The 110,911-nt window shown below is 69.8% G+C and carries 104 protein-coding genes and 1 pseudogene (2 of these 105 only partly in view); 41 read left to right on the forward strand and 64 right to left on the reverse strand.

Translation table 11 applies throughout. The annotated features are described in order from the left end of the window. The 4 genes from ACO2Q3_RS01405 to ACO2Q3_RS01420 all read right to left on the reverse strand — a co-directional run. Positions 1-1,715 carry the 5' portion of an N-acyl-D-amino-acid deacylase family protein gene (locus ACO2Q3_RS01405; protein WP_423304581.1) on the reverse strand. It extends 19 nt beyond the left edge of the window, so 1,715 of the gene's 1,734 nt are visible here — the first part of the coding sequence; its start codon is at positions 1,713-1,715; its stop codon lies beyond the left edge, outside the window. A gap of 237 nt (positions 1,716-1,952) precedes the next feature. Then, entirely contained in the window at positions 1,953-4,280 is a 2,328-nt protein-coding gene (locus ACO2Q3_RS01410) for a TonB-dependent receptor (protein ID WP_423304583.1), read from the reverse strand. 769 nt (positions 4,281-5,049) lie between these two features. After that, positions 5,050-5,979 carry a DUF2493 domain-containing protein gene (locus ACO2Q3_RS01415; protein WP_423304584.1) on the reverse strand — a complete coding sequence of 310 codons (930 nt, stop codon included), beginning with the start codon at positions 5,977-5,979 and terminating at the stop codon, positions 5,050-5,052. 306 nt (positions 5,980-6,285) lie between these two features. Then, a complete protein-coding gene (locus ACO2Q3_RS01420; protein WP_423304585.1) occupies positions 6,286-7,227 on the reverse strand; it encodes a quinone oxidoreductase family protein in 942 nt (313 codons plus the stop codon). 71 nt (positions 7,228-7,298) lie between these two features. Here ACO2Q3_RS01420 and ACO2Q3_RS01425 point away from each other — a divergent pair, with 71 nt between their 5' ends. Next, positions 7,299-7,790 carry a MarR family winged helix-turn-helix transcriptional regulator gene (locus tag ACO2Q3_RS01425; protein WP_423304586.1) on the forward strand — a complete coding sequence of 164 codons (492 nt, stop codon included), beginning with the start codon at positions 7,299-7,301 and terminating at the stop codon, positions 7,788-7,790. A 93-nt stretch (positions 7,791-7,883) separates the two neighbouring features. Here ACO2Q3_RS01425 and ACO2Q3_RS01430 read toward each other — a convergent pair whose 3' ends face one another. The 3 genes from ACO2Q3_RS01430 to ACO2Q3_RS01440 form a co-directional block, all read right to left on the reverse strand. Further along, positions 7,884-8,582: a JAB domain-containing protein gene (locus ACO2Q3_RS01430; RefSeq protein WP_423304587.1), complete on the reverse strand. Its 699-nt coding sequence runs from the start codon at positions 8,580-8,582 to the stop codon at positions 7,884-7,886. 112 nt (positions 8,583-8,694) lie between these two features. Continuing rightward, complete coding sequence (locus tag ACO2Q3_RS01435; RefSeq protein ID WP_423304588.1) at positions 8,695-9,627, reverse strand: DUF7146 domain-containing protein; 933 nt, start codon at positions 9,625-9,627, stop codon at positions 8,695-8,697. Positions 9,628-9,875: 248 nt separating this feature from the next. Further along, the gene (locus ACO2Q3_RS01440) at positions 9,876-10,799 is read right to left on the reverse strand and encodes an AraC family transcriptional regulator (protein WP_423304589.1); all 924 of its coding nucleotides are present in this window, start codon (positions 10,797-10,799) and stop codon (positions 9,876-9,878) included. A gap of 100 nt (positions 10,800-10,899) precedes the next feature. On the opposite strand from ACO2Q3_RS01440, the gene ACO2Q3_RS01445 reads away from it, so the two are divergent. Beyond that, positions 10,900-11,643: an SDR family oxidoreductase gene (locus tag ACO2Q3_RS01445; RefSeq protein WP_423304590.1), complete on the forward strand. Its 744-nt coding sequence runs from the start codon at positions 10,900-10,902 to the stop codon at positions 11,641-11,643. Positions 11,644-11,812: 169 nt separating this feature from the next. On the opposite strand, the gene ACO2Q3_RS01450 is transcribed toward ACO2Q3_RS01445, so the two are convergent. The 3 genes from ACO2Q3_RS01450 to ACO2Q3_RS01460 all read right to left on the reverse strand — a co-directional run bounded on the left by ACO2Q3_RS01450 (position 11,813) and on the right by ACO2Q3_RS01460 (position 15,625). After that, the gene (locus tag ACO2Q3_RS01450) at positions 11,813-13,615 is read right to left on the reverse strand and encodes a CocE/NonD family hydrolase (protein WP_423304591.1); all 1,803 of its coding nucleotides are present in this window, start codon (positions 13,613-13,615) and stop codon (positions 11,813-11,815) included. Between the two features lie 91 nt (positions 13,616-13,706). Then, positions 13,707-14,693 carry an SDR family oxidoreductase gene (locus ACO2Q3_RS01455; protein ID WP_423304592.1) on the reverse strand — a complete coding sequence of 329 codons (987 nt, stop codon included), beginning with the start codon at positions 14,691-14,693 and terminating at the stop codon, positions 13,707-13,709. A 41-nt stretch (positions 14,694-14,734) separates the two neighbouring features. Beyond that, positions 14,735-15,625 (reverse strand): SDR family oxidoreductase, encoded by an 891-nt coding sequence (locus tag ACO2Q3_RS01460; RefSeq protein ID WP_423304593.1) that lies wholly within the window; start codon positions 15,623-15,625, stop codon positions 14,735-14,737. Between the two features lie 106 nt (positions 15,626-15,731). On the opposite strand from ACO2Q3_RS01460, the gene ACO2Q3_RS01465 reads away from it, so the two are divergent. From ACO2Q3_RS01465 to ACO2Q3_RS01480, 4 genes are all read left to right on the forward strand, one after another. Next, on the forward strand, positions 15,732-16,670 hold the full coding sequence (locus ACO2Q3_RS01465; RefSeq protein ID WP_423304594.1) for an AraC family transcriptional regulator: 939 nt from the start codon (positions 15,732-15,734) through the stop codon (positions 16,668-16,670). 361 nt (positions 16,671-17,031) lie between these two features. After that, a complete protein-coding gene (locus tag ACO2Q3_RS01470) occupies positions 17,032-17,262 on the forward strand; it encodes a DUF3761 domain-containing protein (protein ID WP_423304595.1) in 231 nt (76 codons plus the stop codon). Positions 17,263-17,318: 56 nt separating this feature from the next. Further along, positions 17,319-17,855 carry a hypothetical protein gene (locus ACO2Q3_RS01475; protein WP_423304597.1) on the forward strand — a complete coding sequence of 179 codons (537 nt, stop codon included), beginning with the start codon at positions 17,319-17,321 and terminating at the stop codon, positions 17,853-17,855. Positions 17,856-17,904: 49 nt separating this feature from the next. Then, on the forward strand, positions 17,905-18,309 hold the full coding sequence (locus ACO2Q3_RS01480) for a helix-turn-helix domain-containing protein (RefSeq protein ID WP_423304599.1): 405 nt from the start codon (positions 17,905-17,907) through the stop codon (positions 18,307-18,309). A 10-nt stretch (positions 18,310-18,319) separates the two neighbouring features. On the opposite strand, the gene ACO2Q3_RS01485 is transcribed toward ACO2Q3_RS01480, so the two are convergent. Then, positions 18,320-18,574: a hypothetical protein gene (locus ACO2Q3_RS01485; RefSeq protein WP_423304600.1), complete on the reverse strand. Its 255-nt coding sequence runs from the start codon at positions 18,572-18,574 to the stop codon at positions 18,320-18,322. Positions 18,575-19,285: 711 nt separating this feature from the next. Between ACO2Q3_RS01485 and ACO2Q3_RS01490 the strand changes: the two are divergent. Together ACO2Q3_RS01490 and ACO2Q3_RS01495 are read left to right on the forward strand one after the other, a co-directional pair. Then, positions 19,286-19,450: pseudogene (locus tag ACO2Q3_RS01490) on the forward strand (JAB domain-containing protein); the annotation flags it as partial. A gap of 194 nt (positions 19,451-19,644) precedes the next feature. Beyond that, complete coding sequence (locus ACO2Q3_RS01495) at positions 19,645-20,415, forward strand: Coq4 family protein (protein WP_423304601.1); 771 nt, start codon at positions 19,645-19,647, stop codon at positions 20,413-20,415. Between the two features lie 39 nt (positions 20,416-20,454). Here ACO2Q3_RS01495 and ACO2Q3_RS01500 read toward each other — a convergent pair whose 3' ends face one another. Together ACO2Q3_RS01500 and ACO2Q3_RS01505 are read right to left on the reverse strand one after the other, a co-directional pair. Beyond that, complete coding sequence (locus ACO2Q3_RS01500) at positions 20,455-21,072, reverse strand: TetR/AcrR family transcriptional regulator (protein WP_423304602.1); 618 nt, start codon at positions 21,070-21,072, stop codon at positions 20,455-20,457. Positions 21,073-21,164: 92 nt separating this feature from the next. Further along, entirely contained in the window at positions 21,165-21,608 is a 444-nt protein-coding gene (locus ACO2Q3_RS01505) for an Lrp/AsnC family transcriptional regulator (RefSeq protein WP_423304604.1), read from the reverse strand. 134 nt (positions 21,609-21,742) lie between these two features. On the opposite strand from ACO2Q3_RS01505, the gene ald reads away from it, so the two are divergent. Then, positions 21,743-22,840, forward strand: coding sequence for an alanine dehydrogenase (gene ald / locus ACO2Q3_RS01510; RefSeq protein ID WP_423304605.1), 1,098 nt, complete (start codon positions 21,743-21,745; stop codon positions 22,838-22,840). A 101-nt stretch (positions 22,841-22,941) separates the two neighbouring features. On the opposite strand, the gene ACO2Q3_RS01515 is transcribed toward ald, so the two are convergent. Together ACO2Q3_RS01515 and ACO2Q3_RS01520 are read right to left on the reverse strand one after the other, a co-directional pair. After that, positions 22,942-24,252 (reverse strand): cytochrome P450, encoded by a 1,311-nt coding sequence (locus tag ACO2Q3_RS01515; RefSeq protein ID WP_423304606.1) that lies wholly within the window; start codon positions 24,250-24,252, stop codon positions 22,942-22,944. Between the two features lie 70 nt (positions 24,253-24,322). Beyond that, positions 24,323-26,680, reverse strand: a complete 2,358-nt coding sequence (locus ACO2Q3_RS01520; RefSeq protein WP_423304608.1) for a TonB-dependent receptor — start codon at positions 26,678-26,680, stop codon at positions 24,323-24,325. Positions 26,681-27,029: 349 nt separating this feature from the next. On the opposite strand from ACO2Q3_RS01520, the gene ACO2Q3_RS01525 reads away from it, so the two are divergent. Then, a complete protein-coding gene (locus ACO2Q3_RS01525) occupies positions 27,030-27,785 on the forward strand; it encodes a TetR/AcrR family transcriptional regulator (protein ID WP_423304609.1) in 756 nt (251 codons plus the stop codon). Positions 27,786-27,788: 3 nt separating this feature from the next. Here ACO2Q3_RS01525 and ACO2Q3_RS01530 read toward each other — a convergent pair whose 3' ends face one another. Together ACO2Q3_RS01530 and ACO2Q3_RS01535 are read right to left on the reverse strand one after the other, a co-directional pair. Further along, positions 27,789-28,430 carry a class II aldolase/adducin family protein gene (locus tag ACO2Q3_RS01530; RefSeq protein ID WP_423304611.1) on the reverse strand — a complete coding sequence of 214 codons (642 nt, stop codon included), beginning with the start codon at positions 28,428-28,430 and terminating at the stop codon, positions 27,789-27,791. Between the two features lie 12 nt (positions 28,431-28,442). Then, positions 28,443-29,729, reverse strand: a complete 1,287-nt coding sequence (locus ACO2Q3_RS01535; RefSeq protein WP_423305642.1) for a four-carbon acid sugar kinase family protein — start codon at positions 29,727-29,729, stop codon at positions 28,443-28,445. 333 nt (positions 29,730-30,062) lie between these two features. Between ACO2Q3_RS01535 and ACO2Q3_RS01540 the strand changes: the two genes are divergently transcribed. Together ACO2Q3_RS01540 and ACO2Q3_RS01545 are read left to right on the forward strand one after the other, a co-directional pair. Further along, positions 30,063-31,328, forward strand: coding sequence for an aminotransferase class III-fold pyridoxal phosphate-dependent enzyme (locus tag ACO2Q3_RS01540; protein ID WP_423304612.1), 1,266 nt, complete (start codon positions 30,063-30,065; stop codon positions 31,326-31,328). A gap of 47 nt (positions 31,329-31,375) precedes the next feature. Beyond that, positions 31,376-32,626, forward strand: a complete 1,251-nt coding sequence (locus tag ACO2Q3_RS01545) for a hypothetical protein (RefSeq protein WP_423304613.1) — start codon at positions 31,376-31,378, stop codon at positions 32,624-32,626. A gap of 50 nt (positions 32,627-32,676) precedes the next feature. On the opposite strand, the gene ACO2Q3_RS01550 is transcribed toward ACO2Q3_RS01545, so the two are convergent. Beyond that, positions 32,677-33,354, reverse strand: coding sequence for a TetR/AcrR family transcriptional regulator (locus ACO2Q3_RS01550; protein ID WP_423304614.1), 678 nt, complete (start codon positions 33,352-33,354; stop codon positions 32,677-32,679). A 128-nt stretch (positions 33,355-33,482) separates the two neighbouring features. Further along, entirely contained in the window at positions 33,483-35,711 is a 2,229-nt protein-coding gene (locus ACO2Q3_RS01555; RefSeq protein ID WP_423304615.1) for a TonB-dependent receptor, read from the reverse strand. A gap of 117 nt (positions 35,712-35,828) precedes the next feature. On the opposite strand from ACO2Q3_RS01555, the gene ACO2Q3_RS01560 reads away from it, so the two are divergent. Together ACO2Q3_RS01560 and ACO2Q3_RS01565 are read left to right on the forward strand one after the other, a co-directional pair. After that, positions 35,829-35,915: a putative 2OG-Fe(II) oxygenase gene (locus tag ACO2Q3_RS01560; protein ID WP_423305643.1), complete on the forward strand. Its 87-nt coding sequence runs from the start codon at positions 35,829-35,831 to the stop codon at positions 35,913-35,915. A 280-nt stretch (positions 35,916-36,195) separates the two neighbouring features. After that, complete coding sequence (locus ACO2Q3_RS01565) at positions 36,196-36,597, forward strand: c-type cytochrome (protein ID WP_423304616.1); 402 nt, start codon at positions 36,196-36,198, stop codon at positions 36,595-36,597. Positions 36,598-36,664: 67 nt separating this feature from the next. On the opposite strand, the gene ACO2Q3_RS01570 is transcribed toward ACO2Q3_RS01565, so the two are convergent. Then, complete coding sequence (locus ACO2Q3_RS01570) at positions 36,665-37,135, reverse strand: CYTH domain-containing protein (RefSeq protein WP_423304617.1); 471 nt, start codon at positions 37,133-37,135, stop codon at positions 36,665-36,667. Positions 37,136-37,410: 275 nt separating this feature from the next. On the opposite strand from ACO2Q3_RS01570, the gene ACO2Q3_RS01575 reads away from it, so the two are divergent. The 6 genes from ACO2Q3_RS01575 (at position 37,411) to ACO2Q3_RS01600 (ending at position 41,784) form a co-directional block, all read left to right on the forward strand. Further along, entirely contained in the window at positions 37,411-38,925 is a 1,515-nt protein-coding gene (locus ACO2Q3_RS01575) for a phytoene desaturase family protein (protein ID WP_423304619.1), read from the forward strand. Between the two features lie 222 nt (positions 38,926-39,147). Further along, a complete protein-coding gene (locus ACO2Q3_RS01580) occupies positions 39,148-39,513 on the forward strand; it encodes a YciI family protein (RefSeq protein WP_423304620.1) in 366 nt (121 codons plus the stop codon). Between the two features lie 5 nt (positions 39,514-39,518). Further along, complete coding sequence (locus ACO2Q3_RS01585; protein WP_423304621.1) at positions 39,519-40,796, forward strand: RNA polymerase sigma factor; 1,278 nt, start codon at positions 39,519-39,521, stop codon at positions 40,794-40,796. Between the two features lie 192 nt (positions 40,797-40,988). Next, positions 40,989-41,171 (forward strand): hypothetical protein, encoded by a 183-nt coding sequence (locus ACO2Q3_RS01590; protein WP_423304622.1) that lies wholly within the window; start codon positions 40,989-40,991, stop codon positions 41,169-41,171. Further along, the gene (locus ACO2Q3_RS01595) at positions 41,168-41,407 is read left to right on the forward strand and encodes a hypothetical protein (protein WP_423304624.1); all 240 of its coding nucleotides are present in this window, start codon (positions 41,168-41,170) and stop codon (positions 41,405-41,407) included. Before ACO2Q3_RS01590 ends, ACO2Q3_RS01595 begins: the two co-directional genes overlap by 4 nt. Beyond that, positions 41,395-41,784: a hypothetical protein gene (locus ACO2Q3_RS01600; protein WP_423304625.1), complete on the forward strand. Its 390-nt coding sequence runs from the start codon at positions 41,395-41,397 to the stop codon at positions 41,782-41,784. Before ACO2Q3_RS01595 ends, ACO2Q3_RS01600 begins: the two co-directional genes overlap by 13 nt. 280 nt (positions 41,785-42,064) lie before the next feature. Here the strand turns inward: ACO2Q3_RS01600 and ACO2Q3_RS01605 are convergent, their stop codons facing one another. The 4 genes from ACO2Q3_RS01605 to ACO2Q3_RS01620 all read right to left on the reverse strand — a co-directional run bounded on the left by ACO2Q3_RS01605 (position 42,065) and on the right by ACO2Q3_RS01620 (position 45,701). Then, the gene (locus tag ACO2Q3_RS01605; RefSeq protein ID WP_423304626.1) at positions 42,065-43,165 is read right to left on the reverse strand and encodes a pyridoxal phosphate-dependent aminotransferase; all 1,101 of its coding nucleotides are present in this window, start codon (positions 43,163-43,165) and stop codon (positions 42,065-42,067) included. A gap of 84 nt (positions 43,166-43,249) precedes the next feature. Next, positions 43,250-44,518 carry a mechanosensitive ion channel family protein gene (locus ACO2Q3_RS01610; protein ID WP_423304627.1) on the reverse strand — a complete coding sequence of 423 codons (1,269 nt, stop codon included), beginning with the start codon at positions 44,516-44,518 and terminating at the stop codon, positions 43,250-43,252. A 137-nt stretch (positions 44,519-44,655) separates the two neighbouring features. Next, complete coding sequence (locus ACO2Q3_RS01615) at positions 44,656-45,069, reverse strand: GFA family protein (protein ID WP_423304628.1); 414 nt, start codon at positions 45,067-45,069, stop codon at positions 44,656-44,658. After that, positions 45,066-45,701 (reverse strand): glutathione S-transferase family protein, encoded by a 636-nt coding sequence (locus ACO2Q3_RS01620; RefSeq protein ID WP_423304629.1) that lies wholly within the window; start codon positions 45,699-45,701, stop codon positions 45,066-45,068. Before ACO2Q3_RS01620 ends, ACO2Q3_RS01615 begins: the two co-directional genes overlap by 4 nt. Positions 45,702-45,931: 230 nt before the next feature. Here ACO2Q3_RS01620 and ACO2Q3_RS01625 point away from each other — a divergent pair, with 230 nt between their 5' ends. After that, positions 45,932-47,446: a spinster family MFS transporter gene (locus tag ACO2Q3_RS01625; RefSeq protein ID WP_423304631.1), complete on the forward strand. Its 1,515-nt coding sequence runs from the start codon at positions 45,932-45,934 to the stop codon at positions 47,444-47,446. Positions 47,447-47,476: 30 nt separating this feature from the next. Here the strand turns inward: ACO2Q3_RS01625 and ACO2Q3_RS01630 are convergent, their stop codons facing one another. The 3 genes from ACO2Q3_RS01630 to ACO2Q3_RS01640 form a co-directional block, all read right to left on the reverse strand. After that, the gene (locus ACO2Q3_RS01630) at positions 47,477-48,067 is read right to left on the reverse strand and encodes a metalloregulator ArsR/SmtB family transcription factor (protein WP_423304632.1); all 591 of its coding nucleotides are present in this window, start codon (positions 48,065-48,067) and stop codon (positions 47,477-47,479) included. Positions 48,068-48,191: 124 nt separating this feature from the next. Continuing rightward, entirely contained in the window at positions 48,192-48,509 is a 318-nt protein-coding gene (locus ACO2Q3_RS01635; protein WP_423304633.1) for a DUF1476 domain-containing protein, read from the reverse strand. Positions 48,510-48,586: 77 nt separating this feature from the next. After that, positions 48,587-49,474, reverse strand: coding sequence for an ion channel (locus ACO2Q3_RS01640; RefSeq protein WP_423304634.1), 888 nt, complete (start codon positions 49,472-49,474; stop codon positions 48,587-48,589). A 183-nt stretch (positions 49,475-49,657) separates the two neighbouring features. Here ACO2Q3_RS01640 and purC point away from each other — a divergent pair, with 183 nt between their 5' ends. From purC to purQ, 4 genes are read left to right on the forward strand one after another with little or no spacing between them, the layout of a single operon-like run. Further along, positions 49,658-50,416 carry a phosphoribosylaminoimidazolesuccinocarboxamide synthase gene (gene purC / locus ACO2Q3_RS01645; RefSeq protein WP_423304635.1) on the forward strand — a complete coding sequence of 253 codons (759 nt, stop codon included), beginning with the start codon at positions 49,658-49,660 and terminating at the stop codon, positions 50,414-50,416. Further along, positions 50,413-50,661, forward strand: coding sequence for a phosphoribosylformylglycinamidine synthase subunit PurS (gene purS / locus ACO2Q3_RS01650; protein WP_423304636.1), 249 nt, complete (start codon positions 50,413-50,415; stop codon positions 50,659-50,661). The genes purC and purS overlap by 4 nt, the downstream gene beginning before the upstream one ends. Further along, a complete protein-coding gene (locus ACO2Q3_RS01655) occupies positions 50,658-51,134 on the forward strand; it encodes a DUF3291 domain-containing protein (RefSeq protein WP_423304637.1) in 477 nt (158 codons plus the stop codon). Before purS ends, ACO2Q3_RS01655 begins: the two co-directional genes overlap by 4 nt. Further along, entirely contained in the window at positions 51,131-51,790 is a 660-nt protein-coding gene (gene purQ / locus ACO2Q3_RS01660; RefSeq protein WP_423304638.1) for a phosphoribosylformylglycinamidine synthase subunit PurQ, read from the forward strand. The genes ACO2Q3_RS01655 and purQ overlap by 4 nt, the downstream gene beginning before the upstream one ends. Before the next feature lie 213 nt (positions 51,791-52,003). Here purQ and ACO2Q3_RS01665 read toward each other — a convergent pair whose 3' ends face one another. Further along, positions 52,004-52,153: a hypothetical protein gene (locus tag ACO2Q3_RS01665; protein WP_423304639.1), complete on the reverse strand. Its 150-nt coding sequence runs from the start codon at positions 52,151-52,153 to the stop codon at positions 52,004-52,006. A 139-nt stretch (positions 52,154-52,292) separates the two neighbouring features. Here ACO2Q3_RS01665 and purL point away from each other — a divergent pair, with 139 nt between their 5' ends. After that, positions 52,293-54,494, forward strand: a complete 2,202-nt coding sequence (gene purL / locus ACO2Q3_RS01670) for a phosphoribosylformylglycinamidine synthase subunit PurL (RefSeq protein ID WP_423304640.1) — start codon at positions 52,293-52,295, stop codon at positions 54,492-54,494. 25 nt (positions 54,495-54,519) lie between these two features. Here purL and ACO2Q3_RS01675 read toward each other — a convergent pair whose 3' ends face one another. Both ACO2Q3_RS01675 and ACO2Q3_RS01680 read right to left on the reverse strand, forming a co-directional pair. Continuing rightward, positions 54,520-55,173 carry a hypothetical protein gene (locus tag ACO2Q3_RS01675; protein WP_423304641.1) on the reverse strand — a complete coding sequence of 218 codons (654 nt, stop codon included), beginning with the start codon at positions 55,171-55,173 and terminating at the stop codon, positions 54,520-54,522. A 77-nt stretch (positions 55,174-55,250) separates the two neighbouring features. Continuing rightward, entirely contained in the window at positions 55,251-55,874 is a 624-nt protein-coding gene (locus tag ACO2Q3_RS01680) for a hypothetical protein (RefSeq protein WP_423304642.1), read from the reverse strand. Between the two features lie 298 nt (positions 55,875-56,172). On the opposite strand from ACO2Q3_RS01680, the gene ACO2Q3_RS01685 reads away from it, so the two are divergent. The 5 genes from ACO2Q3_RS01685 to ACO2Q3_RS01705 all read left to right on the forward strand — a co-directional run bounded on the left by ACO2Q3_RS01685 (position 56,173) and on the right by ACO2Q3_RS01705 (position 59,854). After that, entirely contained in the window at positions 56,173-57,813 is a 1,641-nt protein-coding gene (locus ACO2Q3_RS01685) for a carboxylesterase/lipase family protein (protein WP_423304643.1), read from the forward strand. 87 nt (positions 57,814-57,900) lie between these two features. Continuing rightward, positions 57,901-58,137: a BolA/IbaG family iron-sulfur metabolism protein gene (locus tag ACO2Q3_RS01690; protein WP_423304644.1), complete on the forward strand. Its 237-nt coding sequence runs from the start codon at positions 57,901-57,903 to the stop codon at positions 58,135-58,137. A 4-nt stretch (positions 58,138-58,141) separates the two neighbouring features. Continuing rightward, positions 58,142-59,044: an aldo/keto reductase gene (locus ACO2Q3_RS01695; RefSeq protein WP_423304645.1), complete on the forward strand. Its 903-nt coding sequence runs from the start codon at positions 58,142-58,144 to the stop codon at positions 59,042-59,044. Between the two features lie 43 nt (positions 59,045-59,087). After that, complete coding sequence (gene grxD / locus ACO2Q3_RS01700) at positions 59,088-59,435, forward strand: Grx4 family monothiol glutaredoxin (RefSeq protein WP_423304647.1); 348 nt, start codon at positions 59,088-59,090, stop codon at positions 59,433-59,435. Then, positions 59,432-59,854: an acyl-CoA thioesterase gene (locus ACO2Q3_RS01705; protein WP_423304648.1), complete on the forward strand. Its 423-nt coding sequence runs from the start codon at positions 59,432-59,434 to the stop codon at positions 59,852-59,854. The genes grxD and ACO2Q3_RS01705 overlap by 4 nt, the downstream gene beginning before the upstream one ends. Positions 59,855-60,112: 258 nt before the next feature. Here ACO2Q3_RS01705 and ACO2Q3_RS01710 read toward each other — a convergent pair whose 3' ends face one another. The 3 genes from ACO2Q3_RS01710 to ACO2Q3_RS01720 are packed head-to-tail and all read right to left on the reverse strand — an operon-like array spanning position 60,113 to position 62,253. Beyond that, entirely contained in the window at positions 60,113-60,523 is a 411-nt protein-coding gene (locus ACO2Q3_RS01710) for a GtrA family protein (protein WP_423304649.1), read from the reverse strand. Then, positions 60,520-61,251, reverse strand: a complete 732-nt coding sequence (locus tag ACO2Q3_RS01715; protein ID WP_423304651.1) for a class I SAM-dependent methyltransferase — start codon at positions 61,249-61,251, stop codon at positions 60,520-60,522. The genes ACO2Q3_RS01710 and ACO2Q3_RS01715 overlap by 4 nt, the downstream gene beginning before the upstream one ends. Further along, a complete protein-coding gene (locus ACO2Q3_RS01720; RefSeq protein ID WP_423304652.1) occupies positions 61,252-62,253 on the reverse strand; it encodes a glycosyltransferase family 2 protein in 1,002 nt (333 codons plus the stop codon). 194 nt (positions 62,254-62,447) lie between these two features. Here ACO2Q3_RS01720 and ACO2Q3_RS01725 point away from each other — a divergent pair, with 194 nt between their 5' ends. After that, on the forward strand, positions 62,448-63,575 hold the full coding sequence (locus ACO2Q3_RS01725; RefSeq protein ID WP_423304653.1) for a glycosyltransferase family 87 protein: 1,128 nt from the start codon (positions 62,448-62,450) through the stop codon (positions 63,573-63,575). A gap of 12 nt (positions 63,576-63,587) precedes the next feature. On the opposite strand, the gene rpsD is transcribed toward ACO2Q3_RS01725, so the two are convergent. After that, positions 63,588-64,205: a 30S ribosomal protein S4 gene (rpsD, locus tag ACO2Q3_RS01730; RefSeq protein WP_423304655.1), complete on the reverse strand. Its 618-nt coding sequence runs from the start codon at positions 64,203-64,205 to the stop codon at positions 63,588-63,590. Positions 64,206-64,460: 255 nt separating this feature from the next. On the opposite strand from rpsD, the gene ACO2Q3_RS01735 reads away from it, so the two are divergent. Then, positions 64,461-65,747, forward strand: a complete 1,287-nt coding sequence (locus ACO2Q3_RS01735) for a cation:proton antiporter (RefSeq protein ID WP_423304657.1) — start codon at positions 64,461-64,463, stop codon at positions 65,745-65,747. Here ACO2Q3_RS01735 and ACO2Q3_RS01740 read toward each other — a convergent pair. The 3 genes from ACO2Q3_RS01740 to ACO2Q3_RS01750 all read right to left on the reverse strand — a co-directional run bounded on the left by ACO2Q3_RS01740 (position 65,734) and on the right by ACO2Q3_RS01750 (position 69,948). Then, positions 65,734-67,515, reverse strand: coding sequence for an ATP-binding protein (locus ACO2Q3_RS01740; RefSeq protein WP_423304658.1), 1,782 nt, complete (start codon positions 67,513-67,515; stop codon positions 65,734-65,736). The two genes, ACO2Q3_RS01735 and ACO2Q3_RS01740, sit on opposite strands and share 14 nt — an antisense overlap. Positions 67,516-67,580: 65 nt before the next feature. Further along, positions 67,581-69,008, reverse strand: coding sequence for a DUF1254 domain-containing protein (locus ACO2Q3_RS01745; RefSeq protein ID WP_423304659.1), 1,428 nt, complete (start codon positions 69,006-69,008; stop codon positions 67,581-67,583). Between the two features lie 145 nt (positions 69,009-69,153). Next, complete coding sequence (locus ACO2Q3_RS01750) at positions 69,154-69,948, reverse strand: RNA methyltransferase (RefSeq protein WP_423304660.1); 795 nt, start codon at positions 69,946-69,948, stop codon at positions 69,154-69,156. A 75-nt stretch (positions 69,949-70,023) separates the two neighbouring features. Between ACO2Q3_RS01750 and ACO2Q3_RS01755 the strand changes: the two genes are divergently transcribed. Together ACO2Q3_RS01755 and ACO2Q3_RS01760 are read left to right on the forward strand one after the other, a co-directional pair. After that, positions 70,024-71,052 carry a serine hydrolase gene (locus ACO2Q3_RS01755; protein WP_423304661.1) on the forward strand — a complete coding sequence of 343 codons (1,029 nt, stop codon included), beginning with the start codon at positions 70,024-70,026 and terminating at the stop codon, positions 71,050-71,052. A 134-nt stretch (positions 71,053-71,186) separates the two neighbouring features. Next, positions 71,187-72,401, forward strand: a complete 1,215-nt coding sequence (locus ACO2Q3_RS01760; protein WP_423304662.1) for an NADP-dependent isocitrate dehydrogenase — start codon at positions 71,187-71,189, stop codon at positions 72,399-72,401. A 195-nt stretch (positions 72,402-72,596) separates the two neighbouring features. Here the strand turns inward: ACO2Q3_RS01760 and ACO2Q3_RS01765 are convergent, their stop codons facing one another. The 11 genes from ACO2Q3_RS01765 to ACO2Q3_RS01815 form a co-directional block, all read right to left on the reverse strand. After that, complete coding sequence (locus ACO2Q3_RS01765) at positions 72,597-73,355, reverse strand: hypothetical protein (RefSeq protein ID WP_423304663.1); 759 nt, start codon at positions 73,353-73,355, stop codon at positions 72,597-72,599. 103 nt (positions 73,356-73,458) lie between these two features. After that, a complete protein-coding gene (locus ACO2Q3_RS01770) occupies positions 73,459-74,010 on the reverse strand; it encodes a DUF1579 domain-containing protein (protein ID WP_423304664.1) in 552 nt (183 codons plus the stop codon). Positions 74,011-74,131: 121 nt separating this feature from the next. Continuing rightward, a complete protein-coding gene (locus tag ACO2Q3_RS01775; RefSeq protein ID WP_423304665.1) occupies positions 74,132-75,973 on the reverse strand; it encodes a DUF885 domain-containing protein in 1,842 nt (613 codons plus the stop codon). Positions 75,974-76,258: 285 nt separating this feature from the next. After that, complete coding sequence (locus tag ACO2Q3_RS01780) at positions 76,259-77,164, reverse strand: phosphotransferase enzyme family protein (protein ID WP_423304667.1); 906 nt, start codon at positions 77,162-77,164, stop codon at positions 76,259-76,261. Positions 77,165-77,196: 32 nt separating this feature from the next. Then, positions 77,197-79,845: an alanine--tRNA ligase gene (gene alaS / locus ACO2Q3_RS01785; RefSeq protein ID WP_423304668.1), complete on the reverse strand. Its 2,649-nt coding sequence runs from the start codon at positions 79,843-79,845 to the stop codon at positions 77,197-77,199. Between the two features lie 693 nt (positions 79,846-80,538). Continuing rightward, positions 80,539-81,615 (reverse strand): recombinase RecA, encoded by a 1,077-nt coding sequence (gene recA / locus ACO2Q3_RS01790; RefSeq protein WP_423304669.1) that lies wholly within the window; start codon positions 81,613-81,615, stop codon positions 80,539-80,541. Between the two features lie 223 nt (positions 81,616-81,838). Continuing rightward, positions 81,839-82,105, reverse strand: coding sequence for a hypothetical protein (locus ACO2Q3_RS01795; protein ID WP_423304670.1), 267 nt, complete (start codon positions 82,103-82,105; stop codon positions 81,839-81,841). Positions 82,106-82,228: 123 nt separating this feature from the next. Next, positions 82,229-83,398, reverse strand: a complete 1,170-nt coding sequence (locus ACO2Q3_RS01800; protein WP_423304671.1) for a sugar-transfer associated ATP-grasp domain-containing protein — start codon at positions 83,396-83,398, stop codon at positions 82,229-82,231. A 159-nt stretch (positions 83,399-83,557) separates the two neighbouring features. Next, positions 83,558-84,322, reverse strand: a complete 765-nt coding sequence (locus tag ACO2Q3_RS01805) for a glycine zipper 2TM domain-containing protein (protein WP_423304672.1) — start codon at positions 84,320-84,322, stop codon at positions 83,558-83,560. Between the two features lie 73 nt (positions 84,323-84,395). Further along, positions 84,396-85,517 carry a phosphatidylinositol-specific phospholipase C1-like protein gene (locus ACO2Q3_RS01810; RefSeq protein ID WP_423304673.1) on the reverse strand — a complete coding sequence of 374 codons (1,122 nt, stop codon included), beginning with the start codon at positions 85,515-85,517 and terminating at the stop codon, positions 84,396-84,398. Beyond that, positions 85,514-86,026: an NUDIX domain-containing protein gene (locus tag ACO2Q3_RS01815; protein WP_423304674.1), complete on the reverse strand. Its 513-nt coding sequence runs from the start codon at positions 86,024-86,026 to the stop codon at positions 85,514-85,516. The genes ACO2Q3_RS01810 and ACO2Q3_RS01815 overlap by 4 nt, the downstream gene beginning before the upstream one ends. A 139-nt stretch (positions 86,027-86,165) precedes the next feature. Here ACO2Q3_RS01815 and ACO2Q3_RS01820 point away from each other — a divergent pair, with 139 nt between their 5' ends. After that, on the forward strand, positions 86,166-87,785 hold the full coding sequence (locus ACO2Q3_RS01820) for an EAL domain-containing protein (RefSeq protein WP_423304675.1): 1,620 nt from the start codon (positions 86,166-86,168) through the stop codon (positions 87,783-87,785). 207 nt (positions 87,786-87,992) lie between these two features. Here ACO2Q3_RS01820 and ACO2Q3_RS01825 read toward each other — a convergent pair whose 3' ends face one another. From ACO2Q3_RS01825 to flgB, 13 genes are all read right to left on the reverse strand, one after another. Then, a complete protein-coding gene (locus ACO2Q3_RS01825) occupies positions 87,993-89,810 on the reverse strand; it encodes a DUF885 domain-containing protein (RefSeq protein ID WP_423304676.1) in 1,818 nt (605 codons plus the stop codon). 198 nt (positions 89,811-90,008) lie between these two features. After that, positions 90,009-92,078, reverse strand: a complete 2,070-nt coding sequence (cckA, locus tag ACO2Q3_RS01830; protein WP_423304677.1) for a cell cycle histidine kinase CckA — start codon at positions 92,076-92,078, stop codon at positions 90,009-90,011. Positions 92,079-92,129: 51 nt separating this feature from the next. After that, complete coding sequence (flhB, locus tag ACO2Q3_RS01835; protein ID WP_423304679.1) at positions 92,130-93,215, reverse strand: flagellar biosynthesis protein FlhB; 1,086 nt, start codon at positions 93,213-93,215, stop codon at positions 92,130-92,132. Positions 93,216-93,222: 7 nt separating this feature from the next. After that, a complete protein-coding gene (gene fliR, locus ACO2Q3_RS01840; RefSeq protein ID WP_423304680.1) occupies positions 93,223-93,978 on the reverse strand; it encodes a flagellar biosynthetic protein FliR in 756 nt (251 codons plus the stop codon). 12 nt (positions 93,979-93,990) lie between these two features. Further along, positions 93,991-94,254: a flagellar biosynthesis protein FliQ gene (gene fliQ, locus ACO2Q3_RS01845; RefSeq protein WP_423304682.1), complete on the reverse strand. Its 264-nt coding sequence runs from the start codon at positions 94,252-94,254 to the stop codon at positions 93,991-93,993. Between the two features lie 101 nt (positions 94,255-94,355). Further along, on the reverse strand, positions 94,356-96,521 hold the full coding sequence (locus ACO2Q3_RS01850; protein ID WP_423304683.1) for a prolyl oligopeptidase family serine peptidase: 2,166 nt from the start codon (positions 96,519-96,521) through the stop codon (positions 94,356-94,358). 64 nt (positions 96,522-96,585) lie between these two features. Next, on the reverse strand, positions 96,586-98,145 hold the full coding sequence (locus ACO2Q3_RS01855) for a glycine betaine ABC transporter substrate-binding protein (protein ID WP_423304684.1): 1,560 nt from the start codon (positions 98,143-98,145) through the stop codon (positions 96,586-96,588). Further along, on the reverse strand, positions 98,138-98,929 hold the full coding sequence (locus ACO2Q3_RS01860) for an ATP-binding cassette domain-containing protein (RefSeq protein ID WP_423304686.1): 792 nt from the start codon (positions 98,927-98,929) through the stop codon (positions 98,138-98,140). The genes ACO2Q3_RS01855 and ACO2Q3_RS01860 overlap by 8 nt, the downstream gene beginning before the upstream one ends. Positions 98,930-99,057: 128 nt before the next feature. Beyond that, positions 99,058-99,402 carry a hypothetical protein gene (locus ACO2Q3_RS01865; protein ID WP_423304687.1) on the reverse strand — a complete coding sequence of 115 codons (345 nt, stop codon included), beginning with the start codon at positions 99,400-99,402 and terminating at the stop codon, positions 99,058-99,060. A 209-nt stretch (positions 99,403-99,611) separates the two neighbouring features. Further along, positions 99,612-103,778, reverse strand: a complete 4,167-nt coding sequence (locus ACO2Q3_RS01870) for a beta strand repeat-containing protein (RefSeq protein ID WP_423304688.1) — start codon at positions 103,776-103,778, stop codon at positions 99,612-99,614. A gap of 307 nt (positions 103,779-104,085) precedes the next feature. After that, positions 104,086-104,394: a flagellar hook-basal body complex protein FliE gene (locus ACO2Q3_RS01875; protein ID WP_423304689.1), complete on the reverse strand. Its 309-nt coding sequence runs from the start codon at positions 104,392-104,394 to the stop codon at positions 104,086-104,088. An 11-nt stretch (positions 104,395-104,405) separates the two neighbouring features. After that, positions 104,406-104,825 (reverse strand): flagellar basal body rod protein FlgC, encoded by a 420-nt coding sequence (flgC, locus tag ACO2Q3_RS01880; RefSeq protein ID WP_423304691.1) that lies wholly within the window; start codon positions 104,823-104,825, stop codon positions 104,406-104,408. A 23-nt stretch (positions 104,826-104,848) separates the two neighbouring features. Next, complete coding sequence (gene flgB, locus ACO2Q3_RS01885; protein ID WP_423304692.1) at positions 104,849-105,265, reverse strand: flagellar basal body rod protein FlgB; 417 nt, start codon at positions 105,263-105,265, stop codon at positions 104,849-104,851. Positions 105,266-105,365: 100 nt separating this feature from the next. On the opposite strand from flgB, the gene ACO2Q3_RS01890 reads away from it, so the two are divergent. Together ACO2Q3_RS01890 and fliP are read left to right on the forward strand one after the other, a co-directional pair. Further along, entirely contained in the window at positions 105,366-105,674 is a 309-nt protein-coding gene (locus ACO2Q3_RS01890) for a flagellar biosynthetic protein FliO (RefSeq protein WP_423304694.1), read from the forward strand. A gap of 20 nt (positions 105,675-105,694) precedes the next feature. Next, on the forward strand, positions 105,695-106,483 hold the full coding sequence (fliP, locus tag ACO2Q3_RS01895; RefSeq protein ID WP_423305644.1) for a flagellar type III secretion system pore protein FliP: 789 nt from the start codon (positions 105,695-105,697) through the stop codon (positions 106,481-106,483). A 39-nt stretch (positions 106,484-106,522) separates the two neighbouring features. Here the strand turns inward: fliP and ACO2Q3_RS01900 are convergent, their stop codons facing one another. Next, on the reverse strand, positions 106,523-107,005 hold the full coding sequence (locus tag ACO2Q3_RS01900) for a CinA family protein (protein ID WP_423305645.1): 483 nt from the start codon (positions 107,003-107,005) through the stop codon (positions 106,523-106,525). 73 nt (positions 107,006-107,078) lie between these two features. Between ACO2Q3_RS01900 and ACO2Q3_RS01905 the strand changes: the two genes are divergently transcribed. Both ACO2Q3_RS01905 and ACO2Q3_RS01910 read left to right on the forward strand, forming a co-directional pair. Beyond that, on the forward strand, positions 107,079-108,776 hold the full coding sequence (locus ACO2Q3_RS01905) for a peptide ABC transporter substrate-binding protein (protein ID WP_423304695.1): 1,698 nt from the start codon (positions 107,079-107,081) through the stop codon (positions 108,774-108,776). Between the two features lie 136 nt (positions 108,777-108,912). After that, positions 108,913-109,362: a DUF3833 family protein gene (locus ACO2Q3_RS01910; protein WP_423304696.1), complete on the forward strand. Its 450-nt coding sequence runs from the start codon at positions 108,913-108,915 to the stop codon at positions 109,360-109,362. Positions 109,363-109,471: 109 nt separating this feature from the next. On the opposite strand, the gene ACO2Q3_RS01915 is transcribed toward ACO2Q3_RS01910, so the two are convergent. Then, positions 109,472-109,942 (reverse strand): glycine zipper domain-containing protein, encoded by a 471-nt coding sequence (locus tag ACO2Q3_RS01915; RefSeq protein WP_423304697.1) that lies wholly within the window; start codon positions 109,940-109,942, stop codon positions 109,472-109,474. A gap of 191 nt (positions 109,943-110,133) precedes the next feature. Here ACO2Q3_RS01915 and ACO2Q3_RS01920 point away from each other — a divergent pair, with 191 nt between their 5' ends. Continuing rightward, the gene (locus ACO2Q3_RS01920; RefSeq protein WP_423304698.1) at positions 110,134-110,439 is read left to right on the forward strand and encodes a chorismate mutase; all 306 of its coding nucleotides are present in this window, start codon (positions 110,134-110,136) and stop codon (positions 110,437-110,439) included. 193 nt (positions 110,440-110,632) lie between these two features. On the opposite strand, the gene ACO2Q3_RS01925 is transcribed toward ACO2Q3_RS01920, so the two are convergent. Then, positions 110,633-110,911 carry the 3' end of an ABC-F family ATP-binding cassette domain-containing protein gene (locus ACO2Q3_RS01925; RefSeq protein WP_423304700.1) on the reverse strand. 1,257 nt of this gene lie beyond the right edge of the window, so 279 of the gene's 1,536 nt are visible here — the last part of the coding sequence; its start codon lies beyond the right edge, outside the window; the stop codon is at positions 110,633-110,635.

Genomic DNA, 110,911 nt, shown 5'->3' on the forward strand with positions numbered 1-110,911 from the left:
CGTAGGAGCCGGCCGGGCGTCGCCCCGGTCCACTCGCCCGCCTCGAAGGTGACGACGCCGGACTTGATGGTCTGGCGATAGCCCTTAGCCGTCTGCAGCAGGCGGGCGCCGCCGGCGGGAAGGTCGTGAGCGATCGTCGGCGGGCTGAGCGAGAGCCCGTCCAGGTCGACGACGTTGAGGTCCGCCAGCTGCCCTACCCGGACGGTCCCACGGTCGCGCCAGCCGAGGTGACGGGCGTTGCGCTGGGTGCAGCCGTGCACCAGGTCCTCCAGCGCGATCCGGCGCCCCGACTTGGAGCCCCTGGACCACAGCCCTATGGTGGTGGTCGGGAAGGACGCATCGCAAATGAAGCCGCAATGGGCGCCGCCGTCGGAGATCCCGAACAGCGCGTGGGGTCCCGTCATCATGCCGTGGACGTCATCGAGATTGCCGTAGGAATAGTTGTTGAAGGGAAGATAGATCAGCCTCCGGCCGCCCTCCTCCAACAGGGTTTCGTAGACATATTCGTCCACATTGCGTGCGAGCCGGTGCGCCTCCGCCTGCAGGGAGCAGTCCGCGCTGGGCTCATAGTCCACGGGATCCGTCATCCGGAACATCCGCGCATAGCCCTTGGTGATCACGCCGCCGTTGCCGGTGAGATCGACAGCGGCATGTTCGGCGAGGATCCTCGCCTTGACGTCCGGCGTCTTCAGCTCGGCGATGAGACGGTCGCCCTGCATCGCAGCGGCGATCCGCCGAAAGGTCGGGCTGCCGACGAACGGATTCATCGTCGCGGCGAAGGACAGGATCGCGCCGATCGGCCGCGGCGCCACCTGAGCGCTGACGTCGAGGCCGGCGTCCCGCATCGCCGCGATCTCCGTGAAGATCGCCCGCCAACGGTCGGGGGCGTCGTCGTTCTGTTGCACGGTGAACGACAGCCTGCGGCCCGTGTGCTGGGCCAAGGACCGGATCAGTTGCAGTTCCCGCGCGGCGAAATCATCGTCATTGGTGAGGTAGGCGTCCGAGATCAGCTGGATGACGCCCTTGCCGGCCTGCTTCAGGGCGTCGGCGATGCCGATCAGCTCGGCTTGCGAGGCCGTCAGTGTGCCGACGTTGTCGCCGTCCCTGGTGCGATGGAACATGGTGCGCGTCGTGGAGAAGCCCAGCGCCCCCGCTTCGAGCGCCTCGAAGGTCAGGCGCCGCATCTCCTCGATCTCGGCCGGCGTCGGCGCGGCGGTATGGTCGGCGCCACGATCGCCCATCACGTAGGTGCGCAAGGGCGCGTGCGGCATGTGCGCACCGATATCGATCGCATAGGCCCTGCGCGACAGGGCGTCGAGATAGTCCGGGAAGCTCTCCCAGTCCCAGGACAGGCCCTCGTGCAGCGCTGTGCCGGGGATGTCCTCCACCCCCTCCAGCAGGCGGATGAGGAAGTCGTGCTTGTCCGCGCGGGCCGGTGCGAAGCCGACCCCGCAGTTGCCCATGGCGGCCGAGGTCACCCCGTTGAGCGAGGACGGCGCCAGCATGGCGTCCCAGGAGACCTGGCCGTCGTAATGGGTGTGGATGTCGACGAAGCCGGGCGTGACGATGGCGCCGTCGGCGTCGATAACCCGGCTGGCCGTCCCCTCGACCTTGCCGACCGCGACGATCCTGCCGTCCTTGACCCCGACATCGCCGCGAAACCTGTCCGCCCCGGTCCCGTCGACGATCTCGCCGCCCTTGATGATGAGGTCCATGGTGATTACGCCTGGGCTGTTCTCCGCGACGGGCCGCGGTCCGAAGGTCGATGTACGGGGAGCGTTAGGCGATCAGGCGCGGGAGCGCCAATTCCTGAAGTTCCCGAGGCATTCCGTCTGCTCGCGTGTCGATGAGCGCTCCGGCGCAGCGTAGGAGCGCGAGCCCATGCGCCCGCGCTCCATGCCCCCACCCGCCCCAGCGGCTGGAGGCGTTGGCGCCGTCTGCGAGGGGCGGCGTTAGCGATACCGATAGGAGATCGTGACGCCATAGGTCGCCGGCATGCCAGCGTAGCGGATGTAGGTGTCCAGCGAGTGGATCTGGGCGGTGTAGTAGTAGCGGTTGAAGACGTTCTTGCCCCAGACCTGCACCCGGATCGGCCCCTTCTCGATGCCGGCGCGCAGATCGACCAGGGTGTAGGACGGCAGCCGGGTTCGCGGCAGGTCCCCCAAGGCGCTGTTGGAGCTGCCCTGGTAGTTGACGTTCACGCCGACGAAGCCGCGGACCGAGTCTGAAAAGTCCCACGCGTACTGCGCGTCGACGTCGGCCTGCAGTTCTGCGACCCCTGGAAAACGCTCGCCGGTGAAGTTCTGCAGCTGGGCCAGGTAGTTGTACTGCGTGAAGTTGCCGTCGATGCGGCTGTGGGCGTAGCTGACGACGGGCGTCAGGGTCAGCCCGGCCACGGGCCGCCAGATGGCCGAAACTTCGAAGCCTTCCACGTGCGATTTGGGCACGTTCACCAGCTTGGCCAGGGCGCCGAAGATGACGTCGCGCTCGTCACCCTGGATCTGTTTGTTCGTGTAGTCGTAGTAGAAGCCAGCGCCGTTGAGTTGCAAGGTCCGATTGAACAGCTCGCTCTTGAAGCCCACCTCGTAGGCAAGGAGCTTCTCTTGCACCGCCGGGTCATATTGGAAGTCCGAGGTCGCCGAGAGCCCAGAATAGGCCCCCGCCTTATAGCCCTGGCTGATGTTCGCGTAGAGCATCACGTCGCGGGCGACCTTCCAGTTCGCGCCGACGCGAAATGAGACATTGTCCTCGTCCAGCTTTGAGACCACCTGCACGGAGGTGATCCCCGCGGCGCTCTCGTGCAGGGTCGTGCAACCGCCAGCCACGTCATGGGTGCCGAAGGCGGCGTTGTAGAAGGCGGCCAGAATGCCGTTGCCGTTGTCGCGCTGACAGCCGACGAAATCCTGATTGGACCGGGTATAGCGGATCCCTGCCTCGACGGTCAGGTTCGAGGTCACCGGGAGCTCGCCATGGGCGAACACCGCATAGGTGTGCGCGTCGATGGCCGCCGTGGAGTTGATGCCGATGGCCGGAATGATGTGCGCGGCCGAGGAGTCCGGGGCCGTCAGGTTGCTCTTCTCGGCGATGTCGTCGTTCTGATAGTTCACGCCGACAATCCACGCGCCATGGCCGAGGATCCGGCCCGAGAGGCGGAACTCCTGGTAGGTCGTCCCCAGGTGGCCGGTGTTGATCGTCTGGGCGTCCTGGTAGATCGTCCCATCCTGGTTGAGCGGCTGGTATTGCAGGAATCGCTCGTACGAGGTCAGCGACGTCAGGGTGATGTCGCCGCCCAGGTCGTAGTCGGCCCGGATGGAGGCCAGGTAGAAGCGGTTGTTGCGGCGATAGCCGACGCAGTGATTGTTGAACGGCGCATCGTTGACGCAGGGAGACCAGGCGGCGGCCTGGGCATTGGCGGGCGCGATCGGGAAGTTCTGGATGTTGGCCGACGCGGGCACGGGGCTCAGCGGCGCATAGCCTTCGAACTGCGGCGCGGTCGACTGCGAATGATCGACGAACCCGGACAGCGTTCCGACGACCCTCAGCCGGGATGTCGGTGTCCAGTTGAGCGTCAGGCGCCCCGTCCAGAAGTTGCGCGCGCCGAGCGTCAGGCCGGGGGTCACATAGCTCTTCTGCCAGCCGTTGGCTTGCACGGTGCGCACGGCGATGCGCGCATCCAGCGTGCTCGACACCGGCCCGCTGAGGAAACCTTGCGCGTCGAGGGTGTTGAACCGGCCGTACTGGACATCCGTCCCGGCCTGGAACGTCTTGGTGGGCTTGGCGGCGATGTAGTTGATGCCGCCGCCCGTGGCGTTGTCGCCGAACAGCGTGCCCTGGGGCCCCTTGAGCACCTCCACCCGCTCCAGATCCAGCGTCGAACCCAGGGCCTCGATGGAGAAGGGCAGCGGGACCTGGTCGTTGTAGGTGCTGACGGTGGGATTGGCCGCGAGCGACGGGTCCAGGTAGATCACCCCGCGGATGCCAAACTGGGGCGCGCCCGAATAGCCGGTGTCCGATGCGGTCAAGCCTGGCACCAGCTTGACCAGGTCGCCCGTGCTGTTGACCCCCCGCTGGACGAGCGCGTCGCCCGACGCAGCCTGGATCGACATCCCAACCGTCTGGATTGTCTGCTCGCGCTTTTGCGCGGTGACGACGATCTCGCCGATCTGCGTTGTCGAACCGGCCGACGTCTCCGCATCGGCGGCGGCGGCGCGGCCCGGCGCGACGACGGTTGCAGCGCCGGCCCACGCCAGCGCCAGGATCGAAGCGGTGGTTACCTTCATGGTCACTCCCCCAGAGTGTCTATTGCGGCCTTGGGCCGATCGTTGTTGAGAGCACGACTTAACTATTCACGCCCATCCGGCCTCGAGATCGGCGCACAATCCACCCCATATCGCGCCTCGAGCGAGCTAACTCTCGGCGGAGATTGCCTAGTTCATTGTCCAGAGCAAACTAGTCAACGCCTGAACACGCAGAGATATCGCCACCCCATCCAGTTGCCCCTTGGCAATAACTGCACTTTACGGGCACGCTGACTTACCTCCACTTGAATTGAACTGGAGGCGGCCGAATTGACGCTAGTGGCGATCAAAAGCACGATCCAATATTAATTCGCAGCCCACCTATTCGCGGGACATATCACTTCGATGATCACGGAGGCGGCCGCGCCCTCCAGCGCCTGCCACGGCGACGTCATTTGAAGCGCGGGACTGAGCCGGGCGGAGCAACTAGCGTTTACGGGTGACTGGTGCGCTGCCCCGGTTCATCACCGGTGCTATCGATATTCTCCAGCAATCAGCACAATGAAATTCAATATTGGATCAATCGATGCGGCCAAGACTATGGATCCTTGCCGCACTGGAAGAGACCTTGTGCGCAACACCAGACGCGCCAAATTCCTCCCTGGACGCGCTGCCACCTGGCCGCCCGTGGATGTCGAGCCCCCGGGCGGCCGCCTTTCCTTCCGGTCTGCCACCGCGTCGCAACACCCCGGGGGCGCCGCATCAGGCCCGCCCCGACGCGGCCGCAGCTGTTCATGCTCCCCGGGACCCGTCAGCGTCGCGCTTTGACCGCGTGATGCAGCAGGCCGTGCTCCTCCGCCTTCTGCGCCAGGCTCAACGCCGGTCCGAAGGGCTTCGCCGCCGACGCCCTCAAGGGGTTCACCGAGTTGGCCAGGGTCAGGACGCAGACTGGCTCCAGCGCCAGCATCTCCTCATTGGCCCGAAACGGCGCGGACCGGCCGTGCCGATCGAAGTCGGCCCTGGCCAGCACCAGGGGGACGCCTTTCTGCTGCGCCCACTTGATCGCCAGCTTCTCGGCGCCCCTGGCGCCCGACGTGGCCAACGCCATGTCCGGCCAACGTTCGCGCGCCCAGTTCAAGGCGTCGAAGAGGCGGCCTGCGTCCTCAGCCGTGTCGGCCTGCGGCGCTGCCCGCAAGGCGACGATGGTCGCGCCCGCGTCACGGCTTCGATGCTTTCTGGCGCGCGCCGCGCGCAGGGCGTCGCGAGCCTCGATCTGCGCCGCACTGAGGCGCGAAGCCCGCACCGACCCCTTCCATGGGCTCCAGACCTCGCCGGTCGCGGTGGCATAAGCCGCCGCGGCCGCGTCGCGTACGATCTCCATCGCCAGCATCGCTACGTCGGAGCACCGGGCACGGGCCGTCGCCGCCTGGATCTCCACGTCGAGCACTTCGGAACCATCGAAGTCACGCACCAGGCCTCCAAGGGTGTCGCGGGCCTTGTCCGCCTCCCGTTCGATCCGCTGGGACACGGCGTGGAAGGCGCCAATGAGCGCCTCGCCGATGAGCCCCTGGAAGTCTTCCAGGGCGGTCTCGCCGACGATGTCGAGCAGCTCCGTCATCAGGCAGCACCCGAGCTGTTGCAGCGCCGCCTCGGCAGGATGCGGGCGCGGATCCTCGAGGCAGGCGGCTTGCGCCTCATAGGGCGTAAGGCGGTCGGCGGAGGGCGTGAAGGAAGGATGCATGGCAAAGCCCTTTGCGGGTTGGGGAGGCGAGCTCGTCGGCTCGTGACCGTCCCGCGCCGACCGTCGGCGGCGCCCACAAGGGCTTCGAGCGCAGCGCCCCTTGTGGGCGCCGCCGAGGGGTGGCGAGGTCATCGGAGCCAAGGGCTTCGCTCAGCCAGCATCGCGCGCGCAGGTCCTTCTCGCCGGCCCGGCACGCGCCGGTCGGCGCCATATGACGACGGGATCCAGACCAACCGGGCGCGACGTCCCGCAGCCCCCGGGCTGAGGGCGCGAAGCTTCGAGGAATCGGGTCGATCGCCGGCCTTCTCAGTCCGGCAAGAAGACCACCCGCCGCCCTTCGGTCGCCCATTGGCTCGACACTTCGGCAAGGGGGACGGCATCGTAGTCGAGCGTCAGGCCCGCTACGGATGCGGCCCTGAATACTCCGTCGATCGCGGCCATGAGCCGGGGAAGGCCGACGCTTCCGAGCCCGCTCCCCTTCATCTCGATTGCGGAAGAGCGGAGCACCGCCGCCGGCAAGGCGATCTCAGGACCGGCCGCCGCCCCGATCTGAACGAAGCGGATCGGAACTCCGGCGGGCCCCGCTTTCGCAGCAGTGGCGAGGATCGATCGCGCGCTCGCCCCCCAGAGATAGTCGAGGACGACATCGACACCGTCTGCGAAATGCGCGCGCAGGATCGCTTCGATCGCGTCTTCGTCCTGGCTAAGCGGCACGGTCGCGTCGGCGTCCAGGGTTTGGAGCACCGCAAGGTTGCGACCCGTTGCGATCACGCGGGCGGCGCCGAGATGGCGCGCGATCTTCACCGCCAGCCGGCCCGCGGTCCCGGTCGCGCCATTGATGAGCACGGTTTCGCCGGGGCTCAGCCTGGCGCGCTCAGTCAACGCCGCCCAGGATGACATGCCTGGATTGGCCAGGACCGCGGCCATCACGTCGTCCAGTTCGTCGGGGAGCGGCGCCCACTGTCCATCGGATACGACGGTGCGCTGGGCCATGGCGCCGAAGGGCGCGCGTGGCAGCAGGAAATAGACGCGCTGTCCGTCCTCAAGCCGGCCAACACCGTCGACGCCGGCGACAAATGGATATTCGCCCGTCGCGCTGTAGTGCGCGCCGGCGGCGCGACCGCGGGCAAGCTGGCTCAAGGCGGACGCTGTCACCTGGACGACAACCTCGGCGGGGCCGGCAACCGGCTCGGCGAAATCGGCGTAGACCGGCAGGCGGCCGGCTTCCTCGACGACGGCGGCTTTCATGGGGCGGGGCCTTTCGGGGGACTGATATCCGTGTATAATGAACGGACTAGATCGAACGGCGGCCGGAGTCAATGTCCGTGCATAATGCACCGAGCAGTATCCTGCTGTCGCAGCTTCACGATGCCGTCCTCGACGTCGTCGCCTTCATCAACCGACCCGATCGGGACGAGGTGCTGATGCGGGAGGCGCAGATAAGGCTCGATCGGGCCCTCTTCCCGCTTCTCGTGCTGACGGAACGGCTGGGCCCGATTGGCGTGGTGGAGCTCGCAGGCCGCGTTGGCCGGGACCATAGCACCGTCAGCCGCCAGATCGCCAAGCTGGTGGAGTTCGGACTGGTGGAGCGACAGCCGAGCCCAACGGACGGCCGCCAGCGCGAACTGCGTCCGACAGCGTCTGGCCGAACGATGGCGCGGCAGATCGACGAAGCGCGCGAGCGCCTCGCCCGGCGCGCCCTGTCCGGCTGGTCCGAACGCGAAGTCGCCGATCTTGCACGATCCCTTCGCCGCTACGCCGATGCGCTCGCAACGCCCCAAGCCGCCAACGGCAGGGATGAGACAGCTTGAGGCGAGCGCTGCACACCAGAGTGCGCGCCCCAAAGCCTGGGCATGGCGTGGGCCCGCGCGGGAGTCCCCCGGCCCTCGTCATCACCGACGCAGCTACATCAGCGCCAATGTCTTCAAGCTCTCGACCCGGTCGCCACCGACGATGAAGTGGTCGTACACAGCGATGCCGAGCGGCCGGCACGCCTCGACGACCTGGCGCGTCATGTCGATATCTGCCGAGGACGGCGCCGGATCACCGGATGGGTGATTGTGGGCGAGAAGGAGGCTGCTGGCCGACAACTCAAGGGCGCGGCGAACCACCTCGCGCGGATAGACCGGCGCATGGTTGACCGAGCCCTCGCCCATCCGCTCGTCGGCGATGAGCTGGTTCTTCCGATCCAGGAAGAGGACGTGGAACGCCTCGCGGGGAAGCGCACCAAGCCTGGCCCGCAGGTAGTCCCGGACGGCCGTCCAGGAGCTCATCACCGGGCGCTGGCGCAAGGGATGTTCCAGGGCTCGCACCAGCAGGGCGTGCAGCACGCCAAGCTCGATCGCCACCTGCTCTCCCGCCTCGCGCGCGAGGTCTGCGGGCGGTGCGCCCAGCACCCGCCCGATCCCCCCGAACCTCGACAGCAGTCGAGCGGCCAGCCGTTCGGGACCGCGCGCCCCGCACCGCGTCAGCAGCTGCTCAAGCGTGGCCTCCTCATCGAGGGTGGCGACGGCGTCGACACCGCCTGCGCCAATCCTCGGGCTGAGCCCACGGCTGGGCGCCTCGGCGACCCTGACGCCGAACAGGTCCTGTTGCTCGCTCATGGCGGAACTCCCGCCGGGCGAAGACCCATTTCCCACCCGGCTCACCCGCCAGGTCCCTTCCCCCCTCCTCCCGCCGGCCCCGGACCAAGGCCGGCGGCGCGACGCCCGCCCTCTACGTCGCCGACACTCGGTCCACCCGCCCGTGCCGACAGCCGAGGCCGACAGCGCGAGCCCAATCGTTCCAGTCGCCATGCGGTGGTGGTGGCAGCGCCACGGCCGCCGCCACCCCCATATTCTCGAGCCGCCGAAGCAGCTTCGCGGCCGAACGCTCCCCCGCCTCCCCGCGATCGGCTGCGATCACGACGCAGCGCACCCCCGGCGGTGCGCTCCAGGACCGAAGATTGTGAGCAGACCCCAGGGCCCAGCCTGGCAGGCCGAACCAGGCGCAGGCCGAGCAGGTGGTGAAGACGCCCTCGCCGACCAGCATCGCTTCGGCGGCGGGATCGAGGCGGATGGCGCAGCCGGCGGGCATGGTCCCGACGGTCTTGCGCGACAGGCGAAGGTCGGTGGCGCGCCGGCCCTGGGGTGTCAGGTAGGTCACCTCGACGGCCGTGAGCGTTCCGTCCGGCGCGCGGATCGCGGCCAGCAAGGCCGGGCGGGCAGGCCCATCGTGCCGATAGGCGGAAACCGGGGTCTGCGGATTGTGCCGCAGGGCCGCATCGCCGGGCAGGCGGCCGAGCAGGCCCCTGGCGCGGCAGTACCGCTCCGAAAGACTGCCGCCGATCGCGCGGCCGCCCTCCCACAGCCGCAAGGCTGCGTCCCGGCGCTCCAGTCGCGTCGGCAACGGGCCCACCGCTGCGCTCCGAGCGGCCGCTGCGACGGACAGGGGCGCGCCGGCGGCGTCGATCAGGTTTAGGCCACGGAGGTGGTCGAGGACCTCCCGCCAATCGCCGCCGCCAAAGGCATGGGCGATGACGCGGCCGCCCTGCAGCAGCAGCGATACGGAGCGGTCGAGCGCACTGTGGCCGGGCGCCGGGATGTTGGCGCGCCGCCCGCCGTCATAGAGGTCGCCGCCGAGGGTCTCGACAATGGTCTTCAGGGACATCGTGTGGCTCCGGCAAAAAGGTTCGCCAAACCCAGTCCCGCCCTCCCCCTCCCCTCTGCGGCGCCCGTGATCAGGCTGGGTCAGGACGCGCAGGGGCGCCGGTAGCAGTGACGCGGCAAGCTGAGCTCACGCGAGAGCGCCCACGGTTAGACGACCTCACGAAGGGGATCAGGCCGGCGCTTCGTTCCTGCAGCCCCAGCTCGAGGTCCAAGGCGCAGCGCCCCGTCCCGGGGTTACGCGTGCCTTTGTCAGAGCGACGTCAAGGCGGCGGGCATGGCTTGCTGGCGCGCATAGCGGGCCGGCGGTAGCCCGACGTGGCGCGCAAAGGCGACGCTGAACGCGCTCGCCGAGCCGTAGCCGACGCGCTCCGCGATCTCGGCCATGCCTGCCTCGTTGCGCTGGAGCATGTTCTTGGCCAGCGCCATGCGCCAGTTCAGCAGATAGGCCATCGGAGCCAGGCCGACGGCACGACTGAAGCGCTCGAAGAAGGCCGAGCGGGACAGGGCCGCCTCCTTCGCCAGCTGTGCGACCGTCCACCCCACCGTCGGCTGTTCGTGCATCCGACGGATCGCCGCGGCAAGGCGCTCGTCGGCGAGCCCTCGCACGAGCCCGGGGGAAGCGGGGGGCGCAGCCGTGGCACGGAGCGCCTCGATCATCAGGACCTCGAGCAGGTGGGCGAGAATGACCTCGCGCGCCGGACGACGCTCACGGAACTCATCGCGCACCAATTGGACGAATGTGGCCAGGCGGGGCTCGCCACGTACATGGACGATCTGGGGCAGCAGCGACACCAGCAGGTCCGCATCGGGAGAGCCGAAGCTGCAGTGACCGATCAGCATCCTCAGATCGGCCGAGCCCTCCTGATCGCCGATGCGGAACTCGCCAGCCGCCACCGCCACGGGCGTACTTTCGCCGGCGTCGTCCGGCAACGGCGCGAGGCTGGACATCGCGACGCCGTACACCTCGGGGACCAGGACGAAATCCCCCGAATGGAGTTCCAGCGGCCCATTCCCGCCGGCCGCCAGGCGGCAACCGCCTTCGAGAACCACGCAATAGAAGGGCTCCCCCGCGTCCGAGCGGCGGATGCGCCAAGGCCCGGCGCCGGTGACGAGCTTCGAATAGCGGGCGCTCGGCTGAAGCAGCGTCACGACCTCCGCCAGAGGGTCGATCAAATCAGGACTTTCGCTAATATTTTGCGGACCCTGAGTTATAGTTAGTCCTCAATCGGTGGTCTAGCATTTTGGCGTTGTCCATCCACCTTCGAGAGTACGTATGAAGACCGTCCTGATCACCGGCTGCTCGTCTGGCTTTGGCCTCGAAACCGCAAAATACTTCCTCGATCGCGACTGGAAGGTCGTCGCCACGATGCGCACGCCGCGCGACGACGTGCTACCGCGCTCCGAGCACCTCCGCGTCATCGCCCTCGATGTCACGGATCCGGGGAGCGTCGATCAGGCCGTGGAGGCCGCGGGGCCGATCGACGCCCTCGTCAACAATGCCGGCGTTGGCGCGGCGGCGCCCTTCGAGGTCGCCGCCATCGCAACGATGCGCGAGGTCTTCGAGACCAACACCTTCGGTACGATGGCGATGATGCAGGCGGTACTGCCGCAATTCAGGGAGCGCGGCGCCGGCGTCATCGTCAATGTCACATCATCCGTCACGCTGCGGCCCCTGCCACTCATCGCCGCCTACAGCGCGAGCAAGGCGGCGGTAAACGCCCTCACCGAGTCCGTGGCGCTGGAAGTCGCACAGTTCAATGTTCGCGCGCACCTCGTGATTCCGGGCCGTGCGCCCGAGACCCGGTTTGCGGAGAACGGCGGCGCCCGCATGCAGGGTCTCGACCATGCGGCCTATGCCGAGCTCGTCAGGGGCTTCATGGCGAGGTTCAGCGAGCCGGGACCGATTACGCATCCACAGGATGTCGCCGAAGCGGTATGGCGCGCAGTGAATGATCCATCGAGCCCTGTGCGCATCCCTGCTGGCGCAGACGCGGTGGCTTGGGCCCAGGCGAGCTGACCACAGCTCGCCATTGGGAAGCCTGGATCTGGCCCGGCCGACCCTTGACACGCCGATCTGCGGAGCCGGGCCGACCTGCCCGAGGTCCCCGCCCCCGCAGCGCCGATGAAAGGCGAGGCGCTTTCCATGCCGGCGGTCCGGCGCCGGCTCCGCCACCAAGGTCCCAGGGCTATGGACGGGGCCCTATGCGCGGCAGCAGCAGGTAGGAGGCGTGCTCTCCCCCCGTAGCGATCGTGTCGGTCCCCCCAAAGACAGCCGGATCGCGGTTTGGATGCGCAGCAAAGAAGAGGCCGGAGTTGCTCGAGTTGGGAAGCTCATAGTCCCTGGCGTGAACGGTGTTGGCGCCAGGGCCGTACCCGAAGTCCTTGCCCTGGACCGTCAGCGCCAGGCGGTAGCCTTTCGGCGCCACGATGCTGGTCGGTTCGGTGAACTCCACGTCCACGGGATAGAGCTGCCCGGGCGTCATGGGCTCCGAGGCCAGGTGCGGATGAAAGGCGCTGAACGCGGTCGACCGGGCGGGGTCGGTGGCGCGGTGCGACACCCGGAGGTAGCCCAGGCCAAGCGGGACGTTCGGATCGCTGTTGCCCATGAAGGTGACGTCCCGTCCCTGGGGATCGATAAGCCGCACCGCCGCGAATATATCCATGTCGGCCGTGGAGGCGCTGACCCAGAGCCTGACCCCGATCGGGCCGGTGAATTCCACCTCCCGGTCGAAGGGCGCGCTGGTGAAGGTCAGGCCTTCGCCCAGCCCCGGGTAGGACTTGTCGGTGGGCGCGGGCGCCTGGGAAGTCGCCGCCATCGACCCGGTCGCGGCGTCGAGATACCAGCGCTCCCCCTGCGTATGCGGCAGCGGCCACGTCGTGGCGTACCGCCAGGCGGCGCCATCGGGTCGCCGGACCTGGACGGCGACCCTGGGCTCATTTTCCCAGCCGTTGTCCACGCCCTTCAGGAAGTGGTCGAAGAACCGCTTCTGCAGGGCCAGCGCCTCCTCGGAGTAGAAGGGCGTCAGATGGTCGCCCGCCTGGATGCGCAGCCACTTCTGCGGGCTGGCCGCAGCGAAGTAGCCGGCGGTGCTCCAATCGGTCCAGTTGGCCACGTCGAGCATGGGGACGGTGATCTCTCGTCCGTCCGGCGTACGCTGGTGATAGTAGGCGTCGTCGAACGGATGCCGGGCGAAGGCCTCGACCGGATCGACGCGGTTCTGTTTCAGCACGCCGGCCAGCAGCGGCGTCCCGGTATCCCTGCCGCCGCTGATGGAATCGATGAGCGGCGTCTCGCCGTTGCCGTTCTGGTTGGTCACGACCTGGTGGGTCCACCAGAACTCCCAGGCGGGGTTCAGGATACCGCCGTAGTAGGCGATCTCGCGATACTGGTCGAAGGCCCCCTCCCAGGGGAGGATCGCCGCCAGGCCCTCAGGATGAAGCGCGGCCACCTGATACTGGTTGATCGCCTGGAAGGACGTGCCGATGAGCCCGACCTTTCCCGAACTCCAGGGTCGGTGCGCCGCCCAGGTAACCAAGGTCGCGTAGTCCTCGGTCTCGCGCGGCGAAAACGGGTCGAGCACGCCCGGCGAGGCGCCGGCGCCGCGCACGTCGGCGTGGATGACGATGTAGCCGTTAGCGACCCAGCGTTCCGGATCGGGCGCCTCGAAGCGGATGTAGCGGCAGGAGGACGCCTTGCAGAGGTCCGGGAACTTGGCGATCAGCTTGGCCCAGGACGTCCTGTAGGCTGGCGCGTCGGCCATGCTGGTATCCTTGCCGTACGGCCCCATCAGCATCAGCACCGGATAGCGGCCGGCCTTTTCCGGACGATAGATGTTGACGCGCAGCTGCACCCCGTCGGTCATGGTGACCGGCACGTCGTGATCGAAGATCATCCCCGGAACACCGGAGTTCACGGGTTCCGCGCGGGTCTGCGGGGTCATCGCCAGGGAGAGGGCAAGGGCCAGGGGCGCAAGGCCGGTCATTCGCATCGATGAGATCCTTGTTGTAGCAGGGCGGACGCCGCGGGCTTTGCGAGGGCGGCCAAGGTCGTAAGCTGTGGGTGAGGAGCCGAGAGCCGGCTCAAGTGGCGGTGGCCGGCGCCCCAGCGCTCGTCGCATGAAGCGCGGCCGAGATATCGACCATCAATGGCGGACGGACCGGGACCCAGTTCAGGCGTTGCTGGGTGGCCAGGCTAGAGACCGGATTGTCCGCACCGACAAACGGCGCAAGCCAGCTGAACCGCTGGGCCGCCTCCCGGCGAGAGAGACTCTCAGCCTGGACACCGAGCTGCTCGGCAATCACCTCCGCAATGTCGCGCATGGCGATGCCGTGCTCCGCCACGGCATGGTATCGGGCGCCCGCCTCGCCCGTCTCCAGGGCGAGCCTGAACAACCGGGCCGCATCGCAGCGGTGCACAGCGCTCCACCGGTTCTCCCCGTTCCCCACGTAGCCCGAGCGCCGGGTCTTGCGAGCGACCTCGATCAGACGGGTGACGAGGCCCTGCCTGGCCTCGTCATGCACCGAGGGCGGCAGGCGAACGATCGTCGCCCTGACACCGCGGTCCGCCAGGACCACGGCGGCCCTTTCCGAACGAGCCCTCAGACCGCCGACGGCGGCCGGATCGGCCAGGTCGTCTTCGAGGGCGAGGCGCCCCGGGGCCATCGCCATGGTCGGAAAGGCGACCACAAGCGGTCGCCCGCCGCCGCGCAGGCCGCCGCCGAGCGCCTCGATCGCACGCCGGTCCACCTCGACGGCCGCTGTCATGAAGCGCTCGACGATGCCGGATGGGGCCCCGCCGACGAGGACCCGCAGACGCGCGCCGAGGCTGGCTTGCGAGAAGGCATGGAAGAATGCCGCGTGGACCGCACCGTCCGCCTCTGCGGTCGCCCGGCGAAGGCCGTCCATATCCTCGATCGCGCCGCGATGAACCTTCACGCCGCGCGCCTTGAGCTTGCCGGCCGCCGCCGCGGAACGCGCCAACCCGATGACTTCGTGGCCAGCGGTCAGCAGGTCGTCGACGACGGCTGCCCCTATGAAGCCCGTGGCGCCGGTTACGAAGATGCGCATGGCCTTGTCTCCTGGAGGATGTCTGTCAGACCGCCGGCAGGTCAGCGGCTGAAATAGTCGGGCCTGGCGAGATCCTCGAGCAGGCCCGGCTGCTCGGAATTCCAGTCCAGGATCGCGCGCGTGCGCTCGCTGCTGGCGGGGGCGTCGATGCCTGCGAAGGGCGCGAACCAGCCGAAGTGCTCTGCCGCTTCGTCCGGCGATATCGAGACCACCGGCAGGTCGAACTGCCGCCCGATGGCCTCGGCGATGTCCTTCAGGGCGACGCCCTGCTCAGCCACCGCATGAAATGGACCCTCCGCCGGATCCTCGAGTGCGAGGCGGAAGAGCCGGGCGGCGTCCAGGCGGTGAACCGCTGGCCAGCGATTGCGGCCATCGCCGACGTAGGCCGCCACGCCCCTATCGCGAGCGATGCCCGCCAGGCGCGGTACGAAGCCATGGTCCCCGACACCGTGCACCGTCGGCGCCAGGCGCACCGTCGTCGCCCACACGCCCCGCTCACGCAGATCCAGGACGACCGCCTCCGAGGCGCGCGGGAACGCCGCCGTGACCGGCGGGGCCGCGTCGGCCTCGGTCGCCAGGCGTCCTGGCGCGAGCAGGACGACGCCGGAGGCCACGATCAGCGGGCGTTCCGAGCCTTCCAGTTCCGTGCCCAGGACTTCGATGGCGCGTTTGTCGGCTGCGCAGTTCTCGGCAAGCCGCGACCAGTCATGATTGAAGGCGGTATGGATGACGCCGTCTGCCCGGCGCGCCGCGGCCTTCAGCACCTCGATGTCCTCGATGGAGCCCCCCACCACCTCGGCGCCCGTCGCCGCCAGCCTGTCCGCGCCGGCTGCGGACCGGGCGAGACCGGCGACGTGATGGCCCGCGGCCAGGAGGTCCTGGACCACCGCAGAGCCAACCCAGCCCGTGGCGCCGGTCACGAACACACGCATGAGGCCTCTCCGTTTTCAGGCTTGCCATCACAGCCTAGACGGTTGATCCTGAACGCTACACGCCCGTAAGTACGAAATTAGTTTTCGATCGTTCAGGATTCACACAATGGATCCCCTTTCGGACGTGCTCGCACTGCTGAAGCTGCACAGCTACGTTTCAGGGGGCTTCGATGCGGGCGGCGCCTGGGCCATCAGCTTCGGGCCCCACGACGGCATCAAGTTCCACGCCGTGGTGAAAGGGTCGTGCTGGATCGTCGTCGAGGGCGAACCTCCTGTGCAGGTGGGCGCGGGGGAATGTTTCCTGCTGCCGCGGGGCCGGCCCTTCCGCATCGCCAGCGACTTGTCCGTGCTACCGATCCCGGTGAGCGAGGTGCTTCCCGCGGAGCCCACCGGCGGCATCGTCACCCGCAATGGCGGGGGCGATTATCTGAGCATTGGCGGCTACTTCACGCTGGCCGAAGGGCCGGCGGCCTTGCTGCTGGACGCCCTCCCCCCGCTCCTGCACATCCGGGATACGCCGGGCGCGACGACCCTGCGCTGGTGCGTCGAACGGATGCGACAGGAGCTTGCCGAGGGGCAACCCGGCGACTTCATCGTCGCCCAGCAGCTGGCGACCATGGTGCTGGTCCAGGCGCTGCGGCACTATCTGTCCAACCGGACCGCGGAAGGATCGGGATGGCTTTTCGCGCTGGCCGACCGGCGGCTGCACGCGGCCATTGCGGCGATGCACGGAGCGCCTGGCAGGCGATGGACGCTTGAGGCGTTGGCCAGGGCGGCAGGCATGTCGCGCACCGCCTTCGCGGTGACCTTCAAGAAGACCGTCGGCCTCTCGCCCATGGAGTACCTGACACGCTGGCGCATGATGCGGGCGGCTGACCGCCTGACCACATCGCGGCTATCCCTGGCCGAGATCGGATCTGCGCTGGGCTACGATTCGGAGAAGTCCTTCAGCACAGCATTCAAGCGAATCATGAACTGTTCCCCGCGGCAATATGGCCGCCGCAGCAGCGAGGGCGTCGGCCTGGCGCAGGGCTCGCCGGCCTAGGCCTGCGGTGCTCCCGACGAGGCTGGCCGGCAAGGTGGGTGTCCCCGTGCGGCGCGGCACGGCGGCGGCGGCGCTCCCTCCAGTTCCAACGAGATCGGGAAGCGTTTCCGCGTCGCCACTAAGGACCTGCGGGCGAAGCAGCGGCGAGGGCCGCGAGCACGTCATGGAATGTCCGAGGCGGGCGGGCAAAGCGGCTAGCTCGCCGCTGAACGTCTAGGTCCGGGCGCCAAATGCCCCTTGCGCCGCTGAACTCTCGCACGCAGAGCGATGTACCGCACCGGCATCGCACCCGGCACCAGCGGCGCAACACCTTCCACTTCAGGCCAGGATGGCATCAACTCAGCCGCGGGTGGGGAGACACATGCGGCTCCTCACCCTTGCCCTGAGCGTCGCTATGGCCGCCGGCGGCGCGGCGGACGCCCGCGGACACCGCGGCGATACCTACATCAACAGCGACGGCGTGGTCGTCCACCGGCCTGTTCGGGCCCCCTCTCCTCCCCCGGGCGCCACCGCGCAGTGCCGGGACGGGACCTACAGCTTCAGCCTCCATCATCAAGGGACGTGCTCCTACCACGGCGGCGTCATGAGCTAGCTGTCAGGCATGCAATCCTCTAGGCTTCAACTCCGAGATGCAGGCCAGGGGGGCGCATGCGCAAGCTCATATTCGCACTCACGATCGCCGCAGGCATCGCGGCGTGCGCCGCGCCCACAGTGGTCGCTGCCGGTCCTGAGTTTCTCCAGTACGAAGGCCGCAACGCGGTGCACGAGGGCCAGGGCGGCGAGCGCAAGACCATCGACGGCGTGGACTTCTGGCTCCGCGGCGACCCGCCCCGCCGCTATCAGGTGCTGGGTTCGCTCAGCGACCGCCGGCACAAGACGGGGATCTACGGCGCCATCCGCATGTCGGGCCTGGAGACCGACATCGCGAGGGCCGCTAGAACCGCCGGCGGCGATGCGGTGATCCTCGAAGGTGAACAGGACGAAGTGACCGGCGTCACCGGCTCGTCGTTCGGCAACGTCAACGGGACCTATGGCGGCGGCTACTACAGCGGCAATCGCTCGTCCTTCGGCGTCGCCCGGGAAATGAAGGACCACGAGAGCCGCTACATCGTGGTCAAATATCTTCCCGATCCGCCAGCGGCCACGGCGCCGAGCACTCCACAAGCGCCGACGTCGCCACCTTGACAGCCGTGATCGCTGACGCCCCCAATCCTACAAGACGAGCCCGCTCCGCTTGAGCGATTCCCCTCGAACATTCGCCGGCGCGCCGTTGGAGCCCGACCCTATCGACCTCGCCATCGGCGCGCGCCTGCGGGTGCAGCGCCACCACCTCGGGCTCACACTGCAGGCGGTAGCCGCGGCGGCCGACTGCTCTCATCAGCAGCTCCAGCGCTACGAGCAGGGCCGCAACAGGATCACAGTCAGCGCCCTCGCCCGGCTGGCCGCAGCGCTGGCCATCCCCGTCGCCGCCCTGATCGGCGATGACGAAGCGGCGGCCTACGTACCCGCCGCGCTGATACAGCCGGGCGCGCTGGAACTTCTGGCCGCCTATGCCGCCCTTGAGCGCGCTGACGATCGGGCGCTTCTGCTGCGCCTGGTCAACGCGCTCTCGCGAGACGAACCGGCATGGCCCAGGTAATGGCCTGCAGCTACGCCGGCACCGCCCCCGGCGCGGTGCACTTGGTGAACTTCTTGGTCTTCGGGTCCTTGCACTTCGTCGGCTTCGCGGCCGCCGGCGGCGCTGTTGGGGTCTTGCAGAGGTCGGCCTTGGCGAACTGGCCGTTGGCGCCGATGCACTTGCCGGCCGAGTTCAGCTTGTACGGCGGCGTCGCGGCGGCGTTGGCCGGCGCCGAGGCGATGCTGAGCATGCCGACCGCGGCGATCATCATGAGGGCGTGGCGCATCAGGGGTTCTCCCTAGTGTTGTGACCAGGGCGACGCTCGCACCGCGCCGGCCGCGCCGCAAGCCGGTTGCGTACCCAGAGCGAACGCTATCGCAAGGCTGACGGCGCAGCCGCTGAGCGCTCCGGTGCGGTCTCGGATACCGCGTCGCGCGTTAGCGTAGGCGCCCCAGGAGCGATTCGAACTCCAGCTTCTGCTGGCGGATCGAGCTTAAATAGAAAGTTGCTCCCAGCCCTCCTCTATCCAAGGACCACCGTTTGCACGACACCAGTTGAGGCAGCCTTTCCGGACGCTCGCGCCGTTCCAACCTACACGAAGCGGGCGGCGCGCCTCGCCCCCGCGAGCAGCCTGAGCTTCAGAAGTGCTTGCGAGGTGAAAATGGCGGATCAGACGTACCTGACGCCCGAGGAAGTCAGCGCGCGTTATCGTGGCGAGGTATCTCTCGCTACGCTGCGAAACTGGCGATCCCTCAAGATCGGGCCTTCGTTCCTGAAAATTGGAAAAGCCGTCCTCTACCCTCGCGACGAACTCGACACCTGGGATCGCAACAAGGTGATCAAGTGCCGTGACCACAGGGCATCGACAGGGTGCGATCGGGACGGAAACGGACCGTGAACCTACCGGCTCGCCCACCGCCCCCAATAACAGCCATCAGACCTCAGCGATAATCTGAATATATCCAATGTTTTCCGATAGTTGTATCATTGCGAAACGATGGTGCATAACCACCCGTCTGGCGATCCCAGCCCCTCGGCCGCCGACATCGACATGACCCGTCAGGTGGTGGACGCCGGCCGGGCCCTGCGCATCGCCGTGCACGACCACCTTGTGGTCGGCCGCCAGGGCGTGGCCAGCTTCAAGGCTCTGGGCCTGTTCTGAGGGCCGCCAAGGGAGCGGCGGGTCAGACGGCGCCCTTTCGGTCGGCCCACGCGGCGCGGACCCGCGCGGCGCCGTCGCGGCTGCAGGAGATTGACGATGAAATATGGAAGTGATTACATCCTTTCTGTCGACCGCACGCTCGCGCAGCGTGGCGGTGGGCTCCATGACCGCAACTGCAGCCGGGACTTGTCGCCATGCTCTCCAACGCCCCGTTCCGCGCGCCTGACCGCCCGCCGCAGAAGCTTCGCCCGCTGAAGGCCTTCACGCATTTCCGCAAGCTGGTCGCCGACAAGGAGGACACGGCCCAGGTCTTCTACATGGCCGACTGCCTGCCCAGCCGCCGCTACGTGAACCTGGCCGAGCGCTTCTGCGCCAGCGCGCTCGGACAATCCCTGATGACGTCTGAACCCTATTTGCCAGACATTCTGGATGACCACGAAACCCTGCTGGCCATGCCCGAGGGCAGCGTGGCCCACGCCTATGTCGCCTTCATGCGCAGAGAGGGCCTGTCGGCGGCCGGTCTCGTCGAGGCGAGCGCCTTCCCCGGGATCGAGCGGCATCCGGATCAGCTGCAATGGTTCACCGACCGGCTGCGGGACCTGCACGACCTTGCCCACATCCTGACCGGATACGGCCGCGACGCCCTGGGCGAACAGTGCGTCCTGGGCTTCACCAGCGCCCAGTATCACGACCTGACCGAGTGGTTCATCGCCTGGATCGGCGCCCTGGAGTTCCAGGCGAGCATCAAATCCGATGCGCCGGTCTTTCGCGCCGTCGGCGAAGCGCGCCGCCACGGCGCGGCGTCCGCCAAGATCTACGAGCAGGATGTGCGCGCGCTCCTCGCCGAGCCGCTCGAGGCGGCGCGGGCCAGGATGGGCATAGGGCGTCCCACCCAGTACGAAAATGCGCACCGCCGGCTGCGGGCAAAGGGTCTCGATCCGTATGCCTTGCTTGCCGCCGCATGAGCCGGTGGCGGCCGCCATCCAGCCGCCGCGCGCACCCGGTCACTCCGTGACGTAGAGCTGCAAGAACGCCAGCAGCATTCGCTTCAGTTCGGTCACGATCCGGGCCGCTTCCTCCGGCTCGGCCTGCAGGGCCAGGTCCAGCAGGCGATTGGCGGTTTCGATGATCACGAGGCACAGGGTGCGCAGTTGCCGGTCGTCAAGCTTGACGCCGAAATCGCGTAGGCCGGCGGCGAGATCCTCCTGCAGCGCGCGATTGCTTCGCTCATCCACCAGGCGAAGCTCGGGCGAAGCCTGCGCGGCCGCGCGCAGGGCCGCGTAGCCAGGGCGCCGCTTGGCGCCCTCGTAGTACCCGTCGATCGCCCGGTCGATGCTCGCCTGGAGGTCTGCGCCCGAGGGATGCTTCAGGTCGCCCACCCAGGTTCGCTCCAGTTCGCCAAAGCCCTCGGCCAAGGCCACCAGGATGGCCCACTTGTTGGGGAAGTAGCGGTAGATGGCCCTGACGCCGACGCCGACCCGCCGCGCCAGCAGATTGGTGTTGAAGCCGTTGACGCCGACTTCCTCGAGCAGCTCGGCGCTCACCAGCAACACCCGCTCCACGGTGGCCTGGCTGCGGGCCTGCTGGGGTCGGGCGCGGCGGTTGAGCTCTGGGATCGACATGGCGCCTGCCGTTAGCGCGGCCATACCTGCCGCACAATGAAAGCCTGCGTGGCCGACAGACCCAGGGCGGCGCGGCGCGCGCCTTCGCCCTGTCAGTCGGCGTCCACGACGGTGCGGATCGCGAATTGGGACACCAGGCGCTGCACGCCCGGCAGGCGGGCCAAGGTATCGCGGTGCACGCGCTCGAAATCATCGTCGGCGCGCACCGGCACCTTCAGAAGATAGTCGCTCTCCCCGCTCATCAGGTGGGCCTCGGCGATGTCGGGGTTGCGCCGGACCGCCTCCTCGAACCGGGACAGGGTTTCCTGGGACTGGTCCTTGAGGGTCACCGAGACGAAGACGATGGACGGGTTGCCCCGGGCCTGGGGCGAAAGGCGCGCGCGATAGCCTCTGATCAGCCCCCGCTCCTCCAGGAGCTTGACCCGGCGATGCGCCGCGGAAGGCGACAGCCCCACCCGCTCGCCAAGGCGCGCGGCGGTGACGCTGCTGTCGTTGGCAAGCAGATCGAGGATCTTGTGATCGAGGGCGTCGAGCATGGAGGATATCCTGTTCAGACCCGGCCTATGAGGATTTCTTCCACAAAATCGCGGTCAGGACGCCGAAGATCGGGACCTTTCCCCGTGACCTGCGCCGTATTTTCCCGATCAGACATCCTGTCAGGAGGGAAATCATGCGTATCGGCGTGCCGAAGGAGATCAAGGTCCACGAGTACCGGGTCGGCCTGACCCCCGAGGCGGTCGGCGAACTGACCAGCCGCGGCGTTGCCGTGACGGTCCAGGCCGGCGCCGGCGCCGGCATCGATTTCTCGGATGCGGACTATGTGGCGGCGGGCGCCGAGATCGTCGCCGACGCCGAGACCGTGTTCGCCGCCGCGGACATGATCGTCAAGGTCAAGGAACCCCAGTTGCACGAATGCGCCTGGCTGAAGCCGCACCAGACCCTGTTCACCTACCTGCATCTGGCGGCGGACAAACCGCAGGCGGAGGCGCTGATCCGCTCGGGGGCCACCTGCATCGCCTATGAAACCGTCACCGACGACCGCGGCGGCCTGCCGTTGCTTCGGCCGATGTCCGAAGTCGCCGGCCGCATGAGCGTCCAGGTCGGCGCACATTATCTGGAGAAGGCCCAAGGCGGTCGCGGCGTCCTGCTGGGCGGGGTTCCGGGCGTCATGCCCGCGAAGGTGGCGATCCTCGGCGGCGGGGTCGCCGGCGTGCATGCGGCGGAAATGGCCCTGGGACTGCGCGCAGACGTCACCATCTTCGACATCTCCACCCAGCGCCTGGCCGAGCTCGACGCCCGGTTCGACGGGCAAGTGAAGACCGCCTTCGCCTCCAAGGCCGCCATCGCCGCGGCGATCGCGGACGCCGAGGTCGTGATCGGGGCCGTGCTGATCCCCGGCGCCGCGGCGCCAAAGCTGATCACCCGCGCGATGTTGAAGAGCATGAAGCGCGGGTCGGTGCTGGTGGACATCGCCATCGACCAGGGCGGCTGCTTCGAGACCAGCCGGGCGACCACCCACGAGGCTCCGGTCTTCGTGGAAGAGGGCGTGATCCACTATTGCGTCGCCAACATGCCCGGTGCGGTGGCGCGGACCAGCACCCTGGCGCTGAACAACGCCACCCTGCCCTTCGTGCTGCAGATTGCCCGGGAAGGGGTCGACAAGGCTCTGGCCGGCTCGGCGCATCTGCGGCGGGGCCTGAACGTGGCCGGCGGCGCCGTTCGACATGCGGCGGTCGCCGAAGCGCTCGGACTGCCCTTGGCGGCGTAGGGGATGGAAGGCGCAGAGGCGCAAGCCTCCGCGCCGCGCCATCGGCGCCTGGGAGACCGGGCCGGCGGTTCCCGGAGCCGGCCCTCTTCGTCCTGCGGCGCTCAGGTGGCGGCGGCCTTGGTGAGCACCACCGGCAGCTGGGCCAGTTGCGACATCACGCTGCCTGGCAGCCAATGGTCCTCGTCCGAGGCCAATGAGACCTGGAGGCCGCTGGCGATCACGGTCTCGACCATGCATCGCGCCGCCAGCGACGCCACGAAGCGGCCGGGGCAGATGTGCGCGCCGCCGCCGAAGGTCGTCACCCCCTGCTGCGGTCGGTCCAGATCGAACCGTTCGGGATCGGGGAACGCCGCAGGGTCCTGGTTGCCCACCCCCCACATGACCATCACCTGCACGCCCTGGGGGATGATCACGTCGTCGTAGGCGACCTCCGCCGTGGTCAGCCGGTTCAACTGGATGACCGGAGGCTCCAGCCGCAGACTCTCGGAGACGGCGGCGGCAATCTTCTCGGGCGACCGGCGCAGGGCCGCCAGCACGTGGGGACGCTGCGCCAATACGTACAGGGTATTGGCCACGGCCAGTGCGGCCGTGTGGAAGCCGTCGAACAGGTTGCCGGCGAGGAAGGCGCCCGCGGACTTCGGGACGAAGCCGCCGTGCCCCAGGTCGTCGGCGATGTCGATCGCCGCCAGGTCCCTGGCGATGCCGGCCACGAAGGGACAGTCGCCCTTGGCCAGGGCGCGGTCCCCGGCGCCTTCGACGAGGCCGCGGTAGGCCCGGGCCGCCGCGTCGATGCCGGCGCGGGCCTCGGGCTTTGGCGCCAGGTTCAGCATCGGGCTCATCCGCCGCGCTTCCACCGCCGCGGCGACGGCTTCGTCGTCCGGCATGTCCAGCAGGCCGCCCCAGTAGCGGCCGATCAGCGGCTCGGCGAACCGACCCACGAAATCGACCGGTTCTCCGATCGGCAGGCCCGCCAGCAGCTCGGCGGCGATGGCGCGCGTCCGGTCCGCATGGGTCGCCACCGGCCTGGGCCCGACCTGGTTCAGCAGCACCCGCCGGAGCGCCGGGTTGAGCGGCGCATTGCTGGTGAAGAGCTGGTTCTTGATCAGGTCGGCGACCGCGAAGCCCGGTCGGCCGGCCGACTGCGCCGGATCCTCGAGCAGGCCCGGGAACATGACCGCCGGCGCGAGGGTCGACATGTCCGGCGCCGCCGCCAGGGCTCGGACGTCCGCGTGGCGAAACACGGCGAGCGCCCCGTCGGCGCTGCGCAGAAAGCGCGGCCCGCCCGGCGCGAAGACGCGCCGGCAGAAGGCGTGGAAGCTCTGACGGCCTCCCGCGTAGCCGTAATCCCCCAACGTCGGCAGCGCGCCGACGTCGAGCATGTGCGGTGCGGCGGCGAGGGTGTCGGCAGTCATGGCGCGCTCCCGGGAAGCGGTCGTCGGGCGCGCGGGCGGACGACCGCCGCGCGCGCCCTCCTGGTTCGGATCAGAAGTGGTAGCCGAGCTCGACTCCGTAGGTCCGGGGCGGGCCGTAGACCGGCTCCAGGAGGCCGAACGGGGCCGAGAGGTCCGTCGAGGTGAGGGCGTACTTGGCGTTGGCCACGTTGTGCACGAACACCCCGGCCACCCAGCCCTGATGCGACTCGAAGTCGATGTTCAGGTTGTGGACCCAGTACGGTGACTGCTGGATGTAGGGATCGTTCGTCGAGTCGAACCACACGTGGCTGCGGTAGTTCGAATTCCAACGGAAGTTGATGTCGTTGTCGTTCGACAGGCCGAGCTTGTAGTCGAGGACGCCGCTGAAGGTGAAGTGGGGCGCGTTCGCCAGATCCTTGCCGCTCAGCGAGGTCAGGCTGGTGAACAGCGGCAGGGTCCCATCGTCCAGCTTGGCCCGCAGCCAGGCCGACTGAAGGTCGATCGTCAGACCATGCACCGGTGTGGCGGTGATCTGCATCTCCACGCCCTCGGTGTGCGCCTTCCTGGCGTTGGTCAGCAGCTGCGTCGTCGTCTCAATGAACGTGCCGTTGCCGGTCTGCAGCGTCTGCGGCACCGCCGCGAAGATCTGCTCGTCGCGATAGTCGTTGTAGAAGCCGGCGAGGTTGAAATTCAGACGGTGGTCGAAGAGCGTGGCCTTCTCGCCGATTTCGTAGGCGGTGACCTTCTCCGGCTTGATCGGCTGCAACTGCAGCGCGGCCTGCTGCGAGTCATTGCTCAGGAAGCTGCCGTTGAAGCCACCGCTCTTGAAGCCGGTTGAGGCGCTGGCGTAGGCCTGAATCTCCCGGGTGAAGTGATAGCTGAGCGCAGCCCGCCACGTGACGTTCGACCAGGATTTCGCGTTGTCGTAGTTGATGAAGTCCTGCAGCGGACCGTAGTTGCCCAGCCCGCCCGCCTGGTATTGGGTCGAGCCGCTGTAGGTGAACGACTTCTTTTCCCATGTGTAGCGGCCACCGAGGGTCAGGGTCAGCTGGCGCCAGGTGTAGTCACCCTGGCCGAACACCGCGAAGCTGTCCGTGACCTGCTTGGAGTGGTCGTAGGAGCGCTGGGCGATACCGTCGAAGGCGCCGGGGCCGGCGGGAATTCCGAAGCCGCCGAACAGGTCGCCGTCGCCGAACAGGTCCAGCGGCTGGTCCTGGCGCAGGGTCTCATGCAGGTAGAACGTCCCCACGACCCAGTTGAAGTCGTGCGAATTGTGGGCCAGGCGGAACTCCTGGGTGACCGTGCTCGACTTCACCCCATAGGTCGCCGACAGCAGGTTGTTCGGACTGGCGTCGGTTTCCTCCGGGTGGAACTTGTCGTCCCACTGGTAGGACGAGATCGAGGTCAGCACCGCCGGACCGAAGTCGTAGTCCGCGCGGATCTGGTTGATCGACACGAAGTTGGTCAGCTGCTGCAGGCGGTTGAACGAACCCGCCCACGGCCTGGCCGTGCCATAGCCGAACAGGTCCACACATCCACCGGCCAGCGCCTGGGCCGGCGTACACATGACCGGGGCCGCGTCCCCTTGCGTGCCCGGCTGATAGACGCCGATGTGGCCGTACGGCTGCGGCCGGTTGTGCACATAGCCGTCCATGGTCTCGAAGTAGAGCTTGAGACGATCATTGGGCTTGTACAGCAGCTGCAGCCGCACCGACTCGTTGTTGACGTTGTCGATCGCCGAGCCGCCCGTGTAGGCGTTGCTGGTGTAGCCGTCGGAGTGATTGACCACCACGGCGATCCGGCCCGTCAGGTTCTGCGCGATCGGGCCGCCGATGGCGCCCGCCACCTGCAGGGTGTTGAACGCGCCATACTCCAGGTGCAGGTCGCCGGTGATGCGGTCGGTCGGCTTGTTGGAGGTGAAGACCAGCGCGCCGCCGCTGGTGTTGCGGCCGTAGAGCGTCCCCTGCGGTCCCTTGAGCACCTGGACCTGCGCCAGGTCGAAGGTGGCGAACGACTGAGCTGACGGGGCGCTGATGTAGACGTCGTCGACATAGACGCCGTTAGGGCCGGCGTTGTTGGTGTCGAAGTCGTTCAGGCCGATGCCGCGGATGGTGATGAGCGGCTGGTTGCCCTGCCCGATCGGGCTGATGATGGTCACGTTCGGCGTGACCTGTCCGAGATCCTGGGTGCTCTTGATGCCTGCGGCTTGCAGGTCCTTGCTGTTGAGCGCCTGGATCGAGACCGGAACGTCCTGGATGTTCTGGCTGCGACGCTGGGCTGTGACCACGACCTCCTGGATCTGAGCCGACGCCGGCGCTGCGGCCGGCGCCTCGGCCCGTGCGGCGCCGATACCCCCCAGCAGGGCCGTGGCGGCGGTCGCGGAAAGGAGGCCGGCGCGGCGGCCCAGACTTGCTTGAGCGATGGACATGTTTCCAGATTCCCCCTGCCGGGACCGCCCCGGTAGCGATTCAGGCGTTTCGTTATCGACGCTCGACGAGTCTTCCGGGCCATAGGGCAAAACACGGCCCTCGCGTCAGCATCTACGCCGAGTTAAATCGACATACGTCGATTTTGCAACGGCCTTCCGATGCCTCCATGACGGCAGATGGCGCTGTCTTTGAAGGAAAAAGCCGACGAACCGTCGATCTGCCTCCCAGCTGCCACAGCCTTAACTCGTCAATGATTGACTATTGGGCGCCTCGTCCCGCAGCTTGTGCGATACCCCAGCGGCCGCGATAGGATGGCGGCGCGCTCCAGGAAGAGGATGGCCGAGCCGAATGGCCCAATTCGCCGAAAAGGACTCCCCGCCGCCGCCGCCCACGATGGGTCGGCGACCGGCGCAGAAACGTGGTCAGGCACGGGTCGCAGCCCTGCTGGACGCCGCGGACGCGCTCCTGCAGGAACGGGACATCAACGACATCAGCCTCTACGACGTCGCCCACGCGGCCGACGTGCCGCCGACGTCGGCCTATCACTTCTTCCCAACCAAGGAGTCCATCTTCCTGGGCCTGGCCGACCGATACCTGCAGACCATGCACGCGGCGCTCGACGCGCCGTTCGACTACGAGGCCCTTGAGCACTGGCAGGATCTCGTCGCGCTCCGCTACAACCGCGTCGTCGACTACTTCAACGCCAGCCAGAATGCGCTGAAGCTGTTCATGGGCATGGCGCTGATGTCGGACGTCAGGCGGCTCGACTTCCAGGACATGGACAACCTGGCCGCCCGCACCTACCAGTCCATGAACCGCTACTTCGAGATGCCGTACGTCCGGGAGCCGGCCTTCAAGTTCTCGATCAGCTTTGCGATCTACGACGGCGTCTGGGCCACGTCCTACGCGAAACACGGACACATCACGCCCAAGTACGCCAAGGAGGGGCTGCGGGCGGCGCTTGCCTACATGTCGACCTTCCTGCCCAGCACGATAGCGCCGCGTTCGCCGGAGTCCCTGGCGCAGGAACTGGCGCCCAAGGCGGAAGCGGCCACGCCCCTGGCGGCGCGCCCCGCGCCCAGAAGCCGGCGCGCCGTCCGCTGACGGCTACTTCGCGTAGCCGGAGGTCCCGATCCGCCGGTGGAAGTCCGCGAACTCCGCGGCCGTCAATCGCCGCGGCTCACCCAGGGCCTGGGCGTGGATGTACTGGCGGCAGCAGATCTCCAGGCGGTGCGCGCCCCTGATCGCGGCCTCCATCGTCCGGCCCCGCGCCGTGGCGCCGTGATTGCCCATCAGGCATGCCGTACGTGTCTTGAGCGCTTCGGCCACATCGATCGCCAGGGCCTCGCTGCCGAAGGTGTTGTAGGGGACGCACGGCACGTCGTCGCCGCCGAACGCGCCGACCATGTAGTGGAAGCCCGGCAGCGGCTTGCAATGACAGGCGACCGCGACGCAGAAGTCCGAGTGTGTGTGCACGATGGCGTTGGTGTCGGCGCTGCAGCGGTAGACCCTGGCGTGGAGCTGCCACTCGCTTGAGGGGCGCAGCCCCTTTTCCCAGGTATCATCGGGTCCGACATAGACGACGTTGTCCTGGCTGATGGTCTCGCCCGTCGCGCCGGTCGGGGAGATCAGCATGCCCTCGCCGTAGCGAAGGCTGACGTTGCCCGAGGACAGTTCGGTCAGCCCCAGGCCGACCACCTGCTTGTATGCCTGCACCAGTTCGGCCCGCGCCAAACGCTCAGAGTCCATGGCCATGCTCGCTCAACCTTCCGCGGAGTGGCGCTCGGCCTCGCGGAGGCGATGGAGCGCATTGAACAGAAACTGCTGATCCCCCAGGCCGCCCGGCTTCAGGACGAACGAGGTGGGGTTGGGCCCTGGCGCATGGCAATAGCCGCCAAAGAGGTCGTCATAGGCGGCGACCTCAAGCCGTCCGACGTCCAGCGCCTTGAGCACCTGCCCGGACGTTTCGCCGCCCGCGATCACGAACTTGCCGACGCCGAGCCTGCGAAGGCGCACGGCCACCTCACCCAGAATGCGGTCGGCCCGTTCCGAAGCGCCCTCGCGCCCGAAGGCCGCCTGCGCCGCCGCCACGCCCGCCGGATCCGCCGTCGTGGCGATCGCGACAGGGCCGTCCTGCAACCGGTCGGCCGCCCAGGCGGCGATGTTGTCCACGAGGCCCGCCGTCTCCGCGTCGCGCGCCAGATCGATGCGCCAGACCGGATGCCGCTCCGAAAAGGCTTCAAGCTGAGCCATGGTCGCCATGCCGCAACTGCCGGCGATGACCGCCTCGCGCCCGGGAGCGCCCGAAAGGAGCCGCCGCCCGCTGCCCGCTTCGCGCGGCGCGCCCGCGCGTCGATCCTCGATGATCGCCGGCGGCAGGGAATCGGCGCCCGTGACCAGGCGCCAGTCGCGCGTTACGGCCGCGATCTTGGCCACATCGGCATCGTCGATGGCGTCCATCACCCAGAACGGAACCTCAGGCTGGGCCTCGAGCGCCGCGGCGATCGCCTGAGCATCCGCGGTCAGCATCTGATGGTCGGCAAGGGCGACGCGCCACGCCGTCTGGCGCCGCAGCTTGGCCACCACGTCCGATGTCGTGGACGGAGTCATCGGATCGAACCGCTTGGCGGTCTCGGACATCAGGGTCGAACCGATGAAGATATGGCCCTGGTACATGGTCAGGCCGCGGTCGATATAGGCCGGGCAGAACAGGGTGCGCTTCGCGCCCGTCGCCGTCAGCAAGGCCTCGGCGATAGGGCCGATGTTGCCCTGGTCAGTGGATTCGAACAGGGCGCTGTACTTGTAGAAGATCGTTCTGGCGCCGCGTTTGGCGAAGGCCGCCGCGGCCGCCGCCGCCTCCAGACGCGCCTGGGCAGGCGCGACCAGGCGGATCTTGCGCGCCAGCACGACCGCCGTCGGGTCTCCCGGCAAGGCGAGAAGCTCATCCACACTGGTCACCAGCGGGCAGGCGACGCCGGCCGCCTCCAACTTGCTGGCGATGATCATGCCGCCCGTCAGATCGTCCGCCAGCACCGCGAGTTCGAGCACCTTCAATACCCTCCCGGCCCCAACGCCCTGTCCGGTTTTGGATACGCAAAATCCCGTAACTCGACAACTATCTATTTTCGGGGGGCAGATTCAGCCGGAACGCGGCCGATCCCCCGTCGAAATATCGAGGCGTGACGGCGGGGCTTCAGGCGCGCGCGTCATACAGACAACCTGAGCACGGCCGACCTTGAGGCGGAGGCGCGCCGCGCACCTGCGCAATCCTTGGTCGCGAAGCCCCCCAGACGGTCAAAACTCGACGCTTGACGACTTTGGAGTTGATGCGCCGAAAAACGTCGTGTTAGCGTCCCGCAACTCTTTTCCCGGCGAGGCACGATGTCTGACACCTTGAATTCACAGGATTCGATCTGGCGGGAGCGCGCCAGGTCGGTGCTGCCGAACGGCATGTATGGCCACTTGGCGACACGCTCGGCGCCGGAGGCGTATCCGCAGTTCTTCTCCCGGGCCGAAGGGACGATGATGTGGGACGTCGATGGCGTCGGCTACATCGACTACATGTGCGCATACGGGCCGAACCTGTTCGGCTATGGCGACCGCGAGATCAACGACGCCTATATCGCCCAACTCCGCCAGGGCGATACCCTGACCGGCCCATCGCCGCTCCTGGTGCAGTTGGCCGAGGCGATGGTGGCCCAGGTTTCGCACGCCGAGTGGGCGCTGTTCTGCAAGAACGGCACCGACGCCACCACGTCCGCCGTGATGGCGGCGCGAGCGGTCACCGGGCGCACCAGGGTTCTGCGCGCCCGCGGTTCGTATCACGGCACCTCGCCCTGGTGCGCGCCGGCGCCCGCCGGGACCACCGAAGCCGACCGCAACGCCGTCGTCTGGTTCGATTTCAACGACGTGGAAAGCCTCAAGGCAGCGGCAGCGGAAGCCGGCTCCGACCTGGCCGCGATCATCGCTACGCCGGTCAACCAACAGGCCTACTACAAACAGGCCATGCCAACCGTCGAATACGCCCAGGCCGCGCGCCAGGTGTGCGACGCCGCCGGCGCCTTGCTGATCACCGACGAAGTGCGAACGGGCTTCCGCGTCGCCACCGACGGCATCTGGGACAAGCTGGGCGCCGCGCCGGACCTTTCGGCCTGGGGCAAGGCGATCGCCAATGGCCACTGCCTCTCGGCCCTGCTGGGCAATGCGCGGGCGCGGCCGGGCATCGAGAAGATCTTCGTCACCGGCTCCTACTGGTTCTCCGCCGCGCCGATGGCCGCCAGCCTGGTCGTGATGTCGCGCATCCGCGAGGGCGGCTACCTGGACCAGATCAACGCCACCGGCGAGGCCCTGCGCACCGGCCTGGACGACCTTGCCAGGCGCCACGGCGTCGGCTTCGACCAGACCGGCCCGGTGACCATGCCGCTGATGACCTTCACCGACGATCCGGACCTGCGCGCCGGTTTCCATTGGTGCACCGAGATGCTGCGCCAGGGCGTCTACATGCATCCGTGGCACAACATGTTCCTCAACACGGCGATGACGGACGAGCACGTCGAGACGACGCTGAAGGCGGCCGACAAGGCGTTCGCCTCGCTGAACGCCGTGCGCGCCACCTTGCCGCCCAACACCCGCCTGCCCGGCGCCTGACACAGACGGACGCAGGGCGGCGTCTGCCGATCGTCCGGGAGGGATCGATGCAAAGCGAACCGGAACTGACGGTGGATGGGGCGCTGCCGGGCGTGGTGGTCGAGATGACCGCGCCGACGGCGCTTCACGACGCCCTGCGCGGGACCGAGGGGGCGGCCATCCCGATCTCCGTCGCAGGGATTGCGGCAACGATCGTTATGGGCTGCGTCGCCCTGCTGATGCTGGGCATCCAGCCGATCGTGCTGGGCGGGCTTCAGGCCGCCGGGCGCCTGTCGGTGCCGCAGATGGGACAGGCGGCCACCGTCGAGACCCTGGCGCTGGGCGTCGTCTCCGCCGGCATGGCGGCGCGGGTTCCCCATCGGGGTCTGCGGTTCTGGGGCCTGGGGAGCGCCCTGCTGCTGCTGGCCGCGAACGCGATGGGCGTGGTCACCAGCGGGTCGGGCTTCGTCCTGAGCCGGGCGCTGGCCGGCGCCGCCGCGGGCGTCATCGTCTGGATCGCCGTCGGCCTGATCACCCGCCGTCAGGACGCCAGCCGGGTCAACGCCATCTTCCTGGGCGCCCAGGCCCTGAGCCAGGGCGCCGTGGCCGCCCTGGCGCCCATGGTTCTTGCGCCCGCGCTCGGGGCCAACAGCGGCCTTTGGGTCATCGCCGCCGGCGCCGCCCTGTGCCTGCCGCTGCTGCTGTTGATCCCCGGCAGCCTGCCGGAGCTGCCCGCCGAGATCCGCCGAGGCGCCGGCCTGCAGATATCAAGCCTCTCAGGCCTCGCCTCGAGCCTGCTGCTGATGGGCGGCATCGTCGGCGTCTGGGTCTATGTCGAGCCCATCGCCCATGCGATCCACATTCCCGAGCGGACCATCTCGCTGTCCATCGCCGCCTCGCTGGGCGCGCAGGTGGTCGGAGCCATGATCATCGTGGCCGCCGACCGCTGGGTGAGGCCGGTCGCGGGCCTGCTGGCCACCGCCGCCGCCTTCCTGGCCGTCACGGCGGCCTTCGCCTGGCCCTCGTCGCAGGCGGCCTTCGTGGTCGCGACCGTCGCGTTCGGCCTGCTCTGGACGGCAGCGCTGGCGCTGGGGATGCCCCTGCTGATCGCCGCCGACCCCACGCGCCGGGCGCCGATGTACGGTCCGGCCGCGACGCTTCTCGGCAGCAGCCTCGGCCCGCTGGCCGCGGGCGCGTTCGCGACCGACAGCAACATGAAGCCCGCCCTGGCGACGGCCGCCGTGCTGTTCGTCCTGGGCGCGGCGGCCACGGCGGTGTCTGCGGGAACACGCCCCCGCCCCGCCCGTTCCAGCTCGTGACCGGGCGCGTGTGGAAGGGCTCGCCCCGCCGCCGCCGGACCCCTGCGACTTCAATCACCCGCCAGAAGCGACTCGAAGCCTGCCGCCATGAAGCGGGCCATGCGTTGCTTCACGGCCTCGAAGTCGCCTGAGCGGCACAGCCCCCCCGACAGGCGATCGATGCGGCCGGTGCAGGCCAGGGTGTTCATCAGCGACCCGGTGACGAAGTGGTAGCCCCAGAAGACGTCTTCATCGGGCAGGTCGGGCAAGGCCCTCTTGAGGATCGAAATCAGCCTCAGGACGACGGGGTCGAAGTACTTGTCCATCAGCGCCGCCCCTTCGGGCGTGTTGCTGATGCGCGCGCCGAACGCGCCGTAGTTCATCCACCGGGCTCCGCCGTGGATGTAGAGATCGAGGTCGGTGTCGAGGAAGGCGCGCAGCGCGCCCTCGACGGTCGGCCTGTCCCCGGCCGCCGCTTCGTACGCCTCCAGCGCCACCATCCGGCGCCCGACGGTTTCCCCGGCGCGCCGCTCGAACACCGCCTCGAAGAGGGCCTGCTTGTCCTTGAAATAGTAGTGGATCAGGGTGGTGTGGATGCCCACGCGCTGCGCCACGTCGCGCAGGGTGACGCCGTAGAGGCCGCTGCGGGAAAACAGGTACTCCGCTTCATCCAGGATCTGTTCGAGCGTCTCGGCCCGCTGCTGCGCCTTGCTGCGCGACGGGCGCCTCGAGGGCCTTGGCTCGGACATGCGGGACGCTCCGGCGGGACAGGCGGTCGAACGGGCCAGCGCCCGACCGCCTTTGTGCACAACACTTCAAGGTCGACCAGGGGCGCCGGCAGGCGCGGCCCAGGAGCGTCTGCCGGCGCGGCTCGGTCTCAGTAGATCTTCAGGACCTTGATGCCGAACTGACGGGGCGGACCGGCGAAATCCAGGCCGCTGTTCAGCGCGCCGACATAGTGCTGATCCGTCAGGTTGGTGGCGTAGGCGGTGACCAGCCAGCTGCGGTGAGACCAGGCCAGCTGGGCGCCCAGGATGTTGCGGTCGGAAAGCCGATCGCCCAGCGACGCGTTCTCGAACAACGTCGCCCACTGCGCCGCGACATGGCCGAAGTTCACGCGCGGGGTCAGCGTGTCCCCGCCCGCCAGCCTGAACTCGTACTGCGCGCCGAAGTTGATGGTGAAGTTGGGCGCGTAGGTCTGTTGCCGTCCCTGAAGGGCGAGGCAGGAGGCGCTGACCGGGCCCGTCTTCGGGTCGCACGGCAGACCACTGGCGATGCGCGGATCGGTGGCGAAGAACACGCCAAGGGCGCTGTGCTGCGCGCTGATGCCGAAGTCCAGCGAGAGCTGGCCGAACTTGGCGTCGGCGTCGGCCTCGACACCATAGATCTTGGTGGTGTTCGGCACGTTCAGCTCGATGCTGAACACCGGGAAGGCCGGGTAGCCGATGCTGACCTGGAAGTTGCGATAGTCGTTGTAATAGGCGTCGAGGGTCGTGCGGATCCGGCCGCCGAGGAAGTTGGCCTTCCAGCCGCCCTCGAACGAGGTCACCTTTTCCGGCACGAACGGCGCGGGCAGGCCCAGGCCCACCGGCACGTTCAGGCCGCCGGGCCTAAAGCCCGTGGCGACGAAGGCGTAGAGATAGTTGTTGGCGTCGGGCGTCCAGCCGATCGAGGCCTTGTACGAGAAGTTGTCGGACTTGGCGGTCTGGTGGTCGTCGAGCAGCGTTCCGTACTGGATGATCGACACCGCGTTGCTGGTGCGGCTGTTGGTGTAGCGCCCGCCGAAATCGACCTTCAGCTGTGGGGTCAGGGCGTAGCCGATCTGGCCGAAGACGGCCAGGGACCGCACCGGGTTGCGCCCCTCCAGCTTGTACTCTCCGGCCACGATGCCAGGCGGCGTTCCGATCACGAACTGATAGGGCGCCAGGAAGTTGTAGGTGTCCCACTGGGCGTAGGCGCCCAGCAGCCAGGTCAGGCGAGCCTTGTCCGGCGAGATGATGTTGAATTCCTGGGAATAGGCGGTCTCGTTGACGTTGTCGAAGAACGTCCAGTTCGTCGCCGCCGAGCCGTCGAGGTCGGCGGTGTAGGTCGTGTTGCCGCTCTGCACCGACGAGATCGACCGCAGCTTGACGCCGTTGCTGAGCTGGTAGTCGATCTTCAGCACCGAGCGGACGAACTTGTCGCGCGCCGCCTGCGGTGAGTTCGCCGTGATGTTGAACAGGTCCCGGTAGTTCGGATTGGGCGTCGAGCTGCCGACCGGCAGGAAGGCGAAGCGGTCGTAATAGGGGTCGGCCGGATAGGCGCCCATGTCGAGGTAGTCGAGGTCCGTCTTCCACAGCACCGACAGTTGCTGGGTCGGGGTCCACAGCACGCTGGAGCGCACCGCGCCGGCGCGCAGATTGCCCGGGTTGCCGGTGTACGGCGCCCCGCCGGCGCCGGTGATGTGGTAGAAGCTGTCGCGCCGCTCGCCATAGAAGGCGATCCGCGCCGCCAGGGTCGGACTGACCGGCAGGTTGACCGCCCCCTGCAGGGCGGCGTCGTTGTAGTTGCCGTACTGCCCCTGCAGATACCCGTGCACGCCGCCCTCGACGATCGGATCGTTGGTGTTGACGAACACCGCCCCGCCGGTCGCGTTCTGGCCGGCGATGGTGCCCTGCGGCCCGCGAAGCACCTGCACGTTGGCGACGTCGAAGTACGGCTCTTCCTGGAAATAGCCCGGGAAGGTGGCCACCCCGTCGCGATAGGTGATGACGCCGGTGCTGGTCTGGCTGTTGTGCTCGGCCTTGCCGATGCCGCGGATGTTGAATTCCAGGCCCTGGCCGAAATTGTCGATCGTCACGTTCGGCATGGCGAACTGCAGCTGATCGACGTTGACGACGCCCTTGTGCGCCAGGTCATTGCCCGTCAGCACGGTGGCCGCGATCGACGTTGTCATGAGGTTTTCCGAGCGCCGCTGGGCGGTGACGATCAGTTCGCCCACCTTGGCCGTATCGGACGCCTCAGGCGTGTCGGCCGCGTTTCCCCCACCTGTCGCCTGAGCTTCGGCGACGCCGCAGCACGCCAGCACAAGCGCTGACGCGCTCAGCCAAAGGGCTGATGCCTTCATGGTTCCCTCCCAGGACCTGACGCCGTTCCGGCGTTCTGAGGCGAAGGTTGCCGCAAAGGCAGGGGGCTGGCAATGCTAATTCTCGCGAGAGTGAATTGAGCGGCGCCAGGCGTCGCCATCTTTCCGTCCTGGCCGGTCCACGCCGTGCGCGCCTACACGGGACAGGCGCTCCGCATCTCCGTGGCGTTCAACCTCTCTGTTTGAAAGAGCGGCCAGGCGAGGGTCGCCAGGAGCCTTGACCAAGCTCAAGGCGAGCAAACGTCATCGTCGGCAAGGATGTTCGGCCGCCGGCCATGCCCGGGCGTGAAGTCGAGCCTGCGAATCCCGCTGGAGAGGAGACGAAGAGATGTGTCTCAGAGACACCACGGCAGAGAGCGGAGTCGCGAGACGTGCTGCGCGGCGCTACATTCCACCCTTTCCGGAGCGCCTTTGGAGCGGATCCAGGCGCCAGGATGAGGTCACGAAGCAGGGAGTAGGTTGTGGGATGAAGCGGTTCACATCATTCGCCCTGCCGTTCGTCTTCCTCTGCGCGGCCGGGCTCGGCGTCCTCTGCTCGGCGGGGGTCGGCGCGGCTGCTGAGGAATCCACGGTCCCCGCCGAGGTGCAGGCGGGACGCAAAGTGGCGCTCCAGGTCTGCGCAAGTTGTCATACCGTCTCGGCGGGGCCTCAGAGAAAACCCTATCTGAAGTCGCCAGCGACGAACTTCAGCGTGATCGCCAACAAGCCGGATACGACCGCCGCGTCGCTCCTGCGGTTTCTCAGTACGCGCCATCAGTCCATCACGAACTGGCGGGAGATGCCGGGCGTGAAGACGACGGATGCGCAGGATCGGGCGGTCGCCGACTACATCATGAGCCTCAGGAAGCCGGCGCGGACCCGAAGATAGGCAGGCTCACCGGGCGTCGGCGCAACGCCCTTGCGGCCGGGGCTTCGACCGCTCGGCGGCGGGCGCCTCAGGCCGCGTTTCGAGCGGTCGCGGCGGCGATCGCCCGGTTGCTGTATTGCGGGGCCCCGGTGACCTCGCGCCCGGCCCAGGCGGGCGGGCTGACGATCTGCCGAGGGTCGTCCAGTTCGACCTCGGCGATCACCATGCCCTCGGCGTCGCCGCGATAGACATCGACGATCCACGGCCGGCCATCGTGCTCAACATGATATCGGTCCTTCTCCACGATGGGGCCGACGCAGAGCTCGCCGAGCATGGCGTCGGCGTCGCTGGCGGGGATGGGGTATTCGAACTCCGTGCGAGCCGGCCCCTGCCGCGCGCCCTTGAGGGTCACGAACGCCGCGCCGCCGACCTTCCGGATACGGACGACGACGCCGGCGGCGTGGGTGACGTAGCCCTGCACGATGCGTTCGGGCTCCCCCGCCTGGGCGCGCCACGCCTCGCCCACGACCAGAAAGCGTCTCTCGACTTCGATGGCCACGGCGTCCGCTCCTTTCGCAGCCTGTCGCGCGCACGCTATCGCCCGGAAGACCGGGTCATGTTGCGGCAGATCAAAGGTCGGCGGCGAAACGGTCTCCATGGAAAGGCTCGGCCGTTGGCCACGCCCTGGCGCGACATCGGCAGGCCGAAACGGCGACGAGATGCGTCCTTCCCGAACCTTCTCGGGGAACCCTAACGGGGCATGCGCCAGATCAAGGCGCGGCGCTGACCCTCCGCCAATGTGCCGGACACCGTTGCGCGCGCGGGGCCTCAGCCATGACCGACACCGACAGCAAGATCGTCATCGTGGGCGGCGGAATCGCCGGCCTTTGCTCGGGGGTCTATGCCCTCCGATGCGGCTATGATGTCGAGATCGTGGAGATGCACGAGCGGCCGGGCGGGCTCGCCACCAGTTGGCGGCGCGGCGACTACACGTTCGAGACCTGCCTGCACTGGCTCCTGGGCTCCAGTCCCGGGGGGCGCATGCACGAGCACTGGCGCGAGGTGTTCGACATCGACCAGCTCCGCTTCGTGCGGCCCGCCGAATACGTGCGCCTGGAAGCCGAGGGCGGCGAACGCCTGGCCGTCTACACCGACCCCGACCGCCTGGAGGCGGAGCTGCTCAGGATTTCACCCGAGGACGAGGCGGAGAGCCGTCGCTTCGTCGCCGCCGTGCGCGCGTTTCGCGATCTCGAAATCCCCGAGCCGCCGGAGCGGCTGAGGGATTGGGTCGGCCTTATCGCCTCGCTGCCTCACCTGCCGGCCGTGCAGCACTGGATGGGGATCAGCCTCAAGGACTACGCCCAGCGCTTCCAGCATCCGCTGCTGAGGCGGTTCTTCACCGGCGGGGAGTCGACAAACCTCTCTGCGATCGCCGTCGTCCTCACCCTGGCCTGGATGGGACGGGGCGACGCCGACTATCCGGTCGGCGGCTCGCAGGCCGTGATCCGCGGGATCTCGGGCCAGTTCGAGCGCCTCGGCGGCCGGCTTCGGCTCGGCGCGCGCGTGGAGGAAATCCTGGCCGAGGGCGGGGTCGCCACGGGCGTCCGTCTCGCCGGAGGGGAGACGATCCAGGCCGACTGGGTGATCTCGGCCGCCGACGGCCACGCCACGATCTACGAGATGCTCAAGGGCCGCTTTCGCGACGACGCCGTGGACGAGACCTACCGGACGATGGAGCCGTTCGCCTCCTACCTCCAGGTCTCGCTCGGGGTGGCCTTGCCGCTTGCGGCCGAGCCCGGATACGTCACCCAGGTGCTCACCGCGCCGATCGAGATCGACCCAGGCACGCGGCTCGACCAGGTCTCGTTCCGTATCTTCAACTACGATCCCACCTTCGCCCCACCCGGCCACACGACGGTCACCACCACCCTGCCCTCGCGAAACTTCACCTACTGGACGCGCCTGAAGCGCGACGATCCTGCCGGCTACGAGGCCGAGAAGCGCCGCATCGCCGAGGCGGTGATCGCGGTGCTCGCCCGGCGCATTCCCGGCGTGGAGCGGGCGATCGAGGTGGTGGACATCTCCACGCCGGCGACGGTCATCCGCTACACCGGCAACTGGCAGGGGAGCATGGAGGGGTGGCTGATGACCCCGGCCACCGGACTGCGACAACTGCCGACCACCCTGCCGGGCCTGGACCGGTTCCTGATGGCCGGGCAATGGGTCGCCCCCGGCGGCGGACTTCCTGGCGGGCTGATGTCCGCCCGCGCGGCGGTGCGCGCCCTGTGCCACCGGGATCACCGGCCCTTCCTTCCCCACGACCGCGACGCAGCGTCGACCTCGACCTGAGCGGCCGGGCGGGTGAAGCCGCCGCCGCAGCCTCGCCGCTGCAGGCCGTTCCGGCTCGCGCAGTCGGACCGCTTCGCCGCGCGATGAAGCGCGAACCCTGCGGGTCCGGCGCAGATTTTGTTCGGGTCCGACGTCGATCCTGGCCGCTCTCGTCCGTCGAGGGAGATGACGGGTTAGTCTGGTGGCGAGGGCGCCGCCGCCCTGTCCGAGGGAGTTCGCGAGATGCGCTTCATGTTCATCGTCAAGTCCAGCCACCCCGCCGAGCCGACGCCGGCGCTGATGGAGGCCATGCATGCCCTGGCCCAGCGGGAGATCCAGGCCGGGCGGATGCTCGACGACGGCGGGTTGGCCCCGGTGGCGGCCGGTTGTGTCGTCGCCCTGGACAAGGGCGAGATGCGGGTGATCGACGGCCCGTTCGTCGAGGCCAAGGAGATGATCGGCGGCTACGCCATCTTCGACCTGCCGGGGCGGGACGAAGCGCTGGCCTCGGCGCGGGAGTTCATGCAGCTGCACAAGGACTTCATGCCCGGCTGGGACGGGACCTGCGAGGTCCGCGCCATCGCCGGGTCGATGACCAAGGGCGGCTGACGGCCATGGCGCGCAGCGACGTGCACGGGACGATCCTGGCCACCTGGCGGATCGAGCAGCCCCGGCTGATCGCCACCCTGGCGCGGATGCTGCGCGACGTGCCGCTGGCCGAGGAGCTGACCCAGGACGCCCTGGTCGCCGCCCTGGAGCGATGGCCCCGGGATGGCGCGCCGGAGCGTCCTGGCGCCTGGCTGATGGCGGCCGCCCGCCGCCGCGCGCTGGACCACATCCGGCGCGAGCCGATGCTGGCGCGCCGCCACGCCATGCTGGCCGCCAGCCTGCAGGCGGAACAGGCGCAGACCCCCGACCTGGCCGCCAGGCTCGACGACGACATCGGCGACGAGATGCTGCGCCTGATCTTCACGGCCTGCCACCCGCAGCTGCCGCGCTGGTCGCGGGCGGCGCTGGCGTTGCGGATGGTCTGCGGCCTGACCACCGAGGAGATCGCCCGCGCCTTCCTGATGGCGCCGGCCACTGTGGCGCAGCGCATCGTGCGGGCCAAGCGGCAGCTGTCGGAGGCCGGCCTCGCCTACGAGACCCCGCAGGGCCAGGAGCGCGACCGGCGGCTGCCGACGGTGCTGGACGTCGTCTACCTGATCTTCAACGAGGGCTACACGGCCGCCCGCGGCGACGACTGGATGCGTCCGCGGCTGTGCGACGAGGCCCGGCGCCTGGGCCGGGTGCTGACCGCCCTGGCCCCGTCTGAGCCGGAGGTGCAGGGCCTGATGGCCCTGATGGAGCTGAACGCCTCGCGCAGCGCCGCCCGCATCGACGCCGAGGGCGAGCCGATCCTGCTGATGGACCAGGACCGCCGGGCGTGGGATGCGCTGCAGATCCGGCGCGGCCTCGACGCCCTGGCGCGGGCGCAGGCTCTGGGCGGCGGCCAGGGCTTCTATGCGTTGCAGGCCGCGATCGTCGCCTGCCATGCCCGTGCGCGGACCCCCGAGGAGACCGACTGGCCGCAGATCGTGGACCTTTACGGCCAGCTCGCCGCCGTCTCGGGCTCGCCCGTCGTCGAGCTGAACCGCGCCATCGCCGTAGCCATGGTCGACGGCCCCGCCGCCGGCCTGGCGCTGGTCGAGGCCCTGGCCTCGGCGCCGGCGCTGAAGGACTACCACCTGCTGCCCAGCGTGCGCGGCGACCTGTTGCAGCGGCTGGGGCGGCTGGCGGAGGCCCGCGAGGCCTTCAGCCTGGCCGCCGCCCAGGCCGGCAACGCCCGCGAACGCGCCCTGCTGGACCGTCGCGCGGCGGCCTGCGCGCCCGATAGCCCGAGCCCACCCTAGCCAAAGGCCCCCACAGCGCCCATATACGGCAGGCGCCGTCGGCGCTTGCCGCCACCGAAGCGGTCGATTGCTCCCGACGCGACGCCTTTCGAGACCGATGATGGCCAAACGCCTTGTGGCGTCCACGCGGCGCGCGTCCAGCGCGCGTGCGGCGGCGATGGTCATCGTCCGGCTCGGACGGGAGCCACGCCCTTGACCCTTGCAAGTCCACAAGACGCCCTGCGCGAAAACGCCTACCTGCGCCAGCGGGTGGCCCAGCTGCAGGACGACGTCACCGCCATCACCGCCGAGGCCGAGCGCCTGCGCCAGATCGTCGAACGCCTGCACGGGCGCGCGCCGCAGGCGGCGCCGAACCCCCTGGGCGGCGGCCAATGAGCGACATGCGAAACCGCCAGGTCCGGGCCACGGAATACCGCCGCCTGGCGGATGTGGCCGGTGCGCTGGCCGAGGCCAGTCCCCTGGCGCACGTCCGCGAAAAGCATGCCCGCGCCGCCGCGAGCTGGGCCGCGCTGGCCCAGATCAGCGAACACGCGACCGAGGACCTGCGGCTGCGGACCGAACAGGCCCGTAGTCTCCTGCCATCCCACGAGGACACCCCATGCACAGCCTGAATTTCCCCGCCGGGGCCTCGATCCGCCTGACGGTCTCGGCGCGCCCCGACCGCGCGCTGCATCGCTGGAGCGTGCGCCTGTTCACCGCCGACGACGATGCCGGCGCCCTGCCCCGCGTGAGCTACGGCTCGCAGATCGGCGGCCGCGACTGCGAACAGCGCATCGACGTGCCGTTCCAGGACAAGGATTGTCGGATCGAGGTGACCTGCGGCCACGCCAAGGCCGGTGGCTGGCAGGACGACCAGGCGCGCATCGAAGACGATACGCCGAACCTGGTGGCGATCGCCTTCTCGGACGGCGGATCGCCGGCGAGCCGCAAGGACGACGTGCTGCTCAGCTTCGCCTTCGCCGCGGCGGCCGGCGTCGCGCTCGCGTGATCCCGAAGAGCCGATAGGCTTTCGCCTTTGGATGCGGACATCCAAAGGCGACGCGATCTAGCGGGTGCTTCGCTTGTCGTTGAGGCGCACCGCGGGGCCAGCGGACTGGGGCGCGCGGGTGGAGCGCGCGTCGTTGAGGTCGCGCCGGACCGGCGCGGAGCCTGCAGAGGGGTAGGTTTTCAAGCTGATGACCTTTCCGGTCGAACCCATGGCGTGGAAGCCCGCGCCCGGGACAAGGCCATCGTAGCACGTCCGCCGGTCGGCAGACGGTGAATTCGGATCACCCGTCCAGCGCCGCCGATATCGCCTTGAGGCCGCCTTCCAGGTCTTCGCGGGTCGGCCAGCCGTAGCCCAGCCTGAAGAAGCGGTCGGACATCTCGAACCAGTGTCCGGGACCGACATAGGCGCCGTGCACGTCCAGCAGGCGCTGGTGGAAGGCCTCAAGCCCGCCGGACGGCTCGGCGCGCAGGCGTGGGAAGCAGACCACGCCCCCGGACGGCTTCACCCACTCCAGGCGCTGCTCGGTGGACATCCAGTCCTCGATCAGGGCCAGGCGCGTGCGCATCTCCGACAGGATCGGCGGCAGGATGCGGCTGCGCTGCTCCAGCACCGCTTCGGCGACGTGCTCGTCCAGTACGCTGCCGCAGATGGCGATCTGTTCCTTGGCCGCCAGGAACAGGGTCTGCAGGGCCGGATCGGTGGTGATCAGCCAGCCGATGCGGATGCCGGGCACGCCATAGGCCTTCGACAGCGACGAGACGCTGATCACCTGTGGCCCCAGGCTGGCCGCCAGCGGCGGCGGCGGATCGAACGACAGGTCGCGGTAGGTCTCGTCCACCAGCAGCCGGCAGCCACGCGCCGCGGCCAGGTCGGCCAGCCGGCGAAGCTCGGCCTCGCCCAGCATCACCCCGGTGGGATTGTGCGGATTGGTGACGCTGATCAGCCGGGTGTTCGGCCTGATCGCCGCCGCCACGCGGTCGACGTCCACGCGAAAGCCGTCCTCGAAGGCCAGGTCGACGAAGCTGATCTCGCAGCCGATCGCCCGCGGCGTCTCCAGGTTGGTGGCGTAGTTGGGCCGGATCACCACCAGGTGGTCGCCCGCGCCCAGCAGGGCCGTGGCGATGATGAACAGCGCCCCCGCCGCCCCGCCGGTCACCAGCACGTCGTCCGCGGTCAGGCCCGGTCCGTCGGCGGCGATCAGCTCGCGCAGCCGCGTCGCGCCGCGGTGTTCGGTATAGAGCAGGGTCAGGTCCGGGAAGGTGATCCCCAACTCGGACAGCCGGCGGTCGGCGACCGAGCTCTCCGACAGGTTCCAGCGGATGCGGGCGTAGCCGTACTCCTCGGGCGACTCCACCTCGATCGGCATCCGGACATAGCGCAAGGCGGCCTCCCCCTCTCCAGCAACAGGCGGCCATAGTGGCGGGGTGCGCGCCGCCCCGCCAGCCCGCACGGCAGGCGCCGCCCGCTATTGCCGCGGCTGGCCGTCGGGACGGGCGGTGTTTGCGGCCTCTTCGCTCTCATGCTCCAGGAACGAGCGGCGCTCGGCGCGGTCGGCGACCACGTTGGGATAGCCGATCTCGATGTCGGCGGCGTCGTAGGCCTGCTTCAGGCGGCGGTTCAGCTCGCGCCCCACCCGCCACTGTTCGCCGGGAAAGGTCTTGAACCGCGCCTTGAGCACCATGCCCGCGTCGGTGAACTCGTCGATGCCGACGATCTCCAGCGGCTCGAGGATCACCTGGGCGAAGGCCTCCTCGGCCTGCATCTGCGCGCCGACCTTCTTCATCACCGCCATGGCCCGGTCGATGTCGGCCAGATAGCTGATCCTCGGCTGCACCACGGCGAAGGAGAACGACTTGGTGCGATTATGGATCACCTGCGCCTCGCTGTAGGGAAAGACGTGCAGGGTGCCGTCGAAGTCGCGCAGGCGGATGGTGCGCAGGCTCATCGCCTCCACCCGGCCGGTAAAATTGCCGATCTTCACGTTGTCGCCCACCGAGACGATGTCCTCGATGATCAGGAACAGGCCGGTCAGGAAGTCCTTGACCAGGGTCTGGGCGCCGAAGCCCAGGGCGACGCCGACCACGCCGGCGCCGGCCAGCAGCGGCCCGATCTTGACCCCGAGTTCGGACAGCACGGTCAGGCCGACGAAGATCAGCAGCACGCCCTGCACCAGGCCGCGAATGATCGGCGACAGGGTGCGGAACTGCGCCGCGCGGCGGCGGTCGGCCGTGCGCACTTCCAGCCCGTGGAACAGACGGCTGATCAGGTGGTTGGAAAGCTCGACCGCCCCGGCCCCGGCCAGGATCAGCACCACGATCCGGGTCGCCGTGGCGCCCAGCCGGCCCGACAGCCATTCCAGGGGCTGGAAGCCCCACGCCTCCAGCACCAGCACCGCCGCGCCGACGACGATCACCAGCTTGATGATGCTCCAGGTGGCGGCGGCGACCTTGGATGTGCGCGGCATGTCCGCGGACGGCGTCAGCCCGCGGGCCGCCAGCCGTTCGGCGCCGCGGCGCAGCAGCCAGCCCAGGCCATAGATCAGCCCCACCGCGCACAGCACGATCAGCACCGACAGGCCGGCATTGATCGCCGCTTCGCGCGGGTCGAGGTGCAGGGCGTCCGAGGTCAGAGCCCGCACCGCGTGGATGATCTTTTCCCCGGCCGAATGCTGCTGGGCGACCGGAAGGGCGGCGTTTGGCGCCGCGCTGGCGGCGGCTGCGACAGTGGTCGCCAAGAGATCCTCGCTGGGTTGCGCACAGGCGCCCCGCCCCTAGCGGCTAAAAACGGCAAGGCTGCGGCCAAGTTCCGCCATCAAGCCCTCTCCCCGCCCGCGGGGAGAGGGTCACTGCAGGTGGGCTATGGTGCGGTGGCTCACGCCGCCGGCGGCTTGGGCGGATAGCCTTCGGCGTAGCGCGGCAGGTCGTCGGTCCCGACGTCCCAGGCCGCCTGATGGCTGACCCAGATGTGGCGCACCGGCATGGCGTCCAGCCCCTCGTCCACGCTGCCGATGCGCAGGATCACCTGATCCAGCTTCACCCACTCGGCCATCATGTGCGTGCCGCACAGGCCACAGAAATGGCGCAGCTTGCCGGGCGTGGATTCGAAACTGCGCAGCGCCTGTTCTCCACGGGTCCAGCGGAAGTCCTCGCGCATCACCCGCGCCGTGGTGGCGAAGGCGGCGGCGTGGGCCTTCTGGCAGGTGCGGCAGTGGCAGTGCCCCGGTTCGCCGGACAGGGCGCGGGCCTCGTAGGCGATCGTCCCGCAAAGGCAGCCGCCGCGGATCACGCGCGCGCGTCGGCCAGGGCCGCCGCCTCCCACTCCAGGAACTCCGGCAGCTGCAGCAGGCGCTCGCAGTAGGCCCCCGCCGGACCTGGATCGCCATAGTCGGACAGGTGCACGCCGTAGCTGCGGAAGCGCGTGGCGACCGGCGCGTAGAAGGCGTCGGCGATCGACCACTCGCCCAGCAGGTACGGACCGCCGAAGCGGCCGAGCAGGTCGTTCCAAAGCTGGCTGATGCGGCGGATGTTGCCCTGGGTCGCCTCGGAGAGCTCGGCCACGGTCTTCAGCGACAGGTCCATCGGGCATTCGCCGCGCAGCGAGGTGAAGCCGCCGTGCATTTCCGCCGCGGCCGCGCGGCCCAGCGCCCGGGCGACCGGATCGGCGGGCCACAGCTTCGCCTGCGGGGCCTTGTCGGCCAGGTATTCGCAGATCGCCAGGCTGTCCCAGATGGTCACCGCGCCATCGCGCAGCACCGGGATCTGGCCGGTGGGCGAGCCGGCGGCGCGCGCCTTGTCGCCGGTGTCCTCCCGGCGCAGGCGGATCAGCGTCTCGGTGAACGGCTGGCCGGTGCGCTTCAGCGCCAGCCAGGGCCGCAGCGACCACGAGGACCACAGCTTGTCGCCGATCAGCAGTTCCATTGCCCAAGGCTCCCTGTTGGTTGCGTTGCGCCAGCCGCCGTCGGCCGGGCCGCGAGACGCGGGTCTAGTCCCTGCGCAACGCGTAGAGAAGGGTCCGGCGCCGCACGAGGCCGCCTTTGCCCGCCGATCGCCTGCACGCCGGCGCGTGGCGCAAGCCCGCCCCTGGCGCACCCGCGCGAAGCCTGCCAAGACTGGCGGCAACCATAAAGTCCCCGGGGAGAGGCCAGTTCATGACCGACGCCGCCGCGCCGGCCGCGGCCAAGCCGCTGTTTTCCAACGCCTACAAGACGCTGGTGCTGGGCCTGCTGGTCAGCGCCTACACCTTCAACTTCATCGACCGGACGATCATCTCGACGATCGCGCCCAAGATCCGCGAGGACCTTGGCCTGACCAGCGCCCAGCTGGGCCTGCTGGGAGGCCTGTATTTTGCCCTGCTCTACACCCTGCTGGGCATCCCGATCGCCAGGCTGGCCGAGCGCTTCAACCGGGTGTGGATCATCTCCATCGCCCTGGTGATCTGGTCCGGCTTCACCGCCCTGTGCGGCACGGCCGCCAACTTCGCCACCCTGGCCGCCTACCGATTCGGCGTCGGCGTCGGCGAGGCCGGCTGTTCGCCGCCGTCGCACTCGCTGATCTCCGACTATTTCGAGCCCAAGAAGCGCGCCACCGCCCTGTCGATCTATTCGTTCGGCATCCCGCTCGGCACGATGATCGGCGCCGTGGCCGGCGGCTGGCTGGCGCAGAACTTCAGCTGGCGGATCGCCTTCGTGCTCGTCGGCCTGCCCGGCATCCTGCTGGCCGTGGCCGTGAAGCTGCTGATGAAGGAGCCGCCGCGCGGCCACTCCGACATGATCGAGGCCGCCGTCTCCCCTGAGGACCTTACCGCCCCGCCCGAGCCCGCCGCCTCCCTCGGCCAGGAGCTGAAGGAGCTGGGCGCCGTGGCCAAGGCGCTGTTCGGCAAGTGGCCGGTGCTCAACATGGTGCTGGGCGTGACGATCGCCTCGTTCGGCTCGTACGGTGGCGGCGCCTTCGTGCCGCAGTACTTCAACGCCGCCTTCGGCCTGAACCTGGCGCAGGTCGGGCTGATCACCGGCCTGGTCGGCGGCTTTTCCTCGGGGCTGGGCACCCTGGCGGGCGGCTTCGTCAGCGACCGGCTCTCGCGGGTCAGCCCGCGCTGGTATTCCCTGACCCCGGCGATCGGCCTGGCCATCGCCACGCCGATCTACATCGCCGCCTACACCCAGCCCACCTGGCAGAGCGCCGCCCTGATCCTGCTGGTCCCTGGGATCTTCCACTACACCTACCTCGGCCCGACGTTCGGGGTGGTGCAGAACATGGTGGAGACGCGCCGGCGGGCGACGGCCACGGCGCTGCTGTTCTTCTTCCTCAACCTGATCGCGCTTGGCGGCGGTCCGCCCTTCATCGGCTGGCTGATCGACCAGCTGGCGCAGTTCAACTTCGCGCACGGCGGCGGACAAGGCGCCTGGGCCTCGCTGACCGGCCTGGTCGCCCCGGCGCAGGCGGGCGGCGACTTCACCCACGCCTGCCCGGGCGGCGTCGCGCCCAAGGGCGCCGATCCGGCGCTGAAGGCGCTGTGCCTGCACACCCTGGCCAATTCCTCGCGCCAGGGCGTGGTGGTCAGCATCTTCTTCTACGCCTGGGCCGCCTTCCACTACCTGCTGGGCTCGTTCGGCCTGGTGAAGGCGCTGGCCGAGGCGCGGGCCGCCCGGGGCGAGGCCGCCTGAGGCCTGGGAACGGGCTTCGGGGGGCCGCGGCTAGTTCGCCGGCCCCTCGGCCACCCACTCCGTCTGCGGAAGGCGCCAGTAGACGCCGTCCTCGCGGGCCATCATGCGGTAGCCGATCAGCTCGCGGCGCAGGGTGGCGCTGTCCCAGTGGCGCAGCTGGATCAGGGCGTTGACCTCGTGCTCGGGATAGCGGCGGTCCTCGTCGAACTGCCGCGCCAGCCAGGCCAGGATCACCCAGCGCTTGCGGCGACTGGCGGGCATGTGGGTCAGCGTGCCGTCGGGGCGGACGAAGGCGGCCATCACCTTGTCCTCCCAGCTGGGCTTCGGCCCGGCCAGGGCGGCCACCGCCTGGTCGACGAACAGGCCCCGGCTGATGTCGGTCAGACCCTCCGGCTTCAGCGCATGCCAGTGGGTGACGCCCTCGGCCCGCGCCGTGACCAGGCCGATGCCCTTCAGCACGGCCAGGTGGTGCGAGACCGTCGGCTCCTTCAGCTCCAGCAGCTCAGCCAGCTCCTGCACGCTGCGCTCACGTTCGGCCAGCAGGCCGACGATGCGCAGGCGGCTCTCGTTGGCCATCGCCTTGAAGAACGACAACAGGGTCTGGACGTCGGCTTCGGGCATGGCGCCATTCCTTCGACACATATCTAATTAGACAGATATCGAAGTATGAGGTCCGAAACAAGCGCCTCCGTGACGGAGGCGCCGTATCGAGGTCGCAGCCGCTTGAAGCGCGGAACGCCCGGCGTCAGGCGCCGGACTTCACCTGCTCGCGGGCGACGGCCAGCAGTTCGTCCATCTTGGCGCGAACCTCGCCCTCGTTCACGGACAGGCCGGCGCCGGCGAGATCCTTGCTCACCTTGCGCAGCACGTCCTCGTCGCCCGGCTGTTCGAAGTCGGACTTCACCACGGCCTGGGCATAGTCGTGGGCGTTCTCGAGGCCCATCAGCCCGGCCGCCCATTCGCCCAGCAGGCGGTTGCGGCGGGCAGTCGCGCGGAACTCGAGCTCCTGGTCGTTGGCGAACTTGCGTTCGAAGCCCTTCTCGCGCTCGTCGAAGGTGGTCATGAGAGTCCTAGTCGGCGTTTGGAGCGGCGGTGAATATCGCGCGCCGGCCCGGCCCGCAATCGTTCCCGCAGCGAAGTTTACTCCACCGCGTGGAAATGCGTGAAGTCGATGATACGCCGACCGCTCGCGTCGCGGCCGAAAATATCGACGAGACGCCGGCCCCAGACGATTTCGTGGGGTACGTAGGAGGCCCGGGCGTGGATGGTGGAGGCGAAGGTCTCGTCCAGGCCGCGCATGATCACCACGATCTCCGCGGCCTTGGCGGCCAGGGACTCGGCGGTCTCGCCATAGAGCGGACTGTCCTCGTCTATGCGGTGCATCACCTGCCAGGACAGGATGAACAGCGGCGTGCGGGCGCGGATGGTCTTCAGATCCTGGAAGCTGCGCAGGCGATGACCTTCGGCGGTGATCCGGTCCATCACCACCGAGACGGTGACCTCGGCCTCCAGGATGCGGTTCCTGCGACGGTTTGCCGCCCGGAACATCAGGGTGGGAATCCCGTCCAGCTCGGTGACCACGGCCACGTCGGAAAACATGATCCGCGCTGTCGGGCGCGAGACGCGGGCGAACATCAGCCCGGTGGCGATGGCCAGCTGGAACAGGCCGACGAAGATCTCCACCGTGACCAGCAGGTTGCAGTACAGGCTGCGCGGCGCGATCGCCCCGTAGCCCAGGGTGCCCAGCGTCTGCACCGAGAAGAAGAAGTCGTCGGCGAAGCTGCCTGGCCGCGCCCCCTGCAAGCCGCCCGGATCCAGATGGTAGAGCGAGGCGAACAGCAGGTTCACCGCCAGGAAGGCGCCCCCCATCACCCCGATGAAGGCGGCCACCGGCATGGTCAGCAGGGCGTGGTAGGTGTCGCGCCAGCCCTGGGTGTCCAGTCCGCGGTACACGATGGCGGACGAGGCGGCGGCGTCCATTCTCGCGACGACGGGAAGCGACGGTGTCTCGCTGTCGTCCTGCGACATGCCTTGGCCGCCCCGAATCCCGTTCTGCGAAAGCCGCCTCATGTTTGCGCGTACGGTCCCTTTCCGCTACCCTTGACCCGCCTTGAAGTAGCAAGACGCGACCCCGAGTCGGAACCCGCGCGCTGGATGCCGATCCGCGCGCGCTTTCATTTCCGAAGGCGCCGTCCTGCTGGAGGAAGGCAGATGATGACCCGCCGCAAGAAGATCTACGAAGGCAAGGCCAAGATATTGTACGAGGGGCCCGAGCCCGGCACCCTGATCCAGTACTTCAAGGACGACACCACCGCCTTCGACGCCACCAAGAAGGCCGTGCTGGAAGGCAAGGGCGTCATCAACAACCGCATCAGCGAGCACGTGATGACCCGGCTGAACGCCATCGGCGTGCAGAACCACTTCATCAAGCGCCTGAACCTGCGCGAACAGCTGATCAAGGAAGTCGAGATCGTCCCGCTGGAGGTGGTGTGCCGCAACATCGCCGCCGGCTCGCTCAGCAAGCGCTTCGGCCTGCCGGAAGGCCAGGCCCTGCCGCGCTCGATCATCGAATTCTACTTCAAGGACGACAAGCTGCACGACCCGATGGTGGCCGAGGAGCACATCACCGCGTTCAACTGGGCCTCGACCCAGGAGATCGACGACATGATGGCCATGACCCTGCGGGTGAACGACTATCTGTCGGGGATGTTCGGCGCGGTCGGCATCACCCTGGTCGACTTCAAGGTCGAGTACGGTCGCATCTGGGAGAACGACTTCTCGCGCATCATCCTGGCCGACGAGATCAGCCCGGACAGCTGCCGCCTGTGGGATTCGGCGACCAACGAGAAGCTGGACAAGGACCGCTTCCGCCGCGATCTGGGCAACGTCATCGAAAGCTACACCGAGGTCGCGCGGCGGCTGGGCATCATGAAGGAGATGCCGACGGTGATCCAAGGGGGTATCCATTGAGCGGCGTAAAGGCCAAGGTCCACGTATTCCTCAAGCCCGGCGTCCTGGACGTGCAGGGCAAGGCGGTCGAGAACGCCCTGCACGGGCTGGGCTGGCCGGATGTCGGCAATGTGCGCGTCGGCCGGCTGATCGAGTTCGACCTGCCCGGCGGCGACCGCGCCGCCGCTGAGGCCGAGGTCAAGGCGATGTGCGACAAGCTGCTGGCCAACCCGGTGATCGAAGGCTATCGCGTGGAGGTCGCGTGACCGTCTGGCGGGTCGCCCAGGTCAATGTCGCCAAACTCATTGCGCCTTTGGACCACCCGCGGATCGACTCGTTCCGCACCGCCCTGGACCACATCAACCAGCTGGGCGAGGCTCAACCGGGATTCATCTGGCGGGCCAAGGGCGCAGGCTTCGACGCCACCGACTGCCGCGTGTTCGACGACCCCGACGTGCTGATCAACGCCACCGTCTGGGAGAGCGTCGAGCATCTCGCCGCCTTCGCCTACCGCACCGAGCACCGCGATTTCGTGCGCCGGCGCCTGGAGTGGTTCGAGCAGCCCACCGAGGCCTTCCAGGCCATCTGGTGGGTTCCGGATGGCCAGATCCCGACCCTGGACGACTGCGTCGAGCGCCTGTTGCACATCCGCCGGCACGGCCCCACGCCCTTCGCCTTCGACTTCCGCACCCGCTTCCCCGCCCCCACCGAAACGCCTGAAGAGGTCCCCGCCCGATGAAAGCCGCCGTCGTCGTCTTCCCCGGCTCCAACTGCGACCGCGACTGCAAGGTGGCGATCGAGCGCTCCACCGGCGCGGCGGTCGACATGGTCTGGCACGGCGACAGCGCGCTGCCGGATGGGCTGGACCTGATCGTTCTGCCGGGCGGCTTTTCCTACGGCGACTACCTGCGCTGCGGGGCCATGGCGGCCCTGTCGCCGGTGATGGGCGCGGTCAAGGCGGCCGCCGAGCGCGGCGTCGCCGTGGTGGGCATCTGCAATGGCTTCCAGGTGCTGTGCGAGGCGCACATGCTGCCGGGCGCGCTCCTGCGCAACGCGGGCCTGAAGTATGTCTGCAAGGCGGTCGACCTCGACATCGTCAACCAGCAGACCCGCTTCACCTCCGCCTACCGCCAGCGCGACGCGCGCATGACCATCGGCAACGGCGAAGGCGCCTATTTCGCCGACGAGGACACCCTCGACCGCCTCGAGGGCGAGGGCCAGGTGGTGTTCCGCTACAAGGCCAACCCCAACGGCTCGTCCCGCGACATCGCCGGCATCGTCAACGGCGCCGGCAACGTGCTGGGCATCATGCCCCACCCCGACCGGGCGTTCGAGATCGAACTCGGCTCGGCCGACGGCGCGATCCTGTTCCAGAGCGTGCTGGCCAGCGCCTAGGCTCGCACTCCGCTGGAGCCCCCTTCCCCCGCTTCGCGGGGACTTCCCCCAGCGGGGGAAGAGAACGGAGGTGCGAGCTGAAGCGCTGGTTCTCTTCCCCCCTTGGGGGAAGTACGGCCGAAGGCCGGGATGGGGGCCGGCCCCTCAACGACGAAGGGCCGGCGAACCAACGCCGGCCCCTGATGTCATTTCCGCGATGTCTGGGGCGCCGGGCTAGCGGCGATCATCCCGTCTGGACTGGTCGCCCTGCTGCGGGGCCCTCTGGCCCGGCTGGCCGGTCTGCTGCTGGTGCTGCTGGCCGGGAGCCTGACGTTGCGGGTTCGCCTGTTGCTGAGGCGGCTTCTTGTCAGACTGGTTGCCCATGTCTCCGCTCCGTTTGGCGACGCCGAAAGGTGGCGACATCGGTTCAACCCGTGGGCGGACGCGCCTGTTCCAAGCGAAGCCGGGGCCCGGACGGCCCTGCCCTATCGCCTCCGCCCGCGAACCCCGCTATTAGCCCGCCATGAGCGCCTCCCAGCCCAAGACCATGGCCGAAACGGCCCGCGAGTTCGGCCTCAAGGCCGAGGAATACGACGTCATCCTGCGCCGGCTGAACCGCGAGCCGAACCTGGTGGAACTGGGCGTGTTCTCGGTGATGTGGTCCGAGCACTGCTCCTACAAGTCCAGCCGCAAGCACCTGGCCAAGTTCCCCACCAAGGGACCGCGGGTGATCCAGGGCCCGGGCGAGAATGCCGGGGTGGTGGACATCGGCGACGGAGACGCCTGCGTCTTCAAGATGGAAAGCCACAACCATCCCAGCTTCATCGAGCCCTACCAGGGCGCGGCGACCGGCGTGGGCGGCATCATGCGCGACGTCTTCACCATGGGCGCGCGGCCGGTGGCGCTGCTGAACGCCCTGCGCTTCGGCGACGTCGAGCATCCGAAGACGCGGCGGCTGGTGGCCGGCGTGGTTGCCGGCATCGGCGGCTACGGCAACTGCGTGGGCGTGCCCACCGTGGCCGGCGAGACCAACTTCCACCGCGGCTACGACGGCAACATCCTGGTCAACGCCATGTGCGTGGGCCTGGCCGACGCCGACAAGATCTTCTACTCGGCCGCGCCGGGGCCGAACCTGCCGGTGGTCTACTTCGGCTCCAAGACCGGCCGCGACGGCATCCACGGCGCGACCATGGCGTCGGCCGAGTTCGACGAGGACTCCGAGGAGAAGCGCCCCACCGTGCAGGTCGGCGACCCCTTCGCCGAGAAGCTGCTGATCGAGGCCACCCTGGAGCTGATGGCCTCCGGCGCGGTCGAGGCGATCCAGGACATGGGCGCGGCCGGCCTGACCTCATCCTCCGTGGAGATGGCCGGCAAGGGCGGCGTCGGCATCGAGCTCGACCTGGACGCCGTGCCGCAGCGCGAAGAGGGCATGAGCGCCTATGAGATGATGCTGTCGGAGAGCCAGGAGCGGATGCTGGCGATCCTCAAGCCCGGCCGCGAGGCCGACGGCCATCGCATCTTCGAGAAATGGGGCCTGGACGCCGCCGTGATCGGCCGCACCACCGACACCGGCCACATCGTGCTGAAGCACAAGGGTAAGGTGGTCTGCGACCTGCCGCTGGCGCCGCTGTCCGACGATGCGCCGCTGTACGACCGGCCCTGGGTGCAGCCGGCGCTGCAGCCGCGCCTGGATCCGGCCACCATCCCGGCGCCGACCGACTGGGAAGCGACGATCCTGAAGCTGATCGCCTGCCCGGACGTCGCCTCCAAGCGCTGGCTCTGGGAACAGTACGATCGCCACGTGATGGCCGACACCCTGGAGGACTCGTCCACCGGGGCCGACGCCGGCATCGTGCGCGTGCACGGCTCGCGCAAGGCGCTGGCGGTGACCTCGGACTGCACCCCGCGCTATGTGCAGAACGACCCCTACGAGGGCGGCAAGCAGGCCGTGGCCGAGGCCTGGCGCAACCTCACCGCCGTCGGCGCCGAGCCGATCGCCATCACCGACAACCTGAACTTCGGCAATCCCGAGCGGCCCGAGATCATGGGCCAGATCGTGCGCGCCATCGACGGCATGGCCGAGGCCTGCCGCGCCCTGGACTTCCCCGTCGTGAGCGGCAACGTCAGCCTCTACAACGAGACCAATGGCGCGGCGATCCCACCAACCCCCACGGTCGGCGCGGTGGGCCTGCTGGCCGACTATGCCCAGCGGTCCGACTTCTCCGGGGCCAAGGCCGGCCAGGTCCTCCTGCTGGTGGGCGTCAGCCGCGGCGAACTGGGGGCCAGCCTCTATCTGCGCGAATGCCTGGGCCGGGAGGACGGCGCCCCGCCGCCGGTGGACCTGGCGGCCGAGCGGCGCAACGGCGACTTCGTGCGCGACCTGATCAAGGCCGGTCGGATCGGCGCCGTCCACGACCTGTCGGACGGCGGCCTGGCCATCGCGGCGGCGGAGATGGCTCTGGCCTCCGGCGTCGGCCTGACCCTGAACGTGACCAGCGCGGCGCACGCCCATCCGCTGCTGCTCGGCGAAGACCAGGGGCGCTACCTGGTCGCGACGTCAGAGCCCGAGGCGGTGATCGCCGCCGCGCTCGCGTCCGGCGTTCCCCTGGCCGAGGTGGGCGTGGCCGGCGGCGAGGCGTTCGCCTCGACAGGCCTGTTCAGCATCCCCCTCGCCCGCCTGCGTCAGGTCAACGAAGCCTGGATGCCCGCATACATGGGCGGCTGATTTCCGGGGCAGCTGGCCGGAGCGCCTATTCCTCGCTGACCGGCGCGCCGGGCGGCGGGCGGTCGCCCGGGCCGGGGGCGCGGGCCCAGTGGGCGGTCATCTCCTTCTCGCGCCAGGCCTCGCTGGCCTTGGCGGCGCCCCGCAGGGCGTCCACCGAGCTGGTGGTGCACAGTGCGTCGCCCTTCTTCATCTCGATGCCCGGCAGCGGATGGCGCGTGCCCAGCTGGAAGGCGACCTCGGGCTTGGCGTTCGGCTTGGGCGGCGGTGGCGGCGGACCGCACTGCACCGGCCAGTAGCTGAAGGCGATGACCTTGCCGCCCGGCCCGACCTTCAGCGGCCGCACGGCGGCATAGCCGAACAGGGTCGTGTTCTGCCCGCTCTTCACGTCGCCGGCGCCGCTGGAAAGATTCATCTGGAAGCGGACCTGGGCGATGCGCGGATCGCCGCCGGCGATCACCAGGGGCTGGCGCTTCCAGGTCAGCTTGCCGTCCTTGCGCGAGACGCCCAGCGCCATGCCGCCCTCGTAGACCATGCCGCCGGCGCAGTCGGGCCAGCTGTCCATGGGGCGGGTCTCGTCGAAGGTGCAGTCGGGATCGCGCATCACCCAGACGCCGGGCCGCAGCGGCGGGGCGCCCGCCTCGTCGGCGGCGGTGAACAGCGGGGTCTTGGTGACGACCACGTTGCAGGCCGCCAGCAGGCCCAGGGGCAGGATCGAAACGGCCGCCAGGATGCGGCGCAGGCCCTGCGATGTCGCGGTCAGGACGGCGCGCCCGGTGCGATCCAGGCCACCCGGCTGAGGGCGGCGTGATCTTCCAGCGTCTCGCGGGCGGCGGCGCGGACGCTGTCCGGGGGGGCGGTGTCGCAGCCGTTGAGGTTGGGTCGCAGCGAGATGGCGCCCAGGATCGGCGCCGGGCAGGCGAAGGCGGCGCCGGTGGCGCCCACCATGCGGCCCTGCTCGTCCCGGGTCACCTCGGTGAGGGCCAGGAACATGTAGCCGTCCTTCTGGGTGCCGACCTGGGCGATCACCGGATCGCCCGCGGCCAGCCGGTAGTCGGCGCGGTAGCTGCGGTCTGGCGCCTTGCCGCTGCGCTCGAACTTGGAGGTCACCACCACGGCGGTCTCACGGCTGATCCAGAAGGGCGAGGCGCACTTGGGCCAGGCGTGGAAATTCGTCAGGCTAGGCTTGGGACAGCCGGGATCGAGGATTGCCCACAGCCCCTCGGCCGGCTTGGGCGCAGGCGGCGTCGGCGACGGCGCGGGCACCTGGGCGAGGGTCGCGGACGCCGAGGCCGGGCGTTTCCAGAACGCAAGATGGCTCTGCACCGCGCTGCACGCGGTCAGACCCATGGCCAAGGCGAGGATGAGGATTCGTCGAGTCAAACGCCAGACCCCTCCAGCAACATCAACATATCGCCTCTCGCACGAATTTGCATCCCAGATTATGCGTCACGCTTGTTTTTGACCGCCCATTACGGGTGATTGCCGGAACTCAGGGACGAGGGGCGGCCCGCGCAATTGCGGCGCCTGGGCGCCGAACTCTGTTTGTCTTCACCGCCGCCTCCACGATTTCGCCGCAACCTCGCGAAGACAGGCCGGCCGATGCAGATTTACCGCGACTCCCCACCCCTGAAAGTCCTAGTCTCAGACGAAAAATGACACCGGTTACCGGGAGGATGCCATGACTGCCGCGCCCCCTCTTCCACCAGGTCGCAGCGCCGCCCGGGGCGACGCCAATCCCAGCCGCCGCGCGGTGGCGATGGGAACACCCCTGGCGATCGGCTTCGCCGCGGCCGGCGGCGCGGCCTTCGCCGATCCTGGCGCGCCGGTGGCCGTCACCGGCCAGGGCCGCGTGAGCGGCGGCGTCGACCAGGGCGTCCTGGTGTTCAAAGGCATCCCCTACGGCGCCGACACCACCGGGCGGAGGTTCCTGCCGCCGCAGCCGCCGGCGCCCTGGGAGGGCGTCAGGCCGACGCTGGGCTTCGGCCCGGCCTCGCCCCAGACCAGTGCGCCCGGCCCGATGTCCGAGGACTGCCTCTGCCTGAACGTCTGGACACCGGCGCTGGCGGACGGCGGACGCCGGCCGGTGATGGTCTATATCCACGGCGGCGCGCATGCGCACGGCTCCGGGTCGGACCCGACCTACGACGGCGTGGCCCTGGTCCGGCGCGGCGACGTGGTGGTGGTGACCCTGAACCATCGGCTGAACGCGTTCGGCTATCTGTATCTGGCGCGGCTGGGCGGGGCGGACCTGGCGGCGTCCGGCAATGTCGGCGGGCTGGACCTCGTGCTCGCGCTGCAATGGGTGCGGAGCAACATCGCCGCGTTCGGCGGCGATCCGGGCCGGGTGATGGTGTTCGGCCAGTCGGGCGGCGGCGACAAGGTCGGCACGCTGATGGGCGCGCCGGCCGCCGACGGCCTGTTCCACCGCGCGGCGACCATGAGCGGCCAGGCGATCACCGCCTCGGGCCCGATCCACGCCACTCAGCGCGCCCGCGCGATCCTCGCCGCCCTCGGCCTGAAGCCGGACCAGGTCGACGCCCTGCGCACCCTCCCCGCCGACCGGCTGCTCGCGGCCACCGAGAGCGTCGATCCGGTGCTGCGCAAGGGCCCGATCTTCTTCGGCCCGGTGCTCGACCAGGTCGTGCTGCCGCGCCATCCGTTCTATCCAGACGCCGCGCCACGCTCGGCCGCGATCCCGATGATCGTCGGCAACACCCACGACGAGACCCGCGGCCTGCTGCACGACCCGCGCAACTTCGCCCTGACCTGGGACGATCTGCCGGCCAGGCTGGAAGCCGACATGCTCTCGGACCTCAGCCCGGAGTACGTGGTCGCCCGCTATCGCCAGCTCTACCCGGCCTACGGCCCCAGCGACGTGTTCTTCGCCGCCACCACGGCCGGCCGGTCCATGCGTGGCCACCTGATCGTGGCCGAGCAGCGCGCGCGCCAGGCCGCCCTCACCGGGTCGGCGCCAACCTGGATGTATCAGCTGGACTTCCGGTCCCCCGCCGAGGGGGGCCGGCTCGGCGCCTTCCACACCCTCGACATCCCCCTGGTGTTCGGCAACCTGGACAAGCCCGGGGCGCTCACCGGGACCGCAAGCGACGCCCGCGCGGCGTCGGCGGCGATGAGCCGCGCCTTCATTTCCCTCGCCCGGCATGGCGACCCTGCCGCGGACGGAGGGCCGCCCTGGCCGCACTACGACCTTGCCCGCCGGGCCACGATGATCTTCGACGCGGTCTCCCGGGTGGCGGACGATCCGCGCGGCGAGGAACGGCGGCTCTTCGAGGCGGTTCCCTACATCAAGCCCGGCACCTGACCGACGGCGCGATCCCTGATCGCGCCTGGGTTTGGCAGCCTGTTAATCAATATGCGTCAGACACGTAATCCGAGCCGGAGCGCCTCCATGCCCATGCCTGCCGACCAATTGGAAGCCGAGCTGCGGGCGGCCTTCCCCGATGCCGACATCGACATCGAGGATCTGGCCGGCGACGGCGACCACTACAAGGCGCGCATCGCCTCCAGCGCCTTCGCGGGGCTCAGCCGCGTGCGCCAGCACCAGCTGGTCTACGCCGCCCTGAACGGCAAGGTGGGCGGCGAGCTCCACGCCCTGGCGCTCGAGACCACCCCGAAGGCCGGCTGAATCGATGCGCTACCGCCCGCTCGGCAAGACCGGCATGGCCGTCTCCACCCTCAGCCTGAGGCTGAACGGCGAGCGTTGCGGCGGCGATCCGGACGCCTGGCTGGCCTTCATCCACGCCGCCTTCGAGAACGGCGTCAACGCCTTCGAGGTGGTCCACCCGACGTCGGCGCTGCTGGAAGGCCTGGCCTATGCGGCCCGCTCGGTGGAGCGGCGGCTGATCTTCGTCGCCCTGCGCTTGTCGGACGGCCTGGGGCCGGACGAGATCGTCGCGCAGGTCGACCATGTGCTGCTGGCGACCGGGCTCGAAGCCCTCGACCTGGTGATCGTCGATGGCGACGGCGAACTGCACAACGAGAGCGTCTGGGCGCTGGAGGATCTGCGCTCGGCCTCGCGCGTGCTGCGGCTGGGCGTGGTGGTGGCCGGCGACGAGGGCATGCAGCACGTGCACGGCGGCGCCTTCGATGTGCTGCTGGCGCCCTTCAACCTGCTGTCGGGCTGGCGCGAGCGGCTGCGCGTGCGCACCGCCACCGACAAAGGCATGTCGGTGGTCGCGCTGGATCCCTACCCGGAGGAGGCCCGCGCCATCGCCGAGCCCAAGGCGGTCAAGCGGCGCTGGTTCTCCCGGCCGACCTACCCGCTCGCCGGCCTCGGATCGTACAACTTCCTGCACGACACCCACGGCTGGAAGGCCGAAGAGATCTGCCTGGGGTTCGCCCTGACCGAGACGGCCGTCGCCAGTGTGGTCGTCGAGGTCGACAGCCACAAGCACCTGGAGGCCCTGGCGGAGGTCACCGAGCGCGACCTGCCGGCCGCCGTCGCCGCACAGATCGAAATGGCCCGCTTCTCGGCCGAACGCGCCGCGGGAACCGAGCGGCGCACGCTTGACCGCAGGGCCCGGGCTTCTTAGCTCTAGGGCGACCAATTTTCTCCTTTCCCGAAAGAGGCTTGCCGTGAGCGACGCCGCCGTAGCCGCCGATCCCGTCCACGAGTTCATCGGCAAGACCATCGCCGAGCACCCGGTGGTGCTGTTCATGAAGGGCGTGCCGGACGAACCGCGCTGCGGCTTCTCCGCCGTCTCGGTGCAGGTGCTCGACCACCTGGGCGTCGACTTCGTCGGCGTCGACGTGCTGCAGAGCGACGACCTGCGCCAGGGCATCAAGAGCTTCTCGGACTGGCCGACCATCCCGCAGCTCTACGTCAAGGGCGAGTTCGTCGGCGGCGCCGACATCATCCGCGAGATGTTCCAGTCGGGCGAGCTGAAGACCCTGCTGGCCGACAAGGGCGTCCTGCAGGCTTGAGCGCCCCGGCGTTCGAACCGCCGCCTGGCCGGCAGGTCTTCGAAAAGCGCTTCACGCCCGTTCCCGCCGACATCGACGAGAACGGCCATGTGAACAACGTCGTCTACCTGGGCTGGGTGCAGACCATGGCCATCGCCCACTGGCAGGCGCGCCTGCCGGCCGAGGAGCAGGCGAAGTGGGCCTGGATCGTGCTGCGCCACGAGGTGGACTACCGCCGGCCGCTGCTGCCCGGCGAGACCGCCACGGCGCGCACCTGGGTGCACGACAAGACCCACGGCGCGAAGTTCGACCGCTTCGTCCGCATCGACGGCCCCGACGGCGCCATGTGCGCCCAGGCCCTGACCGTCTGGTGCCTGATCGATGCGGTCACCCGACGGCCCGCGCGCGTGCCGAAGGACATGGTCGGGGTGTTCCTGTAGGGCGCGCCCAAAGCGTGGGCGCCTCACCCCTCGCCCTACCCCACCGTCATCCTCGGGCGTCAGTCCCGAGGATCCATGAACACGACAGACGCAGTCGCGAGCGGCAGCGGAGCGTTTCCCGAACGGCGGCCGCCCCGTCGTGGCGCGCCCTTCGAAGCGCGCCACCCGCCGTGCCGTGTTCATGGATCCTCGGCACAAGGCCGAGGATGACGGTGAGAGTGTGGGAAGGCCGGAGCGGCTGGCCGCAGCCCGGCGCACTCAGGCCGGATCGGCCTCGCTGAACGGGCGCTGGAACGCCCACAGCTTGGACACCACGAACGAGACCACCGGCACCACCGTCAGGGCCGGGATCAGGGCGAACCGGTAGGGCCAGTGGGCCAGCACGGTGAAGACGTAGACGATGCTCTCGTTGAGGCCGAACATCGCCAGCGACACGGTCATGAACCGCGCGAACTGGCTCCAGTCGCGCGCCGAGCGGCCGAAGGTGGCCTTGGAGTTGCCGAAGTACGAGAAGGTGAAGGCGCTGGTGTAGCCGATCACGTTGGCTGTCAGCGCAGGCACCTTCAGCCAGCCGTTCACCGCCATGCCGACGCCGGCGTGAATGATGGTGGCGATGACGCCGATCACCAGGAAGCCGACGACTTCGCGCTTGAGGGACGGGCGATTCACGCCGGGCGCTCCGCGATCAGCAGGATCGAGACGCCGAACGGGAAGCTGCCGCCCCGCAGCCACAGCCGCTCGCCGGCGAACAGGCGCTGGAACAGGCCATTGACCGGCGCGCTGGGAAGGCTGTCCTCGTCCGCGCCTTTCAGCCCCAGCACCAGCTTGGCCAGCCGCACCAGGGCGATGGGCGCGAACAGGGCGGTGTTGAAGTAGCTGGCCTTGCGCACCGTCAGCCCGGCCTCGTCGAACAGACGGCGGTAGTCGCCCAGGCTGTAGCGGCGCTTGTGATGGTGCAGCACGTCATGCTGCGACCACATCCAGCGGTAGGCCGGCACGGTGGTGACCATGAAACCGCCCGGCTTCAGCAAGGCGCCCAGCGCCTTCACCGAGCCGGCGTCGTCGTCCACGTGCTCGATCACGTCCAGGGCGGCCACCAGGTCGAAGGCTCCGGGCTCGAAGGGAAGTCCGTCCGGCAGCAGCCCCTGCTCCACCGGCACGCCCGCCTTCTCGGCGGCGTAACCGCGGGCCTCGTCATCCGGTTCCACGGCGCGCACGTCGCCGAACTGGCCCAGCATGCCGAGGTTGCCGCCGGTGCCGCAGCCGACCTCCAGCACCTGGGCCTTCGCCGGCAGCCCCAGGCGGGAAATCTGGTCGGTCAGGATGTCGCGCCGGGCGCGGAACCACCAGTGGCGGTCTTCCAGACCCCGCATGCGATCATAGACCTGCCGATCCATTCAGTCCTCGAACCCGGCGCGGCGACTGACGATGTAGATCGGCCGGCCCTTCACTTCCTGATAAAGCCGGCCGACATACTCGCCCAGCACGCCGAAGGCCAGCATCTGCACGGCGAAGCCCAGCAGGATCACCACCATCAGCGACGCGTAGCCTGGCACCTCGCGGCCGACCACCATCACCCGGATCACCAGGCCGACGGCGGCGAAGAAGGCCAGCACCGCGGCGCTGAGGCCCAGCACCGACCACACCCGCAGCGGAACGGTGGAGAACGAGGTGATCCCGTCCAGGGCGAAGCGCAGCAGCTTCAGATAGCCGAACGAGGTGTTCCCGGCGGCGCGCGGCGGGCGCACATAGGGAACGCCCACCTGGCTGAAGCCCACCCAGGCGAACAGCCCCTTCATGAAGCGGTTGCGCTCCGGCAGGGTCTTCAGCGCCTCGACCACCCGCCGGTCCATCAGCCGGAAGTCGCCCGCACTCATCGGAATGGACAGGTCCGAGACCCGGTTGAACACCTTGTAGAAGGCGTTGGCGGTGAAGCGCTTGACGAAGCTGTCGCTGCTGCGGTCCACGCGCACGCCGTACACCACGTCGAAGCCGCGCTCCCACAGGCGCACGAACTCCTCGATCAGTTCCGGCGGATCCTGCAGGTCGGCGTCGATCGGCACCACCATGTCGCCGGTGGCCGCGTCGATGCCGGCGGTCATCGCCGCTTCCTTGCCGAAGTTGCGGGCCAGGCCGATGACCTTGATCCGCGGATCGCGGCGGGCCCAGTCCAGCAGGCGCGCCAGGGTGTCGTCGCGGCTGCCGTCGTCGATGCAGATCACCTCGGCCTCGACGCCCAGGTCCTCGATGGTCCTGCCGATTCGCCCGAAGAAGGCGTCCAGCACCTCGGTCTCGTTGTGCATCGGCGCGACAAGGCTGAGCTTCGCGCCGCGACGGTTGCGCGTGGCGGCGACGATCGGATCGGGCGCCGGATAGGCGGCGTCGCTGCTGGCGGGCATCCTCGCCTCTGGCCTTTGCACCGTGGTCTGCACCTTGTCGTCCCGAAGCGGCCGTGGCGATGGCGCCCAGTTAGTCCCGGCACGGTAAACAAATCCGTGCCTTAGGCCACGCGACGCCGTGAAGCATCGCGCCCCTTTCCTAGCGTCTGGAATGGGATATGGAAGTCCCGCCTTTCTTGCGGCCGGGAAATCTTATGAGTCTGTCCGACTGGCGCGCCATCGCCGCCACGCTGCTTGCCAGCCCGCGCGCGCGCCTGCTGACCCGGATAGCCATCACCCTGGCCGGCATGATCAGCGGCGCGGTCGTCGCCATCAACCACCACACCGCCGCCGACTTCGACGTGTTCTGGACCGCCGCCAGCCACTGGCAGACGCCCTACGACCACGCGATCATCGAGGTCATCAAGAAGAAGATGCACATCACCGGGTACTGGCCCTACGCCTACCCGCCGACCTTCATGCTGTTCCTCTGGCCGTTCGGCCAGCTGCCGATGGAGACCGCCTACGCGATCTGGACCAGCCTGAGCCTGGGCCTGTTCGCCCTGACCTGCACCTTCGTGATGCGGCCGATGCTGGCGGCGCTGCTGGTGGTCTGGACCCCGGCCGCCTCGTTCGCCATCGTCTCCGGCCAGTCGACCCTGCTGATGGGCTCGCTGATCCTGTCAGGCTTCAGCTTCCTGGAGAAGCGCCCGCTGCTGGCCGGGGTGCTGCTGGGCACGGCGGCGTGCATCAAGCCGCAGTTCATGGTGATGGCCCCGATCGTGCTGTGGGGACACTGGCGCACGGTGGGCGCGGCCATCGCCACCGGCGTGGTGCTGATCGCCGCCAGCATGGTGTTCGGCCCCGAGCACTGGCTGCAGTGGCCCAAGGAGGTGATGTTCTTCAACAAGATCATGGTCACCACCCATCGGGTGAACCCGTCGGCGGCGTTCAACGCGCTGTGGTGGTCGATCCCGATCGCCCTGTTCGGGATCTATTTCGCCTGGGCGAACCGCGACGTGGTGGGGCTGATCTGCGGCATGCTGTGCATCACGCCCTATGCCCACGACTACGACCTGGTGGCCCTGGCGCCGATCATGCTCACCTGGATGTTCAACCGCGACAAGGTCGGCTGGGACCACGCCATCCTCGGCGCGGTGTTCATGAGCGGCGTGCTCTCCAAGCCGCTGTACATGCTGGGCTTCCTCGTGGCCCTGGCGCTGGTGCGCTCGCCGATCTGGAAGCTGAAGGGCTTCGGGACCAACGACGGCCCGCCCAAAGAAAAGAGGGTGCTGATCCCTCAGCACCCCCTGATCCGATACGTCATCGTCCCGGGGGCCTAGCCCCCGCGGAGATCAGGACGAATAGAATTCGACCACCAAGTTCGGTTCCATCTTCACCGGGTACGGCACTTCCGCCAGTTCCGGGGTGCGGATGTACTTGGCCGACATCGCCTTGGGATCGACCTCGATGTAGTCGGGAATGTCACGCTCGACCAGCTGCAGGGCTTCCAGCACCAGGGCCATGTTGCGCGAACGCTCGCGCACCTGCACCACGTCGCCGGCCTTCACGCGGTAGGAGGCGATGTTCACCCGCTTGCCGTTGACCATCACGTGGCCGTGGTTGACGAACTGGCGGGCGGCGAACACGGTCGGCACGAACTTGGCGCGGTAGACGATGGCGTCCAGGCGCGATTCCAGCAGCGCGATCAGGTTCTCGGAGGTGTTGCCCTTGCGGCGGGCGGCCTCGGTGTAGGTGCGGCTGAACTGCTTCTCGGTCAGGTTGCCGTAGTAGCCCTTCAGCTTCTGCTTGGCCCGCAGCTGCAGGCCGAAGTCGGAGACCTTGGACTTGCGGCGCTGGCCGTGCTGGCCGGGGCCGTAGGAACGCTGATTGATCGGGGACTTCGGGCGACCCCAGATGTTCTCGCCCATCCGCCGGTCGATCTTGTACTTCGCCGAGTGGCGCTTAGACATGCGTATTCACTTCCATCTTCGACACGGCCCGGCCCCTCCCCTGATGGAGGCGCGATCTCAACGGCGGTCCACGCGTCACCCGTCATGTATCTTCGCGCCGATCCGGTCGTCCCGGCGGCGTGAAGGGGCGGCTTATGACGGCGGAGGGCGGCAAAGTCAATCGCCTGGCCCCGCGGCGCCGGTTTCGCTTTTCGCCCCAACCGCGGCGTGCGACCAAGGCGCCGACAGTTTCCTCGCAGGGCCCGGCGCGCGTCCATGCATTTCGACGTCTTCCAGACCGCCGCGGTGGTGATCGTCGCCGCCGCCGCCGCCGGCTACCTGAACCACCTGACGGTGAAGCTGCCGCAGACCATCGCCCTGACGCTGACGGGGGCGGTCGCGGCCCTGGTCGTGGCGCTGATCGACCAGCTGATCCCGGAGGCGCGCCTGGGCCTGTCGATCCGCGGCTTCATGGACGGCATCGACTTCAAGACGGCGCTGCTGAACGTGATGCTGTCGTTCCTGCTGTTCGCCGGAGCGCTGCACATCGACCTGGGCGAGCTGCGGCGCGGCGCCTGGGCCATCGCCGAGCTCTCGACGGTGGGCGTGGTGCTGTCGACGGCGATCATCGCGGTGGGCGTGGGCGTCATCGGCGGCTGGGTGGGGGTGGAGATCCCGCTGGCCTGGCGCCTGGTGTTCGGGGCCCTGATCAGCCCCACCGATCCGGTGGCGGTGATCGCCCTGCTGCAGCCGTCCGCCGCGCCAAAGCTGCTGAAGACCACCGTGGCGGCCGAGAGCCTGTTCAACGACGGCGTCGGCGTGGTGCTGTTCAGCATCCTGCTGGGCATGGCGCTGAACCCGATCCCCGCCGCCCCCTCGGCCCGCCTGGCGCAGGGCATGCTGCTGTTCGCGCGCGAGGCCGGCGGCGGCGTGCTGCTGGGGCTGCTGATCGCCGCCATCGGCTATGGCGCCATGCGCTCGATCGAGGACTATGCGACCGAGGCGCTGATCACCATCGCCATCGTCATGGGCGGCTATGCGGTCGCCGAGCCGCTGGGCGTCTCCGGGCCGGTGGCCATGGCCGTGGCGGGCCTGATCATCGGCAATGTCGCGGCGCGCACGGCGATGAGCGAGGCCACGCGCGACCACCTGATGAAGTTCTGGGACCTGGTCGACCATATCCTGAACGCCGCCCTGTTCCTGCTGATCGGCCTGCAGGGCCTGCCGCTGTTCGGCGCGCCGCGGCTGTTCATCCTGGGGGCGGCCTGCGTGCCGCTGGTGCTGGGCGCGCGCGCCCTGTCGGTGGCCCCGACCCTGGCGGCCCGGCGCAAGCTGCTGAACTTCCGGCAGGCGTTTCCACTGCTGACCTGGGGCGGCCTCCGCGGCGGCATCGGCATCGCCATGGCGCTCGCCCTGCCCGCCGGCCCGACCCGCGACGTGATCGTGGCGGCGACCTATGTGGTGGTGATGTTCTCGGTGATCGTGCAGGGCGCGACAGTGGGCCGGCTGATCCGCGCCATCGCCCCGCCGCAGCCGGACGCGGCCGGTCCTACGCCGCCGTAGCGCCGGCCTGCGGCATGGTCTCGCCCTCGAGCGCCGCCTCCAGGGCCTGGAACAGCTTGCCCGCCTCCAGCGGCTTGGCCACGTGACCATCCATGCCCGCGGCCAGGCAGTCGCGGATCTGGTGGGCCATGGCGTTGGCGGTCAGGGCGACGATCGGCGTCCGCGGCCGGCCAGAGGCGGCCTCCGCCGCGCGGATCCGGCGGGTGGCCTCCAGGCCATCCATCTCCGGCATCTGCATGTCCATCAGGATCACGTCCCAGTCGCCGCCCCGCCAGGCGTCCAGGGCCGCCACACCGGTCTCCACCACCACCGGCTCCACGCCGATCTGGTGCAGCAAGGTCTTCAGCACCAGCTGGTTGACGCTGTTGTCCTCCGCCGCCAGCACGCGCACCGCCAGCCGCTGCGACGGCTCGGGCGCGGTGTCCGGGCGGGCCTGGGGCTCGGCGGCCTCGGCCAGCCGCGGCAGCGGCAGGCTGACGACGAAGATCGCGCCCTGGCCCGGGGTGCTGTCGGCCGTCACCGTCCCGCCCATCAGGGCGCTCAGCTCACGGCAGATCGCCAGACCCAGCCCGGTGCCGCCGTACTTGCGGGTGGTCGAGGCGTCGGCCTGGGTGAAGCGGTCGAACAGGCTGGCCAGGTGATCCGGCGCAATGCCGGGGCCGGTGTCGGCGACGCTAATGCGCAGGGCGCCGTCCGGCCGGCTGACGGTCACCCGCACCTCGCCCTGGTCGGTGAACTTCAGGGCGTTGGAGATCAGGTTGTAGAGGATCTGCCGCACCCGGGTCGGATCGCCCTGGTAGGTCCCCAGCGCCTCCGGCTCGATCGTCAGGGCGAACGACAGACCCTTCTTGTTGGCCAGGGCGGTGAAGGCCGAATGGGCGCCGCGGGCCAGGTCGCTGAGGTCGAAGGCGATGGCCTCCAGCTCGAAGCGGCCGGCCTCGATCTTCGAGAGGTCCAGCACGTCGTTGAGGATCGCCAGCAGCGCCTCGCCCGACTGGCGCACCACGTCCAGCCGCTCGCGCTGCACGGGGGCCAGCTCGTCGGCCGCCATCGCCTGGGCCATGCCCAGCACGCCGTTCAGCGGCGTGCGGATCTCGTGGCTCATGATCGCCAGGAAGCTCGACTTGGCGGCGTTGGCCGCCTCCGCCGCGACCCCGCGCGACTGGGCTTCGGCGCGGGCCGCGCGCAGGGCGGTGCGCGAGGCGGCAAGCTGCTCTCGCGCCACGCGGAAGAAGTAATACAGCAGCGCCAGCGACATGATCACCGTCAGCGACTGCCACGGCCGGTGGACGCGCCAGACCATGGCCACCACATTGCCGGCGCCCACCGCGACGCCCAGCAGATAGGGCGCGGCGACGACCAGGAAGGTCTTCGGCCGCGAATAGTACTGCAGCAGCACATAGAGCAGCGAGCTGGTGATCTGGCAGATGGCGAACACGCGCGCCGCGCCCAGCCCGGTCAGCCAGAAGGCCGTCGCGCAGGCGGCGTAGAGCACGCCGGTGACCACCGCCATGGCGCTGGGCAGCACCAGCACGCCCCGCCAGGCGCGGGCCGCGGCGCTGGCGCGCAGCCAGCGGCTGATCAGCAGTTCGGCGACGCCAAGCATCGCCACGGTAACGAACCAGGCCAACGGCAACCAGGCGGGCATCACCGGCAGGGCGGCCAGCACCGTCGCCAGGGCGATGACCATGCGCGCGGGCAGGTTCCTGGCCGAAGCCGCGAACAGGCCGATCGCGGCCTCCACCTCGGCCGCGCGTGGTCGAACCACGTCGGACATTCCCTCAAAGCCCTCGCAACCCCAGCGTTGCATAACGCCGAGATGTGACCAGCCGGTTAGCGCTTGCGCCGCCTCGGTGCGGGCGCAGGCGGCGGGGCCGGCTTTGCGACGGCGGGCGCGGCAGGTGCGGCGTCCAAATCCTCGAGCGCCGGCAGGCGCCAGGCGCCGCGCACCAGCGCCGGCTTCGGCAGATAGGCCCGGAACGTCAGGGCGAAAGGCCCCTGGGCCGGGGCCGGCAGCCAGTTGGCGCGGCGACCTTCGCCAGGGTCCGTGCGCTGGATGTAGATGTCGATCCCGCCATCGGCGTTGCGCGCCAGGCCCGGCGTGCGATCGCCGAGACTGTAGCGGTTGATCGGGTTGTCGGTGAGGAACAGTTGCCCCTGGTCCGTCGCCTCGTACATCGTCAGCGACCAGAAGCCGTCGACCGGCACGTCGGCGGGCAGGCGCAACCGCAAGCGCCCGTCCCGGAAGATCGGGCCGCCCCCGGGGGCGATGGCGCGCAGATACATGGCCTCGGCCGGCGGCAGCGCCGCCAGCCCGCCCAGCGCCACCGCCGCGCGCAGGTCGTAGTCCTGGCCGAAGTCGCCGAGGTCGGCAGGCGGATAGGACCAGCCGTCCGCCACCAGCTGGCGCCCGCGCGGCTCCAGCAGCGCCTGGCGCGCCTCGGCCACGCCCTGTTCCACCTGCCCCATCTCGCTGTCGGCGAAGCGCGCCCGCTCGAAGCCCCCGGTCATGCCCAGCTGCAGCGGGGCGATGCGACGGAAGAAGGCGGTGTCGGTCACCGGCGGCGGGTTCTCCTCCAGCAGGGTCTGGGCCCACAGGAAGTAGTCGTTCCAGGCGGCGCTGCGCCCCACGCTCTGGTCCGGCATGCGCCCCGGCCGCGCCTTGATCGCCAGGCCATCCTGCACGGCGTGCGCCGCCGGCAGGTCGGCCTCGCCGTCGACAAGGGTGCGGGCCAGGGCCCAGACCCAGGGGGTCGGCGAGCGGATCGCGCCCGGCGGCGCGGGGTCGCGCGGCCCGGCGATGATGAAGCTTCCGCCCTCCCCGCCCGTGGTGCGGGCGCCCAGCACCGCGAAGTTGTTGCTGAACATGTCCATCAGGGCGACGGAGAAATAGCGCGCGCCGGTGAACGGCAGGGTCAGGCGCACAGGCCCGGCCGCCAGGTCGATCCAGGCGCTGGAATAGAGGGTGTCGTTGTTGGGCGTCGTCACCGTGCGCGTGGCCGGGCCGGCAAGGTCGCGCATGGAGACGAAGCCGTTGACCCGGGCCTTCATGCCCGTGGGATCGGGCCCCAGCATGCGGCTGCGGGTGGTGGCCATCTCCACCAGCGGCAGGCAGTAGAGCCAGGCCTGCCGGGCCGCCGTCTTCAGGTCCCAGGGGGCCACCAGATCGTCCAGCGCCGACGCCCGCGCCTGCCGAGCCAACAGGACGCCCGACAGGGCCGCCAAGGCGCCGCCCGTGGTCAACAGCCGCCGCCGATCCATGCACCGCTCCTACGCAACCGGCCCGGATATTCCGAAGCCTCGCGGCGAAGGCAAGGCGCCGCGGATCGCATCGGCTCCAAGCCGGATCACGAATGGTCGAGATTTCAGCGTGATGTCCGCGGCGTAACCGCGACGCGGGCGCCGGCTAGCGTTCGGGCGCCTCTTGCTTGCCCTGTTCGGCGGCGCGCCGTTCGGCCAGCTTGGCCAGCACGCGTCCGCGCCCCTTGGCCAGGGCGGTGACCACGCCGCGAAGGGTGCGCACCTCCTGTTCCGACAGCTGCGCACGGCCGAAGGCGACGCGCAGGTTGCGCACCATCGAGGCCTTCTTCTCCGCCGGATGGAAGAAGCCGGCCGCCTCCAGCTCGCCCTCCAGCTGCTCGTAGAAGCCCAGCACGACCGCCTGGACCGCCGGCGGCGCGCCTTCGCGGAACTTCGGCGGCGGGGCGTCCGATTCGGTCAGCCGCCATTCGTAGGCGTTGATCGCCACGGCCTGGGCGAGGTTGAGGGAGTGGAACTTCGGATCGATCGGTATGGTGACGATGCCGTGGGTCTGGGCGATGTCCGCCGTCTCCAGCCCCGCCCGCTCGCCGCCGAACAGCAGCCCCACCGCCTGGCCTTCGTCCACCGCGCCGCGCAGCCGCCCCGCCGCCTCGCGCGGGGTCAGCACCGGCAGCGCGGTCTCGCGCGGACGGGCGGTGGTGGCCAGCACCAGCTGCAGGTCGGCGATCGCCTCGTCTAGGGTCTGGCAGATGCGGGCGTTGTCGAGCGGCCAGTTGGCGCCCGAGGCGCTGGCCCAGGCGCGGTCCTGGGGCCAGCCGTCGCGCGGCCGCACCAGGCGCAGGTCGGCCAGGCCGAAATTTCCCATCACCCGCGCCACGGCCCCTATATTTTCGGCAAGCTGAGGCTCATTGAGGATCACGACGGGCGGCGCGGCGTTCATGCCTTGGCCATAGGCCCGCCCCGGTTGCCTGCGCAACCCACATCGACCGCCACCCGAGGGGGAGTTCCGTCCGGCATGTCGCCAGACCGTCGTCATCTGTTGCTGGGCTTCGCGGCCGCCCTCTCGGCGTGCCACCATCCCGTCCTGGGCCCGGCCCGCTTCGATCCCAAGGTGCTGGACAAGGATGCGCCGGCTCTGATCGCGCGGGCGCGGCCCGCCGCCTTCGCCATCGGGGTGATGGAACTGAAGACCCAGAAGGTGTGGTACGCCAACGGCGAGGCGCCCTTCCCGCTCGGCGGCCTCGCCGCCCTGCCCATCGCCGCCGCCCTGCTGTCTCTGGCGGACGAGCACAAGCTGGCGCTGACCGACAAGCTGACGGTGCGCAAGGCCGACCTGGCGCCGCCGCCCAGCGTCATCGATCAGTCCTGGCGTTCGATGCCGGCGAACTTCGCCATGAACATCACCGTCCAGGACCTGCTGACCCTGGCGCTGCAGTATGGCGACTCCACCGCCAGCGACGTGCTTCTGGGCCGCGCCGGCGGTCCCGGGGCGGTGAACGCGTGGCTGCACGACAAGGGGCTGACGGGCCTGCGGGTGGATCGCTACGCCCGCGAGACCGGCGTGCAGATGTCCGGCCTGCCGTCGTTCCGGCCGGAATGGCGCGCCGCGCCCCTGTTCGAGCAGGCGCTTCGCGCCGTGCCCGTAAACGACCGGCAGAAGGCCATGGAAGCCTATGTCGCCGATCCGCAGGACACCGCTTCGGCGCAGGCGCTGATCGGCCTGATCTACCGCCTCTGGAACGGCGACCTGCTGTCGCGCGCCTCCAGCGACCTGATTCTGCGGCTGATGGCGCCGGCGCTGGGCGCGGTGGGGCCGTTGGGTGTCGCCTGGCCGAAGGGCGCTGCCTGGGCGCACAAGGCCGCCGACCCGCGCAGCGACCTCGGCTACACGCCGATCCAGGGCGACGCCGGCCTGCTGACGCTGAAGGACGGCCGCCGCTTCGCCGTCACGGCGCTGCTGGCGGGGTCCACCGCCTCGGAGACCCAGCGCGCGCAGCTGTTCGCTGACACCGGTCGCCTGATGGCCAGGGCCATCGGAGTCTGAGGCTTCACCGATGACGTCGCGGCGGCTTTCCCGCCGCCGATTTAGCCTCTATAGCCCTGGCCAAACGCAGGCTTCCGGCGCCCAGCCGGTGCGCCCTCCCCATACGCCCGCTCAATACGGAGCCGCCCCGAAACATGGCCAAGATCAAGGTCGCAAATCCGGTCGCCGATCTCGACGGCGACGAGATGACCCGCATCATCTGGAAGCTGATCAAAGACAAGCTGATCCTGCCCTTCCTCGACATCCAGCTCGACTACTACGACCTGGGCATGGAGCATCGCGACGCCACCGACGACAAGGTCACGGTTGATGCGGCCGAGGCGATCAAGAAGTGGGGCGTGGGCGTCAAGTGCGCCACGATCACCCCGGACGAAGCCCGGGTGAAGGAATTCAATCTCAAGAAGATGTGGAAGTCCCCCAACGGGACCATCCGCAACATCCTCGGCGGCGTGGTGTTCCGCGAGCCGATCATCTGCAAGAACGTGCCGCGCCTGATCCCCGGCTGGACGCAGCCGATCATCGTCGGCCGCCACGCCTTCGGCGACCAGTACCGCGCCACCGACTTCCTGATCCCCGGTCCCGGCAAGATGACCATCAAGTGGGAGGGCAATGACGGCCAGAAGATCGAGCACGAGGTGTTCGACTATCCGGGCTCCGGCGTCGCCATGGCCATGTACAACCTCGATGAGTCGATCGAGGAGTTCGCGCGCGCCAGCCTGACCTACGGCCTGAACCGCAAGTACCCGGTCTATCTGTCGACCAAGAACACCATCCTCAAGGCCTATGACGGGCGCTTCAAGGACATCTTCCAGCGCATCTTCGAGGAAGAGTTCGCCGACCAGTTCAAGGCGGCATCGATCACCTACGAACACCGCCTGATCGACGACATGGTGGCCAGCGCCCTGAAGTGGTCCGGCGGCTTCGTCTGGGCGACCAAGAACTACGACGGCGACGTGCAGTCGGACGAGATCGCCCAGGGCTTCGGCTCGCTGGGCCTGATGACCTCGGTGCTGATGACCCCCGACGGCAAGACGGTGGAAGCCGAGGCCGCCCACGGCACCGTCACCCGCCACTACCGCCAGCACCAGCGCGGCGAGAGCACCTCGACCAACTCGATCGCCTCGATCTTCGCCTGGACCCGCGGCCTGAAGCACCGCGCCAAGCTCGACGACAACGCCGAGCTCGACCGCTTCGCCGAGACCCTGGAAAAGGTCTGCGTCGATACCGTCGAGGCCGGCTTCATGACCAAGGACCTGGCGCTGCTGGTCGGCGACCACCAGGGCTGGCTGACGACCGAAGGCTTCCTCGACAAGGTCGCCGAGAACCTGGACAAGGCGCTGGGGGCGTAAGGGCGCGCGCCCCCAACTCTTTCATCCCGGAAGACGCGTCAGCGGCTATCCGGGACCGCCGGAAATGCTGATCCATCCACCTCGGCTGCGAGCTCAACGCTTGCCGCGGTCCCGGATATTCGCTGGGCGAATTCCGGGATGACAGGGGTTAGCGGCGCCGCCGCCATCATCCGCCGGCGCCGCCGCGGCTCAGCTCTAGCGCGCTGGCAGCGGCCCTTCCCAGACGCCGGCGTTCGGGGTCCTCGCGTCGGTCGCTACCAGCCGCAGCGTCAGCCGCCCGCGCGGCGCGGCGGGGCCGATCGCCGGCGCGAGCCCGGTGAACTCTCCGGCGCTCCCGGCGTAGGCCAGCGGCGTGCGCGAAACCACCTGCTCGCCGCGCAGCACGAAGGCCTCGACCGTATAGCCGCCGGCGTCCCACAGGCCGCCCGGCTCGATGGGACAGCCGCACATCGGCGAGACCTTGGCGTCCACCCGCAGCCCCGCCGCTTCCGCGCGGACCCGCGGCGGCTCGACCACCAGGCCCGGGAAGCTCAACACCCAGCCATCGCCGGTGACGTCGCGGCCAGGAATCACCCACAGGCTGGAGCTCACCTCGATCTGAGACCCCGGTCGGCCGATCGGTCCGGTGGCCTCGGCCCGGACCAGGGTCGGACGGTCGAGGTCGAGCACGGCGTCGAACCCCGCGGTCGAGCCGTCCGCCAGATGATCGCCGCGCGCGACCGGCGTCTTCATGATCCGCGTGGTGTCCCCCGTGCCGCCGCGGGTCAGGCCCCGGGCCAGCACCCGACCCGTGCGGGCGTCGCGCAGGACGATCCGCACGCCGCCGACGTGGTCGCCGATGAACTTGGCGTCCAGAGCCTGGGCGCGCACCATCACGTGGGTCGGCTGGGCGGCGGCGACGCCCCCTCCGGCCAGGGCGGCGGCGAGCCCGAGGGCCAGGATGGCGGACTTCATGCGGCGACCTCGTGAGCGGCGACTGACGGCGAAGGCCTGTCATCGGGAGGCGCGATCATCCGGTCAAGCGGGATGATCCCATCGCTCGGCCCCGCCCCGAGGGTCAGACCCGGGTGAAGTCCATCACCCAGTTGGTTTCCCAGGCATGGCCGTCCTGCGAGAAGGCCTGCTGCCAGCGCGGACCGCCGGCGGGGCCGGCCTTGGACCAGCGGAAGCGCACCAGGATGAAGCGGCCGTCGTCGATGTCCTCGCCGCGGAACTCCCCCTCGTCGCCCTCGAAGCCGCCGTGCACCGGCGGCTGCAGCCGCCCGTCGCGGCTGGAGATCCAGTAGATCGACCAGCGCGCCATCGCCGGGTCGAACAGGCGCACGGCCATGCCGGCATGGTCGTCGAACACGATCTCCTCGACGTTCGACAGCCCGCCCAGGCGCGGCTCGCAGCGTGAGCGGGATTCGAAGCGCTCCCACTCCGGGCGCCGGGTCCAACGGACCTTGAGCCTGCGATTGGCCACCCGCCAGTCACCCATCAGGAAGTCGAAGTCGGTCGCCGCGCCCGACGGCGGATCCAGCTGCACGCCGGACCGCGGCAGCGGCGGGTCTGGCTTCCAGCCCGCCTCCGGCCGGAAGCCGCGCACTCTGTGGGGCGCCTCGCCCATGGCGATTCTCCTTGCCGCGCCCGCCTGGCGAGCGCCGTAAGGCCGGCTTACGCCCCCATCCTGCCGGGTTGCGGCAGTTGTCGCGCCGTGTCAGCAGCGCTGAAACGCCTCAGGCTGTCCCTCAGGCGGATTTGGCGTGGGCGATGTAGCGATCGATCACCCCGTCCATCAGCTGCAGTGGGACCCCGCCGCACAGCACCACGGCGTCGTTGAAGTCGCGCAGGTCGAACCGCGCGCCCAGCGCCGCCTTGGCCCGGTCGCGCTGGCGGTTCAGCTCGCTGTGGCCGACCTTGTAGCCGCAGGCCTGGCCGGGCGTGGAGATGTAGCGGTCGATCTCGCTCTGCGCCTCGGGCCGACCGTAGCCGGTGTGCTCGCGCAGCCAGGCGATCGCCTGTTCGCGGGTCCAGCGTTTGGCGTGCATGCCGGTGTCGACCACCAGCCGGCTGGCCCGGAACTGCTGGGCCTGCAGGTAGCCGATGCGGCCGAACGGATCGTCGTCGTAGAGGCCCATCTCGTCGGCCAGCTGCTCGGCATACAGCGCCCAGCCCTCCACATAGGCGTTGAAGCCCCAGAAGCTGTCGATCAGCGGGAACAGGTGGCGCTCGGTGATGTAGGCGCCCTGCCAGACGTGGCCGGGGATGGTCTCGTGATAGGTCAGGGTGGGCAGCTTCCAGCGCGGCCACATCGCCGTGTCCTTGAGGTTGATATAGTAGATCGCCGGCCGCGACCCATCCATCGATCCGCCGTTCATGTAGCCCAGCCCCTGCCCGGCCTCGATGTCCGGCGGCACGCGCTTGACCACCACATCGGCGCGGTTGGTGGTGCGGAACGCCCGCGGCAGCAGCGGCCGGACGGCGGCGATGCGGCCGTTGAGATAGTCCAGGATCTGCGCCCGCCCCTGGTCGTCGTCGGCGAACACAAAGCGCGGATCGTGCGCCAGGGCGGTCACCCGCTCGCCGACGCCGCCCTGGGTCAGGCCCTGCGCCTTCAGCAGCCCATCCATGCGCGCGGTGATCTCGGCCACCTGGTCCAGGCCCATCTGGTGCACCTGGTCGGCGGTCATCGCGGTGCTGGTCCCCACCTTCAGCAGCCAGGCGTAGTAGGCCTCCCCGTCCGGCAGGCGCCACACTCCGGCCTCGTCGCCGGCCTTGTCGCACAGGGCGGTCAGGGTCTCGATCTGCCGCTGCAGCGCCGGATAGACGCGCTCGTCCGTCAGGCGTGCGGCGCGGCCGGCCCAGTCGCCGGCCAGGCTGGCGGCGGCGGCCTTGCGGCCAAGCGCGGTGCTCAGCCGCGAGCGGACCGCCGGGGTCGCGCGGAAGGCGGTCATCTGGCCCAGCGCCGTGTCCAGGATGAACCGCGGCGGCGCCACGCCCAGGCCGGCGTCGCGGCGCACCCGCTCGGTCTCCTGGTCGAGCGCCGCGCCCAGCGCCTCCAGCCGCGCCAGCCACGCCTCGGCGTCCTCCGCGCTCGACACGCCGTGCTGGGCGTCCAGCATCTCCGGCACGGCGGCGAACGCCCCGGTCTGCTGGCTGACCAGGTACGGGCCGGCGTTCTCGTTCATCGCCGAGGCCAGGGTGTTGTCGCCATAGACGAACCGCGCCCCGTCGACGCCCAGGCGGTGGGCATAGAGCGCGACATCGCGGTTCAGCCGCGCCTGTTCGCCCAGGCCGGCAACGTCGAAGGCCTCCAGCGCCTTGAGGCGGCCTTTCGTCTCGGCGGCCAGCCGCCCGGCCCCGGCGATCGACCGGTCCGCCAGCCGTCGCTTCAGGCCCGCGCGCGCGCCCTGGTCCAGGCCGAGGCTGGTGGCCGTCTCGGGGCTTTCCGCCAGCATCTGCTCGACGAAGCCGGCGAACAGGGCGTCCAGCCTGGGATCGCCGGCGGAGGTCTGCGCCCGCGCGCCCAGGGCGGGCGCCAGGCCGGCGGCGGCCGAGGCGAGCAGGAAGTGACGGCGGGACAGGGACATGACGCGGACTCCAGCAGGGGACGATCCGCCTACGCCGCCGCCCACCGCGGGGCAAGTCCTCGCGGCATGGCCAGGCTTTTCGAGCTTTTTTGGCCCCCCCCTTCATGGGGAGGGAAGATCGCCCACCCTCCCCTTCATGGGGAGGGAAGATCGCGAAGCGATCAGGGTGGGGAAGTGAGACGGCGTGCGCCGGCCGACGAGACTGGCCTGTGAAGCCGAAACTGACCCCCACCCTGCCCGCTGCGCGGGCTGTCCCTCCCCACAAGGGGGAGGGCGAACAGTGGCTCAGCCCTGATACGGCCGGGTCTTGCGCAGTTGCTCCAGATGCCAGGCGAGGTCGGCGGGTCGGGCACGGTCGTCACGCCGCCAGGCCTGCAGCATCCGCCAGAGCCCGAACAGCAGCGAGCCGGTCCACAGGGCGTCCAGCGCCGCAAGCTGCGCCGCGGGCAGCGGACGGCGCGCGCAATAGCCCTCCACCACGGCGTCGTGATAGCCGCGGCGGCTCATCGCCAGGTCGGCGGCGGCGACGTCCAGGTGGGCCATCTCGAAGTCGATCAGGCCGGCCAGGCTGCCGCCGCGGCGGATGATGTTCCAGGGCGCGAAGTCGCCGTGCACAGCGATCTGCGGCGCGCCGGCGAAGCGGCTGGGCAGGTCACGGGCCGCGTAGGCCGCCAGCGCCGCCTCGATCGGCCCGGCCGCCTGCGGCGCCGCATGCCGCAAATCCTTCAGCAGGCCCTCGCGGTCGACGTCGCCTCCCGCCACCGGCTGGCCGGCGTCGGTGAAGTCGCTCCAGCCGGGCCGCTGCGCCCTTGGTGGCAGACGTTCCGAAAGGGCGTGCAGGTCGGCCAGCTGGCCGCCCAGGGCGCGATAGTCGTCCGTGGAAACGCCGGACTGAGGTCCCCGGCGGCCCTCGATATGTCGCATCAGCAGCCATAGGCCATCGCCGATCCGCCGGGGCGGCTCCAGCGCCTCCGGCGCCGGGCAGCCGGCGCCGCGCAGGTCGCTGACCAGTTCTTGTTCCCAGGCCGCGGAGGCGTCCGCCTGCGGTCCGTCGGCGAAGCGGCGCAGCACGAACACCGCGCCGCCCGCGCGCACCCGCCAGTGGATGTTCGCCCGCCCGCTGATCCGCCGCACGCTCGTCGGCGCGAGGCCGAAGGCGCCCAGGACCTGGCGTGGGCCGGTGCGGCGCACCCGCGCCCGTCGGCGTCCGTCAGCCGCCCCGGTCAGCCGGCCAGGGCGGCCTTGACCGCCGCCACGCCGTCGGCCGCCTTGGCCCCGTCCGGGGCGCCGCCCTGGGCGAAGTCGGGCTTGCCGCCCGCGCCCTGCCCGCCCATCGCCGTCACCGCCGCGCGCGCCAGGGCGGCGGCGTCGAAGCGGCCGACCAGGTCGGCGGTGATGGCCACGGCGATCGAGGCCTTGCCCTCGTTGACCACGGCGTAGGCCACGACCCCGCCCTGGCCCAGGCGCTTGCGCGCCTCGTCGACCAGCGGACGCATGTCCTTGGGCGAGACGCCCTCGACCACACGGCCGTCGAACTTCACGCCGCCGACGTCCTCCACCGCGCCACCGCCGGCGCCGCCGCCGCCCAGGGCGAGCTGCTTTCGCGCCTCGGCGAGGTCGCGTTCCAGCTTGCGGGCATGGGCGCTCAGCGCGTCGACCCGGCCCTGCACCTCGGCCACGGGGGTCTTGAACTGGTCCGCGAGGCCCTTGGCCACCGCCGCCTGATCCAGCAGGTAGCGGCGCGCCGCCTCGCCGGTCAGCGCCTCGATGCGGCGCACGCCCGCGGCGATGCCCTGCTCGGAGACGATCTTGAACAGCGCGATGTCGCCGGTGCGCGCCACGTGGGTGCCGCCGCACAGCTCCACCGAATAGGCGCCGTCGCCCTGCAGCGCGCGGCCGAGGGTCAGCACGCGCACGGAGTCGCCGTACTTCTCGCCGAACAGCGCCACCGCCCCGGCCTCGATCGCCGCCTGCGGGGCCATCTCGCGGGTGTCGGCCGGCACGTTCTGGCGGATCACCGCATTGACCTCGGCCTCGATGCGGTCGAGCTCCTCGGCGGTCAGCGGCGCGCCGTGGCTGAAGTCGAAGCGCATGCGCTCGCCATCCACCAGCTGGCCCTTCTGCGCCACGTGCGGGCCCAGCACATGCTTCAGCGCCGCGTGCGCCAGGTGCGCCGCGGAATGGTTCAGGCGGGTGCGGGCGCGCCGCTCGGCGTCCACCGCCAGGCGCGCGCGGGTCCCGGCCTCCAGCCGGCCCTCGACGATCTTCACCACATGGGCGTTGAGGTCGCCGGCTTCCTTCTGCACGTCGAGCACCTCGCCGCGGCCGCCGGTCCACTCGATCTCGCCCTGGTCGCCGGCCTGGCCGCCGCTCTCGGCGTAGAACGGGGTCTGGTCGAACAGCACCAGCACCGTCTGCCCGGCCTCGGCCGCGTCCACTTCCCGGCCGTCGGCGACGATCGCCAGCGCTTCGGCCAGGCCTTCCACCGACTCGTAGCCGGTGAACACCGTCGGCCCCAGCCGGTCGCGCAGGGCGAACCACAGCGCGCCCTCGGCCTTCTGGCCCGAGCCGGTCCAGTTCTCGCGGCCCATCTCGCGCTGGCGTTCCATCGCCGCGTCGAAGCCGGCCAGGTCCACCGTCAGCCCCTTGGCCCGCACCGCGTCCTGGGTCAGGTCCAGCGGGAAGCCATAGGTGTCGTAGAGCTTGAAGGCGGTCTCGCCGGACAGCACCTGGCCTTCGCCAAGGCCCGCGGTCGCCTCGTCCAGCAGGCTCATGCCGCGGCCCAGGGTGGCGCGGAAGCGCACCTCCTCCTGGCGCAGGGTCTCGCTGATCACCGCCTCGGCGCGGCGCAGCTCCGGATAGGCCTCGCCCATTTCCGTCACCAGGGCCGGGACCAGCCGGTGCATCAGCGGCTCCTTGGCGCCCAGCAGGTGCGCGTGCCGCATCGCCCGGCGCATGATCCGGCGCAGCACGTAGCCGCGCCCCTCATTGGAGGGCGACACCCCGTCGGCGATCAGGAAGCTGGTGGAGCGCAGGTGGTCGGCGATCACCCGGTGCGACGGGGCGCTGTCGCCCTCGGCCTTCACGCCCGTGAGGTCGACCGAGGCGGCGATCAGGGTGCGGAACAGGTCGGTGTCGTAGTTGGAGTGCACGCCCTGCAGGATGGTGGTCAGCCGCTCCAGGCCCATGCCGGTGTCGATCGACGGCTTGGGCAGGCTCACCCGGCTGCCGTCCGCCGACTGCTCGAACTGCATGAACACCAGGTTCCAGAACTCGACGAAGCGATCGCCGTCCTCGTCCGGCGAGCCGGGCGGGCCGCCGGCGATCTCAGGACCGTGGTCGTAGAAGATCTCGGAGCACGGACCGCACGGGCCGGTGTCGCCCATCGACCAGAAATTGTCCGAGGTGGCGATGCGGATGATGCGGTCGTCCGAGAAGCCGGCGATCTTCTTCCACAGTTCCGGCGCTTCCTCGTCCTCGGCGTAGACGGTGACCAGCAGCCGCTCCTTCGGCAGGCCGAAGCCCTTGTTGATCAGGCCCCACGCCAGCTCGATGGCGTGTTCCTTGAAATAGTCGCCGAACGAGAAGTTCCCCAGCATCTCGAAGAAGGTCTGGTGGCGGGTGGTGTAGCCGACGTTGTCCAGGTCGTTGTGCTTGCCGCCCGCGCGCACGCACTTCTGCGACGAGGCGGCGCGCGGCCAGGCCGGCGTCTCGGCGCCGGTGAAGAAGTTCTTGAACGGCACCATGCCGGCGTTGACGAACAGCAGGGTCGGATCGCTCTGCGGCACCAGCGGGGCGGACTGCACGGCGGTATGGCCGTTCTCCGCGAAGTACCCGAGGAACTGTTTGCGGATGTCGTTCAAGGTCGGCATCGGACTTCACTTGCATCTGTCGGCGGGAGCTGCCTCCGACCGGTTTGGATATCGGGCGCCGTCTAACATCTCGCCCGCGCGCCACAAAGCGAAAGCCATCGCCGGTTCCGCGCGTCCCCGCGCAACGCATGCCCGGTGGGCGGGGTTCGGGGCGGCGGCCATGGGAGAGCCCGCACGCGGGTCCGACAGCCTCTGAGGCGGGCTCCGCCGATCCCCAGGGCCTCAGGCCGGGATCGCCGCCGCCGGCCGCCCGACGCAGCGGCCAGGATCGTGGCCGGGATCGTGGCCGGAGATCGTGGCCAGAGGTCGTGGAGGGAATATGCGTGACGCGACCGGGCGGGGTCGCCGCGGGCGACGGGTTGGCGGGGCCGTCCGGGCGGTCCGGCCGCGTCACGCAAGCCGGCCTTCGAATCTCGTCGCTTGGGGAAGCCGAGATGGGGATGAAGGCGCGGCGCTCCATCGATCACTTGGCCTTTGGACCTGTCCAAAGGCCAAGTGATCAATTCCAAATAGCCAAGGCGGGTCGCGGGCGGAAAACCGGGTCCACTTTTCCTCGACCCGCTTTTGGGGCCGGGCGCGGTGGGCGCGCCAGCCGGTTCACCGAAGGCGGGAATTCCGCCCAAGCTTGTTTGCAGAGCCGCCCGCCCCGGTCCCCCGTCGAGGACAGGGGAACCAGGGCCAGGAACGAGGCGCCTATTCCTCGTCGCCCGGCTCGGGGCCGCCGACCAGAAGTTCTTCCTCGATCTTCGACCCGGCGCCGCGCACCTGAGCCTCGATCTGGGCGGCGATGTCCGGATTGTTCTTCAGGAACTCGCGGGCGTTGTCGCGGCCCTGGCCGATGCGCTGGCTGTTCCAGGAGAACCAGGCGCCGGACTTGTCGACCACCCCGGCCTTGACGCCCAGGTCGATGATCTCGCCCAGCTTGGAGATGCCCTGGCCGTACATGATGTCGAACTCGACCTCGCGGAACGGCGGGGCCACCTTGTTCTTCACCACCTTCACGCGGACATTGTTGCCGATGATCTCGTCGCGCACCTTCACCGAGCCGGTGCGGCGGATGTCGAGGCGCACCGAGGCATAGAACTTCAGCGCGTTGCCGCCGGTAGTCGTTTCCGGACTGCCGTACATCACCCCGATCTTCATGCGGATCTGGTTGATGAAGATCACCAGGGTATGGGTCTTGGAGATCGAGGCGGTGAGCTTGCGCAGCGCCTGGCTCATCAGGCGCGCCTGCAGGCCCGGCAGGCTGTCGCCCATCTCGCCCTCGATCTCGGCCCGCGGGGTCAGCGCCGCCACCGAGTCGATGACCACGATGTCCACCGCGCCCGAGCGCACCAGGGTGTCGGTGATCTCCAGCGCCTGTTCGCCGGTGTCCGGCTGCGACACCAGCAGGTCGTCGAGGTTCACCCCCAGCTTGTGGGCGTAGGACGGATCCAGCGCATGCTCGGCGTCGACGAAGGCGGCGGTGCCGCCGGCCTTCTGGATCTCGGCCACCACATGCAGCGCCAGCGTCGTCTTGCCCGAGCTTTCCGGCCCGTAGATCTCGACGATCCGGCCCTTGGGCAGGCCGCCGATGCCCAGGGCGATGTCCAGCCCCAGCGAACCGGTCGACACCGCCTGGATGTCGAGGTTCTTGTTCTTCTCGCCCAGGCGCATGACCGAGCCCTTGCCGAAGGCGCGATCGATCTGCGCCATGGCCGCCTCGAGCGCCCGCTGCTTGTCGCCTTCTTCCTTGCCCACCAGTCTTAACGCCGCCGTCGTGCTGCTCATTGCCAATCCGCCCTTATCCCATGATTCCGCCAACCGGACGGCGGTCCCGACGTCCTGCGCCGAAGCCCCCCGCTGATGGGAAATTCGTACCGTGTTTGTTCCAGGTTCGCAAGATGTTCTCACGCCTGGATCAGGCGGTGCGTCCGGGATTGTCGCAGCCGATATATCAACGCCGGCGCGGATGGGTTCCGCGCCGGGCCGGGCTCGGCATCGGTCGGAAATCTCAGGGTTTCTTGAGCGTCTCGCCGCGGGCGGCGGCGTGGCGGGCGGCTTCCAGGTCGGCGCCTTCCGGGCCGTCGAGGGCGTCCTTGGCGGCCTTGGCGCCGGCCTCGACCTTGCCGGACTCGACGAAGCTGCGTTCCTCGCGGTCGAACTTGCGCGCGGCCTCGTAGTCGCCCTCGCCCTGCACGTCCGGGCCGCCGGCGCCCTTGTCCGCGCCCGCCGGCTTGGCGGTGTCCGGCGACGGTTGGTTCGGCGTTGGGTTGGTCATGGCCTTCTCCAGCTCTGGCGGTGTCTGGAGAAAGGCGCTGCGGGAGAGGAAGTTCCCGCGGCCGTTGAACGAACCGGCCGCGCCCGAGGGCGGCGCCGGGACGGCTGCGCGAGAGGAGCCGGCTCAGGCTTCCAGGCGCAGCTGCTCGGCCTCGGCCAGGGCCTCGCGGCGGGCGGCGACGAAGGCCTGGAAGTCGGCGGTGAGCACGCCGCGGCGATCGGCCAGCTGGTGCGGCGCGAGGTCCGGCGCCTCGTCGACGCCCAGGATCACCGGCCCTTGGTCGGTGGGCGCGATCTCCCAGCCGATCAGCGACAGCGGCGCCAGCAGGCGCGAGGCCTCAAGCGCCATGGCCCGCATCACCGGCCAGTCGGCGATCGCCCGGCCGGTCAGCACGGCGCCGGTCTGCGGATGGCGATCCAGGGCGCGATAGTCCAGGCCCGCGCCCTGGCTGGCGCCGATCACCGCGCCGGTGCGCGGGTCCAGCCGCAGCAGGATCTCGCCGCCGTCGGCGGTCGCGGCGGTGGCGCACAGGCGGAACGGCCGCGCGCCCTGGTCGGTCATCACGGTGATCAGGCGCACGGTCAGGGCGTGGCCGCCGAGAGCCCTGGCCCAGGCGGCGTGCGGCGAGGGGCGGCGCTCGAACAGATAGCCGCCGGCGTAGTTCTCGCTGACATGCTCGATGAAGCCGTCGAGGTCGACCGAGGGGCGTCCGGGCGGCCCGATCAAGCGGTCGCTGTCGGCGTTGACGCCCATCAGCACCGCTTCGCCGACGCCGGCCGGCGCCTGCACCGGCCGGCCGATCAGCGGATAGACCGACGGGTCGGCCAGGAATTCGCGCAGCTGCTCGCGGGTGCGCAACAGGGCCCCGCCCGGCGCGGCCAGATCCTGGGCGAAGATGGCGGCGGCCGGGGGCATGGGAAAGCCGAAGGCGGAGAGATAGGCGCGGGCGGCCAGGCGATTGGCGGCCAGGCCGTGGCCGTCGGCGTGGTTGGCCTGGGCCATGATCTCGGCGGCGCGGCGGCGGCCGGCCACGCCGCGCTTGTCGGCGCCGGCCCAGAAGGCGTCGTCGAACAGCCGCAGCCGCACGTAGTCGCTGAAGCTGATCTTGCCGGGGCCGAACGACAGGGCGGCGAACTCGCGCATCATGCGCATCGGTTGGGCGCCGGTTTCCCCGGCGATACGCGCCAGCACACTCATCATCGGCTCGTCGGTCAGACGCCCGTGCGGACGGCGCTGCGCCGGGGCGTCCCCGCCCTCCCCCGGCCAGTGCAAGCGATCGGCCGCGAAAGCCATGCAAATCAATCCGTTCGGCGCGAAACCGTTAACGCTGATTTGACCCGGCAAAGTTGACCAATTGGTTACGAATCTGAGCCGTGGCGAAGGCGGGAAGCCGCGCGCGGCGAAACGCCGCCGCGCGCGATCCCCAGAGGCCATTCAAGGCCCGGTCAGGCGTCAGTAGGCGCCGCGACGATCGTTGTCGCGAAGGTCGCGGATGCGGTCAGACAGCGAATCCAGGCGCGACTGCAGGTAGTCGCGGTCCCGGTCGCGCAGGGTGCCGTCCGGCCGGCGATAGGCCTCCTCGCGACGGCGGATGTCGGCCAGGTCGCGGCGCACGCTGCGCGACTCCCGCGGCGTCAGCGAAGCGTCCTGCTCGCCGGCGCTGATCTGCCGGTCCAGCCAGTCCTCGCGCTGGCGGATGCCGTAGCGCGGCGAGGTGTAGGCGACGTCGGCGCCGTAGCTTCCCGCATAGGCCGGCGCGCCATAGGCGGGCTGCGGCGCGCGCGCGTTGTTGTCGGCCACCCAATAGCCGTCGGAGTCCATGTAGCCGGGGCCGCGGGTGCGCCACACGCCGTTGGCGTCGTAGTAGCCGCCGCCGTTGGCCGCGATCCAGTGGCCCTGGCGGTCGTAGTAGCCGCTGACGTTGGCGTGCCAGACGCCGCTACCGTCGTAGTAGCCGTAGCCCGAGCAGTCGCGGTTCGACTTCGAGGCCTGGTTGCCGATGATGCCGCCGCCGACCGCGCCGAGTACGGCGCCGGTGCCACGAGAATCGTGACCAGCCAGCTGACTGCCGATCAGGGCGCCGACGCCGGCGCCCAGCAGGGTGCCGCCGACGCGCTGTTCGGACTTGCGCTGTTCACAGACGTTCTGCGCCGAGGCGATGGCCGGCGTCAGCGCGGCGACCGCAACAGCGGCGGCAATGAGAGCGTGCCTTGCCATGTGTGTATCTCCAGAAACATTTGTCCCTGGGCCACAAACGCGGCTTGGCGGCTTTGGATGCGCCGCGGCCCGCTCAGCGGGGCGGCGGAGGACCGGCCGGAAGCGGGTCGAGACGCCCCACCACACCGCCCGGCATACTTACGCTGTAGCCGCTAAAGCGTTGATCGGCATGCATATAGTCGGTCGACACGAATTGCGCGCCGGAGGCGAAGGCGGCCTCGCGCCGGCGGGTGTCGTTGTTGCGGGCCTCGACGGTGTCGGCGTCGGCGCGGGTGCGCACAATCAGCCCGGCGGCGACGTCGGCGCGGATGCGGGCGGCCTGCTGCAGCGGCTCGTTGAGGGTGATGTAGGCCGAGGCCGGCGAGGCCTCGGTGGTGTTGACGAACAGCACCCGCCCCTCCAGCGAGCGGCGCGCGCCGCGATAGACCGCCAGCTTGGGCTCGTCCTCGTCCATGGCGAAGAACACCTTGCCCCGGGCCTCGCCCAGCCGCGGCCAGCCATGGCGGCGGACGGCCTGGCGCAGGGTGGGCGCGCGGCCCTGCACGTCGTCTGGGGTGATCAGTTCGCCAGGGCCGAACACCGAGCGGATCTCGGCGTCGATGGAGTCCATCGCCCGGGCGTCGAACTTCAGCGCGTGGACCGTGCCCGGCGCCTTCACGTCGTCGTCCTTGAGGTTCATCGTGATCAGGATCGGCAGGTGGTCGGGGTGCGCCCGCGACCAGGCCTGGATCTCCTTCAGGCAATCGACAAACAGGGCGCAGTTGCTGCGGTAGTCGATGTCCTGCACGTGCAGCACCTTCAGCCCCGGCCGTCGCATCGGCGCGGCGTCGTAGGGGTCGGTGGCCTGGCCGGACTGGCGCACCACCCGCGGCAGCATCGGGTCGGCGTAGCGCCCGCCGTCGGGGTCGTAGAGCACGTCCAGTTCCAGCGCCCGGGCGCCGGCGTCGAGTTGCTGCGACAGCGGCGGGTGGGCGTAGTCCAGGCCATAGGCGCTCTTCGGCGCAGTGGTCTTCAGCAGCGCCATCTCGCTGGGGGCGATGGCCCGCTTGTAGCTGTTGTGGGTGCCCAGCGCCTGCACCTGGTTCATCCGCACCGTCCGGTCGATCACCGCGCGGCGACACCCGGGGGCCTCGGACGGTCTCTCCAGGTCGCAACCGGCGGCCAGCACGACGGCGGCGGCGAGCAAGGGGGTCATGCGGGATCCTCGGTCAGGGGCTGGCGTTCGGCGACGAACACGGTCAGCGGCTCCGCCGGATAGCGGCCCGCCATCACGTCGGGCAGCAGTTCCAGCAGGGTGTCCGGATAGATGTCGTCGGCGCAGGCCCGCAAGTCCGCCAGCGTCCACCACCGGATGTCGTCCACCAGTTCGCTCTCCAGCGGCTGCCAGCCGGCGCGGGACGGCTCGCCCCCCGCGCACCGGGCGACCACATAGCTGGCCTTCAAGACGAGCGGACGACGCTTGCGGTCGTAGACGATCCCCTCGCCGTACCAGACCACCGGCCCCAGGACGGCGTCGGTGAAGCCGGTCTCCTCGGCGATCTCGCGGGCGGCGGCTTCGAGCACGCTCTCGCCGGCCTCCAGCCCGCCGCCGACGGTGAACCACGCGCCGGGCGCCCCCGGGTCGCTGGGCAGGCGGCCCTTCATCAGCAGGATGCGGTCGTCGGCGTCCAGCAGGATGACCCGCGCGGTATGGCGTTCTCGCATGATCGATTCGGGCGGTTGCTTATGGCGCCCAATCTGGGTTCTGCCGTCCCTGGCGCCAAGCGGCGCGCCGGGCGCCTAAACCCCGAATTAAGCCGCATCCGTTACAGTCTGTCGCAAACGTGGCGCCTGGAGGGGCCTCTTGAGCTTTGCGCCGCATCGATTTCTCGGCTTCGCCTTCGCCAGCGCCGATCTGCTGGTGGAGATCGCGCCGGACGAGCGGATCAGCTTCGCGATCGGCGCCGCCAACACCCTGACCGGATCGTCCGAGCGCGCGCTGATGGGCCAGTCGTGGCGCGACTTCGTCGACCTGGCCGACCAGCCGCTGATCGAGGCGCTGTTCGCCGGTCTCGAGGACGGCGCCCGCCAGGGTCCGGTGCTGGCCCGCCTGACCCGCCGCGCCGACGGCCCGGCCCGCGCCTTCAGCATCTCGGTCTGCCGCCTGCCGCAGAACGAGGGCGTTGTCTCCTGCGCCCTCACCCGTGCGCGCCCGATCGCCGGCGCGCCCAGCGACGGCCTGCTGGACCGCGACGCGTTCGAGACCATCACCAAGAGCCTGATCGAGAGCGCGCGCACCGGCGGCGAGGACCTTGAACTGGCGTTCCTGGAGATGGACGGCCTGAGCCGCGCCACCCGGACCATGTCGCCGGAGAGCGCCCGCACCTTCCAGACCCGGCTGCACGGCGCCCTGCGCGCCCAGTCGCATGGCGGCGCGGCCGCGGCCGACCTCGGCGACGACCGCTTCGCCCTGCTGCGCAACGCCGGCGAGTCGGCCGAAGCGCTGAGCAACCGGGTCAGCCGCCTGATCGCCCTGGGCGCCGAGCTGGGCGAGGTGCGCGTGGCCGCGCGCAGCCTGGCGGTGGACGGCGATCTGGCCCCGAACAAGGTGGCGCGCGCCATCCGCTACGCCATGGATGACTTCCAGCGCGACGGCGTGGCGGCGACCCAGCTGAGCACCCTGACCGACGCCGTCGAGGAGTCCGTGCGCCACACGCTGGAAAAGGCCAGCGCCCTCGGCTCTGCGGTGGCCAACCGCCAGTTCAGCCTCGTCTACCAGCCGGTGGTCAGCCTGGAGAGCGGCGAGCTGCATCACCACGAGGTGCTGGTCCGCTTCGGCGACAGCGCCAGCCCGTTCCCGATGATCCGCATGGCCGAGGAGCTCGACCTGATCGAGAGCCTGGACCTGGCGATCCTCGAGCGCGCCTGCGGCGAGCTGGCCCGCGATCCGAAGCTGCGGCTGGCGGTGAACGTTTCCGGACGCAGCATCGTCAGCGAGACCTACGTCGCCGCCGTCGAGCGCATCCTGTCCGCCCAGCCCGCGCTGCGCCCGCGGCTGATGTACGAGGTCACCGAGAGCGCCGCGATCGAGGACCTGGCCCTGGCCGACCGCCACATCCAGGTGCTACGCCAGGGTGGGGGCGAGGTCTGCCTGGACGACTTCGGCTCCGGCGCGGCGTCCCTGGCGTACCTGCAGAACCTGCGCCTGGACCTGGTGAAGATCGACGGCCGCTACATCCGCGAGCTGCAGCAGGGCGGGCGCGAGACCCTGTTCATCCGCCAGTTGGTCAACATGTGCCGCGAGCTGAAGGTCAAGACCCTGGCCGAGATGGTCGAGACCCAGACCGCCGCCCAGGCGGTGCGCTCGGCCGGCGTCGACTACGCCCAGGGCTGGCTCTACGGCGCCGCCTCCCCCACCCCGCAACCGCCGATCAGCCACGCCTCCGCCGCGCGGCGCAAGGGCGTGGTCAGCTCCTGGGGGTGAGGGCCAAGGGGCGGTCGACGGCGCGCTCGGCTCTCCCACACCTCTGTCATCCCGGAATCTGCGCAGCGGATATCCGGGACCACGGCGAGCACTGGCGGTTCCCCGCGGGGCCTTCGCCAGCGTTTCCGGCGGTCCCGGATATCTGCTGCGCAGATTCCGGGATGACAGAATGAGGGAAGCCGGAGCGCGCTGGCAACGGCTTCGACGTCAGGCCCCCTGCCCCTTCAGCCAGCCGTCGATCTGGGTTTCCAGCACCGTCAGCGGCACGGCCCCGGCCAGCAGGCCGGCGTCGTGGAAGCGGCGGATGTCGAAGCGCGGGCCGAGCGCCGTCTTCGCCTTGGCCCGCAGCCGGTTCCAGGTGTTGCGGCCGATCATGTAGCTGCACGCCTGGCCCGGCCAGACGCAGTAGCGCTCCACCTCGGTGGTCACCGCCGAGACCTGGTCGCCGTCGGTGTCGGCCATCCACTGGATCGCCTTTTCGCGGCTCCAGCGCTTGTGGTGCAGGCCGGTGTCGACCACCAGCCGGCAGGCGCGGAACAGGGCCGACTGCAGATAGCCCACCCGGCCGAACGGATCGTCGGCATAGACCTCCATCTCGTCGGCCAGCTGCTCGGCGTAGAGCGCCCAGCCCTCGCCGTAGGACGAGAAGAAGTTCATCTTGCGGATCAGCGGCAGGCTGGCCTCCTGCTGCAGCGACAGCTGCAGGTGATGGCCGGGGATACCCTCGTGATAGGTCAGGGTCGGCAGGGTCCAGGTCGGGACCTCCGCCGTGTCGCGCAGGTTGATCCAGTAGATGCCCGGCCGTTTCCCATCCAGGCTGCCCTGGTTGTAGTAGCCGCCCGGCGCCCCGACCTCGATGAACTTGGGCACCCGCTTGATCTGCAGCGGCGCCTTGGGCAACGCGCCGAAGTATTTGGGCAGGCGCGCCTGCATCGCCTCGACCTGGCGGTTGAGGTCGGCCAGCAGCTTCTCCTTGGCCTCGTCGGTGTTGGGGTAGCGGAACTTCGGGTCCTGGTAGAGGGCGTGGATGCGCGCGCCCACCGGGCCCTGGGTCATCCCCTGGGCCTTGAGGATGGCGTCGATCTCGGCGCTGAGCGAGCGGGCGAGGTCGAGGCCGGTCTGGTGCACCTCCTCGGGCGACAGGTCGGTGGTCGTGCCGTCGCGCAGCGAGAGCGCGTAGTAGGCCTCGCCCTGCGGCAGCCGCCAGACCCCGGCGTCGTGGCTGGCCTTGGGCCGCCAGGCTTCCACCAGCGCGATCTGCCGGGCCAGGGCCGGCTGCAGCCGGTCGCGGAAGATCGCCGCCCCCCGCGCCTGCCAGTCGCCGGCCAGGCCCTTGTCCCGGGCGCGCCGCACCAGCGAGGCGACCAGGCTGGAGGCGTCCGGCGCCACGTCATGCAGCGCCTTCATCTGCGGCAGGGCCTTGTCGAGCACGAAGTCCGGCGGGATCACGCCCAGGCCGGCGTCCCGGCGGGCCATCTCGGTCTCCTGGTCGAAGGCGACGGCCAGGGCGTCCAGGCGGGCGAGATAGGCTTCGGCGTCGGCCGTGGTCTCGATCGGGTGCTGGTTGTCGAGGAAGTCCGGCATGCCCTGGTAGGCGCCGGTCAGCTGCGACAGCACATAGGGCGCGCCGTCGCCGCCGGAGCCGTACGGGATCGCCTTGTCCGCGCGGGCGCGCTGGTCATAGACGAACCACAGCATGTCGTAGCCGACCTGGTTGGAAGCGCTCAGCGCCGCGCGATCGACGCCCTTCAGCGCCGCCACCCGGCGGGCGTTCTCGGCGGCGTCGGCGGCCACGGAGGCGATCGAGCGGTCGGCGAGCCTGGCCCGCAGCCCCGCCAGGTCGCCGGTGTCGAGTCCGAGGCTGGTGGCGGTCTCCGGCGAGCGCATCAGGTCGCGATGGGCGAAGTCGTCCATCATCCGCTCGAAGCCGGCGTCGGCCGGCGCATCGGCCAGCCCGCTCGCCGGCAGGCCCACGGCCAGCCCCGCCGCGGCGGCGCCCATCAGGAACTCACGTCGATCGGCCACCCATTCACTCCCAGGTTGACGCCAAGGTGGTCAGGGGTATTGCCGGCCACACCGGGCGGCAAGCTTTGGCGGATTAAATCGCCGTAAGGGTCGAATGTTGCGGCGCACCGGCGATTGCCACCCTGCAACGGCCACGCTTCGCCCGTTCGCAGCAGTTCACGCCCTGCACCCGGCGCGACATCCAGCCACCCTGTGCGCCTAGCCCAGGCCCTGCAGCTGCTGCTTGACGCGTTCGGCCAGGGTCTTGATGTCGATCGGCTTGGGCAGGAACGAGACCCCGGTCTCGCCTTCCAGCAGGTCGGAGAACTCCGATTCCGCATAGCCGGAGATGAACATCACCGGCGCCGTGCCCAGGAAGCCGCGGGCCTTCTTCAGCAGGGTCGGCCCATCGATGCCGGGCATGATCACGTCCGAGATCATCAGGTCGATGGTCCCGGCGTTCGCCTCGGCCAGTTCCAGCGCCTCCTCGCCGTCGGCGGCCTCGATCACCTCGTAGCCGCGGGCGCGCAGCAGCCGGGCGGCGATGCCGCGCACGGCCTCCTCGTCCTCGACGAACAGGATGCGCCCGGCGCCGGAGAGGTCGCGGGCGGCGACCTTGGGCTTGGGCGCCAGCACCGGCGCCTCGGGCAGGATCGGCGGCGTGTAGACCGGCAGGAAGATGCGGAACGCCGCGCCGTGGCCGAAACGCGACTGCACCGAAATCCAGCCGTCCGACTGCTTGACGATCCCGTAGACGGTGGCCAGGCCCAGCCCGGTCCCCTCGCCCACCGCCTTGGTGGTGAAGAACGGCTCGAAGATGTTGCCGATCACCTCGGGCGGGATGCCGGGGCCGTCGTCGGCCACCTCGATCATCGCCATCTCGCCCATCGGCGCGCCGGCGTAGCCCAGGGCCTGGGCCTCGGCCTCGCTGACCCGGGCGGTGCGCAGGCGCACCGTGCCCCCGCCGTTGGCGTGCACGGCGTCGCGGGCGTTGACCACCAGGTTCATCACCGCGTTCTCGAGCTGGGCCTTGTCGGCCCGCACCAGCGGCAGGTTGAGGCCGTAGTCGGTCTCCAGCTTGACGTCCTCGCGCAGCAGCCGCCGCAGCAGCACCTGGAAGTTGGACACCATCTCGCCCAGGTCGAGGGTCACGCGCTGCACGGTGGCCTTGCGCGAGAAGGTCAGCAGCTGGCGCACCAGATCGGCCGCGCGCACCGCCGTCTGGCGGATCTCCGAAAGCCCGTCGTAGGACGGATCCCCCAGCGGGTGGCGCAGCAGCAGCTCGTCGAGGCGCAGCTGGATGGCCGTCAGCAGGTTGTTGAAGTCGTGGGCGACGCCGCCGGCCAGCTGGCCGATGGCCTCCATCTTGTTGCGCTGGGCCAGCTGCAGCTGCAGCTTCTTCTGCTCGGTGACGTCCACCAGATAGGCGACGGTGCGGCCCCCCGCCGGCGCCAGGTAGAGGCTGGCCGTCACATCCGGCTGCGACGCCGGCTTGACCTCGAACGGGCCCTGCCGGCCGGCGGCGAGGCTGGCGGCGACTTCGGCCACGGTCTCGGCGCTGAGGAGGGCGCCCAGCGTGGCGCCCGGCACGGCCCCCTCGCCGGCGATGGCCGCGAGGGCGGAATTGGCCTCCAGGATCGGCGCGGCGAAGGCGTCAGTCCCGTCGATCAGCGCGGCGCCGAAGGGCGAGGCGGAGGCGAAGGCGTCCAGCGCCGCCGGCGTATGGCCAAGGTTGACCGGCGCCGCGGCGGCGGGCGCTGGCGCGGCGGCCTCGGCCACCGGCGCCAGGCGCAGCAGGAAGCGATCCTGGCCGATCAGGGTGATCGCCGCAGACCGCTCGGCGCGCGTGGTCCTCATGGCCCCGCGGCCGCGACCGCCGCGGCGCGCATCGGACAGGGCCGTGAACAGGCCGCTGCCGTTCTTGGGCAACCGTCGCGCGGCGCCGACGCTGTCGCGCCAAGCGGCGTTGGAGGCGGCGATCAGGCCGTCCGCGCCGCAGACGCAGGCCGGTTCATCCAGGGCGCCGACCAGGTCGGCCAGTTCCTCGGCGCCGGCGGCCGGCCCCTGGCGCGCGGCGCTGCGCAGGGCGATCAGGGCGATGAAGGTGACGCCCGCGAGGCCCGTGAGCAGCAACAGGCCTGCCGCCGAGCCCGCGCCGGCGTTGAAGGCGGTGACGGCGCAAAAGCCCACGGCCAGCAGGAAGAACACCGCGGCGGCGATCAGCAGCGGGTCGGCCCCGCCTTTGCGCATCTGAGGGCGCGACTCGGCCAAGGTGAAGCCGGGCTCCATTCCAGGGACTTGAGGTTCAACGCTCACCGAATCACCTTTGGACTATAGCCCCTAGAGTTGCCGCGCGCGCTTTGGCGACTTTGCGGCGGCGAGAATGAAGCCGATGATCTTGGCCACGGCTTCGTAGTGCTGTTGCGGAATGATCTCGTCGACTTCGACGGTGGCGTACAGGGCGCGGGCCAGCGGCGGATCCTCGATCACTGGCACATTCGCCTCCTCGGCGACCTCACGGATTTTCAGCGCCACCGCATCGACGCCCTTGGCCACGCATTCCGGCGCCGGGGTCTCGCCCTGCACGTAGCGCAGCGCCACGGCATAGTGGGTCGGGTTCATCACCACCACGGTGGCCTTGGGCACCGCCGCCATCATCCGCCGGCGCGAGCGCTCGATGCGGATCTGCCGCTGCTTGGCCTTGACGTGCGGGTCGCCCTCGGTCTGCTTGAAGTCTTCCTTCACCTCTTCCTTGGTCATGCGCATCTTCTGGGCGAAGCGGATGCGCTGCCAGATGTAGTCGATGCCGGCGACCCCGGCGGTGAACACCATCACCGCGATGAACAGGCGCTTGGCCATGTCCAGGGCGTAGGGAAGGATGGCCATCGGATCGAGCGTGGCCAGCATGCCGAATTCCTTGGCCCGCGGCCAAAGCACCATGCCGGCGATCAGCCCGGTCAGCAGCACCTTGGCCGCCGCGCGCAGGAACTGGATGAAGCCGTCGAGGCCGAACAGGCGCTGCAGGCCCTTCATCAGGTCCAGGCGCGAGAAGTCCGGCGCCAGTTTCGAGGGCACGAACATGAAGCCGGTCTGCAGCACGTTGGCCGCGACCCCGCAGACCAGCGCCGCGCCCATCACGGCGGCCATCGCCGGCATGGCGGTCATGATGGCGTAGCGGGCCACGCCGACGCCCCCCTGCCCGTCCAGGGCGATACTGTCGGGATGGGCGAAGAACGGGGTCAGCCTGACCGCCATGTCCTGGGCGAGATAGCCGCCCATGCCCACCAGCACGGTGAAGCCGCCCAGCAGGCCCGCCGCCTGGGACAGTTCGGGGGATTTCGGCACGTCGCCCTGCTTGCGCGCCTCCTCCAGGCGCCGGCCGGTGGCCTCTTCTGTCTTGGACTCGTTTTCGGTGTCCTCGGCCATCTTCCCCTCAGGTGAAGTTGGCCAGGAGCTCGCGGTAGCGCGAGACCCACACCATGCCGATCACGCCCAGGCTGAGGGCGAAGATCGAGAGCCCCAGCAGCACCTGCAGCGGGGTGGCGGCGAAGAAGATCTGGAACTGCGGCATCGCCCGGCCGATCAGGCCGGTGGCGACGTTGAACACCAGGGCGAACACCAGGATCGGCGCCGAAAGCTGCACGCCCAGGGCGAAGCTGCCGGAAAAGGTGCTGATCGCCAGGTTCGCCGCGTCGTGCACCGGCACGGGCTTGCCGACCGGGAACAGCACATAGGAATGGGCGATCGCGCCGATGAACATGTGATGCAGGTCGGTGGACATCACCAGGATCACGCCCAGCAGCGACAGGAAGGTCGCCAGGGTCGAGCCGTTGGCCGCCTGGGTCGGGTCCGCGGTCTGGGCGAACGACAGGCTGGTCTGGATGGCCATGATCTCGCCGGCCGCCGCCAGGGCGCCCAGGAACATGCGCAGGATGGCGCCGATCATCAGCCCCAGGATCACCTCCTTCAGCACCGCCCCGGCCAGGCCGCCGACGGTGTCCGGCAGGGCGCCCAGGTGCGGCGCCGCGACGGGGGCCACCACCAGGGCCAGCAGCAGGGCGAAGCTCAGGCGGATCTGCGCCGGCGCCGGCTGCTCGCCGAGGCCCGGGATGGTCATCACCATGGCCCCGACCCGGGCGAATACCAGGGCGACCACGTAGACCTGCTGGGCGGTGGCGTAGTGCTCCACCGGGGGCCTTCCCTAGAGGCCCGCGATGCGGGCGGCGATGTGGCGCATGAAGGCGCTCATCAGGGCGCCCATGAAGGGCAGGAAGATGAGCAGGGAGACGAAGATGGCGACGATCTTGGGGGCGTAGATCAATGTCGCCTCCTGGATCTGGGTCAGCGCCTGGAACAGGCCGATGGCGACCCCCACCACCAGGCCGACGATCAGGATCGGCGCGCACAGCTGGAGCGTGAGCCAGATGGCGTCACGGCCGATGTCCAGCACCTCCGCGCCGTTCATGTTCGACTCCAAAAGTCGGGGAATTCCGCGCGGTTAAAGTCGGATGCGCATGGTTAATGAAGGGTTAATCGCTCCCTGGCCGCGCCGCTTGCCCACAGCTTTCAGGCCGGCTGGTAGCCCGCAACCCCGGTGCGCCACAGCAGGAAGGCGTAGGTGTCCGCCGCCTCCCGGTCCTGCTGCGCCCGGGTCGAGCCGATTCCGTGCCCGGCGTCGTAGTCCACGCGCAGGAGAATCGGTTTTCCAGAGCGCGTGGCGGCCTGCAGGCGGGCGGTCATCTTGGCCACGTGGAACGGCGCGACCCGCGGATCGGTCACCCCGGTGGTCAGCAGCACGGCCGGATAGTTCACCCCGTCCTGCACGTGCTGATAGCTGTCGATCGCCTTCAGCGCCTCGTAGCCGGCCTTCTCGGCGATCGCCCCCCACTCCGGCTCCTCGCCATAGCCGTTCTGCTCGGCGACGTAGCGCAGCGGGTTGGACCAGCCGACGCCGTCGATCACCGCGGCGAACAGGTCCGGCCGCTCGGTCAGCGCCCGGCCGACGGTGATGCCGCCTGCCGAGCGGCCGCCGATCGCCAGCCGGGCGGGCGCCGTGTAGCCCTGGGCGCAGAGGTCCTGGCAGACGTCGATCAGGTCGCGCCAGGTGTTGGGCTTGTTCGCCAGCTGCCCGGCCTTGTGCCACTCGCGGCCGTACTCCCCGCCGCCGCGCACGTTGGCGTAGCCGACGATGAAGCCCGCATCGACCAGCGCCAGGGTCCGGCCGGCGAAGGCGGGGGTGTAGGCGGCCATGCCGTACGAGCCGTAGGCCGAGATCCAGGCGGGGGTCGAGCCGTCGCGCTTCAGACCCTTGCGGTGGATCAGGCTGTAGGGAACCTTGGTCCCGTCGCGGGCGGTGGTGAAGCCGCGCACCGTCTCGTAGGCCGAGACGTCGATCGCCGGGCGAGGCGTCAGGCCGGTGTCCGCCACCTTGCCGTCCGCCGCCACCGACCAGATCCCCGCCGGCGTCAGCCAGCCGGTCAGGCCGATCAGCACGCCCGGTTCGCGCAGTTCGGCCGTCAGCGTGCTGATGGTCCCGTCGAACGGCATGGCGACGTCGGCGACCTTGCCGTCGGGTCCCAGCCGGCGCAGGCGGCTGACGCCGCCGTCCATCATCTTCAGATACAGGCCATCGGCGGCGCTGGTGATCGCCTCGACGACGATCGGCCCCTGGGCGACCACCTCGGTCGCCGCGGCGAGCGACGGCGCCGAAGCCGAGGTCTTCACCACCCGCCCGCGCGGGGTCCCGTGGTTGGCCAGCAGGTAGAGGGTGTCGCCGGAGAGGTCGAAGTCGGTGACCTCGTCCTCGAACCCGGCGATCGGCGTCCAGCGGGCCTTGCCGGTGATCGCGTCGGCGACCGGGGCGATCAGCAGCCGCGATTCCGGGCGCACGTCGCCCAGCACCAGGATGGCGTAGCGCGACCCACGGCCCGCCACCACCACCGGCGCCTGGATCTTGTCGTAGGCCACATCGGCCACCAGGCCGCGCTTCATCAGGATCGGATCGGCGGCCGGATCGGTCCCCAGGCGGTGAAACCGCGCCTGGCTGTCCAGATAGCGCTCCGGGGTGTCCACCGCCCCGGTCAGCTGGTTGTAGAAGAACCCCGTGCCGTCATCGAGCCAGGAGGGGTTGGCCGCCTCGGTATTGGCGATCCGCTCTGCCAGGTCCGTTCCGTCCGCCACGGTCAGGACGTGCAGCACCGAGTCCTCGCTGCCGTCCTTGGACAGGCCGTAGACCACGTGCGTCCCGTCGGGCGAGGCGCGCCACCAGTCGAGCGACATGTGCCCGGCCGCGCCGGAAAGCCGAGTCGGGTCCACCAGCACCCGGTCAGCGCCGGCTTCGCGCACGAAGAGCTTGAAGTTGTCGGCCCCCGCCGGCCGCTGCTGGTAGAACAGCTTGCCGCCCGCCCGCTGCACGGCGGCGGTGACCGCGGTGTCGCCGGACAGCTGCTGGATGCGCGCCAAGAGGCGGTCGCGGCCGGGAATGGCGTCGAGGATCGCCCGGGCGTGGGCGTTCTGGCCCTTCAGGAACGGCAGCCAGTCGGGATCCTTGTCGTTCTCCATCCAGCGATAGGGATCCTCGAGCGTCTCGCCGAAATAGTTGTCCTTGACCACTTCCACGCGCGCCACCGGGGCTGGCGGGGCGGCGCTCGCCGCAGCCGCCGACCGCGCGGCCAGGCTCAGGCCAAGGGCCCCGCTGGCGGCCAGCAGACGGCGACGGTCGATGGTCGGCATGGGGGTCCCCGCGCAGCCTTGAAACACCGCTAGTTGTGCGCCGCGGCGGCGCGCTGGCAAGGCCTCAGTGGCGGGCGAGCGAGAGCTTCGCCTCCAGCGCCCGGGCCGCCTGGGCGGGGGTCGCCTTCTGCTGGTCGCGGTCGACGCTGTAGTTGGCCTCGCGCATGGCCGCGACCGGGATCACGCCGATCAGGGGCGCCAGCGCCGCCCGCAGTCGCGCATCGTTCGCCCGCCTGGGCGAGATCAGGATCACCGCGTCGTACGGCGGGATCGCCCCCTTGGGATCGGCGAGGACCACGAGATGGTCGGCGGAGATGCGCCCGTCGCTGGAGAAGGCCGAGATCACGTCGGCGTCGCCATCGGTCAGCGCCCGGTACATGAAGGTCGGCTGGTAGCTGGTCTGGCGGCGGAACTTCAGGCCGTAGGCGTCGCGCACCGCGGCCCACTCCGGCCGGGTGAGGAACTCAAGGTCGGAGCCCAGGGTGAGCTGCGAGGCCTTGCCGGCCAGGTCCGAAATATCCTTTATGCCCAGGCTCTTGGCGCGATCTTCTCGCATGGCCAGGGCATAGGCGTTCTCGAAACCGAGCGAGCCCATGACCACCACGCCGTCGCGCTGCTTCAGCGCGGCGGTCAGCTGGTCGAGCACCGCCTTGCGCCCGGGGTTGTCGCGCCGGCCCAGGACGTTGGTCCACAGGGTGCCCGAATAGTCGACGTAGACGTCGATCTCGCCGGCGGCCAGCGCATGATAGGCGGTGGCCGAGCCGAGGTCCTCCTTGCGGCCGACCCGGGCCCCCTGCGCCTCCAGCCGCGCGGCCATCATCTCCGCCAGGATGTACTGTTCCGAGAAGTTCTTGGCCCCCACTACGTAGGTCGCCTTGCCCTCGTGCGCCAGCAGCGGCGAGAGGCCAGCCAGCACGCCGACGGCAAGGCCGACGCCGCCCGCCCACAGCCGCCAGGGGCTGCGCCGGGCCAGGCCCGACTCCATCAGCCCCAGCAGCTGGTCGGCGGCCAGGGCCAGGCCCGCGGAGGCGGCGCAGCCGAACAGCACGAACACCCAGTTCTCCGTCTGCAGGCCCGAGAAGATATAGTTGCCCAACGAGGTCTGGCCGACCGGGGTCGCCAGGGTGGCCGCGCCGATGGTCCACACCGCCGCGGTGCGCACTCCGGCCATGATCACCGGGGCGGCCAGCGGCAGTTGCACCTTCAGCAGGGTCTGGCGGTCGGTCATGCCCATGCCGCGCGCCGCCTCCACCGCCGCGGGGTCGACGCCGAGGATGCCGGCGACCCCGTTCCGCAGGATCGGCAGGATGGCGTAGAGGGTCAGCGCCAGCAGGGCCGGCTTGAAGCCCAGGGCGGTGAAGCCGACCCCGAACCAGCTCTTGCTCAGAGCCGAGAGCGCCAGCAGCAGCGGATAGAACAGCGCCAGCAGCGCCAGGCCGGGGATCGTCTGGATCAGGCTGGCCAGCAGCAGCGAGGGCCAGCGCACCGCCGGATTGCGGCTGGCGGCGACCGCCAGCGGCAGCGAGATCGCCAGGCTCAGCCCCAGGGCGCAGACCGACAGCAGGATGTGCGCCGAGAAGTAGCCGGGAAAGCGCGACAGGGCGTCGGCCAGGCGCTCATCCATGGCCACCCTCCCCCGGGGTTCCGGGCGCCGGCGCGGCGGCCAGGCTGGCGATCCGTTCCGCCTGGCGGCGCGGCGTCTGCATCAGGGCGCGCACCGCCGGCGGCTGGTCGCCGGACATCAGGGCCCCGGGGGTCCCGTCGGCGACGATGCGGCCGGCGTCCAGCACGACGATGCGGTCGGCCAGCACCAGGGCCTCCATGACGTCATGGGTCACCATCACCGTGGTCAGGCCCAGGCGCTCGTGCAGGGCGCGGTACTCGCGGCCGAGGTCGTCGCGGGTGACCGGGTCCAGCGCGCCGAAGGGCTCGTCCATCAGCATGATCGCCGGCTGGGCGGCCAGGGCGCGGGCGACGCCCACGCGCTGCCGCTGACCGCCGGACAGCGCCGCCGGCAGGCGCGCGGCCACGGCGCGCGGCAGGCTGACAAGATCCAGCAGTTCGTCGGTGCGCGCGGCGATGCGCGCGGCGTCCCAGCCGGCCAGCTTCGGGCCGACGGCGATGTTCTCGGCCACCGTCAGGTGCGGGAAGAGGCCGATTTCCTGGAACACATAGCCGATCCGCCGGCGCAGCTTCCAGCCGGGCTCGGCGTCCAGCGGCTGGCCGCCGACGGTGACCTGGCCCGCGGTGGCGGGCGCCAGGTCGTTGATCATCTTCAGGGTGGTGGTCTTGCCCGAGCCCGATCCGCCCAGCAGCGCCACGAACTGGCCCTCGGCGATGGCCAAGTCCAGCGGACCCACGGCGTTGCCGGCCCCGTAGGCCTTGGTGGCGGACTTCAGCTCGATCATTCGTCCCCAGGGCTAGCACCCCCTCGCCGACCTAGCGAGGGGGGAATGGCAGCAGAGCCGCCATACCCTGCGAGATGTCAGGTCGCCCGCCGCCGCCGGCGTCTCCGGCGGCGGCAAGGCGCAGCCCCCTACCAGCGGCGGTCGCCGTCGTGGCGTTCGCCGCGCACCTGGTAGCTCAGGCGATCGAGCCGGCCGTTCAGCTCGGCGCGCTCGCGGCCGTTCAGGCCGTCGCGGCCGTAGCGCACCTCCAGGCGTCGGATGCCGTCCAGCTGGTAGCGCAGACCGCGGGCTTCACGGAAGTTCAGCGAGCCGTCGCGGGCGCCGCGGTCGATGCGCAGGCTGATCTGGTTGATGCGCTGGTCGATCGCCGCGCCGTCGCCCGGCCCGGGGCCATAGCCATAGGGCGCGGCGGAGGCGGAGGCGGCGGCGCCCAGGCTGGCGACGGCCGCGATCGCGAGCAGAATCTTCTTCATCAGGGGTTTCTCCAGGCTTTCACGCCGTCACCATGACGACGCTGCAGCCATTAGAGCGGCCCCAGCCTGACCCTCGCCTGAGCGCCTCGTTGTGCGGCGTTCAGGTTCGTTTCGGCCTGCCGTCCGACCGCGGGCGGCCCTGAACGCACAACGGCCGGCCCGGGAGGTCCCGGACCGGCCGCCGTCGCTGCCCGAAGGCTTCGATCAGCCTACCACTGGTAGCGCACGCCCAGGCTCACGCTGGTGTCCTGGTAGCGCGACTTCCACTTGATGCCGGTGTTGACGAAGGCCGACAGGTTGTTGCCGGCGGCGAACAGGTTCGCCTCGCCCTTGATCTCACCGTACACGCCGGAGATGTCGGCGCCGTTCAGGAAGTTGGCTCCGCCGTTGGCCAGCAGGGTATTGGTCTTGCCGTCGAACTCGTCCCAGACCCGGCCTTCCAGCGCCACCTTGACCTTGTAGTACTGGTAGGCGGCGGTGGTCCCGATGCGGCCGCCGAGGCTGCCGCGCAGGGTGTCGGCATCGGCGAAGTTCTGCGTCGCGCCCGGCAGGGCCAGGGCGCCCGTGGTCGTGCGACCGTAGGCGATCGACCCCAGGGGTTCGACGAAGGACGAGGCGCCGATCGGCAGGCTGTAGCCGGCTTCCAGCTGGCCGCCCCAGGTGTTGACATGGCTGGAGGCGTCCCACGGCGCGGTGGTGGCGCCGAGCGACGGCAGGTTCCACTCGCCGGTCAGGATGTTGCCGTTGACGATGCCGTCCACGAACAGACCGCCGCGCAGGTAGCTGGCGTAGACCCCGACGATGCCGCCGGTCAGGTTCAGGCGCGTGCCCGAGGTCCGGAAGCGGGCGTTGGTGTCCACATAGCCGCCCTGCACGCCGACGACCCAGGCCTGCGACTTGTCGACGCCGTGCAGCAGGTCGACGCCGGCGATCACCGCCGCGCTGTCGGTCCGGTAGCTGGTGTCGTAGCCGTAGGTCGTGCCGTTGGCCGCCGTCAGGGTCTCGGCCGAGTCACGCCGTGACCAGTCGCCGGTGATGCGCATCCACACCGCCGGGGCCGAGCCGAGGGCCCGGTCGCCGAGGGTCTCGCGCAGGTCGGCCTGGCGGTCGAACCACGACTGGGTGGTGTTCGACCAGGTGTCCCCGGCGAGCGCGCCCACCTGGGCGAATTGCAGGGCCTCGACCTTGGGCGCCGAGATCAGGACGATCTTGTTGCCGTTGGCCGCCAGGTCATAGAAGAACAGCCCCGGCGCGGCGATGGCGTTGGTCACCCCGGTCGGGATGCCCGCGCCGTTGGCGCCGGTGGACGCCGGGTCCAGCCGGAAGTTGCTGAGCGAGGTCGCCCCGGTCACCAGCACGATGCCGTTGGCCACGTTGGGGATGTAGGCCCCCATGCCGGCGTTGATGTTGTTCACCCGGATGCTGGTCAGGCCCGACGAGCCGCCGATGGTGACGGCGCTGGCGAGCGAACCCGGCCCGCCCAGCGAGGCGTCGACATACAGCTGGCTGCCGCCCGACCCGGCCAGGGTCGCCGTGGTGGCGAAGCTGCGGTTGGCGGCTCCGTCATGCACGTCGATCACGCCGGAGTTGTTCAGGGTGGTGATCCCCGACACCGTCAGGCTCGCCGCCGCGCTGCCGGCGGTGACGCCGCCGACCTTGATCGTCCCCGTGTTGGTGAAGCTGTTGGCCCCGGCGCCCAGGTTGATGACCGAGGTCCCCAGGGTGTTGATCGTGCCGGAGTTCAGCACGGCGTCGTTGTTCGGCGACAGGGTCTCGGTCCCGGCGAGGTTCCAGGTCCCGGCGTTGGTCAGAGACACCGTCGAGCCGGCGCCGCCGGCGGTGGTCAGCCCGGAGACGTCGATCAGGCCGTTGATCGTGCCGCTGGCGCTGTTCACCAGGATGACGTTGCCGCCCTTGAGGGCGATCGCCGTGTCCGCCGCCTGCAGCGCCGTGGTGGCGCTGTTGGAGGCGATCAGGCCGCCATTGGTGATGTTCGCCGTGTCGCCGGCGCTGGTCCCGGTGGTGACGTCCAGGGCCGCATGCGCCGCCGTGCCGAGGCCGCGGATCGAACCGGTCGAGGTGACGGTCACGGTGTTGCCATGGCCGCTGTTGACCAGCACCCCGGTCGCGCCGCCGCTGACGGCGCCGCTGGTGGTCACGGTCACGCCGTTGCCGCCCGCTGCGTCGATGCCGATGGCGGTGGAGCCCAGCGCCTTGATCGCGCCGCTGTTGCCGACCGTGACGTTGCCGGTCCCGGTGGTGACCGCGTCGACGCCTTCGACCCGGTTGCCGACGGCCGCGTTGTTGCTGACGGTGATCGCCGCCGCGTTGGTCACCGACACCGTGCCGCTGCCCTGGGTGGTCGCGGCGATGCCGAAGCTGCCCGGGAAGTTGTTGGCGGTGTCGCCAGCCGCCGCGCCGCCGGTCACGGTGATCGCGCCCGTGCCGACCGAGACGCTGACCGAGCCGGAGCCGGCGCCGCCGCCGAACACGGTCGAGGCGCCGATGCCGCCGGCGTTGTTGCCGGTGACGTTGATGTTCACGCCGTTGCCGACGGTGACCTTCACCGAGCCGCTGCCGGCCGCGGTGTTGATCGCCGCGATGCCCAGGCCGCCGTCGGCCTGGCCGTCGCCGGAGTCCTTCACCACGATGGTGTTGTTGGTCCCCAGCGCCACCGACACCGACGGGGTCGCGCCGACGTCGCTGGCCGCGAGGCTGGCGGCGTAGACGCCGTAGTTCTTGTCGTCGTTGCCGGCCACCACATTGTCGTCGACGGTGATCGAGTCATGGTCGCCGCTGGTCACGCTGACCGCCGCCGGCGACACGGCGTAGACGCCGTAGTTGTCCGGATCGATGGTGACCTTGTCGCCCAGCACCACGGTGCTGCCGGCCCCGCCCAGGGCGGCCACGCCGACCTTTGTCGCCGAGATGGTGGTGGTCCCGGTCGCGCCGACCTTGCCGACGTTGACCGTGGCGACGCCGCCGCTGCTCAGTGCGGCCACGCCGACGATGCCCGAGGCCGTCAGCGTGCCGTTGCCCCCCGCCGCGTCGTAGCTGGCCGTGGCCGCGCCGGTTCCGACGGTGAAGGCCAGCACGCCGCCGGCGCCCGAGGTGACGTTGCCATCCTGCGAGAGGGTGACCGTCCCCGAGCCGCCCGCGACGCCCAGGATGCCCTGCGATCCGGAGGTGATGGCGCCGGTGGACACGACGCTGACGTTGCCGGCGGACGAGGTCGCCAGGATGCCGCGGCCCGTGCCGCCGGCGATGGTGTCGGCGTTGATCACCGAGACCGTGCCGGCGCCGGTGCTGCTGGCGACGATGCCGCCCGTGCCGCCGGTCAGGGCGCCGCCGCTGGCGTTCACCGTGACCGCGCCCGCGCCGGAGCTGCTGGCGACGATCGCCGCCGAGCCCGCGCCGGTGACGGCGCCGCCGACGTAGACGTTCACCGCCCCGCCGCCGTGAGCCTCGACCCCGTCCGTCGCGCCACTGATCGCGCCGGTATAGGCCGCGCCGCTGGCGCCCAGGCTGACCACGCCGGTGGTGTCCGCCGGAGCGCTGGAGAGGGTGATGCCCGCGCCGGTCGTGCCGGTCACCGCCCCGCTGCCGGTGACGCTGACCGTCGAGCCCAGCACGTCGGAGTTGGTGCTGGCCTGGATGCCCACGCCGCCCGTCACCGCGCCGGTGTTGGCCACGGTCACGTTGGCGCCGCCCGCCGCGCTGAGGGCGACGCCGGCGTCGCCCGCAGTCACCGCACCGGAATTGGTCAGGCTGACCGTCCCCGTTCCGGCCGTTCCGTCGGCGCTGATGCCGGCGACCTTCGCCCCGGTGATCGCCGCGGCGTTGCTCACCGTGACCGCACCGGCGCCGAAGGCGTTGATGCCGTCGTTGGTGGCGCTGATCGCGCCGCCGGTGGTGGTCACCGACACCGCGCCGCCGATCGCGCCGGCCTGGATGCCGTCGCCGTTGTTGGCGGTGATGTTCGCCGCCCCGGTCACGGTCGCGGCGCCCGCGCCGCCGGAGTTGGCCACGACGCCGTTGTCGCCGGCGATCGTCAGACCGCCCGCGCCGGTGTTGATGGAGACGGCGCCGCCGCTGGAGACCACATAGAGGCCGTTCTGGCCGGCCGCGCCGGCGATCGAGCCGCCGCCCGCGCCGGTGACGACCGTGGCGCTGAGGTCCTGGGCCGTGCCGGAGGACAGCACGACGCCGCCCGCGGTGGTGGTCAGGCCGTCATCGAGGGTCATCTGCGCCGGGCCGGTCGAGTCGAAGCCGATGCTGGACGTCGAGCCCGGGCCGCAGGCGATCGGGCCGCCGGCGGTCGCCGCGGGCGCGGCGTACGTGCCTTCCGCCGGCGTGCACGCCGCGGGGAGAGCCATGGCGACGGTCGGCGCGAAGGTCGCGACCGCACTGGCTCCGGAGAGCACCACGCTGGCAATGAGGGAGGAGGAGGAAAGCAAGGAAATCCGGCGGGCGACGCCCCGCGACACACTACGCACCATGAACTGTTTCACCCCTAAGCCACAAACGACGCCCTTTGGACGCCGGCCCGCCGAGTCGGCAGGCTTCAACCGGCGAGCGAAGTGCCAGATGTTTCGGGGGTGCGCCCAGGTGGGAACTACCTAGGTCTTCCGTTTTGGTTGTGGTGTGGCGCCGCCGCCGCAGAGGCTTGCGCGCCGGCTGGCGTCAGATCGCCATGCGCATGATTTCCTGGTAGGCGCTGATCACCTGGTCGCGCACCGCCATCACGGTTTCCAGGCTGGCCTCGGCCGAGGAGATCGCCGTGGCCACGTCCACCAGCTGCGCCTTGCCCTGCACCTGAGCCTGCATCTGCGCCTCGGCCACCTTCGACGACTGCATGGCGTCGTTCATGGCCGAGGTGAGGAACTTGCCGAAGTCGGGGCCTTCCGCGGCCGCGGCGCTGCCGCCCAGGCCACCCAGGGCGGAGCCCTGCGTGGCGGCGTAGGCCTTGGCGGCGATCAGGGGAGAGACCATGCGCTAGGCTCCTACTTCTTCAGCAGGTCGAGGGTGCGCGAGTCCATCGACCGCGCGGTCTCGATCACGCTCAGGTTGGCCTCGTAGGCCCGCTGCGCCGAGCGCATGTCCATGGCTTCAATCAGCGGATCGACGTTGGGCAGCTTCACATAGCCCTGGGCGTCGGCGCCGGGGTGGCCGGGGGCGTATTCGGTGCGGAAGGCGCTCTGGTCGGGTACGACCTTGGCCATCTTCACCCCCTGCCCGCTGCCGGTGGTGACCGGCTCGAACACCGGCACTTGGCGCCGGTAGGGATCGCCGCCGGCCGTGCGCGAGGTCGAGTCAGCGTTGGCCAGGTTCTCGGCGATCACCCGCATGCGCGCCTGTTGCGCGCGCAGGGCCGAGGCGGCCACGCTCATCGAGGTGTCGGTGTTGGAGGTGACGTCCGCCATGGTTCAGGAGCTCCCGCCGGCCATCACGAGCCCGGCTTCTTGGTCGCCAGGCGGATCAGGCCCAGGGATTTCTGGTAGAAGCTGATGGCCGCGTCGTAGTCCATCCGCGTCTGGTTCATCTTGATCATCTCGTCCTCGAGCACCACCGAGTTGCCGTCGAGGGTGGTCTCGGAATCGGCGCTCTTGCGCGGCTTGTAGGGGCCGCTGACCGCCTTGGACGCCGTGGGCGCCAGGTGCATGGGCGAGGTCATGGTCACCGCCACCGCCTGCAGTTGCGGCTGGCTGCCGCCGGTGGCGATGCTGAACGGCTTCAGGTCGCTGGGGGCATAGCCGGGGGTGTCGGAATTGGCGACGTTCTGCGCGATCACCGACTGGCGCTCGGACAGATAGCCGAGGCGGTCGCGCAGCATCGCGAACAGGGGGATGTCGTCGAGTCCCATCGTGCCTGCAAAGGTGAAGGAACAGGGTTAATCGCAAATTAAGGGGTGCGGGGGCATCGCTGGACCCGATCAGCGCAACCCCTCGGATTGACTCCGCAAAATGGACTTCGCCGAATTCGCCCGGGCGATCTTCGCCCTCGCGGTGACCCTGGGCCTGGTGGGCCTGGCGGCGGTCGGCGCGCGCCGGTTCGGGCCGGAGTGGATGGCGCGGCTGCAGAGCACCACGCGCACGAAACGCCGCCTGGCGGTGGTCGAGACCCTGGTTCTGGATCCGCACCGCCGCCTGGTGCTGGTCCGTTGCGACGACCAGGAGCGCCTGGTCCTGCTGGGCGAGGGGCAGGTGCTGATGTCCCCCGCCCCCGCCGATTCGCCCATCCCTGAGGCGCCCACCCTGGAGACCGCCGCGTGATCGACGCCCTTCGCGACCTCCTGCAGACCATCTTCAAGCGGCCGACCGGCGAGGACCTGCGCCGCGCCGCCCTGATCTCGCTGCTGACCACCCTGGGCAGCCTGGTGATTCCCGCGACGGCCCTGGCCCAGGCGGTGAACATCAACCTGGGCACCGGCGCCGGCCTGACCGACCGCGTGGTGCAGCTGGTGGGGCTGCTGACCGTGCTGTCGCTGGCCCCCTCGATCGTGATCATGACCACGTCCTTCATCCGGATCGTGGTGGTGCTGTCGCTGCTGCGCCAGGCCATGGGCCTGCAGCAGAGCCCGCCGAACGCCGTGATCATCAGCCTGTCGCTGTTCCTCACCGCCATCGTCATGGGCCCGACCCTGCAGGCCTCCTACGACCAGGGCATCAAGCCGCTGCTGGACCACAAGATGGAGCTGCCGGCCGCCTTCACCGCCGCCTCAAGCCCGGTGAAGACCTTCATGCTGTCTCAGGTGGACCGCGAAGATCTGAGTCTTTTCATCAAGCTGTCGAAGATCCCTCAGCCGGCGCACGCCATCGACACGCCGATCCGCGTGGTCACCCCGGCCTTCATGATCTCGGAGCTGAAGCGCGCCTTCCAGATCGGCTTCCTGCTGTTCGTGCCGTTCCTGGTGATCGACCTGGTGGTGGCCAGCGTGCTGATGAGCATGGGCATGATGATGCTGCCGCCGGTGGTGGTCAGCCTGCCGTTCAAGCTGATCTTCTTCGTGCTGGTGGACGGCTGGCGGCTGGTCTGCGGCAGCCTGGTGCAGAGCTTCCAGCACGGCGGCGGGGTGACGTAGAGACGCTCCCCGCTCGCCGCGCCCCCGGCCGGCGCACCTTCAGTCGCCCATCGCCGTGGACAGCAGGTCCAGCAGGGCGCGGGCGAATTCCTCCATGTTGCGCGCCCGGTCGTCGTGGCCGGTCTCGACGGTGACCGCCATCTCCACGGGTCCGGACACGGCGATGCAGGTGTGGCCGGAGGCGTCGCCGTAGGCGTTGCCGCGCGGCCCGGCCGCGCCGGTCTCCGAGATCCCCCAGGTGGCGCCGAAGTTCTCGCGCGCGGTGCGCGCCAGCAGCAGGGCGTAGGGCTCGCTGGCCGAGCGCATGCCGGCGACGTCCTCGCGGGTCAGGTGCACCAGCTCCATGCGCGCCTTGCCGGTGTAGACCACCGCGCCGCCCAGGAAGTAGGCCGAGGCCCCCGGCACCGCCAGCAGCGCCGCCGAAACCAGTCCGCCGGAAGACGATTCGGCCACCGCCAGGGTCTGTTTGCGCGCCTTGAGGCGCTCGGCGAGGTCCTCGGCCAGGGGCATGAGGGAGGGCAACATGGCGAGGCGTTCCTTGAGCTGGCGTCTTTTGGTGGCGCTTGATGCGCGCGGACGATAGTCAATAACGCCCATGAGCGGGAAGTTCCTAGGCGCCGGATGGGCGCTCGTCGGCGCGAGCGTGGCCAGCCTGGCGCTGGCGGGCTGTGGCAAGCACGAGCCCCGCGTGGCGCGGCCCTATTGCCCGCCCGGCAAGGTGTGCATCGAGTACGGCAACAGCATCGATCCCTCGACGCTGGACCCGCAGACCATGACCCTGGTGCAGGAGGCGACGATCGCGCGGGCGACGTTCGAGGGCCTCTACCAGGACGACCAGCAGGGCAAGGCGGTGCTCGGCCTGGCCACCTCGGCGGAGACCTCCGCCGACGGCCTGACCTGGACGTTCCACCTGCGGCCGGCGAAGTGGTCGGACGGCCAGCCGGTGACGGCGCACGACTTCGTCTTCGCCTATCGCCGCATCGTCCAGCCGGCGACCGCGTCGGCCTACGCCTACCTGTTCTACATCCTGAAGAACGGCCAGGCCCTGAACGGCCCGCACGGCCCGGCGCCCGAGACCCTCGGGGCCGAGGCGCCGGACGACCACACCCTGGTGCTGCATCTGATCCACCCGGCGCCCTACCTGCCGCAGCTGCTCAAGCACCAGGCCTTCTATCCGGTGCCCGAGCACGTGATTCGCAAGTGGGGCGACGCCTGGACCCGGCCGGAGCACATCGTCTCCAACGGCCCGTTCCAGGTGACCGCCTTCCGGCTGGCGGACTATGTGCGGGTCGAGAAGAACCCCTATTACTATGAGGCGGACAAGGTCTGCGCCGACCGCGTCGACTTCCTGCCGCTCAGCGAGGCGGTCTCGGCCGAGCGGCGGGTCAAGCGCGGGGAGCTGGACGTCAACGACACGGTACAGTCGGGCCGGATCCCGTTCCTGCGCCAGCCGGGCCAGATGCCGCGGTTCGTGCACACCCACACCTACCTGTCGACCAGCTATGTGATCTTCAACACCCACGTGCCGGCGCTGGCCATGCGCGAGGTGCGCCAGGCGCTGTCGATGACCATCGACCGCGACTTCATCACCGCCAAGCTGATGCGCGCCGGGCAGATCCCGGCCTATTCCTTCGTCCCGCCCGGGATGAGCGGCTACGTCGGCGAAGACCAGCGGCCGAAGCCGTACTGGTATCCGATGAGCTTCGCCCAGCGTCAGGCCGAGGCGCGGCGCCTGCTGGCCCAGGCCGGCTACGGCCCAGGCCACCCGCTGAAGCTGGAGATGAAGGCCTCCAACACCACCGACACGGTGCTGATCGCCCAGGCCATGCAGGCGGACTGGGCCACCGTCGGCATCGACGTGAAGTTCCGCCAGGAGGAGGGCCAGATCTCGTTCCAGGACTACAATACCCGCGACTTCCAGGTCGGGCTCGCCTCGTGGATCCTGGACTATGACGACCCGCTGACCTTCCTGGCGCTGATGCGCTCAGACACCGGGGCGCAGAACTACGGCGACTACCGCAACCCCGCCTACGACGCCCTGCTCGACCAGGCCGACCACGAGGCCGACGGCGGCCGCCGGGCGCAGATCCTGGCGAAGGCGGAGAAGATGATCATCGACGACGCCGACATCGCCACCGTCTACTACGGCGTCAACCGCAACCTGGTGAACCCGAACGTGACCGGCTGGTCGGACAATTTCGGCGACATCCACCCGGCCAAATACCTGTGCATGCCGCCTACGCGCGGTGCGGCGAGCGGCCGCGCGACGGCGCCGCAATCCCAACCGCAATAAGGCCCCGGCGCGTCGGATCCGGGGCGGCGCCAGACACCGCGACAATCCGCGCCATCACCCCCTGTCAACCGGAGGCGCATACCCGGCGCCGCGAGGGACACAAGTCGTGGACACGAGAACAAGTTTTCCAGGCGAGATGATCTTCCGACCGGAGTTCTTCTTCCTGGGCCGCACCGAAGGGCACGGCGTGGTGCGCGATCCCCTGGGACGGGTCGCGCGGCGCTGCCGCGTCGAGACCGTCGGCGACTACAGCCAGACCCGGTCGGCCATCGAGTTCGAGGAGGTGTTCACCTACGACGACGGCGAGGTCGATGTCTGGCGCTGGGCGATGACCCAGGGCAGCAACGGCGTCTACGTGGCCGCCGAGGCGGTGGCCGGCGCGGGCATCACCGGCTGGCGCGACGACGAGGACTATGTGCTGAGCTTCCGCCGGGCGATGGGTCCCGCCAAGGGCCTGCTGGCCCCCTCCTACCGGACCCGTTTCACCATGGTTTCCCCGGGCGTCGCCCTGAAGACGGCTCAGGTGAGCCTGCTGGGGGTGCCGATGGGAACCATGACCGCGACCCACCACCGGGTCGTCGACTGAGATTGAGCCTTCGCCGCCGCGGCGAAGGCGCCAGACCGTCAAAGAGCGCCTGGGCAGCGCGTGGGCGGGAGCGATGCGCGACGTCGCTCCCGCCCACTTTCGACGGCCGCTACCACCGGCCGTAGCCGCGGCCGCCGTCGTACCCATAGCTCGCATTCCAGTCCCGCGACGGCGCATAGCCGCCGTTCCACCGCGCGTCGTAGCGGCCTTCGTAACGGCCGTCGTAACGGCCGTCGTAGCGGTTTTCGTAGCGACCGTCGTAGCGGGCGCCGTAGCCGTAGCGCGTGTCGCAGCTGGACGAGCTGCGGCCGATGGCGTTGCCGGCCGCGGCCCCGAGCCCGGCGCCCAGCAGGCCGCCCGCGGTTTTCGAGCCGTGGTGGGCGACGCTGGAACCGACGATGGCGCCGAAGATGGTGCCGATCACCGCGCCCGTGGCGCCGTTGGACGACTTCTGCTCGTGGCAGCTCTGGTACGGCCGGCCGTAGTCGCCGCCGCGGTAGTCCTGGGCGAACGAGGGGGCGGCGGCCGAAACGGCGCTCAGCGCCGCGATGCTAGCCAGGGCGATGGCCTTGATGCTCATGATGACCTCCTTTGAAGTCGTTGGCGCGCCGCGTGGAACCGACCCTCGGCGCTGTCGATGAACGCACCTTGCGCCGCCGCCCCTGAACCCGTTCTGACGTCGAAGTTGGCCGCCGTTCATGTTCGCTCGCGGCTGCCGGCCGCGCGCGCGGGCTTGACCTTCGCCGGCTTCGACCGCAACGAAGGGCCGCCATGACCGAGACCTATCAGACCCCCGCGGAGCTCCTGGAGCTGCGCCACTCCATCGACAACATCGACGCGGCGGTGATCCACCTGCTGGCGGAGCGGTTCAAATGCACCCGCAAGGTGGGCGAACTGAAGGCCCGCCTGACCATGCCGCCGGCCGATCCCACCCGCGAGGCGCAGCAGATCGCCCGCCTGCGATCGCTGGCGGTGACCGCCGACCTCGACCCCGAGTTCGCCGAGAAGTTCCTGAACTTCCTGGTCAAGGAAGTGATCCGCCACCACGAGATCATCCGCGAACAGCACCAGGCGTAGCGGCGCGGGCGGGCACGCCGCCTCACCTCCAACTGTCATCCCGGAAGGCCGCGCCAGCGGCCTATCCGGGACCGCCGGAAACGCCGTCGCCCGCCAGCCGTAGCGCGCGCTTGCGCCTGCCGCGGTCCCGGATATCCGCTGCGCGGATTCCGGGATGACAGAGGAATGGGACGGGACAGGCCGGCGCCGCCGGCTAGTCGCCCTGCGCGGCGAAGAACGCCTCCGGGTCCTCCACGTCCACCAGCCGGCCCTTGCGGATCTCCAGGAACCGGGTGGCGGCCGCGCGGGTGAAATAGCGGTCGTGGCTGACGAACAGGCAGGAGACGTCGGTCTCCTCCAGCTGCGCCTCCAGGTCCTCCTGGCCCTCGATGTCCAGGTGGTTGGTGGGCTCGTCCAGCAGGTAGAGGTTGGGCTTCTCCAGCTTCATGCGCAGGAACATCAGCCGCGAGCGTTCGCCGTAGCTGAGCACGCC

Source organism: Caulobacter sp. KR2-114 (assembly GCF_049446115.1).
In the GTDB taxonomy this organism is placed as follows: Bacteria; Pseudomonadota; Alphaproteobacteria; order Caulobacterales; family Caulobacteraceae; genus Acaudatibacter.

What these genes read in the sequence shown, in the direction of transcription:
- ACO2Q3_RS01620 (WP_423304629.1), bottom strand. Translation starts at nt 45,701, where the DNA reads ATGGAACTGCTGATCGGCGACAAGCTGTGGTCCTCGTGGTCGCTGCGG.
- ACO2Q3_RS01745 (WP_423304659.1), bottom strand. Translation starts at nt 69,008, where the DNA reads ATGGATCGGCGGCGGCTGTTGACCACGGGCGGCGCCTTGGCGGCCCTG.
- ACO2Q3_RS01865 (WP_423304687.1), bottom strand. Translation starts at nt 99,402, where the DNA reads ATGAAGAAGATTCTGCTCGCGATCGCGGCCGTCGCCAGCCTGGGCGCC.
- ACO2Q3_RS01630 (WP_423304632.1), bottom strand. Translation starts at nt 48,067, where the DNA reads ATGCCCGAAGCCGACGTCCAGACCCTGTTGTCGTTCTTCAAGGCGATG.
- ACO2Q3_RS01775 (WP_423304665.1), bottom strand. Translation starts at nt 75,973, where the DNA reads ATGTCCCTGTCCCGCCGTCACTTCCTGCTCGCCTCGGCCGCCGCCGGC.
- ACO2Q3_RS01920 (WP_423304698.1), top strand. Translation starts at nt 110,134, where the DNA reads ATGACCGAGACCTATCAGACCCCCGCGGAGCTCCTGGAGCTGCGCCAC.
- ACO2Q3_RS01435 (WP_423304588.1), bottom strand. Translation starts at nt 9,627, where the DNA reads ATGTCCCTGAAGACCATTGTCGAGACCCTCGGCGGCGACCTCTATGAC.
- ACO2Q3_RS01540 (WP_423304612.1), top strand. Translation starts at nt 30,063, where the DNA reads ATGTCTGACACCTTGAATTCACAGGATTCGATCTGGCGGGAGCGCGCC.
- ACO2Q3_RS01715 (WP_423304651.1), bottom strand. Translation starts at nt 61,251, where the DNA reads ATGGATCGGCAGGTCTATGATCGCATGCGGGGTCTGGAAGACCGCCAC.
- ACO2Q3_RS01905 (WP_423304695.1), top strand. Translation starts at nt 107,079, where the DNA reads ATGAGCGGGAAGTTCCTAGGCGCCGGATGGGCGCTCGTCGGCGCGAGC.
- ACO2Q3_RS01795 (WP_423304670.1), bottom strand. Translation starts at nt 82,105, where the DNA reads ATGACCAACCCAACGCCGAACCAACCGTCGCCGGACACCGCCAAGCCG.
- ACO2Q3_RS01585 (WP_423304621.1), top strand. Translation starts at nt 39,519, where the DNA reads ATGGCGCGCAGCGACGTGCACGGGACGATCCTGGCCACCTGGCGGATC.
- flhB (WP_423304679.1), bottom strand. Translation starts at nt 93,215, where the DNA reads ATGGCCGAGGACACCGAAAACGAGTCCAAGACAGAAGAGGCCACCGGC.
- ACO2Q3_RS01455 (WP_423304592.1), bottom strand. Translation starts at nt 14,693, where the DNA reads ATGCGCATCTTCGTAACCGGCGCCACGGGCTTCATAGGGGCAGCCGTC.
- ACO2Q3_RS01750 (WP_423304660.1), bottom strand. Translation starts at nt 69,948, where the DNA reads ATGAACGCCGCGCCGCCCGTCGTGATCCTCAATGAGCCTCAGCTTGCC.
- ACO2Q3_RS01690 (WP_423304644.1), top strand. Translation starts at nt 57,901, where the DNA reads ATGCCCATGCCTGCCGACCAATTGGAAGCCGAGCTGCGGGCGGCCTTC.
- ACO2Q3_RS01860 (WP_423304686.1), bottom strand. Translation starts at nt 98,929, where the DNA reads ATGATCGAGCTGAAGTCCGCCACCAAGGCCTACGGGGCCGGCAACGCC.
- cckA (WP_423304677.1), bottom strand. Translation starts at nt 92,078, where the DNA reads ATGGAGCCCGGCTTCACCTTGGCCGAGTCGCGCCCTCAGATGCGCAAA.
- purC (WP_423304635.1), top strand. Translation starts at nt 49,658, where the DNA reads ATGATGACCCGCCGCAAGAAGATCTACGAAGGCAAGGCCAAGATATTG.
- ACO2Q3_RS01520 (WP_423304608.1), bottom strand. Translation starts at nt 26,680, where the DNA reads ATGTCCATCGCTCAAGCAAGTCTGGGCCGCCGCGCCGGCCTCCTTTCC.
- ACO2Q3_RS01735 (WP_423304657.1), top strand. Translation starts at nt 64,461, where the DNA reads ATGCATTTCGACGTCTTCCAGACCGCCGCGGTGGTGATCGTCGCCGCC.
- ACO2Q3_RS01425 (WP_423304586.1), top strand. Translation starts at nt 7,299, where the DNA reads ATGTCCGTGCATAATGCACCGAGCAGTATCCTGCTGTCGCAGCTTCAC.
- ACO2Q3_RS01800 (WP_423304671.1), bottom strand. Translation starts at nt 83,398, where the DNA reads ATGGCTTTCGCGGCCGATCGCTTGCACTGGCCGGGGGAGGGCGGGGAC.
- rpsD (WP_423304655.1), bottom strand. Translation starts at nt 64,205, where the DNA reads ATGTCTAAGCGCCACTCGGCGAAGTACAAGATCGACCGGCGGATGGGC.
- ACO2Q3_RS01760 (WP_423304662.1), top strand. Translation starts at nt 71,187, where the DNA reads ATGGCCAAGATCAAGGTCGCAAATCCGGTCGCCGATCTCGACGGCGAC.
- ACO2Q3_RS01635 (WP_423304633.1), bottom strand. Translation starts at nt 48,509, where the DNA reads ATGACCACCTTCGACGAGCGCGAGAAGGGCTTCGAACGCAAGTTCGCC.
- fliQ (WP_423304682.1), bottom strand. Translation starts at nt 94,254, where the DNA reads ATGAACGGCGCGGAGGTGCTGGACATCGGCCGTGACGCCATCTGGCTC.
- ACO2Q3_RS01600 (WP_423304625.1), top strand. Translation starts at nt 41,395, where the DNA reads ATGCACAGCCTGAATTTCCCCGCCGGGGCCTCGATCCGCCTGACGGTC.
- recA (WP_423304669.1), bottom strand. Translation starts at nt 81,615, where the DNA reads ATGAGCAGCACGACGGCGGCGTTAAGACTGGTGGGCAAGGAAGAAGGC.
- ACO2Q3_RS01460 (WP_423304593.1), bottom strand. Translation starts at nt 15,625, where the DNA reads ATGCGTGTGTTCGTGACCGGCGCCACGGGCTGGGTTGGCTCTGCGGTG.
- ACO2Q3_RS01465 (WP_423304594.1), top strand. Translation starts at nt 15,732, where the DNA reads ATGGATCCCCTTTCGGACGTGCTCGCACTGCTGAAGCTGCACAGCTAC.
- ACO2Q3_RS01530 (WP_423304611.1), bottom strand. Translation starts at nt 28,430, where the DNA reads ATGGACTCTGAGCGTTTGGCGCGGGCCGAACTGGTGCAGGCATACAAG.
- ACO2Q3_RS01765 (WP_423304663.1), bottom strand. Translation starts at nt 73,355, where the DNA reads ATGAAGTCCGCCATCCTGGCCCTCGGGCTCGCCGCCGCCCTGGCCGGA.
- ACO2Q3_RS01720 (WP_423304652.1), bottom strand. Translation starts at nt 62,253, where the DNA reads ATGCCCGCCAGCAGCGACGCCGCCTATCCGGCGCCCGATCCGATCGTC.
- ACO2Q3_RS01595 (WP_423304624.1), top strand. Translation starts at nt 41,168, where the DNA reads ATGAGCGACATGCGAAACCGCCAGGTCCGGGCCACGGAATACCGCCGC.
- ACO2Q3_RS01855 (WP_423304684.1), bottom strand. Translation starts at nt 98,145, where the DNA reads ATGGATGAGCGCCTGGCCGACGCCCTGTCGCGCTTTCCCGGCTACTTC.
- purL (WP_423304640.1), top strand. Translation starts at nt 52,293, where the DNA reads ATGAGCGCCTCCCAGCCCAAGACCATGGCCGAAACGGCCCGCGAGTTC.
- ACO2Q3_RS01755 (WP_423304661.1), top strand. Translation starts at nt 70,024, where the DNA reads ATGTCGCCAGACCGTCGTCATCTGTTGCTGGGCTTCGCGGCCGCCCTC.
- ACO2Q3_RS01665 (WP_423304639.1), bottom strand. Translation starts at nt 52,153, where the DNA reads ATGGGCAACCAGTCTGACAAGAAGCCGCCTCAGCAACAGGCGAACCCG.
- ACO2Q3_RS01805 (WP_423304672.1), bottom strand. Translation starts at nt 84,322, where the DNA reads ATGGCAAGGCACGCTCTCATTGCCGCCGCTGTTGCGGTCGCCGCGCTG.
- ACO2Q3_RS01545 (WP_423304613.1), top strand. Translation starts at nt 31,376, where the DNA reads ATGCAAAGCGAACCGGAACTGACGGTGGATGGGGCGCTGCCGGGCGTG.
- ACO2Q3_RS01525 (WP_423304609.1), top strand. Translation starts at nt 27,030, where the DNA reads ATGGCCCAATTCGCCGAAAAGGACTCCCCGCCGCCGCCGCCCACGATG.
- ACO2Q3_RS01850 (WP_423304683.1), bottom strand. Translation starts at nt 96,521, where the DNA reads ATGCCGACCATCGACCGTCGCCGTCTGCTGGCCGCCAGCGGGGCCCTT.
- ACO2Q3_RS01550 (WP_423304614.1), bottom strand. Translation starts at nt 33,354, where the DNA reads ATGTCCGAGCCAAGGCCCTCGAGGCGCCCGTCGCGCAGCAAGGCGCAG.
- ACO2Q3_RS01725 (WP_423304653.1), top strand. Translation starts at nt 62,448, where the DNA reads ATGAGTCTGTCCGACTGGCGCGCCATCGCCGCCACGCTGCTTGCCAGC.
- ACO2Q3_RS01815 (WP_423304674.1), bottom strand. Translation starts at nt 86,026, where the DNA reads ATGCGAGAACGCCATACCGCGCGGGTCATCCTGCTGGACGCCGACGAC.
- ACO2Q3_RS01495 (WP_423304601.1), top strand. Translation starts at nt 19,645, where the DNA reads ATGCTCTCCAACGCCCCGTTCCGCGCGCCTGACCGCCCGCCGCAGAAG.
- flgC (WP_423304691.1), bottom strand. Translation starts at nt 104,825, where the DNA reads ATGGCGGACGTCACCTCCAACACCGACACCTCGATGAGCGTGGCCGCC.
- ACO2Q3_RS01875 (WP_423304689.1), bottom strand. Translation starts at nt 104,394, where the DNA reads ATGGTCTCTCCCCTGATCGCCGCCAAGGCCTACGCCGCCACGCAGGGC.
- ACO2Q3_RS01475 (WP_423304597.1), top strand. Translation starts at nt 17,319, where the DNA reads ATGCGCAAGCTCATATTCGCACTCACGATCGCCGCAGGCATCGCGGCG.
- ACO2Q3_RS01580 (WP_423304620.1), top strand. Translation starts at nt 39,148, where the DNA reads ATGCGCTTCATGTTCATCGTCAAGTCCAGCCACCCCGCCGAGCCGACG.
- ACO2Q3_RS01415 (WP_423304584.1), bottom strand. Translation starts at nt 5,979, where the DNA reads ATGCATCCTTCCTTCACGCCCTCCGCCGACCGCCTTACGCCCTATGAG.
- ACO2Q3_RS01890 (WP_423304694.1), top strand. Translation starts at nt 105,366, where the DNA reads ATGGACTTCGCCGAATTCGCCCGGGCGATCTTCGCCCTCGCGGTGACC.
- ACO2Q3_RS01810 (WP_423304673.1), bottom strand. Translation starts at nt 85,517, where the DNA reads ATGACCCCCTTGCTCGCCGCCGCCGTCGTGCTGGCCGCCGGTTGCGAC.
- ACO2Q3_RS01575 (WP_423304619.1), top strand. Translation starts at nt 37,411, where the DNA reads ATGACCGACACCGACAGCAAGATCGTCATCGTGGGCGGCGGAATCGCC.
- ACO2Q3_RS01445 (WP_423304590.1), top strand. Translation starts at nt 10,900, where the DNA reads ATGAAGACCGTCCTGATCACCGGCTGCTCGTCTGGCTTTGGCCTCGAA.
- ACO2Q3_RS01470 (WP_423304595.1), top strand. Translation starts at nt 17,032, where the DNA reads ATGCGGCTCCTCACCCTTGCCCTGAGCGTCGCTATGGCCGCCGGCGGC.
- ACO2Q3_RS01910 (WP_423304696.1), top strand. Translation starts at nt 108,913, where the DNA reads ATGATCTTCCGACCGGAGTTCTTCTTCCTGGGCCGCACCGAAGGGCAC.
- alaS (WP_423304668.1), bottom strand. Translation starts at nt 79,845, where the DNA reads ATGCCGACCTTGAACGACATCCGCAAACAGTTCCTCGGGTACTTCGCG.
- flgB (WP_423304692.1), bottom strand. Translation starts at nt 105,265, where the DNA reads ATGGGACTCGACGACATCCCCCTGTTCGCGATGCTGCGCGACCGCCTC.
- ACO2Q3_RS01515 (WP_423304606.1), bottom strand. Translation starts at nt 24,252, where the DNA reads ATGACTGCCGACACCCTCGCCGCCGCACCGCACATGCTCGACGTCGGC.
- ACO2Q3_RS01770 (WP_423304664.1), bottom strand. Translation starts at nt 74,010, where the DNA reads ATGGGCGAGGCGCCCCACAGAGTGCGCGGCTTCCGGCCGGAGGCGGGC.
- ACO2Q3_RS01915 (WP_423304697.1), bottom strand. Translation starts at nt 109,942, where the DNA reads ATGAGCATCAAGGCCATCGCCCTGGCTAGCATCGCGGCGCTGAGCGCC.
- ald (WP_423304605.1), top strand. Translation starts at nt 21,743, where the DNA reads ATGCGTATCGGCGTGCCGAAGGAGATCAAGGTCCACGAGTACCGGGTC.
- ACO2Q3_RS01695 (WP_423304645.1), top strand. Translation starts at nt 58,142, where the DNA reads ATGCGCTACCGCCCGCTCGGCAAGACCGGCATGGCCGTCTCCACCCTC.
- ACO2Q3_RS01625 (WP_423304631.1), top strand. Translation starts at nt 45,932, where the DNA reads ATGACCGACGCCGCCGCGCCGGCCGCGGCCAAGCCGCTGTTTTCCAAC.
- ACO2Q3_RS01640 (WP_423304634.1), bottom strand. Translation starts at nt 49,474, where the DNA reads ATGTCGCAGGACGACAGCGAGACACCGTCGCTTCCCGTCGTCGCGAGA.
- ACO2Q3_RS01500 (WP_423304602.1), bottom strand. Translation starts at nt 21,072, where the DNA reads ATGTCGATCCCAGAGCTCAACCGCCGCGCCCGACCCCAGCAGGCCCGC.
- ACO2Q3_RS01870 (WP_423304688.1), bottom strand. Translation starts at nt 103,778, where the DNA reads ATGGCTCTCCCCGCGGCGTGCACGCCGGCGGAAGGCACGTACGCCGCG.
- ACO2Q3_RS01420 (WP_423304585.1), bottom strand. Translation starts at nt 7,227, where the DNA reads ATGAAAGCCGCCGTCGTCGAGGAAGCCGGCCGCCTGCCGGTCTACGCC.
- purQ (WP_423304638.1), top strand. Translation starts at nt 51,131, where the DNA reads ATGAAAGCCGCCGTCGTCGTCTTCCCCGGCTCCAACTGCGACCGCGAC.
- ACO2Q3_RS01505 (WP_423304604.1), bottom strand. Translation starts at nt 21,608, where the DNA reads ATGCTCGACGCCCTCGATCACAAGATCCTCGATCTGCTTGCCAACGAC.
- ACO2Q3_RS01430 (WP_423304587.1), bottom strand. Translation starts at nt 8,582, where the DNA reads ATGAGCGAGCAACAGGACCTGTTCGGCGTCAGGGTCGCCGAGGCGCCC.
- ACO2Q3_RS01485 (WP_423304600.1), bottom strand. Translation starts at nt 18,574, where the DNA reads ATGCGCCACGCCCTCATGATGATCGCCGCGGTCGGCATGCTCAGCATC.
- ACO2Q3_RS01555 (WP_423304615.1), bottom strand. Translation starts at nt 35,711, where the DNA reads ATGAAGGCATCAGCCCTTTGGCTGAGCGCGTCAGCGCTTGTGCTGGCG.
- ACO2Q3_RS01410 (WP_423304583.1), bottom strand. Translation starts at nt 4,280, where the DNA reads ATGAAGGTAACCACCGCTTCGATCCTGGCGCTGGCGTGGGCCGGCGCT.
- ACO2Q3_RS01685 (WP_423304643.1), top strand. Translation starts at nt 56,173, where the DNA reads ATGACTGCCGCGCCCCCTCTTCCACCAGGTCGCAGCGCCGCCCGGGGC.
- ACO2Q3_RS01565 (WP_423304616.1), top strand. Translation starts at nt 36,196, where the DNA reads ATGAAGCGGTTCACATCATTCGCCCTGCCGTTCGTCTTCCTCTGCGCG.
- ACO2Q3_RS01450 (WP_423304591.1), bottom strand. Translation starts at nt 13,615, where the DNA reads ATGCGAATGACCGGCCTTGCGCCCCTGGCCCTTGCCCTCTCCCTGGCG.